Source organism: Nonomuraea cavernae (genome assembly GCF_014646355.1).
GTDB classification, from domain to species: domain Bacteria; phylum Actinomycetota; class Actinomycetes; order Streptosporangiales; family Streptosporangiaceae; genus Nonomuraea; species Nonomuraea cavernae.
This window is the reverse complement of sequence record NZ_BMNH01000008.1, coordinates 49,280-161,281: the sequence shown is the minus strand read 5'-3', so window position 1 is coordinate 161,281 and position 112,002 is coordinate 49,280. Positions and strand designations below refer to the sequence as shown.

The following is a 112,002-nucleotide window of genomic DNA, read 5'->3' as shown; positions in this document are numbered from 1 at the left end:
CCGGCATCGCCACGTCGGCGTCGCGGCCCGGCGCGGCGACCGAGGCACTCCACATGATCGAGGCCGAGGCGGCACGCGCCCTCGACGAGATGCGCGCCCTGGTCCGGGTCCTGCGCCTGGACCGGCCCGCGGAGCTGGCGCCCGGCCGTCGCATCACCGACCTCGAACAGCTCGCCGGCCGAGACCACTCCGGCCCGCCCGTCGACGTGGAGATCTCGGGCGACCTCGGTGACCTCCCCCCGTCGGTCGAGGCCGCGATCTACCGCATCGCCCAGGAGTCGGTCACCAACGCCCGACGGCACGCCCGCCAGGCCAGCCGCATCAAGGTTCGCGTCGCCGCCGACGACACCTCGGTGCGCCTGCGGGTGAGCGACGACGGCGGCCTCGTACGTCCGACCACGTCGAAGGGATACGGGCTCATCGGCATGAGCGAACGCGCTGACCTGCTGGGCGGCACCTGCGAAGCCGGCCCCGGCCCGAATCGAGGCTGGACCGTGACCGCCGTGCTCCCCCGAACCGGGTCGGTGACATGAGCATCCGGGTGCTCGTCGCCGACGACCAGGAGATCGTCCGCACCGGGCTCGCGATGATCCTCGACGCCCAGCCGGACATCGAGGTCGTCGGCCAGGCCGCCGACGGGCGTCGAGCCGTCGAGCTCGCCCGGCGCCTTCGCCCTGACGTGTGCCTGTTCGACATTCGCATGCCCGGTCTCGACGGCATCGAGGCCACCCGTTCCCTCGCCGGGCCGGACGTCGATGACCCCCTCGCCGTCGTCGTCATCACCACGTTCGACCTCGACGACTACGTCTACGCCGCGCTGAGAGCCGGTGCCCGGGGGTTCCTGCTCAAGAACGCGGGCGCCGAGCTGCTCTCCCAGGCCGTCCACGCCGCCGCCGACGGCGACGCGCTCATCGCCCCGAGCATCACCGCCCGGCTGCTCGGCGCCTTCGCCCGCACCGGGCGCGCCTCACCGCCGGCGCGCCCCGGCGAGGCGCTCACCGACCGGGAGGAGCAGATCCTGGCCACCGTGGCGCGCGGACGGACCAACAGCGAGATCGCCGACGAGTTTCACATCTCCCTCAGCACCGTCAAGTCGCACATCGCCAGCCTGATGGCCAAGCTCGGGGCCCGCAACCGCGTCGAGATCGCCATGTGGGCGTACGAGACCAATCGGGTGTAGCCGTGACCTGGCCGATCGTCCGCCAATTGGGCGTACTTTCGGCTGATGAACGCCCTGGTGTCCGGCTTCTACGCTGAACTTCCCCGCAGTAGCTGAGGAGTATGCGATGAAGGCGTTCGTCCTACGCTCGTACGGCTCACCCGACGTCCTCGAACTCACCGACGTCGACACGCCCGTGCCCACCGACGACGAGGTGCTGGTCCAGGTGCGCGCCACCTCCGTCCAGCCGTACGACTGGCACTTCATGAGGGGAGAACCGTACGTCGCGCGCCTGATGGGCGGCCTCGGGCTACGCAAGCCGAAGATCGACATCCTGGGTGCCGACGTGGCCGGAGTGGTCGAGGCGGTCGGCCGGAACGTGACGGAGTTCCGCCCCGGCGACGAGGTGTTCGCCATGCCCAAGCAGGGCGGTTTCAGCCAGTACGTCTGCGTACGGGAGGACGAGCTGGCGCCGAAGCCGAAGAACCTGACGTACGAGCAGGCGGCGGCCGTGCCCATGGCGGCCAACACCGCCCTGCTGGCCCTGCGCGACCAGGGACGAGTCCAGCCAGGACAGAAGGTCCTCGTCAACGGCGCCTCGGGTGGCGTGGGCACGTTCGCCGTGCAACTCGCCCGGGCCTTCGGCGCGCAGGTCACCGGCGTCTGCAGCACGCGGAACCTGGACCTGGCCCGATCGATCGGGGCGCACGAGGTCATCGACTACACCCGGGAGGACTTCACCCGGAACGGCCGGCGCTACGATCTCCTGCTGGACAACGCGGGCAACCACCCAGGGGCGGCCTGCCGGCGGGCGCTGACCCCCAAGGGGACCCACGTCATCGTCGGCGGACAGGCCGGCCGCTGGCTGCGGCCCGTCGGCCGCATGTTCTCGACGCTCGCGGCGTCGCCGTTCGTGTCCCAGCGGATAGTCCGGGCGGACGTCGTCCGGTGCACGGAGAACAAGCGCAACCTGCTGACGCTGACCGAGCTCATCGAGACCGGGAAGGTCACTCCGGTCATCGACCGGACCTACCCCTTCGAGGACGTTCCGGCGGCCGTCAGGTACCAGGAAGAAGGGCGCGCCCGGGGAAAGGTCGTCATCACGATCTGACGGCCGGCACCGCGCCCGCGTCCTGTGCAGCACGAACCGACGGTCCTCTTGGTTCAGGGCCTGACGAAAGTCAGGGGTGGTCCCTGTCGTTCGGGTCCTGTCCTGGGGTTTCGCGATATCTAGCGTTGCCGACGTCAACGAGACGATCGGAGCACGTTGTGTGGCAGAGCAAGAAGTGGCAGGGCAAGAACCGGTGGCGGGGTGTGGGGCGGGCGGCGACCGCGGTGGTCGCCGGTCTGGTGATTCTGGCGGTGCCGGGCCCGGCATCCGCGAAGGGAGAACCGGACGAGGCGACGATCCAGCGGGTGGTGTCCGACTTCGCCCGCAACGCGGGCTATCCGGGCATCGCCGTGGCGATCAGCAAGGGTGACCAGGTGCTGTACACGGGTGGATACGGCAAGGATTCGTCCGGTGCCGCGGTGACCGCGACGACGCCGATGCCGGCGGCGTCGGTCAGCAAGTCGTTCACCGCACTCGCTGTGATGCAGTTGGTCGAGGCGCGGAAGGTGACGCTGGACGCGCCGGTGCGCGACTACCTGCCCGACTTCCGGATCAGCGACTCTCGGGGCGAGCAGATCACGGTACGCGACCTGCTGAACCAGACCTCCGGCATCACCGACAGCACACTTCCGGAGAAGAGCCTGCCGCAGCCGGACTCGCTGGCGGGCGCCATGACGCGAGCCCACGACGCTACGCTGGCCGTCGATCCCGGCACGAAGTACTCCTACACCAACACGAACTATCATCTCGCCGCCCGGCTCGTGGAGGCCGTCGCGGGCGAGCCGTTCGCGGACTATCTGCGGCGTCACGTGTTCGAGCCGATCGGCATGCGCGCGACCGTCACGATCGACCAGACCCCCCGCGACCTGCCGCGTGACGTGCGCAAGGGATTCGTTTACGCCTACGGAGTGCCGATTCCCGTCACCGAGCCGAAACGGTTCGTCAACGGTTCCGACGGCGTGGTCACCACCGCCGCGGACCTGGCGAAGTGGCTGATCGTGCACAGCAACGCGGGCCGGGCCGCGAACGGCACGCAGCCGGTGTCGGCCTCGAGCATCGCGGCCATGCACACCTCCTCGGACCAGCGGTGGACGTACGGGATGGGCTGGAACGTCGACCAGAAGGGACGCGTGCGCCACAGCGGCGTCTGGTTCACCTACACCGCCGAACAGCTGCTGCTCCCCGGCGGCTACGGCATCGCGGTCATCGGCAACAGCGGCATCGGCCTGGTCAACGAGGGCATCGGATCACTGGCGGACGAGCTGGCCACCCTCGTGACCGGCGGCGAGCCGTCGCCCGGCGTCCCGGTGCGGCTGATCGTCGACCTGACGCTGGCCGGCCTCACCCTGCTGAGCGTGTTCCTCGGGGTCCGCAACCTGCGCCGGACGCGGGCGTGGGCAGAACGACTCACCGGCCGGCCCTCCTGGCGGCTCGTCCTGCGGCTGCTGCCCCGGCTCATCCCCCTCGCCCTCCTGACCGTCCTGCCGGACCTGCTCGGCGGGATCGTCGGCGGCGGGCGGGACCTCACCTTCGTGCAGCTCTGTTACTACTCGGTGGCGCTGGTCACCTGGGCCGCGGTCGCGGCACTGATGAACGTCAGCGTGCTGATCACCCGAGTTGTCGCTCTTGCCCACCTACGCCGGTCGGCCGACAGCCCGGTCACACGGGACGTATTCGCTCAAATCGCCCCAAGATAGGGTCAGTGCCGTGATGGATCACGCTCGCGGCTGGTCGGCGAGGTCACCCGCCCCGCCGTGGGCACTGACCGTGCTGGCGGCACTGCTGATCGTCATCGCGCTGTCCTACGCCGAGTTGCCGCCATGGGCGTGGGCGGGTGCCCTGCTGGCGCCGATCGCGGCCGTGGCACTGCTCGGGACCTACCCGGTGATCTCGCTGGGGGTGTGCGCGGCCACCAGCATCGCGACGGCGCTGGGCATGCGCGACGCCGTACCTGTGTGGAGCGCCGCGGTCGGTGGAGCGATCTTCGTGATCAGCCTCCTGGCCGGCCGGCGGATGCCCCGATCGGCTCCCGCACTGGTGGTGTTCGCGGTGGGGGCGACGCTGTACGTCCCGCTCGGCCTGATCACGGGTGACGTGTGGAGCGCCGGGTTGCTGCTCGTCCTGACGGTGGTCCTGCCGTGGGTGCTGGGCCGGTCCATCCGTCAGCAGACCGAGGCGGCCGCCATGGCCACCGAGCGTGCCCGCCTGCAGGAGCGGAACCGCATCGCCCGCGACATGCACGACACGCTCGGGCACGAGCTGAGCCTGCTGGCGCTGCGGGCCGGAGCGCTTGAGATGGCTCCCGAGCTCAGTGAGCGCCATCGGGCGGCGGTCGCGCGGCTGCGAGCCGACGCCGGGCTGGCGACCGAACGGCTGGCCGAGATCCTCACCTTGATGCGCGACGGCGAGCCCTCGCCCCTGCACCCGGTCTCGGAGGATCGCATCGACGACCTCGTCGACCGGGCCGTGCGGTCCGGCTTGGCGGCCTCCCTGGAGTGGCACGGCGTACGGCGCCTCCCGCCGATGATCGGCCGGGCCGCCCACCACGTCGTCCAGGAGGCGCTGACCAACGCCGCGAAGCATGCGGCGGGGGCTGCGGTGCGAGTGCGACTGGCGACCGAGGACGACACCACGGTGGTCACCATCACCAACGGTCTGCCACCGGACGCGCGGCGGGGCACCGGAGGACGCACCGGCCTGGTGGGACTACGCGAGCAGGTGCGGCTCGTCGGCGGAACCCTCCAAGCCGGGCCACGGGACCACGAGTTCGAGATCGTGGCCACGCTCCCGCACACGGGTGCGTCGTGATCCGGGTCCTGCTGGCCGACGATGACGTGATGATCCGGGCCGGGGTGCGTGCCATTCTCACCACCGACCCGGATATCGAGGTGATCGCCGAAGCCGGCGACGGGCGGGAAGCCATCGAACTCGCGCTCGCGTACCGGCCCGACGTCGCCCTGCTCGACATCCGCATGCCCCGCCTCGACGGCCTGGCCGCCGGCGCCGAGATCATCCGCGCGGCGCCGGCGATCGCCGTGGCCATCCTCACCACCTTCGGTGACGATGCCTACCTGGCTCGGGCACTCGACGACGGCATTCGCGGCTTCCTCCTCAAGTCCGGCGATCCGCGTGAACTGATCGCGGGCGTCCATGCGGTCGCCGGTGGCGGCGCCTACCTCGCCCCGAAGATGGCAGCGCGGGTGATCAGCGAACTCCGGTCCACCGGACTCAGCCGCGCCACGGCGGCCCGCGCCAAGGTGAAGGCACTGACCGACCGGGAACGCGATGTTCTGACCCTGCTCGGCGCCGGACTGTCCAACACCCAGATCGCCAACCGGCTGGGCCTGGTCGAGGGCACGATCAAGGGCCACGTCAGCGCGATTCTCACCCGCCTCGACCTCAGGAACCGGGTGCAGGCGGCCATCCTCGCCCATGAGGCCGGTCTCATCACGGAGTGACCCTCCGGGGGCTCGCGACTCCCGGCGACGCGTGAGATCGCGAGCGGTCACCGTGCCGTCGGGTCGAGAGGCCATCCCTGCCGACACCGCCGCCGCGAAGATCGCGACAGTTGTTCAACCGCTGTCCCCCATGCGAACATCGGCGCTCGGCTTGAGCAGGCCGGTCTCATAAGCCGCCGCGACCGCGGCCGCCCGATCGTTCACCTCGAGTTTGGCGAAGAGGTGCACCAGATGCGTCTTCACCGTCGCCTCGGTGATGAACAGTTTCGCGGCGACCTCCCGATTGGTCGCGCCACGGGCGACGAGCCCGAGCACCTCGAGTTCGCGGCGGCTCAGTGTCCGCTGTTCGGACGTGCGCTGTTCGGACGTGCGCTGTTCGGACGTGCGCGCCCGGTGCGCCAGCGCGCCGGCTACGGAGGGGGACAGCACCGTCTCACCGCGAGCCGCCGCCCGCACGGCGCGGCGCAGGTCGGCGCGCGGGGTGTCCTTGAGCAGATAGCCGGTGGCGCCCTGCTCGATCGCGGGCAGGACGTCGGCGTCGTTGTCGAACGTGGTCAGGACCAGCACATGGATGCCAGGCGTCTGTTCGCGGAGTCGGCGGATGACCTCCGCCCCGCTCATCTTCGGCATCCGCAGGTCCATGAGCACGACATCGGGATCGGTCCGCAGGGCCACCACGAGTGCCTCCGGCCCGTCAGCCGCCTCGCCGACGACCTCGAAGGCGTCGTCGTCGGCGAAGATCCCACGCAGCCCGTCCCGGACGACTGGGTGGTCATCCACGATGATCATACGAATCGGCATATCTCACCACACGTTTCAGGAGTGGTCGGACGATCCCGAATCCGAGTCGGCCGGGATGGCTGGAATGGTGGCGGAGATTCCCGTTCCCTGGCCGGGGGCGGTCTCGATCTCGAAGTCGCCGGCCAGCCGGATCACCCGCTGACGCATCGCGACGAGCCCGAAGCCGCCCGCGTTCGACGGGTTCGCCCCAAGAGCGAAGCCCGCCCCGTCATCACGGACGTCCAACGCCACGACATCCTCCATGTACGACAGGGTGAGGCCGACCCGGGTGGCCGAGGCGTGCTTGCCGACGTTGGTCAGCGCCTCCTGCGCCACCCGCAGCAAGGTGATCTCCACCTCCCCGTGCAGCGGCCGGGGGTCGCCCGTGACCGACACGGAGGCGGGTAAGCCGGAAGTCCGCGACCAGCTCGCGGCGATGCCGTGCAGGGCGGTGGCGAGCTGGGCCTCGTCCAGCGGCGCCGGACGCAGCGCCTGAACCGATCGTCGGGCTTCGTTCAGGCTCTCCCTGGCCAGGGTGCGCACCGTCCTCAGTCGCGAGCGGACGGCTGGGGTGTCATCGATCGCGTCGTCGGCGGCTTCGAGCTGGGTGAGGATGCCGGTCAGGCCCTGCGCGATGGTGTCGTGGATCTCCCTGGCCATGCGCTGCCGCTCCTCGAGCACGCCGGCCTCACGAGCGCTCGTCAGTAGCTGGGCCTGCAGGTTCGCGTTCTCCTCCGCGAGCGCGGCCAGCTTGGCGCCGGCCTCCCGCAACTGCGTGATCATCACCTTGCGGTTCTCGTTCTGATCGCGGATGGCCTGGCCGACCAGGCCGATCGCGGAGGCGACCAGCAGCGCGACGAGGAAGGAGAAGAGCATCTGGCTCGGGGTCCGCCCTTGCTCAGGGCGAGCGACGACCAGCACACCGGCCGTCGCGACCACCCCCGCGTACGCCCACCAACCGGAGATCAGGGTGAAGGACTGGATGAACATCGCCACGGCCGTCACCGTGAACAGCGTGTCGATTCTGATCAGCGTCCCGATGACGGCGAGCATCACGATGAAGTAAGCGATCAGCATCACCGGCCTCTCGATCCGGCCAGGACGCGAGGTGACCATGAACCAGTGCCAGACGCCGGCGGCCAACACCAGGGCCGGCACCTCCGGCCTCCAGTCCCGCACCAACGCGAAGACCGCCGGAAGCAGGATGAAGAGGTACGGCAGGACGGGCCGGACACGATCCCAGCGCGAGGCGGCAGGGTCATCGGTGGCTACCACCGAAACGCCCTGACGGCGACGCCGCCGGCGACGACGAAGATCGCGGCCATGAGGCCCAGGGTAACCGGGGACATCGCATCGCCGACCCAGCCGTCGCGGATCGCCCGGACCGCGGGGGCCATGGGGGTCAGGTCGCCGATGGCCCGCATCGACTCGGACATGGTCTCGCGGGGGATGATCGCGCCGGAGAGGAAGCCCATCGGAAAGAAGAGGCCGAGCCCGACCACCGTCGCGGCGCGACCACTGGGAACGAGCCCGCCGACGAGGAGGCCGATGGAGCTGAGGCTCAGCGCACCGAGTGTCCACGCCAGGAGAACTCCCCCCACGTTCGCCGGCGCCGTGAGCCCGTAGCCGATCAGCCCTACGACGATCAACAGCATCGTCCCGAGCGCGGCCAGCAGCATGTGAGCCACCCACTGGGCGCCGAACAGCAGGGTGGGTGAGGCAGGGGTGGCGCGCAGCCGCTTCAGCACCCGGCGTTCTCTGTACCCGGCGAGTGTGGCGGGGAGGATGACCAGCGCGGCGAGACCGATGACGAAGACGCTCAGCATCGGCACGGTGGCGTCGACGGCCGGCAACCCGCCCGGCAGCGGTTTGCCGGTGCGCAACTTGACCCACAGCATGATCAACGGGAAGGCCAGGGCGAAGAACGCCGACATCGGATCACGCATGATCAGCTTCAGCTCGACGGCGATGACGTTCGTGATGCCGTTCATGCCGTTCCCCTTCCGGTCAGCGCGAAGTACGCGTCCTCCAGCGAATCGGATCGTCCCTGCGTGATCAGCTCGCGCGGGCTGCCCTCGGCGATGACTCGGCCCCGGTCGATGATCGCGATGCGGTCGCACAGTGCCTCCGCCTCGTCCATGAAATGGGTGACCAGCACGACGGTGATCCCGCGCTCGCGCATCTCGCGGATCAGGCCCCAGGTCGTACGGCGAGCAGAGGGATCCAGGCCCGTGGTGAGCTCGTCGAGGAAGACGAGTTCCGGGTTGCCGACCAGGGCCAGCGCGATGAACAACCGCTGCTTCCAGCCGCCGGACAGGCTCGCGAAGCTGGCACGTCTCTTGTCCGTCAGCCCCCACTCGCCCATGAGTTCTCGCCAGTCGGCGGGCTTGGTGTAGAGGGAGGCATACATCCGTAACGCCTCATCGACCTTGATCGCGTCAGGCAGGGCCGCCTCCTGCAGTTGGACGCCGATGCGCTGCAGCAGCTCGCGCCGGTCGCTCTGCGGGTCCAGACCCAGCACGCGCAGGGTGCCGCCGTCTCGCCGTCGCAACCCCGACGCGCACTCCACGATCGTGGTCTTCCCTGCTCCGTTGGGTCCGGCGATCCCGAAGATCTCCCCTCGCTCCACCTTCAGGGAAACGCCGTCTACCGCGTTGCCGCCTTTGTAGCTTTTCCGGAGGCCGTCCATCTCGATGGCTGTCATGCTCAAAGAATCATCGGCAGGCGACTCCTTCGACATCCACCGAACGGTTGATGGGGCCCGGCCCGCCTGGAGTCACCGCTTGTGGCCTGGCGAGCCTGGGCGTACTGCTCAGGGTCGGTCTTGGTTCGAGCAGGTGCCCGCCAACCGGTGATGACCTCCCGCATTCGACGCCGACGGCATCGGAGAGCGCCTTGCCTAGCCTCCCGCCCTGTCGACCACCTGGGCGATCAGGAGCGCGACGAAGCCCAGGGTCGCCATCGCCGTACGGACCAGATGCAGCGTCCACCAGCGCAGGCGGACGTCCGCCCAACCGGCCGGCGGCCGATCGGCGTCCCAGGAGTCGGCCAACTGGTTGAGCGGATCCAACGCGGTCAGGGTGAGCGCGATCGTGGCCACCAGGAGCAGCGTGGCGGCGACCACGAGCCAGAAGCCGAGTCGGCCGCGCGGGTAGGACGCGACACAGGTCGCCAGGAGCAGGACGAGGCAGGTGAGCAGGAGCACCGGCATGGCGCGGCGGTAGTCGGTGTTGAGCGCCTGCCAGTAGCGCACGTACGCGGATCCGGGCAGGGAACGTAGCGATGGGGCCAGCACGGTGAACACGAGCCCGCCGGCGAACAGGCCGAGCAGTAACGTCGCACCCGTACGAGCGACCTCCAGCAGCACGACGCGCATACCCGCCTCCGGCGCACCCGACCTTTTGACCAGATAAACAAACTTTCATTAGAAACGATTAAAGTCAATATGGATCCCCGGCGCACGTCGCGGGCGGTGCGAACGGTCGGAGACTCGTACGGTCCGGCGCCGCAAGAATGCGGCACCGGCTCCGACCTCAGGGAGAACGGCGCCTTCAGGAGCGCCATCCGGCCGTCGAAGGAGACGACTAGTGAAGTTCATGTTGATCATGCATGCCAACCCGCAGATCTGGGACGCGCTGACCGACGAGGAGCGCAACGAGGTGATGAACGGCCACGGCCCGTTCATGGAGACCATCAAGAGGTCCGGGGAGATGATCAGCACCGTCGCGCTGGCCGACCCCTCGCAGAGCGCTGTGGTCAAGGTCCGGGGCGGCGTAGCGGCGGTGACGGACGGGCCCTACCTTGAGGCCAAGGAGTACCTCGGCGGCTACTACCTGGTGGAGTGCGACAGCCGGGAGCGCGCCCTGGAGCTGGCCGCGCTCATCCCGGACGCCGGCGTCGAGGGCCTGGGCATCGAGGTGCGACCGGTGATCTACGCGGGCACGGCGGACGGCTGAGCACACGGTGAAGTTCCTGCTCAATCTCTACCTGCCCGCGGCCGACCTGCCGGGAGAGGGGTTCGACCATGCGGAGTTCCTGGCCGCGGCCGGGCAGGCGGGAGAGCTGATCAGTGCCCACGCGTTCGCCGATCCGTCCATCAGCGCGGTCGCACGGGCTCGGGACGGCGTGGTGACGGTGACCGAGGGCCCGTACCTCCAGACCTCCGATCAGGTCGTCGGCCAGTACGTGGTGGACTGTGAGAGCCGGGCGCGCGCCGTGGAGCTGGCCACCCTGATAGCGGGCGGTCTCGGCGGCGTGGAGATACGACCGCTGATGGACTCGGCCGGTATGGAGATGTGAGCACGACCGAACGTCTCGAGGATCTGCTGCGCGAACTGGTGCCGCAGGTCCTCGGCGTGCTCCTGCGCCGGTACGGCGGGTTCGAGGAGTGCGAGGACGCCGTGCAGGAGGCGTTGCTCGCGGCGGCGACGCAGTGGCCCGCCGAGGGCGTCCCGCGAAGCCCGCAGTCCTGGCTGGTGACCGTCGCCTCCCGCCGCCTGGTCGACCAGGTCCGCAGCGAGCAGGCCCGCCGCCGCCGGGAGGTCACCGCGGCGGCGCGCGAGACACCGCACGCCGGCCTCGCGCCGGCGCCCGGCGACGAGCGGCCGGGCGACCAGGACGACGCCCTCGCGCTGCTGTTCCTGTGCTGCCACCCGGCGCTGACGCCCGCCTCTCAGGTGGCGCTCACCCTGCGCGCCGTCGGCGGCCTCAGCGCCGCCGAGGTGGCGCGGGCCTTCCTGGTGCCGGAGGCCACCATGGCGCCGCGGATCAGCCGCGCCAAGCAACGGATCAGAGCCGTCGGCGCGTCGTTCGCCATGCCGTCGGCCCAGGAGTGGGCCGACCGGCTGGACGCCGTCCTGCACGTGCTCTACCTGATCTTCAACGAGGGCTACACCGCCAGCTCCGGACCCGACCTGCACCGGGGCGAGCTCACCGCGGAGGCGATCCGGCTCACCCGGATGGCGCACCGGTCCTTGCCGGATGACGGCGAGGTGGCCGGGCTGCTGTCGCTGATGCTGCTCACCGACGCCCGCCGCGCGGCGCGCACCGGCCCGGACGACGACCTCGTGCCACTGGCCGAGCAGGACCGCGGCCGATGGGACACCGCCATGATCGAGGAGGGCACCGCGCTGGTCACCGGGGCCATGTCCGCCTCACCTCTCGGCCCTTACCAGCTCCAGGCGGCCATCGCCGCGCTGCACGTCCAGGCGCCGCGAGCCGGGGACACCGACTGGGAACAGATCCGCATCCTGTACGGAATCCTCACTCGGATCGCGCCCAACCCGATGGTCACGCTCAATCACGCCGTCGCGGTCGCGATGACCCGAGGGCCCCACGCCGGGCTCGAACTGCTGGAAAGCCTGGACGGCGACCCCCGGATCGCCCATCACCACCGCCTCCACGCCGTACGCGCCCACCTGCAGGAGCTGGCCGGCGAGTACGCCGCCGCGCGAGAGAACTACCGGCTGGCGGCCCGCCGCACCACGAGCCTCCCCGAACAGCGCTACCTGCGGGACAGGGCAGGCAAACTGCACCGAAGGATGTGAGGGTCGCGGGGAGTCCTTGAGGTTCGACGTAACGATGACTTGATCACCCAGGAGCCGGACCGTAGGGGTCGAGCCGGACCGGCGCGCTACCAACGCTGGCGCGACCTGCTGCTGTCCCGCCTCCAGGCTCAGCCGGGACGCCTGCCGACCGGTTTCTCCGTCCACGGGATCGCCGCCGGCCTGCACGTCCTGATCAGCTTGCCGGCAGGAGGGCCCACCGAGCAGCAGGTGCTCCACACCGCAACAGCCGACGAAGTGGGCGTGGGGCACTTGGGCGATCGCTGGCATGCCCCCGGAGACCACCCGCAGGGCATCATCGTGGGCTACGGAACACCGAGCGAGCACACTTACCCGGCCGCGGTCGACGCCCTCACCCACGTCCTGCGGATCACGCATCGCGCATAGACCTGACGAAGACAGCCCTGCTCAGTCACCAGCGGGAGCAACGCCCGCCGGACAGGAAACCACGGTGCCGCCGATTCCGCAGTATCCGTTCGGGTTCTTCCACAGATATTGCTGGTGCTAGCACTCGGCTTCACGCAGCAAAACCGCTTACTCAGTGTCCTTTGGGTGTCGAGGTGAGGCGTAGATCACCCAGACAGTACGACTGTCGTCATCAATGACGTAGCGCACACGGCCGCCGCTGCTCCAGCTCCTTGCCGTTGTGACGATGAGTCGCAAGGTCACCACGTAGACGATGTTGCCGATCATGACCCGCGCTGATGCGAGGATCAATCCGCAGGCACTCGAAGCATCGCCGTGTATTGGCCAAGGCGTGGCGGCACAGCTCTTCCCAACCCCGCACAGCCTCGCTGGTACCGAATCGAACATCCCATTGGTCATCAGGAGGCGGCACCGTCACCCGGTCTCCACGCTTCGGGCTCACGCGGAGACCTGAACCGGCCCGAAGTCACCGCTCGTGGCCTTACGAGCCTCGGCGTATTGCGCAGGATCTGCCTTGATTCTGGCAGTGGCCCGCCAGCCCGCTATGACGTCTTGGGTAGTGGCATCGACATCCAGCTCGGCCGCATCGGAGAGCGCCTCAACCAGTTCCAAGGTGAAGGCGCGAAGCTCATCCGGGGAAAGGTGACGCACCCAGGGAAAGACGTCCGGCATGGCCAGAACCAACGCACGCGCAGTGGGGGCATGCTTGATCAGGGCAAGGAATAGCCGGGACGCAGTGGCCAGCGTCCGATCGCGCTCCTCCTCACGGTCTGCCGCAGTCAGGTAGAAATCGGCAGCGTCACGATGGGTTACACGCACACGCCCTAGGCGTACCGCACGCTCTGCGACGGCACGGGGGTTCCTAGACAAATCAGAGAACGTGACCGCGTCCGCATGACTCGTACTCACCTTCTCACCGTATATCAGAAGACAATCTGATGTCACAGGAACACCACTGTTTGTTGCCGCGGCATGCGGCTGCGCCCAACCGATCCGGCTGCACGGCGAGAGGTACACGCTGGACAGCCGGACGGGCGAAGTCCTCGACGTCTACCGGACCGTCGACGAGCCGACTGGCTTCCTACTCACAGCCTGCGGCAACCGGCGCGCCTCCAGGTGCCCAGCCTGCTCGGCGGTCTACAAGGACGACACGTACCACCTGATCATCACTGGCCTACGCGGCGGCAAGGGCGTTCCGGAGGAGGTCAGCCAGCATCCCCGCGCGTTCGTCACCTTCACCGCCCCATCCTTCGGTGCCGTCCACGCCCACCGCGAGCACTCCGGCCGGACGCTCCCATGCCGTCCACGCCGGACGCGTCCCGTCTGCGAGCACGGCCGGCCGAAGGGCTGCGGTTCGCGTCACGAGCGCGATGACGTCCAAGCCGGGCAGCCCCTGTTCCAAGAAACGGCTCTTAGGCCCGCAGTACCCACTCGGCGCCTTGAAAAGGTGGTGGCGCGTCACTTCGCGCTACAGGACCAGCTTGGGAGGACTTCAGCCGGCTCGAAGGGCAGCGACCGCTTCGACGAGGCCTGCCGCCTCCAAAGCGTCGAGCACCGCGACTACGAGGCGCTGCCCAGCCGCTCCGAAGCCATGATCCACATCGCCATGATCGACCTCATGAGCCGCCGCCTCGCCGGCGACAACACCTCCACCTGGCGCGGCACCTGAACCCGGGACCAGACAGGCCTAAACGCCCACTCAGTGTCCACCAAACTCGGGGCGATTCACCTCGATCCGAGCCGGCAAAAGTTTCAGGCGCTGCCGAGGGGGCTCGCCCGAACCTGGCGCGGGCGCCTTTTTGCGCATCTGGACTGCCTGTACGTGGTGGAGTCTCATCGGGGTGCAGGCCTGGGTGGTTCCCTCATGGAACGCATCGTAGATCTGGCCCGCACACTTGACGCCGACGAACTGCAGTGGCAGACCCCGCACTGGAACAGTCAGGCAATCGGCTTCTATGACCGACTCGGTGGCACATCAACGGTTAAGCATCGTTATCGCCTTTGGGTGTAGCTCTTTCTCAGTGAGCACCTGAGCTGGGCTTTTGTGTCAGGCGGTGCTGACGGTGGGCTCGTTGCTGGAGGAGCTGGCACGGCGTGAGGCTGTGCCCCGGCAGCGGATCGAGGAGGTCCGCGAGCAGATCGCCGCCTTGGAGTCACAGCTGGAGGACGAGCACGATCGGTTGTCACGGCTGGTGATCACGCGGGAGACGGTGGAGGAGATCCTGGGCGAGGCGGCCGAGTTGATCCAGGAGCCCGTGACGGCTGGGAGCGCAGGCGGGGACGTCGACGCGGTCGGCGGGGTTCCGGTAGGGCCGCCGGTGCTTGGTGTGGTGACGGTGCCGCCGTTACGGCCGGGCATGAGGGCGGCGATGTTGCCGCGCGCGTACCGGGATGCGGTGGAGATCATGGTGGATGCCGGCCGGGCTATGCGGGCCGGGCAGATCCCGATTCCTTCCCTGCCTGAAGGCGGGGGTCTCCTCAAAGGCGTCTGATGAACACGGCGGCCTCCACGATCCGTGTGCGTGCGGCGGCAGTTTCTGCGTTCGAACGGCAGGGACTCACGTCGCAGGAATACCGCACGATCGTTCGCTATCGACTAGCGAACGGTCGTTCGCTAAAATGCCGGCATGGACCTCCGCGCCCTCGACGCCGCTGCCCTGAACCACCTCAGCTCGCTGATCACGACAATTTCCGCGTCTCAACTCTCCGCCACCACCCCCTGTGCAGGCTGGAACGTGGCAGACCTCATCGATCACATGAACCGTGAGCACGAGGCCGTCTCTTCAACCATCCTCGGCGCCCCTCTGATCTTGGACGCAGATCCCCGCAGCGCCTTCGCGCAGGCCATCGCCCGTTGGAAGGCGGCGTTCGGGCAGCCAGGCATGCTGGACCAAGAGGTGTATGTTCCGAAGTACCAGAAGCGATATCTCGGCCAGGAGATCCTGTGGGTCCACCTCGCCGACATGCTCGTCCACCATTGGGACATCAGTAAGGCCATCGCCGTCGCTCCTGACCTGCCCGCTGCCTTGGTGGCCGTCGCCTTGCCAGTGGCGCAGGCCCTACCGGTGGATGGACCGCTACGGGGAGCAGGCAGCACCTATGCCCCTCCCGTTGACGTACCACCGAATGCCTCGCCCGGGGATCTCCTGGTAGCCGCCCTGGGCCGCTCTCCGGCATGGCGTGCGGCCGAAGATCTCCCACCCAATCGGCACAGTCATGTGTAGACCGCACCAGAACCAGTCGGTGCTGGGTGTGTCGATGGTGTATTGTCCCTGAACCTCGCCGCGGCAACCGTGACGAACGGCGCCAACGGAGGCCCAGGTGGTGCGGACCTGGACCGGCGGCTGCTCGCCGGTGCGGCGCCGGGCCGCCTCTGCGCGCTCGGGGATCTGGTCACGCACCCAGTCGGTGTGCGTCCGGCCCGCCAGCGCCTCCTGCGCCGCCTGCTCGGCCCGGCTCACCGTCGGCTCGGTCGCGAACTGGCCCCACCGCCGCTGGCTCGCCATGCCGCGCCGCTGGGCCTTGGCCCGCTCCCTGGCGCTGCTCATCGGCGTCCACAGATGGATGCGGTAGAGCTCGCGGGTGATGTACCGCTTAGCGGGCGTTTAGGCCTGTCTGGTCCCGGGTTCAGGTGCCGCGCCAGGTAGAGGGCTCGACCGCGACTTCGAGGCCTGGCCCTCCCCGCCAACAGGGTCAGATTCCACTCGAAGGACTGATCTAGTCGCCTGCCGACACGATGCCCACGGGGCAGGAGACCCCGGTGCCGCCTATGCCGCAGTACCCATTGGGCACTTTGTACAAATACTGCTGGTGATAATCCTCGGCGAAGTGGAACGGGCCGGCGGGGGCGATCTCCGTGGAGATGTCGCCGTAGCCGGCCTCCTTGAGGACCGACTGGTACGCCGCCCGCGACGTCGTGGCCGCCTTCTCCTGCTCCGGCGAGTGGAAGTAGATGGCCGACCGGTACTGGGTGCCGACGTCGTTGCCCTGGCGCATGCCCTGCGTGGGGTCGTGCGACTCCCAGAAGACCTTGAGGAGCTCCTCGTACGAGATCTTCGACGGGTCGAAGACGACCCGCACCACCTCGGCGTGGCCGGTCTGGCCGCTGCAGACCTCTTCGTACGTCGGGTTGGGCGTGTAGCCCCCCTGGTAGCCCACGGCCGTGGTCACGACCCCGGGCGTCTGCCAGAACTTCCGCTCGGCTCCCCAGAAGCAGCCCAGCCCGAAGTCGGCGATCTCGACTCCCGAGGGGTACGGCGGAGCGAGCGGAGCGTCGAGGACCGCGTGCCGCGCCGGGACCGGCATGGCCGTCTCTCGCCCAGGCAGGGCGTCCTCGGGCCGGACCATCGATGTCTTGTTGCCGCCGAACAGCCACCCCATGGTGCCACCTCCATAGCCTCTGTTCACCATACATAGGCCGCAACATTTTAGAGAGGCTACATAATCCCGTATAGCGATACACGTTTGTGTTTAAGCATGGTAATGCCCGACTATGGGCTACATGCCTGACCTCCGGCGAGGCGTTCTGTTCGGGATCGCCGCCTACACCATGTGGGGACTTTTCCCCTTGTACTGGCCGCTGCTCAAGCCCTCCGGGGCCGTCGAGATCCTGGCCCACCGGATCACCTGGTCCCTGATAACGGTCATCGCGGTGCTGGCCGTGCTAAGGCACTGGTCGTGGTTCAGGACGATGATCCGGCAACCGAAGAAGCTCGGGTTGCTGGCGCTGGCGGCGGCGATCGTCACCGCCAACTGGGGCGTCTACATCTACGCGGTCAACAGCGGTCACGTGGTGGAAACCGCGCTCGGATACTTCATCAACCCCCTGGTCAGCGTGCTGTTCGGGGTGGTCCTGCTGCGGGAGCGGCTGCGGCCGTTGCAGTGGACGGCGGTGGGGTTCGGCGCGCTGGCCGTGGTGGTGCTCACGGTCGACTACGGGCGGTTGCCGTGGATCGCGCTCACGCTGGCCGTCAGCTTCGGCGTGTACGGGCTGGTCAAGAAGCACGCGAACGTGGGGGCGGCCGAGAGTCTCACCGTCGAGACGCTGGTGCTGCTGGCGCCCGCCCTCGGCTACCTGATCTATCTGGAGAGCGCGGGGCAGGCGACGTTCGGGCACCTGGGGGCGGGACACGCGCTGCTCCTCGTGGGCGCGGGCGTGATCACCGCGGTCCCGCTGCTGTGCTTCACCGCGTCCGCGATCAGGGTGCCGCTCAGCACGCTCGGGTTGCTTCAGTACATCGCGCCGGTGCTGCAGTTCCTGTGCGGGGTGCTGGTCGTGAAGGAGACGATGCCGGCCAGCCGCTGGGTCGGCTTCTCGATCGTCTGGCTGGCCCTGGCGATCTTCACGTACGACAGCATCCGTACGGCTCGCGCCACCGCGCGGACCCGGCGGTCAGCCCGAACGCTCGACCACGTAGTCACATAGCGTCAAAAATGCGGTCTTGGCGGGGATGTCGGGAAGGCCGGAGATGTCATGCCGGGCCCGATCCACCCAGGCGGTCAGCTCGGCCCTGGCCTTCTCCATCGCCGGATGCGCGCGCAGCAGCGTCAGCGCCTCCTCGACGTCCTCCTCGCCCACCGGCCCCGACAGCAGCCGCCCCAGCCGAGACTCCGGGTCCGAGCCGAGCACGTACAGGACGGGGAGTGTGCGGATGCCCTCGCGCAGGTCGGTGCCGGGCGTCTTGCCCGACTGCCGGGAGGAGGACGCCACGTCGAGCAGGTCGTCACCGAGCTGCCAGGCCACGCCGATCGCCTCGCACGCCCGGCTGAGCCGCTCCTCCACGTCGGCCGGAGCCCCGGACAGCAGCGCGCCGAACCGCCCCGAGGCGGCGATCAGCGAGCCGGTCTTGTCGGCCAGCACGCTGATGTAGTGGGCCACCGGGTCCTCGTCGTCGCGCGGCCCCACGGTCTCGCGGATCTGCCCCTGCACGAGGCGGGAGAACGTCTGGGCCTGGATGCGGATCAGCTCCGGCCCGAGGTCGGCCAGCAGGTCGGAGGCCTGGGCGAACAGGTAGTCGCCGGTGAGGATGGCCACGGTGTTGTCCCACCGGGCGTTGGCCGACGGCGAGCCCCGGCGCACCGGAGCCTCGTCCATGACGTCGTCGTGGTAGAGCGACCCGAGATGGGTCAGCTCGATGACCACGGCGCCGGTCACGACCCCCGGCGCCGAGGCGTCGCCGAACTGCGCGGCCAGCAGCACCATCAGCGTGCGGAACCGCTTGCCACCGGCCTCGATGAGATGCTTGGACGCCTCCGTGACGAAGACGTCCTCGGTCTCCACCGACGACCGCAGCAGCTTCTCGACCGCGGCCAGCCCCTGGGCCACGTCCTGCGCCAACCGCGCATCCTCAATGGGAAGGTCAACAACGGGAGGCGCAGACATACGTAGTCCCCTTATCTAATGAACAGGCCGGATGCCGCCTGGTTTGCGAGGTCGAGCACGGGCTGCGGGAAGAGCCCCACTCCTACCGTAACCAGCATCGCGACCGAGATGACGGCCACGGTCCCCGTACTCGGCACCGCGATCGACGGACCGTCCGCCGCCGCGTCGCTGAAGAACATCAGCACGATGACCCGGACGTAGAAGAACGCGGCGACCGCCGAGGCGACCACACCCAGCACGACCAGGCCGACCATCCAGCCGCCCAGCGAGTCGCCCACCTCGGCGCCGCTGCCGAGCGCCGCCGTGAACACGGCGTACTTTCCGAAGAAACCGCTCGTCAACGGGATGCCGGCGAAGGCCAGCAGGAAGAAGGCGAAGGTGCCGGCCAGCAGCGGCGACCGCTTGCCCAGCCCGGCCCAGCGCGACAGGTGCCACGCCTCGCCGCCGGGATCACGGACGATCGTCACCACGGCGAACGCGCCCACGGTGGTGAAGCCGTAGACCACCAGGTAGAACAGGATCGCCGAGAGCGAGCCCGCGTTGCCGGCCGGGCTGTCGAACGTGGCCATGACGCCGATGAGCAGGAAGCCCGCGTGCGCGATCGACGAGTAGGCGAGCATCCGCTTGATGTCGGTCTGCGTGATCGCCAGGATCGAGCCGACCAGCATGGTCAGGGCCGCGACGCCCCACATGACCGGGCGCCAGTCCCAGTCGAGGTTGCCCAGACCCACCCAGAACACCCGCAGCAGCGCGCCTACGGCGGCGACCAGCGTGCCGGAGGCCATGAGCGCGGTGATGGGAGTCGGGGCGCCCTGGTAGACGTCCGGCTTCCACGCCTGGAAGGGCGCGGCACCGATCTTGAACAGCAGGCCCACGCCGAGCAGCGCCATCCCGATCAGCAGCAGCGGATCGAGCAGCACCCCGCTGGACAGCGCCTGGTTGATGCCGGGCAGCGACACCGTGCCGGCGTAGCCGTAGATCATGGCCATGCCGTACAGGAAGAACGCCGAGGAGAACGCGCCGAGCAGGAAGTACTTCATCGACGCCTCCTGCGAGAGCAGGCGGCGACGGCGGGCCAGGCCGCACAGGAGGTACAGCGGCAGCGACATGACCTCAAGGCCGACGAACATCGTCAGCAGGTCGTGGGCGGCGGGGAAGAGCATCATGCCGCCGACCGCGAACAGCACCAGCGGGTAGACCTCGGTGTGCCCGCCGCCGGCGGTCTCGGCCTCCTCCTCGTCGGCGCTGCCCGGCACGGCCGCGGCCGAGGCGACGAAGTGACCCTCGTCGTTGATCAGCAGCACGCACACGAACGACAGGACGAGGATGACGCCCCAGATGAACAGCGACGGCCCGTCGACGGCGACCGCGCCCATGGCGGCCGGCGTGGTGGGCAGGCTGCCCCGCAACGCCTGTACGAGCACCAGCGCGAACCCGCCGGCGAGGGAGAGCAGCGTGAGCGGCACGTGGATCGACTTGCGCAGGTAGCGGGGCGCGAACGCCTCCACGAGCACACCGATCACGGCCGCGCCGAAGACCAGCAGCAGCGGCGCCAGCAGGCCGTACTCGATCGTCGGCGCCTCGATGGCTCCGTTCACTGGCCGGCTCCCTTCTCAGCGATAGCCGGGTTGTCCACTTGTACGTTGACCAGCGTCTGGGTCACCGTGGGGTTGATCACGTCGAGCAGGGGCTTGGGGTAGAACCCGAAACCGATGATCAGCGCGACCAGCGGCGCCAGCACGAGGATCTCACGCACGTTGAGGTCCTTGAACGCCTTGACCGGCTCGGCGGTCGGCCCGTTCAGGGTGCGCTGCACCATCCACAGGATGTAGACGGCGGCCAGGATCACGGCCAGCGCCGAGATGCCGGCGGCCACACTCAGCGCGCCCGAACCGAAGGCCGTGCTGGAGTAGGCGCCGATCATCACCATGAACTCGCTGACGAAGGACGAGAGCCCCGGCAGCGACAGTCCGGCCAGGCCGGCGACCAGGAAGAATCCCGCCAGCAGCGGGGCGACCTTCTGGACGCCTCCGTAGTCGGCGATGTGCGGCGAGCCGCGCCTGGAGATGAGGAACCCGGCGGCCAGGAAGAGCGCGCCGGTGGCGAAGCCGTGGTTGACCATGTAGAGGGCGGCGCCCGCCTGGGCGACCTGCGACATGGCGAACACGCCCAGCACGATGAACCCGAAGTGGGAGATCGACGTGTAGGCGATCAAGCGCTTCATGTCGCTCTGCCCGATGGCCACGATCGCGCCGTAGATGATGCTGATGACCGCCAGCACCACGATCGGCATCGTGAACGCCTTGGCCGCGTCGGGGAACAACTCCAGGCAGAAGCGGAGCATCCCGAACGTGCCCACCTTGTCGAGCACGCCCACGAGCAGCACGGCTGCGCCGGCCGGGGCCTGCGCGGCCGCGTCGGGCAGCCAGGTGTGCACCGGCCAGAGCGGCGCCTTGATGGCGAAGGCGATGAAGAATCCGGCGAACAGCCACTTCTGCGTGGCCGGGTCCTGGATGACCCCGACGAGCTCGGGGAACATGAACGTGCCCTTGCCCGCGACCACGTACAGCCCGATCACCGCGACCAGCATGAGCAGGCCGCCGAACAGGGAGTAGAGCAGGAACTTCACGGCCGCGTAGGACCGCTGGGCGCCGCCGTACGACCCGATCATGAAGTACATCGGGATCAGCATGGCTTCGAAGAACACGTAGAAGAGGAAGACGTCGGTCGCCGCGAAGACGCCGATCATCATCGCTTCCAGGACGAGCAGCAGCGAGAAGTACGTCTTGACCGACCGCTTCGGCGTGATCAGCGTGCCGTCGGCGGTCCGGACCCCGTCGGCGTCGTGCCACGAGGCGAGCACCACGATCGGCACCAGCACCGCCGACAGCGCGATCAGGACGAGCGCGATGCCGTCGACGCCGACTCCGAAGTGCACCCCGAAGCTCGGGATCCAGTCGTAGACCGCCTCGAACTTGAACCGGTCACCGCTCGCCGACGGGAACTGGAACGCCATGACGAGCGTCAGCACCAGGACGACCAGCGACACCGCCAGCGTGACCTGCTTGGCCAGCTTGTCGCTCCCCTTGGGAAGCAGCGCCACCACGATGGCGCCCAGCACGGGCACCACCATGAGGATCGGGAGCCAGAGTGACGACATCAGATGTTCCCAACGAGGAGCAGGGCGCCTGTCAGCAGGGCGGCGCCGATCAGGATGGACAACGCGTACGTTCTGGCGAAGCCCGTCTGGAGCCGCCGCAGCCGGCCCGAGGTCCCGCCGATGCCCGCCGCCAGCCCGTTGACCACCCCGTCGATGCCGCGGTTGTCGAAGAACACCGCGATCCGGGTCAGCCACTGGCCGGGGCGCATGAACAGCGATTCGTTGAGCGCGTCGCCGTACAGGTCACGCCGGGCGAACGTGGTGACGAACGAGCCGCGCGGCGCCACGACGGGCACCTCGGCCCGGCCGTACCTGAACCAGGCGAAGCCCGCGCCGACGGCCACCAGCGCGAGCGTGGCGAGGCCGGGAACGCTGGCGAAGTGGAACACCGGCAGGTCCGTGGGCCGTCCGACCGCGGGGGCCAGGAACTTCATGAGCGTGTTGCTCAGGATCAGGTAGCCGCCCAGGAAGATCGAGCCGATCGACAGGATGATCAGCGGCACCGTCATGACGGCCGGCGACTCGTGCGGGTGCGCGTCGGCGTCCCAGCGCTTCTCACCGAAGAACGTCATGAAGATCATGCGCGACATGTAGAAGCCGGTGATGCCGGCGCCCGCCACGGCCAGCCAGCCGAGGACCGGCTGGTGGTGAACGGCGGTCTCGATGATGCCGTCCTTGGTGAAGTAGCCGGACAGCAGCGGGAAGCCGATGATCGCCAGGTAGCCGACGATGAAGGTGACGAAGGTGATCGGCATGTACTTGCGGAGACCGCCGTACTTGCGCATGTTCACCTCGTCGTTCATGCCGTGCATGACCGAGCCGGCGCCGAGGAACATGTCGGCCTTGAAGAAGCCGTGCGTGATCAGGTGACCGATCGCGAAGGCGTAGCCCGCCGGGCCGAGACCCGCGCCGAGCATCATGTAGCCGATCTGCGACATCGTCGAGCCGGCCAGGCCCTTCTTGATGTCGTCCTTGGCGCAACCGATGATCGCACCGGCGAGCAGCGTGGCCGCGCCGACGATGGCGACGGCGAGCGCCGCAGTCGAGCCCTCGGGGAAGAAGAACGCGCCCGAGCGGACCACCAGGTAGACGCCGGCGGTGACCATGGTCGCGGCGTGGATGAGGGCGGAGACCGGGGTCGGGCCCTCCATCGCGTCGAGCAGCCAGGACTGCAGCGGCAGCTGGGCCGACTTGCCGCACGCGCCGAGGAGCAGCAGCAGGCCGATGGCCAGCGTGGTGCCGTCCTGGACGCCGTTGACCTTGGCGCCCAGGTCGCCGAAGGCGAGGGTGCCGAACGAGGTCCAGATGATGAACATGCCGACCAGCAGCCCGAAGTCGCCGACCCGGTTGACGATGAACGCCTTCTTGGCGGCGACCGCGGCCGACGGCTTGAACTGCCAGAACCCGATCAGCAGGTAGGAGGCCAGGCCGACGCCCTCCCAGCCGATGAACAGCCCGACATAGTTGTCGGACAGCACCAGCAGGAGCATCGCGGCGACGAACAGGTTGAGGTACGCGAAGAACCTGCGCCGGTCGGGGTCATGCGCCATGTAGCCGATCGAGTAGATGTGGATCAGCGATCCGACACCGGTGATCAGCAGCGCGAAGCTGATCGACAGCGGGTCGATGAGCAACCCCATGTCGACCATGCCGGGAATGAACTCATACAGATGTACGGCTTGCCGACGCTGGTCGTCCGGCAGGCCGATCAGCGCGAAGAACCCCAGCACCGCCACGACGAACGAGGCGAGGGACATGGCCACGCCCAGCAGATGGCCCCACCGGTTGGTCTTCCGCCCGAGGACGAGCAGGATCGCCGCGCCCAGCAGGGGAAGCACGATCATGAGCCAGGAGAGCCCGATCACGCCACCAGCGGTGTGCTGGACGATCTCAACAGGAGATTCCACCAGTCACCTCTTAGTACTTCAGCAGGTTGGCGTCGTCCACGGACGCCGACCTGCGGGTTCGGAAGATCGTCACGATGATGGCCAGGCCTACCACGACCTCGGCCGCTGCCACCACCATCACGAAGAACGCGATGATCTGGCCCTCAAGATTGCCGACCTGCCGGGCGAACGTGACGAACGCGAGGTTGCAGGCGTTGAGCATGAGCTCGACGCACATGAACACCACGATCGCGTTGCGCCGGATCAGCACGCCCATCGCGCCGATGGCGAACAGCAGGCCCGACAGGATGAGGTATTGGGTGGTCACTTGGACTCCTCCTCAGCCGAGTGCTTGATGGCCTCGGCCAGCGCGGGGTCCTCCGGAAGGTGGCCCTGCTCGACGTCGAAGCGGGCGATGTAGCGGTTGACGGAGGTCTCCGCCACCGTGCCGTCGGGCAGCCGGGCCGGCATGTCGATGGCGTTGCCGCTGGCGTACGTGCCGGGGCCGGGCAGCGGCGACGGCTGGTCGCTGAGGAACCGGGCGCGCGAGAGGTCCTTCTGGGTGACCTTCTCGGTCAGCCGCTCGCGGTGCGCCAGCACCATCGCGCCGAGCGCGGCGGTGATCAGCAGCGCCGAGGTGACCTCGAACGCGAACACGTACTTGGTGAAGAGCAGCAACGCGATCGAGCGGATGTAGCCGCCCTGCGCCGTGGCCGCGGCGAGCCCGGCCGGCTCGGCGAACACCACGTTGCCCACGGCGAGCACGATCAGCGCCGCGAAGCCGAGCCCGGCGATCGCGGCCCAGAAGCGCTGGCCCTTCAGGGTCTCGACGAGCGAGTCGGTGGAGTCGACGCCGACCAGCATGAGCACGAACAGGAAGAGCATCATGACGGCGCCGGTGTAGACGATGATCTGCACCGCGGCCAGGAAGGGCGCGTCCTGCACGGCGTACATGACCGCCAGGCAGAGCATCACGGTGCCGAGCATCAGCGCGGAGTAGACGGCCTTCCGGTTGAAGACCATGCCGAGCGCGGCGCCGACCGACACGACGGCGAGCACCCAGAACGTGATGGCCTCACCCATTGGTCCGTCCCAGCCGGTAGTAGTCCTCTTCGGTCTCGCCGAGCCGCATGGGGTGCGGAGGCTGCTCCATGCCCTGCGTCAGCGGGGCGAGGAGCATCTCCTTGGTGTAGATGAGGCCCTCGCGGTTGCTGTCGGCGAGTTCGTACTCGTTGGTCATCGTGAGCGCCCGGGTCGGGCACGCCTCGATGCAGAGGCCGCAGAGGATGCACCGCAGATAGTTGATCTGGTAGGTGCGGCCGTAGCGCTCGCCCGGCGAGAAGCGCTCCTCGTCGGTGTTGTCGGCACCCTCCACGAAGATCGCGTCGGCGGGACACGCCCAGGCGCACAACTCGCAGCCGACGCACTTCTCCAGCCCGTCCGGCCAGCGGTTGAGCTGGTGTCGCCCGTGGAAGCGCGGGGCCGTCGGCCTCTTCTCCTCCGGGTAGTTGACCGTGACGGGCTTCTTGAACATCGTGTGGAAGGTGACCCCGAAGCCTTTGACGGGGTTCAGGAAATCAGTTAGTCCCACTGGGAATCTCCTTGTGCTGCACCCCGTGGTAGTGCGGCAGATCGAGCGGCGGCACAGGGAAGCCACCTGCCGTCGGCTCGTTGGACAGCTCCTCGAACTCGGCCTCGACCTCGGCCTTCCTCGCTTCCCTGCGCCGCTGGTTGACCGTGTCGAACCTGAGCCAGATCGCGATCGCGCCGAACAGGATGGCCACGCCGATGCCGGCGACCACGTAGATGTCTCCTTCGAACCGGCCGCCGTAGACGTACATCACGGTCCGGACGGCGGCGACGAGCAGGATCCAGGCCAGGTTGAGCGGGATGAGCACCTTCCAGCCGAGGGCCATGAGCTGGTCGTACCGCACCCGTGGCAGGGACGCGCGCACCCACACGATGAAGCAGAAGGTCAGCACGAACTTGATGAAGAACCATAGGAAGGGCAGCCAGCCCTCGTTGGCGCCGTCCCACATCGAGATCGGCCAGGGGGCCCGCCAGCCGCCGAGGAAGAGCGTGACCGCGATTCCGGAGGCGACGAACGTGTGCAGGTATTCGCCCATCATGATCACGGCGAACTTCAGCGACGAGGAGTATTCGGTCTGGAACCCGCCGACCAGCTCGCCCTCGCCCTCGGGCAGGTCGAACGGGATGCGCGCGGCCTCGCCGAACATGCAGATCACGTAGATGAGGAATGACGGGATCAGCAGCACCGCGAACCAGGTCGGCTCCTGCGCCGCGACGATCTCCGAGGTGGACAGCGTCCCGGCGAACAGGAAGACGCCGACGAACGACAGACCCATCGCGATCTCGTACGAGACCACCTGGGCCGCCGACCGCAGCCCGCCCAGCAGCGCGTACGGCGAGCGGGACGACCAGCCGGCCAGCACCACGCCGTAGACCGAGATGGCGCCCATGGCCAGCATGAACAGCACGGCCACCGGGAGGTCGACCAGCTGCAGCGGCGTCTCGACGCCGAACAGGTTGACCATCGGCCCCATCGGGATGATGGAGAAGGCCAGGAAGGCCGGGATCACCATGATGACGGGCGCCATCAGGTAGAGCACCTTGTCGACGGTCCGCGGGAAGAGGTCCTCCTTGAGGCCCATCTTGATGCCGTCGGCGACCGATTGCAGCAGACCGAACGTGCCGGCCCGGTTGGGGCCGTAGCGGTTCTGCATCCGCGCGATCAGCTTGCGCTCGAACCAGACGCCGAACAGGATGCCCAGCATCAGGAAGACGAAGAGCAGCACGGCCTTGATGATGGTGATCCAGAGCGGATCCTTGCCGAAGTCGGCAAGGGTCGGATCGGCCGCGAGAACGTGGATCATGAAGCGCTCCCGATCGTGACGATGTCGCCGGCCACCGCGCCGAGGTCACGGGTGACCGAGCAGCCGCCGGAGTTGGACGGCACCCAGACCACCCGATCGGGCAGGTCGGCGATCCGGACGGGCAGCGTGACGGGGTTGGGTCCCGGCCCGCCGACGACGACCTTGTCACCGTCGGCGACGCCGATCTCCGCCGCCGTGACCGCCGAGATCAGCGCCTCGGCGGGGCGAGCGGTGCCCGCGAGGTACGGCTCGCCGTCCTGCAGGCGGCCGTCGTCGAGCAGCAGGTGCCAGCTGGCCAGCAGCGCCTCGCCCTGGGCGGGCGCGGCCTGGGAGCGGGTGGCGGCGCTGGGCGCCGTGACCCGGGTGCCGCGCCACGCGCCGAGCGCGCTCAGCTCGCGCCGCGCGGCCGCGGCGTCCGGCAGGCCCAGGTGGACGTCCATCCGGTCGGCGATGGCGCCGAGCGCGGCGAGCTCGCTCTGCAGGCCCGGCACCTTGAACGGCGCCTCGAACGAGCGTCCGCGGCCCTCCCAGTTGACGAACGTGCCGCCCTTCTCCTGGACGGAGGCGACCGGCAGGACCACGTCGGCGCGGTCGGTGACGGCGCTGGCCCGGATCTCCAGGCTGACGATGAACGGCGTGCGCTCCAGCGCGTCGAGCGCGGCGGCGGGATCGGCCAGGTCGAAGGGATCGACCCCGGCCACCACCAGCGCGTCGAGCTCGCCCTCACGGGCCGCGGCGAGGATGCCCGCGGTGTCGAGGCCCGGCGTGGCGGGCAGCGAGCTCACGTTCCACGCCCTGGCCACCTCGGCCCGGGCGCTCTCGTCGTCGACCGGGCGGCCGATCGGCAGCAGGTTGGGCAGCGCGCCGGCCTCGATCGCGCCCCGCTCGCCGGCCCTGCGCGGGACCCAGCCGAGCCGGGCGCCCGACGCGGCGCTCAGTCGTACCAGGGCGGACAGGGCGCCGGGGACGGTGGCCAGCCGCTCGCCGGCGAGCACGATCGTGCCCTCGGCGAGGGTGCCGACCAGGTCGCCGATCGCGTCGGCCTCGCCGCCGGGGGCGGTGCGGATGAGCGTGCCGCCCATCTTGGCCAGCCCGTTGGTGGCGAACGGCGCGATCGCGGTGACCTTGAGCCCCCGCTTCATCCACGCCTTGCGCAGCCGCAGGAAGACGATCGGCGACTCCTCCTCGGGCTCGAACCCGACGAGCAGCACGCCGGGCGCGCTCTCCAGGTCGGCGTAGGAGATCTCGATGCCCCGGCCCGCGACCTCGTGGGCCAGGAAGCGCGCCTCCTCGGCGGAGTGCGGTCTGGCGCGGAAGTCGATGTCGTTGCTGCCGAGCGCGATCCGGGCGAACTTGGCGTAGCCGTACGCCTCCTCGACCGTGGCGCGGCCACCGACCAGCACGCCGGCCTTGCCACGGGCGGCGGCGAGCCCCCGGGCGGCGGCGTCGAGCGCCTCGGGCCACGAGGCGGGCACCAGCACGCCCTCCTCGTCACGGACCAGCGGCGTCTGCAGGCGGTCGGGCTGCGTGGCGTAGCTGAACGCCCAGCGGCCCTTGTCGCAGTTCCACTCCTCGTTGACCTGCGGGTCGTTGCCCGCCAGGCGGCGGGTGACCCGGCCGCGCCGGTGGTCGGTGCGCAGCGCGCAACCGGAGGCGCAGTGCTCGCACGCGCTCGGCGTGGACACCAGGTCGAACGGGCGGGCCCGGAACCGGTAGGCGGCGCCGGTGAGCGCGCCCACCGGGCAGATCTGCACCGTGTTGCCGGAGAAGTAGGACTGGAACGGCTCGCCGTCGGCGATGCCGACCTGCTCCTTGGCGCCCCGCTCGAAGAAGTCGATGAACGGGTCGCCGGCGATCTGGTCGGAGAACCGGATGCACCGCGCGCACTGGACGCAGCGCTCGCGGTCGAGCAGCACCTCGGTGGACAGCGGGACCGGCTTGGCGAAGGTCCGCTTCTGCTCCTGGAACCTCGACTCGCCCTGCCCGTTGGACATGGCCTGGTTCTGCAGGGGGCACTCGCCGCCCTTGTCGCAGACCGGGCAGTCGAGCGGGTGGTTGATGAGCAGGAACTCCATGGCCGCCCGCTGCGCCTTCTCGGCGACCGGGGAGGTCAGCTGGGTCTGCACCACCATGCCCTCGGCGACCTCGATCGCGCACGACGGCTGCGGCTTGGGGAAGCCCCGGCCGTTGCCCGCGTCGGGGATGTCGACCAGGCACTGGCGGCAGTTGGCCGCCGGGTCGAGCAGCGGGTGGTCGCAGAACCTGGGGATCTGGATGCCGAGCAGCTCGGCCGCCCTGATGATCAGGGTGCCCTTGGGGACGCTGACCTGGAACCCGTCGATGGTGAGGGTCACCAGGTTGGTCTCTACGGCGGTTGTCGTCACTGGTCACCCCAGAGAGTGGACTTCTTCGCGTCGAACGGGCAGCCGCCGACCTCGAAGTGCTTCAGGTACTCGTCGCGGAAGTACTTCACCGAGGAGTGGATCGGGCTCGTCGCGCCGTCGCCCAGGGCGCAGAACGAACGGCCCAGGATGTTGTCCGCGATGTCGGTGATCGTGGACAGGTCCTCCTCGGTGCCCTGGCCCTTCTCCAGGCGCTTGAGCACCTGCTTGAGCCAGAAGGTGCCCTCGCGGCACGGCGTGCACTTGCCACACGACTCGTGGGCGTAGAACTCGGTCCAGCGCAGCACCGTACGGACCACGCAGGTGGTCTCGTCGAAGATCTGCAGGGCGCGGGTGCCGAGCATGGAGCCCTTGGCGCCGACCGCCTCGAAGTCGAGCGGCACGTCGAGGTGCTCGGCGGTGAAGATCGGCGTGGACGAGCCGCCGGGGGTCCAGAACTTGATCTCGTGTCCGGCGCGGATCCCGCCCGCCATGTCGAGCAGCTCGGCGAGCGTGATGCCCAGCGGGGCCTCGTACTGGCCGGGCCGGGTGACGTGGCCGCTCAGCGAGAAGATGCCGAAGCCCTTGGACTTCTCGGTGCCCATCCCGGCGAACCAGTCGGCGCCGTTGGCCACGATCGAGGGAACGCTGGCGATGGACTCGACGTTGTTGACCACAGTGGGCGAGGCGTAGAGGCCCGCCACGGCCGGGAAGGGAGGCTTGAGCCGCGGTTGGCCCCTGAATCCCTCCAGCGAGTCGAGCAGCGCCGTCTCCTCGCCGCAGATGTAGGCGCCCGCGCCGCTGTGCACGACGAGTTCGAGGTCGTAGCCGGAGCCGAAGATGTCGGCGCCGAGGTAGCCCTTCTCGTACGCCTCCCGCACGGCCGCGTGCAGCCGGCGGATGACGTGCAGCACCTCGCCGCGCACGTAGATGAAGGCGTGGTTGGCCCGGATCGCGTAGGCCGTGATGATGACGCCCTCGACCAGCGAGTGCGGGTTGGCCATCATCAGCGGGACGTCCTTGCAGGTGCCCGGCTCCGACTCGTCGGCGTTGACGACGAGGTAGTGCGGCTTGCCGTCGCCCTGCGGGATGAAGCCCCACTTCATGCCGGTCGGGAAGCCGGCGCCACCGCGGCCGCGCAGGCCGGAGTCCTTGACGGCCTGGATGACGGCGTCGGGGTCCATGCCCAGCGCCTTCTTCGCCGCCTCGTAGGGCCCGTAGCCGTCGATGGTGAAGGAGTCGGCCTGGTCCCAGTTGGCGGTGAGGACCGGTGTCAGGGTGGTGCTCATGCCTCGGGGGCCTTCCATCCGTTGGCCTTGGCGACCTTGAGGCCCTCCAGCGAGGCGCCCGCGGCCGAGGGCCCGTCGCCCGCGAGGTCGTCGGGCAGCCCGGCGAGCACTCGTGAGGCGTCCTTGAAGGTGCACAGCTTCTTGGGGCCGCGCGTGGGCCGCACGTCCTTGCCGTCGCGCAGGTCGTCGACGAGCTGCTTGGCCGAGTCGGGGGTCTGGTTGTCGAAGAACTCCCAGTTGACCATCATGACCGGCGCGAAGTCGCAGGCCGCGTTGCATTCGAGGCGTTCCAGCGAGACCTTGCCGTCAGGGGTGGTCTCCTCGTGGCCGACGCCGACGTGCTCGCTCAGCTCTTCCCAGATCTCGTCGCCGCCCATGACCGCGCAGAGCGCGTTGATGCAGACGCCCACGTGGTAGTCGCCCGCCGGCCTGCGCTTGTACATGGTGTAGAACGTCGAGACCCCGACGACCTCGGCCTTGCTGAGGCCCAGCAGCTCGGCGCAGAACTCCTGCCCGGCGTCGGAGACGTAGCCGTCCTCCGACTGCACCAGGTGGAGCAGCGGAAGCAGGGCCGACCGCGCCTTCGGGTAGCGGCCGATGATCTCCTTGGCGTCCCGCTCGAGACGCTCCCGGACTTCCGGTGGATACGTCACGCGTCCTCCTCGGTCGGACACGTGGCAAGCGTGCTGTGTCCGATTGTTCGTTCGCTGCGCTCACTCACCTGTCCACACCTCCCATGACGGGGTCGATAGATGCCACCGCGGCGATGACGTCGGCGACCTGGCCGCCCTCGGACATCGCGGGGACGGCCTGCAGGTTCGTGAAGGACGGCTCGCGGAAGTGCACCCGGTAGGGGCGGGTGCCGCCGTCGCTCACCACGTGCGCGCCGAGCTCGCCCTTGGGCGACTCGATCGGCACGTACACCTGCCCGGCCGGCACCCTGAAGCCCTCGGTCACCAGCTTGAAGTGGTGGATGAGGGCCTCCATGGAGCTGCCCATGATGTGCGCGATGTGGTCGGGCGAGTTGCCGAAGCCGTCGGGGCCGAGCGCGAGCTGCGCGGGCCAGCCGATCTTCTTGTCCTCGATCATCACCGGGTCGCCCTTGAGCGGGCCGGCGAGCCGGTCGAGCGCCTGCTCGATGATCTTGAGCGACTCCTCCATCTCCTGCATGCGCACGAGATAGCGGGAGTAGACGTCGCAGCCGCGCTGGGTGGCCACGTCGAACTCGTAGGTCTCGTAGCCGCAGTAGGGCTGCGACTTGCGCAGGTCCCACGGCAGGCCCGCGGCCCGCAGGATCGGCCCGGTGATGCCGAGCGCCATGCAGCCGGTCAGGTCGAGGTAGGCCACGTCACGGGTGCGGCGCACGTAGACGGGGTTCGCGTCGAGCAGCTTGCGGATGTCCTTGATCCGCTTGGGCATCTCCTTGAGGAACGCGCCCACCTTGTCGACCGCGCCCGCGGGCAGGTCGACGCTCACACCGCCGGGACGCACGTACGCGTGGTTCATGCGCAGGCCGGTGATGTACTCGAACAGGTCCATGACCATCTCGCGGTCGCGGTAGCCGAACAGGAACGGCGTGGTCGCGCCCAGCTCCATGCCGAACGTGCCCATCGCGACCAGGTGCGAGGAGATCCGGTTGAGCTCCATCATCATCACGCGGATGGCCGAGGCCCGGTCGGGGATCCGGTCCTCGATGCCGAGCAGCCGCTCGACGCCCAGGCAGTAGGCCGTCTCGTTGAAGATCGGCGACAGGTAGTCCATCCGGGTGACGAACGTGGTGCCCTGGGTCCACGTCCGGTATTCCATGTTCTTCTCGATGCCGGTGTGCAGGTAGCCGATGACGCTGCGCGCCTCGGTGACCGTCTCACCGTCGAGGGTCAGCACCAGCCTCAGCACGCCGTGCGTGGACGGGTGCTGCGGGCCCATGTTGACGACCAGGCGTTCCTCGCCGGAGTCGCGGACCCCGCTGACGACCTCGTCCCAGTCGCCCCCGTTGACCGAGTAGACCTTGCCTTCCGTGGCCTCGTCGTAGCCGGTGGTCATCAGTGGTCCTCGCTTCGCTCGTCAACACATCGCTCGACATGCTCGCTCACGCGTACGACCTCCTGTGGTCGGGCGAGGGGATCGTGGCGCCCCGGTACTCGACCGGGATGCCGCCGAGCGGGTAGTCCTTGCGCTGCGGGTGGCCGTCCCAGTCGTCCGGCATCATGATCCGGGTGAGACCGGGGTGACCGTCGAAGACGATCCCGAAGAAGTCGTACGCCTCGCGCTCGTGCCAGTCGTGACCAGGGTAAACGCCGACCGTCGATGGAATGTGCGGGTCGGCGTCGGGGCAGCTCGCCTCGACGCGGACCCGCCGGTTGTGCGTGATCGAGCAGAGGTGGATGACCGCGTGCAGCTCCTCCCCCGCCAGGTGCGGGTAGTGGACGCCGGTCACGCCGAGCGAGAGCTCGAAGCGCAGGGCCGGGTCGTCGCGGAGCTTCTGGCAGACCTCGACCAGGCGCTCGCGCCTGACGTGCAGCGTGAGCTCGCCCCGGTCGACGACGACGCGCTCGATGGCGTCGTCGAGGCCCAGGGTGTCGACCAGCTCGTCGAAGTAGCCGCCGTAGGGCCGGGGCGTCGACAGCTGCGGCGCCCGGCGCACGACGAGGCCGCCGTAGCCGGAGGTGTCGCCGGAGTCCGCGGCCCCGAACATGCCGCGCCGGGCGACCGGCGCGTCGGCCGCGCCGGGCACCTTGGCGACCTCGGGCCCCTCGGCGGATTCGGGGACCTCGGGGAGATTGTCTGGCGAGGTCACTTCGCGGCCCCCTGGTCGATCAGCGGCAGCGTGCGCAGCGCCCGCAGCTCGAGCTCGTCGATCTGCTTGGCCCGGTGCGCGCCGAACTTCATGTTCTGGATCTTGTCGTGCAGCTTCACGATCGCGTCGATCAGCATCTCGGGCCGCGGCGGGCAGCCGGGCAGGTAGATGTCGACGGGCACGACGTGGTCGACGCCCTGGACGATCGCGTAGTTGTTGAACATGCCGCCGCTGGAGGCGCACACGCCCATCGCGATGACCCACTTGGGCTCGGCCATCTGGTCGTAGATCTGCCGCAGCACGGGCGCCATCTTCTGCGACACGCGGCCCGCCACGATCATCAGGTCGGCCTGCCGTGGAGACGCCGAAGCGCGCTCCATGCCGAAGCGCGCGAGGTCGTAGTGGGGGCCGCCGGTGGCCATCAGCTCGATGGCGCAGCAGGCGAGACCGAACGTGGCCGGCCACACGGAGTTCTTGCGCGCCCAGCCCGCGGCCTGCTCGACCGTGCTGAGGATGAACCCGCTGGGGAGTTTCTCTTCAAGTCCCATTTTCAGTCCCAGTCCAGACCCTTGCGACGCCACACGTACGCGTACGCGACGAGCACGGTGAGGATGAACAGCAGCATCTCCACCAGCGCGAACACCCCGAGGCCCGACGAGAGCACGCTGCCGGCGTCGTTCGTCAGCGGCGCGAAGGAGACGGCCCAGGGGTAGAGGAAGATGATCTCGATGTCGAACACGATGAACAGCATCGCGGTGACCATGTATTTGAGCGGGAACCGTCCGCCACCGACCGGCTGGGGCGTCGGCTCGATGCCGCATTCGTATGCGTCAAGCTTGGCGCGGTTCCAGCGCTTGGGACCGGTGAAGGGGGCGATGGCGACCGAGAAGATCGCGAAGCCCCCCGCGAGAACGGCGAGCACCAGGATGGGCACGTAAAGGTCCATCGCTACGCCTCCTCCGGAGTCGCCGCGCGCGCGGGCGAGCGGCCTGATCTATGCGTTTGCCTGGCAAGTCTGAGATTCATGCTGGTGGCGCGACCTTCGAGAGTGCGTTGATGATCCTGTCCGACGCATCGCCCCGCCGGTCGGTGAGATTACCAAGGAGTTTGAGAGCGAAGCGCATCAGCCTCGGGTGGGGCAACCCGTGCCTGGTGCCGAAACTCATCACACCGGGCTTTCCGATCGCCTCGACAAACCATCTGCCCAGAGTGAAATATCCGCCGTAAACATCCTTCAGCACCTGAGGGTACGTCCGCAGGATGCGTTCCTGAGCCGCGGGGGTGCCCGCACGGAGCGCCTTCGCGATCACTTCGGCGGCGATCTCGCCCGTCTCCATGGCGTAGGCGATGCCCTCGCCGTTGAACGGGTTGATCGCCCCGCCCGAGTCGCCCACGAGCACGAGGCCGCGGGTGTAGTGCGGCTGGCGGTTGAAGGCCATCGGGAGCGCGGCGCCGCGGATCGGACCCCGCATGTTCTCCTCGGTGAAGCCCCACTCGGCCGGCATCGCCTTGCACCAGCGCTTCAGCAGGTCGCGGTAGTCGATGTTGCCGAAGTGGGCGCTGGTGTTGAGCAGCCCGAGCCCCACGTTGGCGGTGCCGTCGCCGACGCCGAACACCCAGCCGTAGCCGGGCAGCAGCGTGTCGTCGTCCCACAGCTCCAGCCACGTCTCGAGGTAGTCGTCGTCGTGGCGCGGGCTCTCGAAGTAAGTTCGTACGGCCACGCCCATCGGGCGGTCCGCACGCTTGTGCAGCCCCATTCCGAGGGCCAGGCGCGTGCTGTTGCCGTCGGCGGCCACCACCAACCGGCCGCGGTAGGTCGTCCCGTCCTTGGTGGTCACGCCCACCACGTGACCGCTGCGGTCGTCGAGGACCGGCGCGGTGACGTTGACGCCCTCCATCAGCCGTACGCCGCCCTTCTTGACGGCGTTGACCGCGACGATCTCGTCGAAGTCCTTACGGGTGCGCACGAGCCCGAAGTCGGGGAACCGGTCCAGCCGCGGCCAGTCGAGCTCGAACCGCAGCCCGCCGCCGACGACCCGGAGCCCCTTGTTCCTGATCCAGCCGGGAGCGTCGATGTCGACGCCCATGTTCATCAGCTGCTTGACCGCCCGGGGGGTGAGCCCGTCTCCGCAGACCTTCTCCCGGGGGAACCTGGTCTTCTCCAGGAGCAGCACGTCGAGACCGGCCCGAGCGAGATAGAAGGCGGTCGCCGAGCCGGCGGGACCGGCGCCGACGACGATGACGTCGGCGTCAGGTGTGCTCATGGTCGCGCCCGCTTCGCCATGCGTCGGCTCCTGGGTCGCTCTCTCACGTCGAGCTCCTGCGCTTGGAGTTCGGCTGTTGGCACGGTCACTGGACTGTCCTGTCCTACGCGGGTCGAAGGTCTTGGGGTGTCGCGCCTTCGTTCCTTTGTGAACCTCTTCACAAACTGGTCGGCCCGCAGTCTAACCCTTTTCGAGCACAAAGTGGCAGTCAGGGACAGGTCCGGTAACAAAAGTAGGCCCCCCGTCAAGGACGGAGGGCCGTATACAGCTCGACACGCCGAGCTCGGACCTGGCACGTGCTCGGCCCTGACGGGCGCTCGCACCCGCTCACCATGGGGCTCAGGCGGACTTGAAGCCCCTGTGCACGGCGACGATGCCCATGGAGAGGTTGCGCCAGGCCACCCGCCGCCAGCCGGCGTCCTGGATCGTGCGCGCGAGGGTCGGCTGGTCGGGCCAGTCCCTGATCGACTCGGCGAGGTACTCGTAGGAGTCGTCGTTGGACCCGAACACCTGGGCCACCTTGGGCAGCAGCCGCATCAGGTATTCGCGGTAGACGCGGTCGAACATGGGGACCGTCACGTGCGAGAACTCCAGGATGACCAGCCGCCCGCCGGGCCTGGTCACGCGGAGCATCTCGCGCAGCGCCTGCGAGGTGTCGTGCACGTTGCGCAGCGCCACCGAGATCGTCACCGCGTCGAAGCTGTCGTCGGCGAACGGCAGCCGCATCGCGTCACCGGCGATGAAGGGCACGCCCTGCCCGCTCAGCGCGTTGCCGCCGTGGCGTCGTACGCCGGTGCAGAGCATGCCGAGCGAGAAGTCGGAGGCGATCGCGCGCGCGCCCAGGGCGGTGAACGCGTCGGTGGACGTGCCGGTGCCGGCTCCGAGGTCGAGGACGACCTCACCGGGCCCCGCGTCGACGGCGGCGGCCACCGCCTTGCGCCAGAACCGGACCTGCCCCAGGGAGATCACGTCATTGACCAGGTCGTAGCGCCGGGCCGTGCGATCGAACATCGCGGCGACCTGGTCGGGCTGCTTGTCCAATTGAGCGCGCGTCATGGGCCCAAGCCTACGGGCTATCCCGACAATCAACCGAAAGTAGTCACACCACTACTCTGTGTCTGCTAGAACTTGGCGAATGCTTGCCCGTGCCGCCCTTGCGGCGTTCATCGCCCTCGCTCCCGTCGCGCACTCGCGGGTCGTGTCGGCCGACCCGGTCGACACGACGCCCCACGTGCTCGACGGCATCGTCAACAGCATCGCCCTGGTCGGCGGCACCACCGTCGTCGTGGGCGGTTCGTTCACCGAGGTGGCCGACTCCTCGCGGTCGTTCTCGGTCACGCGCGACAATCTGTTCGCCTACGACCTGGCCACCGGCCGCATCCTGCCGGACTTCGCGCCGCAGGTCGACGGGACCGTGTACGGCCTGGCGGCCGGCGACGACGGCACCGTCTACGTGGGCGGCGACTTCCCCGAGGTCAACGGCTGGCCCGCGAAGGCGCTCGCCCGGCTCCGCCTGCTCGACGGCTCGCTCGTGGCCGCCTTCGAGCCCGGCATCGCGGGCGGCATGGTGACGACGCTGGCCAGGCGAGGTTCGCAGCTGTACGCGGGCGGTGAGTTCACCCGGCCGCGGACGGCGCTGGCCAGGCTCGACGCCACGACGGGCGCGGCCGATCCGATGTTCGCCATCAAGCCGGGCTCACCGCTGACCCCCAGGACCAGGGTTCACGCCCTCGCCGTCACGGCCGACCGGCTGGTGGTCGACGGCAGCTTCACCACGCTCGACGACAAGCCGAGGCATCAGCTCGGGGTCATCGACATCAGCCGGCCCACACCCACGGTCGCCCCCTGGCGGACCACCACCTACGCCACGGCGTGCAAGCCTGAGTTCCCCTCCTACGTGCGCGGGCTGGACGTCTCGCCGGACGGGTCGTATTTCGTCGTGGTGACCACGGGCGGCCCCCTGGGCAGCAAGCGGATGTGCGACACGGCGGCCAGGTTCGAGACGCTCACCAGGAGCGAGAGCGTCCGGCCGACGTGGATCAACCACACCGGCGGCGACTCGCTCTATTCGGTGTCGGTGACGGGGGCCGCGGTCTACGTCGGGGGTCATCTGCGGTGGCTGGACAACCCCGGCGGCCGTGACTCCGCCGGGCCGGGAGCGGTGCCCCGTGAAGGCATTGGCGCCATTCATCCGCGTACCGGAAAGGCGCTCAGCTGGAATCCCGGGCGATCACGTGGGATCGGGGTGAAGGCATTTCTTGCCCACCCCGGTGGCCTACTGGTTGGTAGTGACACGACGAGACTCGGCGGGGAGTACCATGCCCGGATTGGCATGTTCCCCCTGCCCTAGTCGCCCTGTGGCTTCGGCTGGTCGATCTTGCCGCTGATTCGCGCGCTCATGGCGTCACGCTGCTTCGACAGCAGCACGTAGCTGGCGATGCCGCTGACCAAGAAAGACACTGCGATCAGCACCAGCGGGTTTTGCAGACCGACCAGGTAGAGGACAGCCGCGGTCACCAGGAACAGGGCGATCCGCGACGCGGTGTAAACGAGAACTGGACGCACACGTCGAGGTTACTCGCCCGAGCAGTGCGCTCGGTCTTCGCATCTGGCGCGCGCGCTGCTACTGTGCCCAGTTAGGGAGTTTCGTAAAGAAACACCCACGAGAGCCCCAAAGAGGCTCTATCATATAACAATCGGGCAGTCAGCTGATAACAACCCGTGATCTTTGTCGAAACCACGGATAAATCAGGCTTCGCTCGACACACTAGTTACCTGTCCGCCCGCTGGCAGGAAGCGGGATGCGAGGGGGAGAGATTGGTGGAGAGTAGCAGCGAGCGTCTGCTGACCCCGGGAGAGGTTGCCGCCCTCTTCCGGGTAGACCCAAAGACAGTTACGCGCTGGGCTGCGGCAGGCCGCATCAGTAGTATCCGTACCCCCGGAGGGCATCGGCGGTTCCGCGAGTCGGAAGTGCACGCCCTTCTCCGAGGCGAGGACGTTCTTACGGCCGACAGGCCAACAGGTGAGTCCCCGCGCGTCTGACGTTCCGTCATCATCGGTGATCCTGTGAGCCAGGATCACCGCGACGGGATGCCGTCCAGGAATGTGCACGGCATGGGAGGGCGCCAACCGCCGATCGTGGCTGGCGTCTCTCCATGCCTGTGACGCGCCCTCCAGCCCGGCCCGCGCCGCGCCGACCCCGATCCGCCGCGCCTCCCCGGGACCGCTGAACCTCTGCCGAGCCGCTAGGCCTCCTCCTGCTCCGCCTTGAACGCGAGGAACTCCTGCTCCAGCTCGTCGTTGCCGGCCTGCCACAGCCGCCGCCGCTCGGCCAGCTCCTCCTCCGTCAGCGACTCCGGCAGCCACTGGTCGTATTCGGGGTCACCAGGTTCGAGCTCCACGTACGCGTTGCCGATGAGCCGCCCGTCTTCGCTCGTCAGGCTCCGCGGCACGCGCAGGGTCCCGTCAGCGAGCCGGATGACGTGCATGGCTGATCACCTAGATTCCGTAGCGCCGGTTGAAGAAGAGCATGACGTTCAGGGCCATCCGCGTGTCGCCCCTGAGCATGTCGACGAGTGCCGGCCGCTGGCGCGAGGCGATCGCGGCGAACGCGTCGGCGAAGAACTCCTTGCGGCCCAGCCCGCCGCCCTGGCGGTGGAAGGCCGAGGCCAGCAGCGGCGTGACCTCCTCGTAGAGTGCCACGAAGGCGGGCGAGTCGGAGACCCAGTCGCCGTAGACCGAGTCGACGTCGTCGATGGCGTGGCCGACCTCGTGCATCATCACGTCCGGCGTGGGTGAGGGCCGGTCGCCCACCACGATCTTGCGATCGCCGTACGCGCCCGCGCAGATGTCCCACGAAGCCCGCCCCGACGGCAGCGGGGCGCCGCGCAGGTAGCCCATGTCGTCGAGGTCCGGCACGCCGCCGGGGCCGACGTAGATCCCTTCGAGCCCGCCGGCCAGGAGTTCCTTGAGCCGTTCGGGCAGCCTGGCGAGGCTCTCCACGGCCCGTACGACCTCGGCCGGAGGGGGGCCGAGGCGCGCGTCCCACTGACGGTGCAGGATCGCCTCCAGCTTGCCGCAGTGGCGCAGCCCGTCGCCCATCGAAGGCGCGTCGGGGCGGTTGGGCTGAGCCCGGGGAGGTGTGTCGTCCAGTTCGAAGTCGTGCCAGGTGTACTGGGGGCGTTCGGCCACGGCCGCGGACAGCCGCTCGCCGCCCTCCCAGCGCTGGCGGCGCTCGCGCGGCCGGACGCCCTCACGCGAGACGGGACGCGGGCGCTGGGTCTCCTGTCCGGTGAAGCGGTGGTCGGCGCCGTTGCGGGCCGGCCAGTCTTTCACCCAGACGGAACGATCGGCCTCCGGAGGCGCCTCCCTGCGACGGGAGAAAAGGTATGACCCGCGTCGCCACCAACGACCCCGCCGATGGCGGCCCTTGTCGTTAGAAAAGGCCATCGCACCTCTCCACGCGAGCCGCCGGGCGGCGGGAAGGGCTGCCCCGAGGGAAGGCGGACTCCGCTGAATCGTGTTCTACCGTACGACGCCGATCATCCCTAGTCACCCGAAATGGTGCATGCAGCTGACACGATCACGTCGCGGATGGCTTACAGTTCGGGCATGGCAGGTGTCCTTGTCGGCCTGGCGCTGCTGGCCTTCTGGCTCTACTCACTCTTCGACGTCATCACCAGTCCGGAAGACGAGGTTAGGAACGTACCAAAGCCACTCTGGATGCTGATCGTGGCTTTGATCCCGATTGCGGGCGGGCTGCTCTGGCTGGTTCGCGGCCGTCCCCAGACCCCCCGATCCGAGTGGCGGTCCTCGCCGCAGGCCGGCTCCGCTCCCCCGGCCGCTCCCCCCAAGGGGCCCGACGACGACCCCGAGTTCCTCCGCGAGCTCGAACGCCGCATGCGCGGCGACGACTGAGCGCACGCACGCCGAAGAGGCCCCCGTTCGCACGGAGGCCTCTCACGGCAGGTTCGTACGGCCCTCAGCTCACAGGTCGGCGTAGCTGTGCAGCCCCGAGAGGAAGATGTTCACACCGATCAGGTTGAACATCAGGCAGGCGAACGCCACCAGCTGGATGATCGTCGCCGGCCGCCCGCGCCAGCCGCCGGTGGCCCGCGCGTGCAGGTAGGCCGCGTAGGCCACCCACGTGATGAAGGACCAGACCTCCTTGGGGTCCCAGCCCCAGTAGCGCCCCCACGCCTTGTCCGCCCAGAGCGCGCCCGTGATGACGGCGAACGTCCACAGCGGGAAGGCCACCACGATCGCCCGGTGGGCCACCCGCTCCAGGTCGGCCCGCGACGGCAGCCGCGACGGACCGTCGCCGCGCACCAGGTAGAGGCCCCCGGACGCCGCGCCCACCACGAACAGGCCGCTGGCCAGCACGGCCGCCGAGACGTGGATGGCCACCCAGTAGGAGTCGAGCGCGGGCACCACCGGCCCCGCGGACGTGTAGAGCAGCCGGGCGGCGGCGCCGAGCCCCACCGCCGCCGCGATCATCACGAAGGAGCCCAGGAAGCGCACGTTGTAGCGGACCTGGGTGACGAGGAAGGCGGTCACCGCGGCGAAGCAGAGCGCGACGACGAACTCGTACATGTTGCCCCACGGCCACCGCTCCACGGCCAGGCCGCGGGTGAGGATGGCGGCGAGGTTGGCCGCCCAGCCCACCCAGCCGAGCGCCAGACCCGCGACACCGGCCTTGGCGGCCCAGGCCGGCGGCTCGACGTCTCCGGGCGGCGCCTCGACCGGCTCGTCGGGCGCCGCGTCGGCGCCCGCCCCCACGGCGACGGGCCGCCGCGCGGGCACGGCGGGCGCGTCGGCCCGGACCCGCCCGAAGGCCAGCTCCGCCGCGAACGCGATCATGGAAAAGAGGTAGAGCAGAATGGCGCCGACCACGAACAGGTCGCTCACCTCGGCTAGCTGCTCAGCGGGCATCCTTGTCTCCTGCTGATAGGACCTTCACGATGTCGTCGAACTCCTCGGCGAAGCCCGCCGCGGAGCCCTCGGTGCGGGTCAGGCCGCCCACCTCGACCGTGCCGTCCTTGACCCGCACCCAGACCCGGCGGCGCCGGATGGTCAGCGAGAGCGCGATGGAGACGGTGGCGAGCGCGGCGAAGACCAGGGCGGGCACCCGGCCCGGATCGTAGGCGATCTGGAGCGTGATCCACTCCTTGACGCCGGTGAACTCCAGCTTGCCCGCCCCCTGCGGCAGGTCGACCGACTGGCCGACGGCGAGCGGCTTGGGCACCGCGGTGCCCATGAGCAGCGGGGTGAGCTTGCTCATGGCCTCGGGCGGCGCGAGCTCGTAGACGGACTGCGGCTTGCCCGAGCGCATCCCCAGGTCGCCGGAGAAGGCCCCGAGGACCTGCACCTCCGGCTGGATCGCGCCCGGGAAGGCGGAGGCGTAGGAGCCGTCGACCAGCGGGACGCTCGTCGGCAGGAACCGCAGCAGGAACCCGAGCTGCTGGGGCTGGGCGTCGGGCGCCTTGACCACGCACCCGGAGGTGTACGTGGGCTTGTCCTCGATGAGGCACGGCACCGGCCCCTCGTAGGCCACCTCGCCCTTGCCGTCGGTCACCCGGAACACGGGCGCGTAGCCGTGACCGATCAGGTAGGTCTGCGTGCCGTTGATCTCCAGTGGCTCGTTGACCTTGAGCTCGTAGGGCCGCTCGGCCGCCCCGGGCGCGTCGTTGACCCGGAGGAAGGCGGAGTAGTCGAGCTCCTGCCCCTTCTTCTCGCCCTCGACCTGGTAGGTGGCCTGGAAGTCGGTCAACTGGAACGCGAACGGCTCCAGCGACTCGGCGGACACCTGGCTGCCGGGAATGAACCGGTCGTAGGCGGCCACGGTGTTGGCGAAGCCGTCGCCCTCGACGACCAGGACGTTGCCGCGGTAGCCGTACAGGGAGCCGAAGCCCACGGCGACCAGCAGGCCGAGCAGCGAGATGTGGAAGACCAGGTTGCCGGTCTCGCGCAGGTAGCCCTTCTCGGCGGACACCCACCCGTCGCCGGTGTCGACCCGGAAGCGCCGCCGGCGCAGCCGCCTGGCGGCCTCCTCGACCGTCAGGTCGCCGGAGAAGGCGGCCGAGTGCGGCAGCCGCGACAGGTTGCGCGGCGCGGCCGGCGGGCGGCGGCGCAGCTCGCGCAGGTAGGTCGAGGTGCGCGGGATGATGCAGCCGATCAGCGAGGTGAACAGCAGCAGGTAGATGGCGGCGAACCAGACCGAGGTGAAGACGTCGAAGAGCTGGAACCGGTCGTACCACTCGGCCAGCGTCGGGTCGTTCTCGTAGAGCTGCGCCACCTTGTCGGGGTCGACCCCGCGCTGCGGCACCAGCGAGCCGGGCACCGACGCCAGAGCGAACAGGAAGAGCAGGATCAGCGCCGTCTTCATCGAGGTGAGCGTGCGCCACGTCCAGCGCAGCCAGCCCATGCCCCCGAGCCCGACCGGCCCCTTGGCCGCCTGCTTCCGCTCCAACTCGTCGACGCTCATCAGATCACCGGCCTGAACGTGCCGATGAGCCCCTGCATGGTCGCGATGATCTCTCCCCACAGGCCGGTCACGAGCATGACGCCCACGGCCACCATCATCCCGCCGCCGATCCTGGTGATCAGGCGGGAGTGCCGCCGGACCGCCCGGAACGTACGCAACGCCCTGCTGTAGGCGAAGGCGGCGATCACGAAGGGCAGCCCGAGCCCGAGCGAGTAGGCCACGGCGAGCAGCGCTCCCCTGGAGGCGCTCCCCTCGTTGAGCCCGAGCGTGAGCACGACCGCCAGCGTGGGCCCGATGCACGGGGTCCAGCCCAGGCCGAACACCACGCCGAGCAGCGGCGCCCCGGCCAGCCCCGCCGAGGGCACCCGGTGGATGCGCACGTCGCGCATCAGCCCGGGCAGCACGCCGAGGAAGGCCAGCCCGAGCAGGATGGTCAGCACGCCGAGCACCCGCGTGATGATCTCGGCGTTGCCCAGCATCACCGAGCCGAGCCCGCCGAACAGCGCCCCGCTGAGCACGAACACGACCGCGAATCCGGCCACGAACAGCGTCGTGCCGAGCACCAGCCGGCCCCGCCTGGGGTCGGCGCTCATGCCCGTCACATAGGACAGGTAACCGGGCACGAGCGGCAGCACGCACGGCGAGAGGAACGACACGACCCCGGCGAGGACCGCGATGGGCACGGCCAGCAGCAGCGAGCCGGAGGCCACGACGTCACTCATCGCGCACCTTGGTGACCGTGTTCATCAGGTCGGTATAGCGGACCGCGCCGAGCGCCCTGGCGGCGATGCGGCCCTGCTTGTCGATGATCAGGGTGGACGGGATGGCCGCGGGCGGCACCGTGCCCTGGAAGGCCAGCGCCACCTTGCCCGGCTGGTCGAAGATGCTGGGGTAGCCGGTCTGCTCGGTGCGCTCGAAGGCCAGCGCGTCGGCCTTGCGGTCCTTGAAGTCGACCCCGATGAACTCGACCCCGGTGCCCTTGGTCTTGGCGGCCACGTCCTTGAGCACCGGCGCCTCGGCCCGGCATGGCCCGCACCAGGACGCCCAGAAGTTGAGGACCACGACCTTGCCCTTGTGGGCGGCCAGCGAAGCGGTGCCGCCGTCGAGCGTCGGGCCCTCGACCGAGGGCGCCGCCTGACGGTCGGTCGCGGTGAACACCTGCATCTTCCCGTCGCCCGCGACGAAGCGCGTGTCGCCCGCCTGAGGCTGCCCGCCCTGGTTGCCCGCGCAGCCCGCGGCGCTCACGGTGAGCGCTGCCAGGAGGACGAGGGAGATGGACTTCGCGCGCACGGGGAAGATCTCCTTGTACTACAAGAGGTAGAGCTTGCAACTCTACCGGCGGAACCGGACGCCCGGCACGCTGGGGCCCTCCCCGCTCGCGGTCAGGCCCCGGGGATCGTCGGCCCCTGGCTGAGCGACCCGGCCGGCTCGCTGTAGCCGACGCTGACCAGGCGGTCGCCGTCGAAGGTGAACGTGGTGAGGCTGGCCAGCCCGCACTGCCTGCGCCTCGGATCGTGCACGAACCTGCGGCGTCCCTCGGCCGCCATCCTGATCGTCCAGATCGGCAGCTGGTGGCTGACCAGCACCGCCTCGTGGCCGCGCGCCGCCTTGCGGGCGTCGTCGACCATCGTCCGCATGCGCTCGATGATCAGCGGATAGGGCTCTCCCCACGAGGGCCGCATCGGGTTCCAGAAGTAGCGGTAGTTGCGGGGGTTGCGCAGGATGGCCAGGCCCTGGCCGACCATGCGGCCTTCGAGCATGTTGCCGGCCTCGATCAGCCGGTCGTCCACCTCGGGTTCGAGCCCGAACGTCGCGGCCAGCGGGGCCGCCGTCTCCAGGGCCCGTTCCAGCGGCGAGCTGTAGAGGGCGACGACGTCGCGGCCGGCCACCGCCTTGGCGACCGTCTCGGCCATCAGGCGGCCCGTCTCGGACAGGTGGTAGCCGGGCAGCCTGCCGTAGAGGATGCCGCCGGGGTTGTGCACCTCGCCGTGACGCATCAGGTGGACGACAGTGGTTTCAGCCATGGTGTGCCTCAGCCTATCCGTTCACGTACCGCTCGCGGCGGGTGGGCACCCTGGTCCGGATCAAGGCCGGACGGTAAAGTCAAGGTCATCTCGATCAGATCTTGCGGTGTCCCGAGGGAGTCGCCCGCGTGAGTCCGTGGGCTCTCCTTCTCGTCTTCGTGGCCGCCGTGGCCCACGCCTCGTGGAACGTGCTGAGCAAGCGGGCCGCGCGGGCCGACGGCGTGGTGTTCGTCTGGCTGGTCGCGGTCGCCTCCACGGTCGTCTGGGCCCCGCTGTTCGCGGGCTTCCTGCTGGTCACGGGCGCCCGGCCCGATCTGGGCGACCTTGGGGTGATCGCCGTCAGCACGATCATCCACCTCGGCTACTTCGTGCTGCTCCAGAAGGGGTACGGCAAGGGCGATCTGTCGGTCGTCTACCCGGTGGCGCGCGGCACGGGGCCGCTGCTGGCGAGCCTGGTGGCCGTGCTGGCGCTGGGCGAGCGCCCCGGTCCGGTGGGCGTGGCGGGGATCGTCTTAGTCGGGGTGGGCGTGTTCATGATGAGCGGCGGTGGCCGGGGCGACCTCAGGGGCCTGGCGTTCGGGCTGATGGTGGGCGTGTTGATCGCGGGCTACACGATCTGGGACTCCCAGGTGGTGAGCGCCTTCGCGGTGGCGCCGCTGATGCTCGTCTATCTCGGCGAGGCCGGGCGGGCGCTCCTGCTCGCCCCGGTGGTGTTCGCCAGGCGCGGGCTGATCCTGCCCACCTGGCGTGAGCACCGGTGGCCGGTCGTGGGCGCGGGCGTGCTCAGCTTCCTGTCGTACCTGCTGGTGTTGTTCGCCTTCACGATGGCGCCGGTCAGCGTGGTGGCCCCCGCTCGCGAGGTCAGCGTGCTGATCGCGGTGGTGCTCGGCGGCCGGCTGCTGGCCGAGGGCGACCTGCCGCGCAGGCTGGTGGCCGCCGGCGTGATCCTCGGCGGGATCGTGGCGATCGCGCTCAGCTGACCGCCCAGGCGCTCTCGTGCGGCCGACCCAGCTGACCGCCCAGGCGTTCTCGTGGGTGCGACTGACTCAGCTGACCGCCCAGGCGTTCTCATGGGTGCGGCTGACCTCGGCGAGCGCCTCGATCGCGGCCCTGATCGCGGGGCGGCGGGCGGCGTCGGTGCGCCAGATCGTGTAGATGCGGCGCGACTGCCTGGGCCGGATGGGCACGATGCACACGCCGTCGGGCACGCAGTCGCGCCCCAGCCTCGGCACGATCGCGCAGCCCAGGCCGGCGGCGACCAGCGCCATCTGGGTGGGATACTCGTCGGCTCTGCAGTGGATCTCGGGTTCGAGCTCGGCGTTGCGCAGCGTGAAGACCAGCCAGTCGTGGCAGACGGTGCCGGGCCTGGAGCTGATCCAGCGCTCCCCGTGCAGCTCGGCCAGCTCGATCTCCTTGCGGCCCGCCAGTGGGTGCGACGCGGGCAGCACGACGTCGGCGACGTCGTCGAGCAGCGTCGACCGCGAGAGCCCGTCGGGCAGCGCGATCGGCCGGTTCAGCCAGTCCTGGACCACGCCCAGGTCGAGCTCGCCCCTGGCCACCTCGCGCGTCACCCGCTCGGGCTCGCGCTCGTCGAGCTGGAGCAGCAGGTCGGGATGGCGCTCCTTGAGCCTGGCCACCGCACTGGGCAGCAGCCCGCGCGCGGCGGTCGGGAACGCGCCCACGCTCAGCCGGCCCACGACCTGGCCGCGCAGTGCCTCGAAGTCGGCCTCGGCGGTCTCGACCAGCGCCAGGATGCGCTCGGCGTGCTCGGCGAGCAGCCCGGCGGCGTCGGTGAGCCGGACACCGCGGCCGTTGCGCTCCATCAGCCGGGCTCCGGTCTCACGCTCCAGCTTGGCGATCTGCTGCGACACGGCCGACGGGGTGACCATGAGCGCGTCGGCCGCGGCCCCCACCGAGCCGTAGACGTGCACGGCGTGAAGGGCCTTGAGCCGGTTCAGGTCCAACATGTAAGCCAGCCTAAAGGGTTAAGCGTAGAAAGTCTCGCTTGTCCTCAACTCTGTAGCGGACGAAAATATATGCATGCGAAACATTAAGCCGAAGCAGCAGCAGTCCTCCTCCGTCTCCTACCTCAAGACGCTGGCCGAGCAGGCTCGCGACATCCGCGTCCGTCGCCAGAAGACGCGCGCTGCGTGAGTCCGCGTCACCTGGCGCTGGCCATCGGGCTGGCGGCCGTGTGGGGCTTTAACTTCGTGGTGATGGAAGTGGGTTTGCGCCACTTCCAACCCCTGCAGTACGCGGGATTCAGGTTCGCCCTGGCCGCCTTCCCCGCCCTGCTGTTCGTGGGGCGGCCGCCCGTACCGTGGCGGTGGGTCGTGGGGGTGGCGGCCACACTCGGCGCGGGACAGTTCGGCCTGCTGCTCATCGCCATGCGGGCCGGCATGCCCGCCGGGCTCACCTCGCTCGTCCTGCAGGTGCAGGCCCTGTTCACCGCGCTGTTCGCGGTGACACTGCTGGGCGAACGGCTCGGCGCGCGCCGGGTGACCGGCCTGGCCGTCGCCTTCGCCGGCCTGGCCCTGGTCGCCTACGACTTCGGCCTGTCAGGCCCCGTGGGCGCCTTCGCCCTGTGCGTGGCCGCGGCGGCGGCGTGGGGGCTCGGCAACGTGCTGCAGCGCAAGGCCGCCCCGCCCGACTCGCTGCGGTTCATGGTGTGGGTGAGCGCCCTGTCGGCGCCGCCGCTCCTGGCGATGTCGTTGCTGGTGGAGGGCCCGCCCTCGCTGGTCGCCCCGGTGGAGGGCTGGCTGTCGCTCGGGTACGTGGCCTTCGTCTCGACCCTCGGTGGGTTCGGGGTGTGGGGCTGGCTGCTCCGCAGGTACGACGCCTCGACCGTGGCGCCGTACACGCTGCTGGTGCCGGTCTTCGGCATCTCCTCGGCGGCCCTGGTGACCGGTGAGCCGATCTCCTGGGTCAGCCTCGTCGCGGGAGCCCTCATCGTGTCAGGAGTGCTGTGGGCCGGCACCCGCGGCAGGGCTCAGCGGACCGAGGCGGCGGCCTTGGCGGCGGACGGCAGCGCCTCGGCCACCCGGGTCAGCGCCTCGTCGTCGTGGGACGCCGACAGGAACCACGCCTCGTAGGCCGACGGCGGCAGGTAGACCCCCTGGTCGAGCATCGCGTGGAAGAACGCCCGGAACGCCGCGGTGTTCTGCGTCTGGGCCCCGGCGAAGTCGGTCACCTCGTCCTCGGTGAAGAAGATCGAGAACAGGTTGCCCGCCCGCTGCAGCCGGTGGGGGACCCCTGCCGCCGCGAGCGCCTCGGAGGCGGCCTGGCCGACCGCCAGCGCCGCCGCGTCCACCCTGGCGTAGGCGTCGGCGTCGAGCGCGCGCAGCGTGGCCAGCCCGGCGGCGCAGGCCAGCGGGTTGCCCGACAGCGTGCCCGCCTGGTAGACGGGGCCCTCGGGCGCGAGGTGGGCCATCACCTCGGCCCGCCCGCCGAAGGCCGCCGCCGGCAGCCCCCCGCCCATCACCTTGCCGAACGTCACCAGGTCGGCGTCGACGGGGTCGAGGCCGTACCAACCGGCGGGCGAGACCCGGAAGCCCGTCAGCACCTCGTCAACGATCAGCAACGCTCCGTTGGCCGTGCACAGCTCGCGGAGCCGCGCGTTGAAGCCGTCGCGGGGCGGCACCACCCCCATGTTGGACGGGCACGCCTCGGTGATGACGCAGGCGACCTCGGCCGAGGCGAACGCCTCCTCGACCGCCGCCACGTCGTTGTAGGGCAGCACGATCGTGTCGGCCGCCGAGGCGCCCGTCACACCGGGGGTGTCGGGCAGGCCGAACGTCACCACCCCGGACCCGGCCGAGGCGAGCAGCGCGTCGACGTGGCCGTGGTAGCAGCCGGCGAACTTGACGATCTTGGATCGGCCGGTGAAGCCGCGGGCCAGGCGCACCGCGCTCATGGTCGCCTCGGTGCCCGAGCTGACCAGGCGGAGCTTCTCGACGGGCGCCACCCGGCCCACGATCTCCTCGGCCAGCTCCACCTCGCCCGGCGTGGCCGTGCCGTAGCCGAACCCGTGGGACGCCGCCCGGGCGACGGCCTCGACGACCGCGGGATGACGGTGACCGAGGATCATCGGCCCCCACGAGCAGACCAGGTCGACGTAGCGGTTGCCGTCGACATCGGTGATGTAGGGCCCCTGACCGGCGGCCATGAACCGCGGGGTGCCGCCCACCGCGCCGAACGCGCGGACGGGTGAGTTGACGCCTCCCGGCACGATGGCGCGGGCGCGGGCGAACAGGTCCTCGGACTTCTCTGTACGGCTCACGCGTCCAGATTAGTCGGCAACCGCCGTGCCGCCTTCCGCCGGAAAGGCGCTAGTCGGCGAGCACGTCCAGGATGCGCAGCGGGTCGGGCAGCGGCCGGCCGTCGGGCGGGCGCAGCCAGGAGACGGGCTGGCCGGTGGGCAGCGTGGAGGGCGGGGCGAGGACGTAGCTGTCGCGGCAGTGCCAGCGCAGCCCCGGTGTGTCGTCGATGGTGGCCGGATCGCAGTCGAGCTGGCAGGACCACCACTCGTCCTCGTCCTCGGGATTGCCACGGGTGGCCACATAGAACAGGACCCGGTCGCCGTTGGCGGCGACCGGGCCCGAGTGCGCTTCGTCCGCGTCGATGCGGGTCAGGGCCGCGAGGCCCGTCGGAAGGGGTACGTCGAACACGTCGAACACCCGCCCGGTGGGCAGGATCACATTGGCCTCGGGCTCGCGCTGCCACCAGCGGGTCAGCTGCGTGGGGTCCGTCGTGGCCTGTACGTGCCAGGCGGGCGAGACGGGATGCGCGCCGGGGTCGGGACAGCCGAGCCGGTCACAGGAACACGCGCGGGAGCCGTGCCGCAGGGGGTGAGCACCGGGCACCACCGGCCAACCGAGAGCGGCGTAGCCCAGCACGGAGTCGATCCGGGTCGGGCGAGACCGTTTTCTGGTACGCCGAGCGAGTGGTACCCCCACCATGGTGTCTCCCGTCGAGTTACCGCGCCTGAAGCGGCCCCGGCTCCTGGCCATTAGCGCATGCGGGGCACACCAGCACTTGTTATCGCACTCTAACGCACAGGCCCCAGGAGTTAACGGGAAACCCCCTCGTTAGAGGGCGCGCGCCACCTCGGTCGCCCAGTAGGTCAGGATGAGGTCGGCGCCGGCCCGCTTGATCGCGACGATGGATTCCATGATCATGCGCTCGCGGTCGACCCAGCCGTTGGCCGCGGCCGCCTCGATCATCGCGTACTCGCCGCTGACCTGGTAGGCCGCGACCGGCACGTCCACCGTGTCACGGAACTGCCTGATGACGTCGAGATAGGCGAGCGCGGGCTTGACCATGACCGCGTCGGCGCCCTCGGCCAGGTCGAGTCGCACCTCGCGCAGCGCCTCCTCCAGCGGCCCGGCCGGGTCCTGCTGGTGGGTGCTGCGGTCGCCGAACCGGGGCGCGCACTCGGCGGCGTCGCGGAACGGCCCGTAGAAGGCGGAGGCGTACTTGGCGGAGTAGGCGAGGATCGGCACATCGGCGAACCCGTCGGCGTCGAGGGCGGCGCGGATGGCCCCGACCTGGCCGTCCATCATGCCGCTCGGCGCCACCATCTGGGAGCCGGCCCGGGCCTGGGCGACGGCGATGGACGCGTAGCGCTCCAGGGTCGCGTCGTTGTCGACGTCGCCCGCGTCGGTGAGGATGCCGCAGTGGCCGTGGTCGGTGAACTCGTCGAGGCAGGTGTCGGCCATCACCACCAGGGTGTCGCCCACCTCGGCGCTGACGTCGCGCAGGGCCACCTGCAGAATGCCGTCGGGGTCGTCGCCCGCCGAGCCGCGCGCGTCCTTGACCGCCGGGATGCCGAACAGTATCAGCCCGCCGACCCCGGCCTCGGCGGCCTCATGGGCGGCCTTGCGCAGCGAGTCGCGGGTGTGCTGGAACACACCGGGCATCGAGGCGACCGGGGCGGGCTCGTCGATGTTCTCCTTGACGAACATCGGCAGGATCAGATCTGCGGGATGCGGCCTGGTGCCGGCCACCATCCGCCTCATGGCCGCGTTGCGACGCAGCCTGCGGGGACGGGCGACAGGAAACTCGGCACTCACTTGGCTCTCCTCCTGGCTCCTCTTCGGTTCTGGGAAGGACGCCGCGGGGTGTCGCCGGCGGACACGGCCGCCTGCCGCTGCTTCGCACCGTACTCGGCCAGCGCGGCCGCGAGGGCGGAAGCCGAAGGTTTGTCGGCCATGACATCGACGCGCAGCCCGAACTCTTCCGCCGTGTTGGCGGTCTGGGGCCCGATGACAGCGATCACGGTGACGTTGTGCGGTTTGCCCGCGATGCCCACCAGGTTGCGCACGGTCGACGATGAGGTGAAGAGAACGGCGTCGAACCCGCCTCCCTTGATCGCCTCGCGGATCGGCGCGGGCGGCGGTGCGGCGCGTACGGTCCGGTAGGCCGTGACGTCGTCGCACTCCCAGCCTAGCTCGGTGAGCCCGGCTACCAGGGTGTCAGTGGAAATATCGGCACGAGGAAGCAGCACCCGGTTGATCGGGTCGAGCATCGAGTCGTACGGCGGCCACTCGGCCACCAGGCCCTCGGACGACTGCTCGCCCGAAGGCAGCAGGTCGGGCTTGACCCCGAACTCGACCAGGGCCCGCGCCGTGGCGTCGCCCACGGCCGCGACCTTGAGCCCGGCAAAGGCGCGGGCGTCGAGGCCGTACTCCTCGAACTTCTCGCGCACCGCCTTGACCGCGTTGGCGCTGGTGAACGCCACCCACTCGTAGCGGCCGGTGACCAGGCCCTTGATCGCGCGGTCCATCTGCTGCGGGGTGCGCGGCGGCTCGACGGAGATGGTCGGCACCTCCTCGGGCACCGCGCCGTAGGAGATGAGCTGCTCGGTGAGGCTCTTGGACTGCTCCTTGGTGCGCGGCACCAGCACCCGCCAGCCGAACAGCGGCTTGGTCTCGAACCACGACAGCTTGTCGCGCTGCCCCACGGCATCACCGACCACGATCAGCGCGGGCTCGGTGAAGCCGGCGTGCTTGAGGTCGGCCTGCAGCCTGCCGAGCGTGGAGACCACGGTGTACTGCTCGGTGGTGGTGCCGCCGCTGCTGACCGCGACCGGGGTGTGGTCGGGCTTGCCGCCGGCGATCAGCGCCTTGCCGATCGACACGGCCTCGGCGACGCCGTTGTAGATCACCAGCGTGCCCGGGCAGCCGGCGTGGGAGGACCAGTCCTGGTCCTGGGCCGCGTCGACCACCCTGAACTCGGGCACGGACGTCGCGGGCGGGATGCCCGCGTAGGCGAGCACGGCGGTCGCGGGCGGCACGCCCGGCACGATCTCGAAGTCCACCTCCGCCGCGACACATGCCGCGACCTCCTCGGTGATCGAGGAGAACAACATGGGGTCGCCCTCCGACACGCGTACGACGAGCCGGCCCCGCTTGGCGTGGCCGACCACGTCGCCGGACACGACCTCGACACCGGCGCGGCAGTGCCGGAGCAGCGCGCCGTAGCGCTCCTCGTCGACCACGACCACGTCGGCCTTGCCGAGCAGTTCGGCGCCGCGAAGCGTGAGGAGGTTGGGGTCGCCCGGGCCCGCGCCCACGAAGGCGACGAATCCGGAGGTTGGACTATCGGAGCTCAATGGGACTGCTCCCCCATCAATCTGTCGGCCCCTTCAGCGATCATCTCTGCCGCGAGGACGCGGGCCAGATCGACAGCCTCCGAAGGAGAACCGGCGGCGGACTTGCGGACCGCCTGGCGGCCGTCGAGTGCGACGACCACCGCGGTCAGGTTGAGAGTCTGCCCGTCATCGAAGGCGAACGCACCCACGGGCGCCGAACATCCGGCCTCGAGAGCGGACAGAATGGTGCGCTCGGCCGACACCGCGGAGCGGGTCCGCGCGTCGTCGAGCACACCGAGAAAATCGATCAGGTCGTCACGACCGGACAGACACTCGACGGCCAGCGAGCCCTGGCCCGGCGCCGGAGTCAGCTCCTCGACCGTGAATATCTGGGCGATCTCGGTGGTGCGGCCGATCCTGGTCAGTCCGGCCGCGGCGAGCACGACGGCGTCGAGCTCACCTGAGGTTACCTTGCCGATCCGGGTGTCCGCGTTGCCGCGGATCGGGACGTACTCGAGGTCGGGGCGCAGCGCGCGGAGCATCGCGACCCGGCGCGGGGAGCCGGTGCCGACCTTGGCCCCGGCGGGCAGGTCGGCGAACGCGAGCGGGCCGACCAGCGCGTCGCGGTGGTCGTGGCGGGTGGGCAGCGCCGCCAGGGTCACCCTGGGGTCGGGCTTGGTCGGCAGGTCCTTCAGCGAGTGGACGGCGAAGTCGATCTCGCCCTCGAACAGCTTGTCGCGCAGCGCGCTGACGAACACGCCGGTGCCCCCCAGCTGCGCCAGGTGAGCCTTGCTGACGTCACCGAAGGTGGTGATGCCGACCAGCTCGATGTCCTGCCCGGTGCGCTCGGTGTAGGCGTCGGCGACCATCTGGGACTGGGTGGTGGCCATGAGGCTGCGCCGGGTCCCCAACCGCAACGTCACAACTCCACCTCCCTCACGGCTCGGGGCATCTTCGGATCCAGGTCGAACAGCTCGCGCAGCGCTTCCGCATAATGATCGCCTCCGGGGGAGGTGGCGAGCTGTTTGACACGCACGGTCGGCTCGTGAAGCAGCTTGTCGACGACTCTCTGCACGGTCTGGGTGACCTCGTCTCTGGTCTTGCGGTCGAGGTCGGGCATGCGCATCAGCAACCGGCCCAGCTCGGCCTCCACCACGCCCGCCGCCTTGCCGCGCAGCGCCACCACGGTCGGGGTGACCCTGGAGGCGCGGCCGGCGTCGAGGAACGCGGTGAGCTCGCGGGTGACGAGCTCGCGGACCGCCTGGACGGCGTCGTCCTCGTGGGAGCCGATGCCGGACTCCTGGATCGTCTCCAGGTCGACGAGCGTGATGCCGGGCACGGTGCGTACGTCGGGGTCGATGTCGTGGGGCAGCGCCAGGTCGAGGAGGAACGCCTCGCGGGACAGCATGTCGGGAGTGATCACGTGGCGACCGGCGCCGATGCAGGTGATGACGAGGTCGGCCGCCGCCAGCTCTCGGGGAACCGCGGCGAACTCGACCGCCCGGCCGCCGACCGACTGGGCGAGTCGCAATCCGCGGTCGAAGGTGCGGTTGGCCACGACGATGTCGGTCACGCCCGCCCGGGCCAGGGTGGTGGCGGCCAGCGAGCTCATCGAGCCCGCGCCGACCACCAGCGCCCGCCGGCCGGGCAGCTCGCCCGCCAGCGCCAGCCCGGCGCTGACCAGCGAGGCGCCCGCCTGGTCGATGCCGGTGTCGGTGTGGGCGCGCTTGCCCACGCGCAGCGCCGACTGCACCAGCTCGTTGAGCGAGGCGCCGACCGTGCCATGCTTCTGCGCCAGCTTGAGCGCCCTGCGGACCTGGCCGAGGATCTGCCCCTCGCCCACCACCATCGAGTCGAGGCCGCACACCATGGAGAACAGGTGCTCGACCGCCTGGTCCTCGTAGTGCACGTAGAGGTGCGGCCGCAGCTCGTCACCGGGCACGCCCGAGTGCACGCTCAACAGGTCGCTGAGCGAGGTGACGGCAGCGTGGAAACGGTCGACCGCGACGTAGATCTCGACCCTGTTGCAGGTCGAGACCACCATGGTCTCCGCCACCGAGATGTCCTGCTGCACGTCGTGCAAGAGTTTGACGAGCGCGTCGCCGGTCACCGACACACGCTCCAGCATGGCCACCGGCGCTGTCCGGTGGCTGAGTCCGATCGCCAGAATGCTCACTGGCTGTCCACGGCCATCAGTGGCCCCCCTGCTTTGCGTTGCTCATGGAACGCAAGGATCTGCAGTTCGATTGATAGGTCGACTTTACGGACATCGACGCTCTCAGGCACAGATAGCACGACGGGGGCAAAGTTCAGGATGCTGGTCACGCCGACGGCGACGACCCGATCGCAGACTTTCTGCGCTGCCGCCGCCGGAGTGGCCAGGACCACGATCGAGACTCCCCGCCGCTGGATCACGGCTTCCAGTTCGTCAATGTGTTCAACATTCAACCCCGCAATGTCGTCGCCCACCACCTCGGGGTCGGCATCGATGAGCGCGGCCACCCGAAAACCCCTGGAGACGAACCCGCCGTAGTTGGCGAGCGCACGGCCGAGGTTACCGACTCCGACGATGGCCACGGCCCAGTCTTGGGTCAGACCGAGCTCACGGGAGATCTGGTAGACGAGGTACTCGACGTCGTAGCCGACGCCGCGGGTACCGTACGAGCCGAGATGGGACAGGTCCTTGCGGAGCTTGGCGGAGTTGACTCCGGCGGCCACCGCGAGATCTTCGGAGCTCACGGTCGCGGTGCCGCGCTCGGCCATCCCGTGCAGCGCCCTCAGGTACAACGGGAGCCTGGCGACCGTTGCCTCGGGGATGCCGCGGTCACGGGGGTGGGACGGGCTCTTCACGTGCCGGAGCTCCAGAGGAACGGGCGGTCGGAGACCGCGATGGGGTAGAACCTTCTTTCAGGTTAATCCCTTTGTGAACCGACGCACAAAGTGTGGCGCTACGGAGGAGTCATGCATCGCATCACCTTGCTCAGCAGACCCGGCTGTCACTTGTGTGACGACGCCCGCGCGATCATCTCCCGTGTGGCGGCAGAGCTGGGCATGCCGTGGGAGGAGGTCGACATCGACTCCTCCGACGAACTGCGCGAGAAATACTGGGAGATGATTCCCGTCACACTTGTGGACGGCGTCCAGCACGACTTCTGGCGGGTCTCGGAGGAGCGCCTGCGGGCCGCGCTCGGCGACCGCGAACCCTGAGGCCGGAGCGACCCGGTACCCGAACGGACCCAGTACCCGGAACGGACCTGGTCCCCGGAACGGACCCCGTACCCGAAACGGACCTGAGACCCGAGCACCCCGCGAGGCGGTGGCCTAGAACATCGCGGTCGGCAGCGGCACGACCTTGGCGGCGTTGACGTCGAGCTCGATGATGTTGGTGGCCAGCACCAACGCCTGACGGTCGTTGACGAACCTCTCGACGTGCGGCTGACGCTGGTGGTCGCGGTAGGCCACCTCGTCGCGGTAGAGCTCGTAGACGATGCGCTGCAGAGGCGCCGACTTGACCGAGTGGCAGGCGTAGATCAGCGTGTCGGGCTCGCCGCGCCGTACCGCCTCGACGGTCTGCTCGGCCAGCCGGTCGAACGCCTCGCCCGAGCCGTCGATGAGCGAGAAGACGGTCAGCATCCCGTAGATGCTCGGCGAGGGCCTGCTGGAGACAGGCTGCGGCTGTGGATGGCTCTGCGGTGACAGCGGGGACTGCGGGGACTGCGGGGACTGCGGCTGCGCGGTGTAGGCGCCCGTGGCGAACATGTCGGCCCCGGGATAGGTGGCACCGGTCGCCGGCATGCCGTATTCGGGCGCGCCGTGCCTGCCGTTCATGATGAAGCCGGTGGACGGGCCCGACTCGGGTGGTGGCGGCGCCATGCGCGCGGCATAGTCGATCTCGCGGTCGCCCGCTCGGTACTCCGCGACCAGGTCCCCCAGCCCCGACGACCTGCGCGGCTGGACGGCCGGCGGCATCTCGTTCGCGACGACCGGATCCAGCCGCGGCTGGGACACGGGGGCGGCGGCCCGGTGGCCCGCTCCCGGGGCTCCGTGGGCTCCCTGGGCCCGCTCGCCGTGCCGGGAGGGGCCCTCGTCGTCGTCCTCGTCCTCGTCTTCGTACGGCGCCAGCGGGCGCAGCACGGAGTACCAGATCGCGGCGGCCACCACGACGAGCAGCGCCGCCGCGAACAGGCCCGGCACCGCGAACCGCATCGCCCCGAGCAGGGCCAGGCCGGACGGCACGACGACGATCGTCGCGTGCAGGTTGTCGGTGTCGTAGTCGTCGCCGCCGCGCCACCGCAGCGCCGCGACCACCAGGGCGCCCAGCAGGATGAGCGCGATGATGACGTGCGCGCCGAGCAGCAGCTTGTCGGGGATGAGCCCCCAGTGGCCGGCCGCCGTGGGCAGCGCCTTGGTCATCTCGTCGCTCTTGCGGACCGGGTCGACCAGCAGGATCACACCGACGACGATGGTTAAGGCGATGCCGAACAACCAGCCCGCGAACTTCGGCGGCACCTTGTCGGCGAGCAGCTGGATGAGGCCGATCGACAGCCAGAGCGGCGCCAGGAACGACCCGGTGAGCTGGTAGAGCTTGAAGCTGACCGACCCGAATCCCACGAGGTGGCCGATCGTGATCGCCGCGAGCGACACGGCCAGCGCGGCCACCGCGACGGTCCAGGCGATCAACCACCCGTCCCGGTCGTCACGCAGCCGGCGGCCCAGTGCCACGGCCGCGATCGCGGCCAGGAGGGCACCGGCGAAGGCGATGACAGCAACGAGGATCTCCATGGTGACTCCAATGCTGCCGGACTATGCCTCCCAGCCGGTAGCCGAAGAGGGAACGGGGGCGGTCCACACGCTATCCGCCGATTACGGCAAGTCATGCCTCGGGGAAGCGGATTGTGGAATTTCCAGTTGATTTCTAGAGTGTTCGAGCACGCCGCACCCCTTACCCGTAGGGATACCGGATGCCTGACTCGTGGCCGTTCGCCGGGCTGCTCACTCCAGCGGTCGCTGGCCCCGCCCGGCCGACCGAGCCTGCTGTGCGGGAAGAGATCCCGGACGACCTCCGTACGCTGGTGTTACATGCCAAGACCGGCGACTCGGAGGCTTTTGGCACGCTCTATGACCGCTATGTGGATCTGGTCTATCGCTACATCTATTTCCGGGTGGGCTCCCATCCGCTCGCGGAGGACCTCACGAGTGAGACGTTCCTGCGGGCGTTACGCCATATCACCGACTTCACCTGGCAGGGCCGCGATTTCGGCGCCTGGCTGGTGACCATCGCGCGCAACCTGGTGACCGACCATTTCAAGTCCGGGCGCTACCGGTTGGAGATCCCGACGGGCGAGGTGATCGACGTCCCGCTCGACGGGCCGCACATCCCGGAGAACGCGGTGGTGACCGCGATCATCAACGACCGGGTCCTGCGGGCGGTCAGGGATCTCAATCCGGAACAACAGGAATGCGTGGTCCTGCGTTTCCTGCACGGACTCTCGCTGGCGGAGACGGCACTGATCATGGGGAAGAAGAGTGGAGCCATCAAAGCGCTGCAGTTCCGTGCGATCCGTGCACTCGCGAGGGCTCTCCGTCACGACCTCGCGTAACCTCGCACCGCATCCCTTCGTTAGGCATGTGTCACGTCAGGATCATTAGCCGGGGGCGTCAGGGAGCGGTCATGGGCAGGTCGCGCAGATCGCGCGAACAGGTTGTGGATCACCTCACGGAGCTGCGGAGGCTCCCCTTGGGCGGCGGGCCGGAGGCCGGTTTCCGCGCCCGGCTCCGGCGCGACCTCCTGACGGCCCCTCCGCCCGCCGAGCCGACGCCGCGCGGCGCGCGGCGCGGCCACCGGCGACCGCCCCGGCGGATCTCCTGGTTCTCCCAGGTGGCCACGCTGGGGCTGGCCGCCGGGATGATGCTGTCGGCCTTCGCCACCTACCAGGCGGTGCCGGGCGACACGCTGTACCCGCTCAAGCGCGCCGCGGAGAGCACGCTGGTCCGGCTCAGCACCGACGACGTCGAACGGGCCGAGCGCGAGCTCCACTCGGCCCGGAACCGCGCCGCCGAGGTCGCCGAGCTCCTCGGCTCCTCGGGCGAGGGGCCGCTGGTCTCCAGAACGCTCAAGGACATGGAGCAGTCGACACGCTCGGGCATCAGCAGGCTGAAGCGGGCCGAACCACGCTCCTCCAAGCTCGACTCCTTCGCCAAGGACCAGCGCGACATGGTCGAGCCGATGCTCGATCAGCTGAACGAGGTCAACCAGGACCAGGCCACGGGATACCTCGATTACATCGAAGGTCTCGTCGCCCCTTCTGGGTAAGCTGACGCACATGTGGCGGCTCATGCGACGACGGCACCAGGCAGAGGCGAAGATCGCCGGTGAGGCCGCGGCGGCGGCGGCTGTGACGGCGCCGCCCGCCGAGCCCGACCTGCAGGCGGCGGCCTTCTTCGACGTCGACAACACGATGATGCGCGGCGCCTCCATCTACCACTTCGCCAGGGGTCTCGCCACGCGCGGCATGTTCACCACGTCCGACCTGTTCAAGTTCGCCGTCGGCCAGGCGGCGTTCCGGCTGCGCGGCAACGAGAATCCCGACCACATCGCGGTCGCCCGCGAGACCGCGCTGGCGTTCGTCGCCGGCGCCAAGGTCGACGACGTCGTACGGCTGGGCGAGGATATCTACGACGAGGTGATGGCCGACCGCATCTGGGGCGGCACCCGAGCCCTCGCGCAGAGCCACCTCGACGCGGGCCAGCGGGTCTGGCTGGTCACCGCCACGCCGGTCGAGCTGGCCAGGGTCATCGCCCAGCGGCTCGGCCTGACCGGGGCGCTCGGCACCGTGGCCGAGAGCTCCGACGGCGTCTACACCGGGCGGCTGGTCGGCGACCTGCTCCACGGTCCGGCCAAGGCCGAGGCTGTGCGGGCGCTGGCCCGCCGCGAGGGCCTCGACCTCACCCGCTGCACCGCCTACAGCGACTCGGCCAACGACCTGCCCATGCTCTCGCTGGTGGGCCACGCGGTGGCCATCAACCCCGACAGCGAGCTGCGCGAGTACGCCAAGGAGCAGCGCTGGCCGATCAAGGACTTCCGCACCGGCCGGAAGGCGACACTGACCGCGCTGCCGATCGCCGCCGGTCTGGGCGCCGTGGCCGGCGGAGTCGCCGCGGGCGTGGCGCTGCGCAGGCACTACCGCTCGGCCCAGTGACACCGCGCCGCGCAGCGCCGCGGACGACGGGCGGCTACTTCAGGCTCTCGAAGAGCCGCCTCGCCTCCGGCTGCGCCCACTGGATCCGGTTGCGGTCGTCGGGATGGCGGGTCCAGGGCACGGTGCGGAAGCTCACCTTGGCCTTCGACAGGCTCCTGGCCAGCTCGTACATCGACTGCGGGTCCAGATCGGTCCGTACGGACCTGGACACCGCGCCGAGAAACTCCTTGAGCTTGGCGGGCTCGGCCGCCTGACTCTGCGCCTTCTTCAGCATCGCCAGCATGAGCTGCTGCTGCCGCTTGACGCGCTGGATGTCGGAGCCGTCGCCGTAGCGCCGCAGCCGGACGAAGCCGAGGGCCTGCTCTCCGTTCACCAGGCTCTTGCCGGCCGGCAGGACGAGCTTCGACGCCTTGTCGTTCACGGCCGTCGGCAGCCTGACCTCCACACCCCCGAGCGCGTCCACCATGGCCTTGAACCCGGTGAAGTCCACCTCCACCGAGTGGTCGATGGTCAGACCGGTGAGCTGTTCCAGCGTCGCGCCGAGGCAGGCGGACCCGCCCTGGTCGTACGCGGTGTTGATCAGGTCGGTTCTGGCCGGCCGGCCGGAACAGCGGGGGATGCGCACGATCGAGTCGCGCGGCACGCTGACCGCGGTCGCCCGCCTCCTGTCGGCGGGCAGGTGGAGGAGCACGATGGTGTCCGACCGCTTGCCCACCTTGTCCCTGGCCGCGCGCGGGCCGTACACCTCGTTGCCGGCGCCTTCGCGGGTGTCCGAGCCGATCAGCAGCACGTTGAGCGCCCCCGACACGTCCACGACGCGCGCGCCCGCCGGAGGCGCGGCCGTGTGGCGTTCACCGACCAGCACGACCGGCACCGCGACCGCGGCGGCGGTGGCCACGGCGACGAGCCCGGCCGCCCACCAGCCCGCCCATCGGCCCGCCCACCAGCCCGCCCATCGGCCCGTCCAGCGGCGAGCCGGCCGGAACCGCGACCCGGCGTTCAGCATGCGCTCACGCTGCCTCACGAGCGTCGCGGGGGGCTCGTGTTCCAGCTCTCCGCCGAGATCCCGGAGCAACCGCAGGTCGTCCATCGTCACTCCTCCTCGATCATCGGGTTGCTGTCGCCGAGCGCCGCACGTACCTTCCGCCTGCCCCTGTTGAGGCGGGAGCGCACGGTCCCGACCGGGATGCCGAGCGCCCGCGCGACCTCCTCGTACGTCAGATCGCCCCAGGCGATCAGCAGGAGCACGTCACGGTCCCTGGCCGGAAGCGCCGCGAGCGCGCTGACCAGGTCGGAGCGCGCGGCCCGCGCGGTCACCCCGGCCGCCACCCGGTCTGCCGGCGACTCCACGTGCCCGTCGACCGGCGCCCGCAGCAGCGCGCGGTAACGGGCCGCCTCGGTGCGGTGGTGGCGGGAGATGAGCTTGGTGAGGATGCCGAAGAGCCACGGCCGGGCGTCGGTGTAGGCCAGGTCGTAGCTCCTGCGCCGGGAGAAGGCGACCAGGAACGTCTCGCCGACGAGATCCTCGGCGGGCTCGGGGCCGAGCCGCTTGGAGACGTACCGGTAGAGCATGGCGGAGTAGCGGTCGAACAGCTCGGCGAACGCCTCCGGCTGGGTCCAGGAGGCGCTGACGAGGTCGGCGTCCGCGTCCCTGGTGGCGGGTTGTGTGATCATCTCCGCCCTTCTGTGGGGAAGTCGGTCACGCATGTCTCGCCACAGCCCGCCGAACGGGTTCACACCAGAGGCAACCGCCTCAGCGGCTCAGAGGAAGGGCGGGAACGCGTGCCCGCGGCGCAGCCGCAGCTCGCTGAGCATCTGCTGGATGACCTCGCGGACGTGGTCGGTGAGGTTGAACACCAGCATGGGATCGTCGGCGTCCGACGGATCGTAGCCGTCGGTGCGGATCGGCTCACCGAACTCGATCAGCCACTTCGACGGCAGCGGCACCAGCCCGAGCGGCCCGAGCAGCGGGAAGAACGGCGTGATCGGCACGTAGGGCAGCCCGAGCAGCCTGGCCAGGAACGGCAGTTCGCCGATCTTGGGGTAGATCTCCTCGGCTCCCACGATGGCGGCGGGCACGATCGGCACGCCCGCGCGGATGGCCGACGCCACGAACCCGCCCCTGCCGAACCGCTGCAGCCTGTAGCGCTCGGAGAACGGCTTGCCCACGCCCTTGAAGCCCTCGGGGAACACTCCGACCAGCTCGCCCTTGCGCAGCAGCCGGTCGGCGTCCTCGGGGCAGGCCAGAGTGTGGCCGCTCTTGCGCGCCAGGTGGGCGAGGACGGGAAGCTGGTAGACGAGGTCGGCGCCGAGCAGCCGAAGCGGCCGGCCCACCTCGTCGTGCAGCGCCACCTGCATCATCAGCGCGTCGACCGGCAGGGTGCCGGAGTGATTGGCCGCGATGAGCGCGCCGCCCTCCTCGGGCACGTGCTTCAGCTCGGACGTCTCGACCCTGAACCAGTGGTGGTAGATCGGCCGGATCAGCTCCAGCAGCACCTTGTCGGTGAGCTCGGCGTCGTAGCCGAACTCGTCGACCTCGTAGTCGCCGCTGATCCGCCTGCGGAGGAAGGCCAGCGCCTTGGCCATGGGCTCGGGCCCGTCGGGCTCGTCGTAGGAGGGCGCCGCGCTGATCGGGATCACCCGCGCCTCGTGGCCGGGAACACTCACCGAGCACCTCCGAACGGATGCAGCCCGCGCGAACGCAGGAAGTCGTCGAAGGCCGCGCCGGTCGTGAACTTGGGTTTCCAGCCCAGCTCGGACTCCAGCCTGCTGGAGTCGACCGCGCGGCCGTGGCTCATCAGCCGCACCTGCTCGGGCGAGTAGTCGACCAGCCCCGCCCGGCGTACGACGTCGCCGAGCGCGTGGAAGACCGGCGAGAACAGCGGCAGCGACGGCCGCCCGGCCCGGCGCGCGCACTGCGACAGGAGCAGCACGCCGGCACCGGCCACGTTGAACGTGCCGGGGTGGTCCTCCTTCGCCATCCGCCGGAACACCTCGACCGCGTCGTCCTCGTGGACGAACTGCAGCCGAGGGTCGAAGCCGAACACGGTCGACAGCACCGGCTGGGTGAAGTAGCGGGTGAGCGGCGAGTCGACGCCGGGCCCCATGAAGTTGGCGAAACGCAGCAGTGACACGGCCACGTCGGGACGCCGGCGCGCGAAACCGCGCACGTAGCCCTCGACCTCGGCCGCGTCCTTGGCGTAGCCGTGGACGGGGCCGTCGTGCGGCTCCATGTCCTCGGTGAGCACCGCCGGGTTGCGCGGCGACGAGCCGTAGACCGCGGTGGTCGAGCGCACCACCACGCGCCGCACGGTCGCCGACCGCTGGCAGGCGCCGAGCAGCTGCATGGTTCCGATGACGTTGTGCTCTTTCATCACCGCCCGGCCGGTGCCCCGGGACGGGGCGCTCACCAGGCTCATGTGCACAACGGTGTCGATGTCCGCGACCGCGATCACCTCGGCGATGTCGGGGCTGCGGAGATCCACCCGGACGAACTCCGTCCGGCCCAGAGAGACGCCGCCAGCTCGCGTCAGCGAGGGCGGCGGCACGGTGTCGACTCCTATGACGCGGCTGACGTCCGGGTCCGCCGCGAGAACACTCGCCACCCGGGCGCCAATGTGGCGCGAGACCCCGGTGACCAGCACGGTGTGGGTCATCAGCGCCTCACAGCTGCGTCTTGTTACTTCTTGTTGCGCCGCTGGATGCGCGTCTTCTTGAGCAGCTTGCGGTGCTTCTTCTTGGCCATCCGCTTACGGCGCTTCTTGATCACAGAGCCCACGGGACCCCCAGGTACTGGTAGCAAGGCTGAAAACGATGTGCGAGCGCACACCGCGTCACAGACTACCGGCGATCGGTGGTAGATCGCCCCTTGGGGTGAGAGCCCGGCCGCGTCGCGCCGGCCGGACCTCTCCCGCGACGGTATTCACGGCGTACGGTCCACGCCGCTACTCCAGCATCAACCTGCCTCGATGTAGGCCTCCCGGAGATAGTCGTGGACCGCCTGCTCAGGCACCCTGAACGACCGGCCTACTCGGATCGCCGGCAGCTCGCCAGAGTGCACCAGCCGGTACACGGTCATCTTCGAGACCCGCATGACCGTGGCCACTTCCGCCACAGTCAGGAACTTCACCTCGCTGAGAGGTCTTTCGCCTGCAGCCATCGGACGCCTCTTCCGCACGTGTTTCCGGGTTATCCCCACTGGTGCCATTGCTCACGCACGTGTACTGCCGTCAGCGTAAGTCGGGACTCCGAGTGCGCAAACCCCCTAGTTTCTCAGTTGGCGGAGCCACCTGTCAGCCGGACCAACGAAATCGCTGGCCAGCAGCATGGCCGAGCACCTCGCCGGCACGTTGGAACTGTCCAACATGTCACACATAAGAGTCGCCCAGGCCCCATCAAAAGTTGGCAAAGGGACTGCGAGCCTCTTGGAATGCAGGCGCGAAAAGACGGTATCGGGAGGACCGAATTAGACGCGAAGGGCTCGTGAGACGCGTGTGACCAGACGGTCGGTCAGTGGCTCGTAATAGCGGGGTAGCACGTTGTCGTCGAGCGGGACGACGACGTCCAGCTTGCCCTCCGCCTCGCCCAGGAAGAGCCCCGGATCGTTGCTGTCGGCGAAGCCCACCGTGGGCACTCCTGCCTCACCGGCCGCACCCGCCCACCCGTGGTCGGCGATCACGAGGTCGGGCGCCAGGTCGCCGAGCTCGCTCAGCATCCGCTCCATCGGGGCCGAGTCGTGCGTGTGCACGAACCCACCCTTGTCGTCGAGCATCGCGACGTCGTCGAGGTAGCGGATCCGGCGGTGGCGGCCGTAGCCCGACCCGGAGTAGACCCAGCCCTCGGCGGGCGTCAGCAGCGTGGCTCCGTGGGCGGCGGCGAACCTGGCCAGCGGCTGGTGGATGGCCAGCAGGCCGGTGGGGTGGCCGGTGGCGAACAACAGCTTGGGCTGGTCGCGCGACAGGGCGGCCGCGATGCGGTCGGCCATGGCGTCTAGCGCGTCGATCGTCCGCTCCGGGTCGATGGTGTCCTGGCCCCAGCGGTGACCGGGATCGGCGATCACGCCGGCGGACTTGGCCATCGTGGCGAGGATGTCGCGGAAGGACCACGGCTGGTCGAAGGTCAGGCCCAGCATGTAGTAGGGGTCGTCGTTGGCCAGCGAGCTGTAGTGGTCGAGGTTGTTCTCCCGGGGGGTCGCGACCTCACCGGCGATGCGGGTTCGGATCAGGTGCTCGCGGAGTTGGTCGCGGCTCAGCACAGCTTTCCTCGCTAGGGCATCGGGTCGAGGCCGTGCAACGGGAAGACCGCGTTCCGGGTCGCCATGATCGCACGGTCTATGGGGTCCGCAGGGTCATAACCATGGGAAAGGTCACGAAATTCCGGACTGCGGCCATCGGTCATCGTCAGCGGCGGCAACTCGCCCGTACGTTCCCTGGCCATGGTCCGCCAGGCCTGGCCGGTCGGCGTGGCCGGGTCGAGAGGATGTCCGGCGACCTCGGCGATCAGGTGGGTCCAGGCCCGCGGCACCACCTGGACGAGCTCGTAACCACCGCCGCCGGTCACGATCCAGCGCCCGCCCGCCGTCTCGTGGGCCAGCCGGTGCAGCGCGGCGTAGGACGCGCGCTGGGCGTCGAGGCTGAGCATCAGGTTGGCCAGCGGGTCGAGCGCGTGGCTGTCGCAGCCGTGCTGGGTCACCAGGATCTCCGGCCGGAACTCACGTAGCAGCGGCGGCACCACCGCGTCGAAGGCCCGCAGCCAGCCCGTGTCGCCGCAGCCCGCCGGGAGCGCCACGTTGACCGCCGAGCCGTCGGCGCCGGTCTCCGACGGGAACCCGGTGCCGGGGAACAGCGTGCGCGGGCTCTCGTGCAGGCTGATCGTCAGCACCCGCGGGTCGTCGTAGAACATCGCCTGCACGCCGTCGCCGTGGTGCACGTCGACGTCGACGTAGGCGACTCGGCTCACGCCCTGGGCGAGCAGCCAGGCGATGGCCAGCGCCGGATCGTTGTAGACGCAGAAGCCACTGGCCGTGGACGGCATCGCGTGGTGCAGGCCGCCGGCCACGTTGACCGCGTGCTCGGCCGTGCCCTCCCACACCGCGCGGGCGGCGGCCAGCGAGGCGCCGGCGATCAACGCGGACACCTCGTGCACCCCGGCGAACGCCGGGTTGTCGGTGGTGCCGAGCCCTGCCGACAGGTCGGGAGCGCCCGTCGCGGAGACCCCCTTGACCGCCTCGATGTAGCCGCGCTTGTGCACCATGGCCAGCTCGTCGTCGCTCGCGGGCACGCAGCCGGCCAGCTCGACCTTGTCGAGGACGCCCAGCTCGCGCGCCAGCGCCATCGTCAGCTCCACCCTGACGGGAGCGAGCGGATGGCTGGGCCCGAAGTTGTACGCGGTCAGGGCATCGTCCCAGATGACCCGTGCCGTCCGACTCATGCGTGCTCCCGTCACTCGCCCACAGGGCGACGTTACCGCAGCGTCAACTGCCGCCGTCCACACGGGAAGGCCGGTAACCTCAGCGAAATCCGGCCGCTTTTCCGCGTAGGGTCGGCTCATGCGCTTGGTGCGTCGGGTCACGGCCGCATGGCGTTTCCTCATGCGCCCCCGCGTCTTCGACACCGCGCTGGTCGTCGTGCTGGCCGGCGGCGCGTGCGCCGGGATGATCTCGGTGCTGCTCCAGGATCACCTGGACATCGCCATGGGCGCGGCGCTCTTCATGATCACCTCGCTCCCCCTGCTCCTACGGCGGAGCAGGCCGGTCCACGTCGCGGCCGTCGTCATCACGCTCGACATCCTCGGCATCGGCTTCGGCGTCGTCACGTCCAACAGCCTGCCCGGGGCGATCGCCCTCTACAGCGTGGGCCGCTTCACCCCGGGCCGGCAGGCGGCGCTCACCGCTGGGGTCGCCGCCCTGGCGTACGGCGCGGCGTCCCAGCTGACCGCCCCGGGGCCGGGAGCGGTGGTGCCGGCCGTGGTCTACGTCCTGGTGTTCGTCGGCCTGGGGCAGTTCGTCAGGGTCCGTGCCGAGCTCAGGGAACGGGAGCGGCGGGAGACGGCCGACAACGCGGTCCGCGCCGAGCGGCGGCGCATCGCCAGGGAACTGCACGACGTCGTGGCCCACCACCTCAGCGTGATCAACGCCCTGGTCGGCGGCGCCCGGGCCACGCTCCCGCCGGGTCACGAGGTCACCCGCGAGGCCCTGACCGGCGCCGAGGGGACGGCCCGCCAGGCGCTGGCCGAGATGCGGCAGCTGCTGCACGTGCTCAGGGCCGACGACGGCGACCACGCCGACGCCGCGACCGGGGTCGGCGCCGCCCGGCTGTCGGCACTGGTCAAGGAGGCCATGACGGCCGGGCTGCCCACCAGCCTGACCGTGACCGGCGAGGTCGCCCCCCTGCCCACGGCCGTCGACCACGCCGTCTACCGCATCGTCCAGGAGGCGCTGACCAACACCCGCAGGCACGCCTCGGGCGCGCGGGCCAGTGTCCTGCTGACCTACCAGGAGGCGGCGGTCGAGGTCGAGGTGGTCGACGACGGGGTCGCGGTGCCGCCGGGCGGCGCGCCGGGGTTCGGGCTCAGCGGCATGGCCGAGCGGGTGGCGCTGTGCGGCGGAGAGTTGCGGACGGGGCCGCGTCCCGGCGGCGGCTTCCGGGTGCACGCCCTCATCCCTCTGGAGCAGTCATGATCACGGTTCTGCTGGTGGACGACCACGCGCTGGTGCGTATGGGGTTCAGGCTGATGCTCGACGCCCAGCCTGACCTGAGCGTGGTCGGCGAGGCCGGCGACGGCGCCGAGGCGGTCGAGCTGAGCAGACGGCTGCGACCCGACGTGGTGGTGATGGACCTGCATATGCCCGGCCTCGACGGAGTGCGGGCGACCGAGCTGATCACCGCCGAGCTGCCCGCCGTCCGGGTGCTGGCGCTGAGCACGTTCGACCTGGACGAGAACGTGGTCGCGGCGCTCCGGGCCGGAGCCGGCGGGTTCCTGCCCAAGGACATCTCGCCGGAGGAGCTGGTCGAGGGCGTCCGGGTGGTGCACCGGGGCGAGTCGGCCGTCGCGCCCCGCCTGCTCACCCGCCTGATCGGCACGTTCGTCCGCGCCTCGCGGCAGCGCCGGTCGTCGCCCCCCACGCCCCCGGCCGGGCTGGCCGCGCTGACCGAGCGCGAGCGGGAGATCCTGGAGCTGATCGCCCGCGGCAGGTCCAACGGCGAGATCGCCGGCGAACTGGGCGTGTCGTCGTCCACCGTTAAGAACCACGTGACCAACCTGTTCGCCAAGATCGACGTGAGGGACCGGGCACAGGCCGTGATCGTCGCCTACGAGGCGGGCCTGATCACTCCTGGAGAGTAGGACCAAGGTCCCAGGGACACGCCGCCGGAACGGTTCTCCGGCACGACGAGATCGGCGGCCACCTCGGTCACGCTGGAGTCATGACCACGATCCGGGCAACGAGCCTGACCAAACGCTACGGGCGGACCGTCGCCGTGTCGGACCTGTCCTTCGACGTCCAACCCGGCCAGGTGACCGGGTTCCTCGGACCCAACGGCGCCGGCAAGTCCACCACCATGCGCATGATCCTCGGCCTCGACCGGCCCTCGGACGGCTCGGTGCTCGTCGACGGGCTGCCGTACCAGGAGCTGCGACACCCGTTGCGCAAGGTCGGCGCGCTGCTGGACGCCAGGGCCGTGCACGGCGGCCGGAGCGCCCGCAACCACCTGCTGGCCATCGCCCAGAGCAACGGCATCCCCGCGAGCCGGGTCGAGGAGGTGCTGGCGCTGGTCGGGCTGAGCGAGGTGGCGAGACGGCGGATCGGCGGCTTCTCGCTCGGCATGTCGCAGCGCCTCGGGATCGCCGCCGCGCTGCTCGGCGACCCGGAGATCCTGCTCTTCGACGAGCCGGTCAACGGGCTCGACCCCGAGGGCATCCTGTGGATCCGCACGCTCATGCGCGAGCTGGCCGCCGAGGGCCGCACTGTCTTCGTCTCCAGTCACCTGATGAGCGAGATGGCGCAGACCGCCGACCACCTGGTGGTGATCGGCCGCGGCAGGCTGATCGCCGACACCGGCGTGGCGGAGTTCATCGGGCGCAGCTCGCAGGGCTACGTACGGGTGCGCTCGCCCCGCCTGGACGAGGTGGCGAAGCTGATCGAGATCGGGGAGCCGCACGACGGGCACCTGCGCGTGACCGGGATGACCCCCCTGGAGATCGGCACGATCACCGCGCGGGCGGGGCTGCCGCTGGAGGAGCTGACCTTCGTCCAGCCCTCGCTCGAAGCCGCCTACATGGAGCTCACCAAGGACAGTCTGGAGTTCTCGTCATGATGGAGATCCTCGCCTCCGAGTGGACCAAGATGCGCTCGGTCCGCTCCACCGTCTGGACCCTGGCGAGCACGGCGCTGCTGATGCTGGCCATCGGTGTCCTGCTGGCGCTCGCGGTGGCCGGCTCCGCCGACGGGCCGGTGAACGACGCGGAGGCCACGCGGGTCAGCATGGCCGGGGTGACGTTCGCCTCGCTGGCCATCGCCACGCTGGGCGTGCTGGTCGTCTCCAGCGAGTATCGGACCGGCGCCATCCGCACCTCGCTGATGGCCGTGCCCAGGCGGCTGCGGCTGCTGTCCGGCAAGATCATCGTCTTCACCGTGGTGGCGCTGGTGGCTTGCCTGGCCTCCTCGGTCGCCACCTTCCTCATCGCGCAGGCGATCCTCGACGGGCCCGCGCTCGGCGAGCCGGGCACGTTGCGGACGGTCGCCGGCACCGGCCTCTACCTGACGGCGTCCGGCCTGTTCGGGCTGGCGCTCGGCGCACTCGTACGGCACACGCCCGGCGCGATCGTGGCGGCCATCGCCCTCATCCTCGTGCTGCCGCAGCTGACCAACGTCCTGCCCGGCGAGTGGGGCACGGCCGTGCACAACCACTTCACCTCCAACGCCGGGCTGCAGATCGCGATGCCGGTGGAGAGCAATCCGCTGGGCCCGTGGAGCGGGTTCGGCGTCTACCTGGCCTGGATCGCGGTCACCCTGGTCGCGGCGGCCGTCCTCATGCGGCGGCGGGACGCGTGACGATGGGCCGTCACCCGGTGCGCAGGGCGATGACGGGATCGAGCCGTCCCCCCTGCGCGCGGGTGCTGCCGGCCCTTTCGGGGGTCAGCCGGAGGCGAGCTCGCGGCCCCGGTCGCGGGCGGCCTCGATGGCGGCCAGGAAGGCGGCGCGCACACTGTGCCGTTCGAGCTCGGCGATGGCCGCGATCGTGGTGCCGCCGGGCGAGGTGACGGCCTCGCGCAGGATCACCGGGTGCTCGCCCGAGTCGCGCAGCATCACGGCCGCGCCCACGATGGACTGGGTGACCATGTCGAGCGCGGCGGCTCGCGGCATGCCGAGCAGGATGCCCGCGTCGACCATGGCCTCGACCAGGTAGAAGAAGTAGGCGGGGCCGCTGCCCGACAGGGCGGTGGCGGCGTCCTGCTGCGACTCGGGGATGCGCAGCACCTTGCCGACCGGCTTGAGCAGGTCCTCGGTGTGCCTGAGGTGCTCCTCGTCCGCGTGGGCGCCCGCCGAGATGACGCTCATCGCCTCGTCGAAGCGGATCGGCGTGTTGGACATGACCCTGACCACGGGCACCTCGACACCGAGCCGCTGCTCGACGAAGGACGTGGTGATGCCGGCCGCGGCGGTGATCACCAGGCGGTCGGCGGGCACGTAGGGGGCGATCTCGGCCAGCAGCGTCGCCATGTCCTGCGGCTTGACGGCCAGGATCAGCGTGTCGGCGGCCTTGGCGGCCTCGGCGTTGGTGACGGTGCGCACGCCGTAGGACTCGCGAAGCGCCTGCGCCCGCTCGGGCCTGCGGGTGGTGGCCAGGACGTCGCCCGGCGCGAGCCCGGCGCGCAGCAGCCCGGACAGCAGGGCCTCACCCATCTTGCCGGTGCCCAGAATCGCAATCACGCCAGCAGCCTACCGACCGCTCAACGCCTGCCCAGCAGCGACCGCAGGAAGAAGGCCAGGTTGCGGGGCCGTTCGGCGAGGCGGCGCATGAGGTAGGGGTACCAGTCGGAGCCGTAGGGCACGTAGACCCGCATCCGGCAGCCCAGCGCCGCCAGCCGTCGCTGCTCGTCGGGACGTACGCCGTAGAGCATCTGGTGCTCGTAGGACGAGGGGTCGCGCCCGTGGAGCGCGGCCAGCGTCGAGGCGATCTCCACCAGGCGCGGATCGTGCGTGGCGACCATCGGGTAGGCGGCGCCGGCCATCAGCTCCCTGAGGCAGCGTACGAACGAGCGGTCGATGTCGGACGTGGACGTGTAGGCCCCCGCCGCGGTGTAGGCGCCCTTGCAGAGGCGCACCCGGGCGCCGTCGAGCTCGGCGAGCCGCGCGCAGCGCTCGTGCGCGTCGGGCAGGTAGGCCTGCACCACGACGCCCACGCCCGGGTGCTCCTTGCGCAGCATCGCGTGCACGGAGTGCAGCCCCGGGATGGTGTCGTGCTCCTCGGCGTCGAGTGTGACCGTGATGCCCCGGAGGGCGGCCCGCTCGCAGATGGTGGCCGCGTTGTCGAGCGCGGTCTGCTCGCTCAGCCGCAGGCCCAGCGCGGTCAGCTTGACCGACACGTCGGCGCCCTCGGGTATCCGGCCGAGCAGGTCGAGGTAGGCGTGGACCGCGCCCTCCGCCTGCGCCCTGTCGGTCACCTCCTCGCCCAGGTGGTCGACCGAGACGAGCAGGCCCCCGCGGGTCAGCTCGGACACGACCGCGCCGACGTCGTCGGCGACGTAGCGCCTGACCACGTCCTTGGTCAGCGGCGAGGTGGACACGAGGCGCTCGGCGCGCTCGCTTCTGGAGACGGCCAGCAGGGCCTGACGGAGCACGGGTCCAACCCTAACTTCACCGGGGCGGCGACCGCTGGTCTGTCGGACGAACCTGTGGACGGCCCGCTCGGTGTGTCCGATGAACCTGTGGACGGCCCCGTCCGTCGTATGGGTATGCGCACGATGACAGCGACTCTTCTGGCCGGGTGTCTGGTGCTCGCGACGGGCTGCGGCACGGCGTCGTCCGACGGGCGGACCTCGGCCTCCGCTCCGGACACGCCGGTGTCGGCCTCGGCCGTGTCCACGACCCCCACCACCTCCGTCCCCAAGGGCCCCGAGCCGGTCAAGCCGATCGGCGACGCGATCAACACCCGCAAGGTTCCCTGGACCAAGGCCAAACGCGTCTCGAAGGGCCGCCAGATCCAGCTGGTCTGGACGTCGGGTGTGGCCCCCTGCACCGTGCTCGACCGGGTGAAGGTCAAGGAGACCCGCAAGCGGGTCACGATCACCCTGTACGAGGGGACGGCGCCGCAGGCGAAGGACGTCTCCTGCATCATGATCGCGATCGAGAAGACCACGACCGTCAAGCTCAAGAAGCCGCTCGGCGCGCGCAAGCTCGTGGACGGCGGCAGATCCTGAGCTGACCGGGCGAAACCCCCGGCGACCCCGGCACGGCGTCCGTGCCGGGGTCGCCGGGGGTTTCGTGTGCGTGAGGCCGGGAATGCGTGGCGCGTCAGTTAGCTTGAGTCGAGTAGGCTCAAGTCGTTTGACAAACCTTCCAGGCATTCGTAGGTTGAGTCTGACCGACTCAACTTTGACTACAAGGACGTACTCATGGCACGTGCGGTAGGTATCGACCTTGGGACGACCAACTCCGTCGTCTCGATCCTCGAGGGCGGTGAGCCCACCGTCATCGCGAACGCGCAGGGCTCGCGGACCACGCCGTCCGTGGTCGCCTTCGCGAAGAACGGCGAGGTCCTGGTCGGCGAGGTCGCCAAGCGCCAGGCCGTCACCAACGTGGACCGGACCATCCGCTCCGTCAAGCGCGAGATGGGCACCAACTGGTCCCAGGAGATCGACGGCAAGAAGTTCTCCCCTCAGCAGATCAGCGCCTTCGTGCTGCAGAAGCTCAAGCAGGACGCCGAGGCCTACCTGGGCGAGAAGATCACCGACGCGGTGATCACCGTTCCGGCGTACTTCAACGACTCCCAGCGGCAGGCCACCAAGGAGGCCGGCACGATCGCGGGCCTCAACGTGCTCCGCATCATCAACGAGCCCACCGCCGCGGCGCTCGCCTACGGGCTCGACAAGGACCAGGACCAGACGATCCTGGTCTTCGACCTCGGCGGCGGCACCTTCGACGTGTCCCTGCTCGACGTCGGCCAGGAGGACGGCCACGGCTTCGTCGAGGTCAAGGCCACCTCCGGCGACAACCACCTCGGTGGCGACGACTGGGACCAGCGGGTCGTCGACGAGCTGGTCACCCGGTTCAAGAACGCCCACGGCGTCGACCTGTCCAAGGACAAGATGGCCCTCCAGCGCCTGCGTGAGGCGGCGGAGAAGGCCAAGATCGAGCTGTCCAGCCAGTCCGAGACCAGCATCAACCTGCCCTACATCACGGCTTCGGCCGAGGGCCCGCTGCACCTCGACGAGAAGCTGACGCGCGCCGAGTTCCAGCGGCTGACGGCCGACCTGCTCGAGCGGACCAAGGGCCCGTTCCACCAGGTCATCAAGGACGCCGGCATCAAGCTCTCCGACATCGCCCACGTGGTGCTCGTCGGCGGCTCGACCCGCATGCCCGCCGTCACCGAGCTGGTCAAGGAGCTGACCGGGGGCAAGGAGCCCAACAAGGGCGTCAACCCCGACGAGGTCGTCGCCATCGGCGCCGCGCTGCAGGCCGGCGTGCTCAAGGGCGAGGTCAAGGACGTCCTGCTGCTCGACGTGACCCCGCTGTCGCTCGGCATCGAGACCAAGGGCGGCATCTTCACCAAGATCATCGAGCGCAACACGACGATCCCGACCAAGCGCTCCGAGGTCTTCACCACGGCCGAGGACAACCAGCCGTCGGTGCAGATCCAGGTCTACCAGGGCGAGCGCGAGATCGCGTCCTACAACAAGAAGCTCGCCACGTTCGAGCTGACCGGCATCGCCCCGGCGCCGCGCGGCATCCCGCAGATCGAGGTCACCTTCGACATCGACGCCAACGGCATCGTCAACGTCTCCGCCAAGGACCTGGGCACGGGCAAGGAGCAGACGATGACGATCACCGGCGGCTCCGCGCTGCCGAAGGACGACATCGAGCGGATGATGCGCGAGGCCGAGTCCTACGCCGAGGAGGACAAGAAGCGCCGCGAGGAGGCCGAGGTCCGCAACAACGCAGACGGGCTCGCCTACCAGACGGAGAAGTTCCTCCGCGAGAACGACGACAAGGTTCCGGGCGAGATCAAGACCGAGGTCAACGACGCGCTGGGCGAGCTGAAGAAGGCTCTCGACGGCACCGACACCGACCTCATCCGCACCTCCGCGGAGAAGCTCGCCACGGTCAGCCAGAAGATGGGTTCCGCGATCTACGCCCAGAGCCAGGGCGCGGGCGGCGAGGGCGCTCCGCAGGACGCCGCGCAGGGCCAGCAGACCCAGGACAAGGCCGACGACGACGTGGTCGAGGCCGAGATCGTGGACGACGACCAGGCGAAGAAGGACAAGTGATGCTGCCGCGCGAAAACGGGCACGAGGAGCCGGTGATCCGCGACAACCGCAAGATCGACCCTGAGACGGGAAAGGTGCGCGTGCCCGCAGATGGCAAGGCCGAGCAGCCCGCCGCTCCTGAGGCCACGGCCCAGGACGGCGAGCTGAAGGCACAGCTCACCGAGCGGACCGCCGATCTCCAGCGCCTCCAGGCCGAATACACCAACTACCGCAAGCGGGTCGAGCGCGACCGGATCGCGGTCCGCGAGCAGGCCGTCGCGGGCGCGTTGATGGAGCTCCTTCCGGTGCTCGACGACATCGGACGGGCCCGCGACCACGGTGAGCTCAACGGGGGCTTCGCGAAGGTGGCAGAGTCACTGGAGGCGACGCTCACCAAGCTCGGGCTCTCCGCGTTCGGCCAGAAGGGCGACCCCTTCGACCCGACCGTCCACGAGGCGCTGATGCACAGCTACTCACCGGACGTGACCGAGCCCACCGCGATCGAGGTGTTGCAGCTGGGTTACCGCATGGGTGACCGGCTGCTGCGCCCGGCGCGGGTGGCCGTGGCCGAGCCCGAGGACGCCCCCCCGGCGTCCTCAGACGACGACAACTGACGAAGAGCGAAGGGCCCTGTAGATGAGCACCAAGGACTACCTGGAGAAGGATTACTACGCCGTCCTTGGTGTGCCCAAGTCCGCCACCGCCGATGAGATCAAAAAGGCGTACCGGAAGCTGGCCAGGCAGTATCACCCGGACACCAATCAGGGCGACTCGGCCAAGGAGACCAAGTTCAAGGAGGTCTCCGAGGCCTACGACATCCTGTCCGACAGCAAGCGCCGCAAGGAGTACGACGAGGCGCGCACGCTGTTCGGGTCGGGTGTCGGTGGCCAGCGTCCCGGCGGTGGCGGGTTCCCGTTCGACTTCGGTGACCTGTTCGGCGGCACGGCCGGCCCGCAGGGCGGTCACGGTGCGGGAGACCGCATCGGCGACCTGTTCGGCGGGCTGTTCAACCGCGGCGGCTCGACGCGTACGAGCGGCACGACGCGTCCGCGTCGCGGCCAGGACGTCGAGTCCGAGGTCACGCTGACGTTCACCGAGGCGGTCGAGGGCAGCACCGTGTCGCTCCGGCTGACCAGCTCGGCCGCCTGCGCGGCGTGCACCGGCACGGGAGCCAAGGCCGGCACGACCCCGCGGGTCTGCCCGACCTGTGAGGGCACCGGGGCGGCGAGCCGCAACCTCGGCAACTTCGCGTTCTCCGAGCCCTGCCGCGACTGCAAGGGCCGCGGGCTGCTCGTCGACGACCCCTGCCCCGTGTGCGAGGGCAGTGGCCGGGCCAAGAGCACCCGCACCATCCAGGCGCGCATTCCCGCCGGGGTGGCCGACGGCCAGCGGGTCAAGCTCAAGGGCAAGGGCGCGCCGGGCGAGAACGGCGGTCCCGCCGGAGACCTCTACATCCAGACCAACGTCAAGCCGCATGCGGTGTTCGGCCGGATGGGCGACAACCTCACGATCGTCGTGCCGGTGACGTTCACCGAGGCGGCGCTCGGCGCCGAGATCAAGGTGCCGACCCTCAAGGGGATGCCGGTCACGCTGCGCATTCCGCCGGGCACGCCCAACGGCCGTACGTTCAGGGTGCGTGGCAGGGGGGTCGCCCACAAGGACGGCACCAAGGGAGACCTGCTCGCCAGTGTCGAGGTGGTCGTTCCCAAGACGCTCGACGACAAGTCGCGTGAGCTCCTGTCGGAGTTCAACACCGCGACCGCGGGTGACGACCCGCGGGCCGATCTCATTCTGCGAGCCAGAAGCGAGTAGCCGATGGACGCCAACTATTTCGACCTGTCAGACGACACTCCTGTCTATGTGATCTCGGTGGCCGCCCAGCTGTCGGGCCTGCATCCGCAGACTCTGCGGCAGTACGACCGGCTCGGGCTGGTCTGCCCGGGCCGTACGGCGGGGCGCGGCCGCCTCTACTCGACCCGCGACATCCTCCAGCTGCGCGAGGTGCAGCGGCTCTCCCAGGAGGAGGGCATCAACCTCGCCGGCATCAAGAGGATTCTCGAGCTCGAGAACGAGGCGCTGCGGCTGCGTGAGGAGGTTCACCGCCTCCGCTCCGAGATGCGGATGGTCAGGGCGCTGATCCGATACGAGCTGCCACCGGGGGCCTAGGAAGATGGACTACAAGCTCACCCAGAAAAGTCAGGAGGCTCTTTCGGGGGCCATGCGGCGCGCCGCCGCCGAGGGCAACCCGGAGATCGCTCCGGTTCACCTGCTGGGCACACTGCTCTCCCAGACCGGCGGCACCGCCGTGCCCCTGCTGGAAGCCGTGGGCGCCGACTGGAAGTCACTGCGGGCCAAGGCCGAGGAGCAGCTGGCCGCGCTGCCCAAGGCGCAGGGCTCGACCGTGAGCGCGCCGTCGAGCTCGCGCCAGTTGCTGACCGTGATCAACACGGCGGCCCAGCGGGCCAAGCGGCTGGAGGACGAGTACGTCTCCACCGAGCATCTGCTCGTGGGCCTGGCCACCGACGGCGGCCAGACGGCCGAGCTGCTCAAGTCGCAGGGGGCGACCCCGCAGGCGCTGCTCGACGCGTTCGAGAAGGTACGCGGCCACGCCCGCGTCACCAGCGAGACCCCCGAGGACACCTACCAGGCGCTGGAGAAGTACGGCGTCGACCTGACCGAGCGGGCCCGCGGCGGCAAGCTCGACCCGGTCATCGGCCGCGACTCCGAGATCCGCCGGGTCGTGCAGGTGCTGTCGAGGCGCACCAAGAACAACCCGGTGCTGATCGGCGAGCCCGGCGTCGGCAAGACCGCCGTCGTCGAGGGCCTGGCCCAGCGCATCGTGGCCGGTGACGTGCCCGAGTCGCTACGCAACAAGCGGCTGATCTCGCTCGACCTGGGCGCGATGGTCGCGGGCGCCAAATACCGGGGTGAGTTCGAGGAGCGGCTCAAGGCCGTGCTGTCCGAGATCAAGGAGAGCAACGGGCAGATCGTCACCTTCATCGACGAGCTGCACACCGTGGTGGGCGCGGGCGCCGCCGAGGGCTCGATGGACGCGGGCAACATGCTCAAGCCCATGCTGGCCCGCGGTGAGCTGCGCATGATCGGCGCGACGACGCTCGACGAGTACCGCGAGCGCATCGAGAAGGATCCCGCGCTGGAGCGCCGCTTCCAGCAGGTGTACGTGGGCGAGCCCACCGTCGAGGACACGATCGCGATCCTGCGCGGGCTGAAGGGCCGCTACGAGGCCCACCACCAGGTGCAGATCGCCGACAGCGCGCTGGTCGCCGCCGCCGCCCTGTCCGATCGCTACATCACCAACCGCTTCCTCCCCGACAAGGCCATCGACCTGGTCGACGAGGCCGCCTCCCGGCTCCGCATGGAGATCGACTCCCGCCCGGTGGAGATCGACCAGCTCCAGCGCAACGTCGACCGGATGAAGATGGAGGAGCTGGCGCTGTCCAAGGAGACCGACGACGCCTCCGTCCAGCGGCTCGAACGGCTGCGCAAGGAGCTGGCCGACCGCCAGGAGGAGCTCAACGCCCTGGTCGGCCGCTGGGAGCACGAGAAGGCCGGCCTGAACAAGGTCGGCGAGCTGAAGAAGCAGCTCGACGAGGCCCGCAGCGGCGCCGAGCGGGCCCAGCGCGACGGCGACTTCGAGACGGCGTCCAAGCTCATGTACGCCGAGGTCCCCAGGCTGGAGCAGGCGCTGCGCGCCGCGTCCGAGGCCGCGCCGCCCGACAACGCCATGGTCAAGGAGGAGGTCGGCCCCGACGACATCGCCGAGGTCATCTCGTCCTGGACGGGCATCCCGGCGGGGCGTCTGCTGGAGGCTGAGACGGCCAAGCTGCTCCGCATGGAGGAGGAGCTGGGCAGGCGTCTCATCGGGCAGCAGCGGGCCGTACAGGCCGTCTCCGACGCCGTACGACGGAGCCGCGCGGGCATCTCCGACCCCGACCGGCCGACGGGCTCGTTCCTGTTCCTCGGCCCCACCGGTGTGGGCAAGACCGAGCTGGCCAAGGCGCTGGCGGAGTTCCTGTTCGACGATGAGCGCGCGATGACCCGCATCGACATGAGCGAATACTCCGAGAAGCACAGCGTCGCCCGGCTGGTCGGCGCGCCCCCCGGCTACGTGGGCTACGAGGAGGGCGGCCAGCTCACCGAGGCGGTGCGGCGCCGGCCCTACACCGTGGTGCTGCTCGACGAGGTGGAGAAGGCCCATCCCGAGGTCTTCGACATCCTGCTGCAGGTGCTCGACGACGGGCGGCTGACCGACGGGCAGGGCCGTACGGTCGACTTCCGCAACACGATCCTGATCCTCACCTCCAACATCGGCTCGCAGTTCCTGGTCGATCCGAAGCTGGAGAACGGCGCCAAGCGCGAGGCCGTCATGGGCGCGGTGCGGGGCTCCTTCAAGCCTGAGTTCCTCAACCGGCTCGACGACGTCATCCTGTTCGACGCGCTCGGCTCCGAGGAGCTGACCCGCATCGTCGACCTGCAGGTCGACCGGCTCGCGCAGCGGCTGTCCGACCGCAGGCTGACGCTGGACGTCACGCCCGCCGCCCGCGAGTGGCTGGCGCTCACCGGCTACGACCCGATGTACGGCGCGCGTCCGCTGCGCCGCCTGGTCCAGTCGGCGATCGGCGACAAGCTGGCCAAGGCGGTGCTGTCCGGCGAGGTCACCGACGGCGACGGGGTCAAGGTCGACCTCGGCGACGACGAGCTGACGATCCAGCGGGCCTGACCACACCCGGCCGACGCCCGGAGACCGATCGGTCTCCGGGCGTCGGCGTCTCACGGGAGGGTCAGGCGGCGTCCCTCTCGGTAAGGTCTGGCCCACCCTTCAGGCAAGCCGCCTGCCGCGCGTCGCCCGCCTGGCTAGCTTCAGCGTTCGTCAGATCACCGAGAACGATCAGGGGGACGTGAAGTGTCATCTCGGAACATCCGAAGCGTCATTGCGGTGGCCACTCTGACCGCGGGGGTGGCCTGGTTCGCGGCGAGCCCGGCGGCCGCGGACGACTGCGCCCACCGGTCGGCGACGCCGAACCTGCCGGCGGCCACGACGACGCTCTGCGACGGCCTGCCCGGCGTCCAGGGGGCCGGCGCCGAGGTGTACGACCTCGCCGGGCAGGAGGGCGAGGAGGTGTCCGAGGTCGTCACGCGGACGGCCAAGCGGCTCGGCCTGACCGGCCTGGCGACGGCCCGGCCCGACACGGCCGCGGCCGATCTGGCCGGAGGCGTCGCCTCGGGCCGCCCCGCGCTGCCGTCCGGAGTCCAGAACCCGGCGGGCCTGCGGGACGTTTCGACGATGACCTCGACGCCCGACCTTCCCGGGCTTCCGACGGTGCCGTCCGCGCTGCCCGTCAGGACGTCCTTCGGCGAGCTCACCGACGGCGAGCGGCCGGTGGTCCTCCCCCGGCCCGGGGTCTTCCGCCGGCCGGTGGACAGGCTGCCGCGCCGGGTCGCGAGGAAGACCCTCGCCACGGTGCCCGAGGCGGTGGCCGCCACCGGGCTGCCCCGGACGGACGTGGCCGAGGCCGGCGCCGTCGGCGATCTGCTGAAGGATCTCGACCTCGGCTGACCATGGCCGCTGGGCGGGCGCCGGTCCGGCGTCGACGCCCACCACGCCCGTGTGCGGGCCGCGCCGCCCGCCCACGGCTCTCCATAGGTGAAGGGGCCGCGACCGGCCGGCCTCGGCCTCTTCGCGCCGCGCTCAGGAGATCAGCGCGTCGATCTCGTCCTCGGGCAGCCCCAGGTCGACCCTGATGCGATAGCGGGTGCGCAACAGGGCCAGGTGCTCGGGGTCGTCCTCGTCGCAGGCCAGCACGGCCTGCGTCGCCCACTCGAGCCCGGCCTTCAGGTCGCCGTAGGCGACCAGGGTCTCGGCGATCGTGTGGGACGTCGCCGGGGTCGCCCGGCCCTCGGTGCGGATGGTCTCGATGACCTCCCTCGCCTCAGCGGGTCTGTCGAGCTCGAACAGCGTGTCGGCGATGCCGGCGCGCGGGTCGATGCTCGACTCGCCGCCGTCCTCCACCGCGCGCTGGAAGCACTCCATCGCGCGGGCCGGCTGCCCGGCCGCTCGCCATTCCTCGGCCGCGAGGACCAGGATGGACGCTCTGGAGACATCGCCGGAGGAATAACTCAGCGCGACGTCGTACAGCCGCCTGGCCAGGGAGCTGTGGTCGTCGGCCAGCAGTGCCTGCTCAAGCAGGCGATCAAGGTGCTCACGGGTCACATGCGCCACAACGTGAGACTACCGAGCCCCATGCCGCTTTGCCCGGTCAATGCACATCGCCGATAGGGCACGAGTTTTCGCGACAGTTTGTTAAAGACTGACCACGCTCGGCGTGTCCCTGCTGCTCGACGGGCATATTCCGCTAACACGCGCGTGGGCGGGAGGGGCTGCGATGGGCATGTCCAAGCCGATGACCTTCACGCTCGCCTGTGTGGTGAGCCTGTCGGCCCTGCTGCCGGGCACGGCCGGCTACCTGTCGGCACGCCTGGACGCGATCCGCTCGGCGGAGCGCTCGTTGCGAGCGGTCGAGGCCAGGCTGGACATCAGGATGGCCCGCGAGGCGCGGGAGGGCGGCTCCGTGTCGTTCCCGGAGCACTGCGTGCCCCCGCCGACGACGGTCGAGCCGCCGGCCACGGCGCTGCGACCCGAGGACCGGCACCACCGCAGGGACCACCGGCCCGCGCAGCTGTCCGACTGGCTGCCCCAGCTGGTCGACTCACTGGCCGAGGCGCGTTAGGCGCGAGGGGCCGCCGCGGGGGCCGAGCTCAGGTCGGGCTAGCGACCGCTGCCCGAGATGATGCCCTGGTAGGAGCCGATCACCTTGACCTGGCCGAGGTCGGCGGTCTTCGACGGGATGTGCGCGACGACCTGGATCAGCCGGGTGACCTTCATGTAGGTGTAGTACTTGCCGGGCAGGAGTCCGTTGTTCTTCTGGAAGACGTAGTTGCGTCGGGGCCCCTGGCGTACGTCATAGCGGCTGGTCCGTTGGATGGTGGTGAAGGCGAGCGCTCCGCCGTCGGCCGTGCGCAGGGCGTAGGAGGGATGGCCGGTCGCCGGGGGGCGCGCTCGGTGAGCTTGGCGTACTGGTTCATCCTGACGCGGCTGGACGCGGCGTCGGTGGTGAGCCGGTCGGCCGCGAAACGGCTCCTGGACCTCGTCGCGCCCTTGCCGACCAGGTGGGCGGCGTAGCTCCTGGCGAACATGGCGGGTGACATCATCAGCCCGGCGGCGTCCGACTGGGCCACCTCGGTGGCCGTTCCCGAGGCGTCCATGGTGATCTCAGGGAGTTCGTCCACGGCCTGGCCCTCCAAGACGTCGGGGGCGTACATCTGCCGCCAGGACTCTCCGTCGCGGGCGAACAGCAGGTACGTCGGTTCCTTGGCGGTCTCGCTCCCGCGGTTCCAGTACGCCGTGGTCAGGAACCAGCGGCCCTCCTTGACGGAAGGCACGGCGTGGGTGGGCTTGACGTAGCCGAACGGCCGGTAGCCGCCTCGGCCGAGCCTGCGGCTGGAGGCGTAACCCGCCTTGTCGATGGCGAGGCTGGAGCCGCCTTCGTAACCCGCCAGCAGTTTGTCGCTCCTGACGTTGTTGGCGGCGTTGTTGCGCTTGACGTAGTTCGCCAGGATCGTGGCGGTCTCCTGAGCGGTGACGGGCGCGGCCACCGGGGTCGGGGTGCCGGTGGCCGTCGCGGGCGGGGTCTGCTTCGCGCCGGCCCCCGGCAGCACGGAACATCCCGCCGCCGCCAAACACCCGACTATCAACACCAATCGCCGCATCAAGACCGCCTCCCGATATTTCCGGACCAAAGCGGCCAAAGGTAGCAACAGCGGGTGTCGGATGCACGAAGAACCCAGGGAGGGCGAAAGAAGATCCGAACCCGCGTCGGCCCTAGGCGGGAGTGGGCGACCAGGCCTTGAGCTGGCGCGACAGGAAGCCCCGGATGAGCTGCTTGGCCGCCTCGATGATCTCGGGCGAACCCTCGGGCAGACGCCGGAACGCCAGCTTGAGGACCGCGTCGCCGGCCTCGACGGCCACCAGCACGGCCACGTCGAGCTCATGGCTGTCGGCCAGCCCGAACTCACGGAGCAGCAGCCCGCGCAGCCGCCCGGCGATCACCGTGTTGTTGTCGGAGTCGGAGTCGAGCAGGTTGAGGTCGACCACGTCGCCGAAGTGCAGGCTCTTGAAACCTGGAACGCTCCGATGCATCGCGACGTACTCGTCGATGATCGCGTCGACCGCCTCCCACCAGCCGTCGTAGTCCTCGTCGAGGAACCTGCGGCCGACCCGGGAGACGAACAACTCGACGTTGCGCCGGGTCAGCTCCTGGGTGATCGCCCGTTTGTCGGGAAAGAACTGGTAGACCGACCCGATCGCGACACCGGCCCGGTCCGCGATGCGAGTGGTCGAGAGCGCTTCGTAGCCGATCTCGTCGAGAAGCTCGGCGCAGGCGTCGAGCATCCGCTCGACGCGACGCGCGCTACGGCGCTGCGTGGGCCGCCGTCGTAACGGCTGGCGCTGCGAACAGTCTTCGTCAATCTGGGGGGACGGCACGAATTCCATCCTCCCCCCATCGGGGCGATCGTTACCGGTCAATGGGCTTATTTCTCCGGGAGACCGCTCTCTCAGAAACACCGGACAACCGGGCCAGTCCCCGCATCGCGCCCGGGGAGATCCTGGACAGCGCGTAGCCGATCTTCCCCTCGGCGTTGACCGGGACGACGGGCTGGTCACGGTGCACGGCGCGGAGGATGTGCGCGGCGACCCGCTCGGGCGGATAGCCACGGCGCTCCAGCCCGCGTTCGGCGGCCTCACGCAGGTCGTCGTCGCCGACGAACGTGGCGTTGTGGGCGATGCGGGTGGACACGAAGCCGGGGCAGATCGCGCTCACCCCGATGCCCTTGCCGGCGAGCTCGGCCCGGAGGCAGTCGCTGAGCATCTTCACCGCCGCCTTGGAGGTGGAGTAGGCGGGCAGCAGCCTCGACGGGGCGAACGCGGCGAGCGAGGCGATGTTGACGATGTGACCGCCCTCTCCGCGCTCGACCATCTGCGCGGCGAACAGGCGGCAGCCGTGGACGACGCCCCACAGGTTGACGTCGATGGTCCGGCGCCAGTCGTCGACCGAGTGGTCCAGGAAACCGCCGCTGACCGCGATCCCCGCGTTGTTCACCACAATGTCCGGCACGCCGTACTCAGTCTGGATATTTCGTGCGAAGTCCTCCATCTGTGCGGCGTCGGCCACGTCGACCCGTACGGCGTGCGCCGTACCCGCGAGGTCCTCGGCGGTGCGCGCCGCCGCCTCGGCGTCGAGATCGGCGCAGACCACCTCGGCCCCGTGCGCCGCGAAGGCCCGCGCGGTGGCGCGGCCGATCCCGCTGCCCGCGCCGGTGATCACCACCAGCCGATCCTGGAACGCCCGGCGCCCCTCCTCCACCAGCGCGGCGCGCAGACTCCTCGCGGCCGGGCCGCCATCGGTGTGCTCGGCGAACTCGGCGATCATCCGGGCGACCACGGCGGGGTGGCTGCGCTGCGCCCAGTGCCCGGCGGCGATCCGGCGATGCCAGAACCTCCGCACCCCCCGCCCGAGCCAGGCCACCAGGCCCGGCGACACGAACCGGTCGCGGGTGGCGTCGATCAGCTGGACCGGCACGCCGATGTCCGGCTCGGCCTCGCCTGTCCGGTCGCCGATGTTGCGCCGGTAGAGCCAGAGCCCGTTGGCGGCGTCCTTCTCCAGCGTGGGCGCGGGATGGCCGGGGCGGGGCTGGACGCCGTCGAGCCGCAGGGTGCGCTCCAGCAGGCCGGGCATGACCGTGCGCCAGGCCAGTTCGGGCAGGTAGGGGGTCTGGAACGCGCCGATGTACCACGACCTGGCGAGCTGCCCGGCCACGTCGCGCCGCCTGCCACGCCGGACGAAGCTCGTCGTCTGGGCGACGCCCGGACCGCCGAAGCCGGTGAAGGAGATGAGCCGGTCGCGCAGGCCGGGCCTGGCCACCGCGTCCCAGCCCTGCACCGAGCCCCAGTCGTGGCCGACGAGGTGCACGGCGGGCTTGCCGATCGCGTCGAGCACGGCCACCAGGTCGGCCGCCAGGTGGTCGAGGGTGTAGTGGCCGTTGTCGCGCGGGGCGCCCGAGTCGCCGGCGCCGCGCACGTCGTACCGCACCACGTGGAAACGGTCGCGCAGCAGCTCGGCCACCTCGTCCCAGACGCGATGCGTGTCCGGATAGCCGTGGATCAGCAGGATCGTGGGATCGTCCGGATCGCCTTCCTCGAAGACCGCCAGTCGCACGTCACCGGATTCGATCCATCGCATCGCGACCTCCTATTGGACGACTCGTCCAAACATAGAGCGGGTCAGGGGCGCGAGGCCAGACCGGTGCAGGAACGCAGCGCCTTCCAGTCGGCCACCGCCTGGGTTCGGGCCGAGCCGGTCATCGGCACCGGCAGGCCGCCCTGGATGGTGGCGGGGGTCCAGCTGTCCTTGAGCACCTTGCGGCCGTTGATGGTGAGGGTCAGCACGCCGGTGCGGCCGGTGGTGGCGGGGTTGGAGTTGTAGAAGACGAAGTTGCCCAGGCCGTAGCTGATGTAGGCGTTGCCCAGGTATCCGGCGCCGAGCAGGATGTGCGCGTGGCCGCCGACCACCACGTCGGCGCCCGCCTTGACCAGCTTGGGGGCGAGCGAGAGCTGCGCCGGGTTGGGGCATTTCTGCATCTCGGTGCCCCAGTGCAGGTGCACGATCACGGTGTCGGAGTTCTTGCGCGCCTGGCGCACCGCCTTCAGCAGGCGGTCCTCGTTCTTGGCCGAGGCGAGCCCGCCCTTCTCGCCGCCGGCCGTCCACGAGGCGATGAACTCCGCGTCGAGCACCTGGGTCGCCCCGATGATCGACACCCGGTTGCCGTTGACGACCTTGCGGTACGGCTTGTACGCCTCGGCCTCGTCCTTGCCGATGCCCACCACCGGGAACCTGGACCGCTTGATGGCCGCCAGCGAGTCGGCCAGCCCGGTCTCCATGTAGTCCATGCCGTGGTTGTTGGCCATCGACACCACGTCCACGCCCGCGGCTTTGAGCGCGGTGAACGCGCTGGCCGGCGCCCGGAAGGTGTACTGCTTGCCCGGTGCCGGAGTGCCGCCCGTGGTGATCGCGGTCTCCAGGTTGATCATGGACAGGTCGGCCTTGCGCAGGACCTGCGCGATCGGCCCCAGCGCCGTGCGCGGGTCGTTCAGCCGGGGCCGCAGCATCCCCTCGAAGTGCACGTCGCCACCGAACGAGATCGTGAACGGCCGGCGCACGGGCGACGGCTTGGCCGAGGCGGTCGTGGGCTTCTCGACCACCTCCTGGCTCTGTGGCTCCGACTGGGCCGCGGAGCACGCGGAGGCCGCGGTGAGGGCGCCGGCGACGGCCACGGCGAGGAGGGCACGGGGGAGTCTCACTTGTTGGCACTTCCGCTCGATCCAGACGTTCAGCCCACGAGCATGCCATGTGCGACCGGTTTGTGCGCGGTGCGGTGCGGCTGCTAGCCGGCGGCCATGAGCCACTCGACGGCGGCCCGGCTCTCCTCCCCGAGCGGCGTGTAGATCACCAGCCGGGTCTCGGGCGCCGACGCCAGGTCGAAGCTGGTGATGCGGAAGCCGATCTCACCCAGCGCCTCGTGCTTGAACCTCTTGTCCCGCGGCCCGCGCTCGGCCACGTCCTGGCGCGCCCAGAGCCTGGCGAACTCGGCGCTCTCCGCGCTGAGCCGCCGGACGAAGTCCTGCCAGCCGGGATCGTCGGAGTGGCGGCTGTAGGCGCCCCGGAAGATCGCCACCGCCCGCGACAGATCCTGGTCGCGGTCGGCCAGGGTGGCCGACATCCTGGGGTTGACGCAGCCCTGCCACAGGGTGTTGCGCTCGCCCTCCGGGGCCGCGACGATCTCGGGGAAGAGCGCGCCGTAGGCGGTGTTCCAGGACAGCACGTCGCAGCGGCTGTTGGCCAGGCAGGCGGGCAGGGGGTCGAGCCGGTCGAGGATCTCCCGCATCTCGGGAGTCACCCGGGTCACGTCGGCCGTGAGCGCGGTCTCCGGCTGGCCCGCCAGCCGGTAGAGGTGCTGCCGCTCCACGGGGTCGAGGCGGAGCGTGCGCGCGACGGCGTCGAGCACCTGGGTGCTGGCGTTGATCGGGCGACCCTGCTCCAGCCACGTGTACCAGGTCACGCCCACCCCGGCGAGCTGCGCCACCTCCTCGCGGCGCAGGCCGGGGGTGCGCCTGCGCGGGCCGGGCGGCAGATCGACCATCTCGGGCGTGATCCGCTCGCGACGGCTGCGAAGGAAGGCCGCCAGGTCCGAACGCCGAGCTTCTGTCACGGTCACCACTCCACTGTGGAGGCACCCGGAACCGGTTAGCCAGGTAGCACCAGTACCAGTATAAATGGGCTCTCGTTACTGGTATCAGATTGGCCTCATGCTGGAGGTCATGACGCGTGCCATCGCCGTTTCCACCACTCCGGTCATCCCGCCGGAGCGGACCCGGGCCAGCGGCCTGCTCCTGACGGTGATCCTCGTCGGGCAGTTCCTGGCGATCCTGAACGTCAACATCGTCAACGTGGCCACCCCCACCATCGAGGCCGACCTGCGCTCCTCCGGCGCCGCGCTGCAGATGATCGTGGCCGGCTACACCATCGTCTACGCCGTCCTGCTGATCACCGGGGCCAGGCTCGGCGACCTGTTCGGCTACCGCAACGCCTTCCTCGGCGGCCTGGCCCTGTTCACCCTCATGACGCTGGGCGCGGGACTGGCGGCCTCGACGGGCTGGCTGATCGGCTTTCGCTTCGGGCAGGGCGCCGGCGCCGCGCTGATGATGCCCCAGGTGCTCACCCTGATCCAGCGCAACTACCACGGCGCGGCCCGGGGCCGGGCGATCGCCCTGTGGTCCGCGGTCGTGAGCGGCGGCATCGTGGCCGGTCAGGCGCTCGGCGGCATCCTGCTGGGGTTCGGCGCCGGCTGGCGGGTCGTGTTCCTGGTCGTGGTGCCGATCGGCGCGCTGTTACTGATCGCCGGTGTCAGGGCGCTGCCCGCCGACGACGAGCGCGGCCAGGGCGGGCTCGACCCATGGGGCCTGATCAGCCTGTCGGCCGCGGTGCTGCTGCTCGTGGTGCCGCTCGTGCTGGGCCGGGATCTGGGCTGGCCGCCGTGGGGCTGGGTCTCGATGGGCCTGAGCGTCGTGGTCTTCGGGGTCTTCGTCGCCGTCGAACGCCGCGTGACCGCCCGCGGCGGGCGGCCCCTGATCAGCGCCGGCGTGCTGCGCGCCCCGGGCATGCGGCCAGGTCTCGGCGTGCTGCTCTTCGGGCCGGCGACCTGGGGCGCCTTCCTCTTCACCTCGGCCCTGCACCTGCAGAACGACCTCCACCTGTCGCCGCTGGCCTCGGGCATGATGATGATCCCCTGCGCGCTCGCCTTCGCCGTCGTCGGGCTCGGCTGGCCCCGCCTGCCCGCCCGTCAGCAGCGCACGCTGGTGCCCTTCGGATACGTGGTGGCCGCCCCCGCCTATCTCGGCCTCGGTCTCGCCGACGGCGGCGGGGTGGCGTACGCGCTGATGAGCGCGCTGATCGGCGCCGGGCTCGGCGTGCAGGTGGCGGTGACGAACATCGCGACCGCCCAGGTGGACGACGCCCACGCCGCCGACGCGAGTGGCGCGCTGCTCACCGTGATCCAGCTCGGCCAGGTCATCGGGGTGTCCACGGTGGGCACCCTGTTCATCTCCCACCAGGGCACCGGCTCGGCCACGATGCTGACCGCCGCCGCCCTCGCGGGCCTGGCCGTCCTCGCCGGCACCTGCTCCCTCTTCCTGGTACGGCGCCGCCGCCCGGCGGAACGTGGATGACCTCTTCGGCCGAAGGACCCGCGGGCGTACGGCTTCGCGAGCGCACGGAGACGTCAGACCGTCGTCCCGCTCGTGGGTCTCGAAACCCGAGCCGTCCTGCCGCGCTCGGCGCTGCGGCGGCGGTCGTCGGTGGGCTGGCTGAGTGTTTTCCGTTCCGTGCCAGGGAAAGGGCAATTCAGAGGTTGATCATCATGGTCGGTCCTGTGCCATGATGATCAAGTCTTCCGCCCGTCAAAGAGCTGGAGCGTCAGAGCGGCCCTGCGTGTGTTGTGCCAGCAACCAGCCAGGGCCGTTCTTTATGCGCTGGCGGCGAGCGCGGCCAGGTCGAACTCACCATCGCGGACACCCGCGGTGAAGGCGGCCCATTCGGCGGGCGTGAAGACCAGGACGGGGCCGTCCTCGGTCTTGCTGTCCTTGAGAGCGACATTGCCGTCCGCGAGTGGAGCGACTTCAACGCACGCCGAAGCGCCGTTGCAGAAGCTACTCCTCCGCCAAGCCGCCATCTTCGAGTCGGTGTACATTTTCTCCCCAAATGGGTAAAGGGGCGCCATTGCCCCTTGTGGAAGTCTTCGTCTCTAACGCCGCCAGAGCATGGCCTTGCGCTGGATGAGCACGCGAGACTCGTCCTCATCGAGCGCCTCCGACCTGATGTGGTCGAAGGCCGTCTCGTATCCAGCCACCAGCCCGAGGTCTTCGACGAAGTGTGCGCTGTACAGCTGTTCTAGATATACAACATCGTCGAACGCCACGAACTTCAGATGGATGAAGGCACCCGTGTTGACCGGGTGAAGCGAGTCGAGCGTCAGCACGCGCACGCTGACGTGTGGCAGCAGAGAAATCTCCAGGAGATGCTCCATCTGCTCACGCATCACCGACGGCTCGCCGAAGCGGCGCATCAGCGCCGACTCGTCGAGCACGACGTTCAGCTCGGACGGATCGGCCCTGCTGAGGACCCGCCGCTGCCGGTCGAGGCGGGCCTCGACACGGCTGCGGACACCACTGTGCGTGATGCGCGCGATGCCACGGGTGGCCAGGATGACCTCCCGCGCGTAATCCTCGGTCTGGAGGAGACCCGGCACAATCTGTGGTTCCCAACTGCGCTGGACCGTGGCCTCCGCCTCCAACCCCAGGAGTTTTGTGTACTCCTCAGGCAGAGAGTCTTCGTAATCTTCCCACCAGCCACGCTGATCCGCATCCCGCAACAGGCCGAAGAGTTCGTCAAGCTTGCCGCCGTCGACCTGGTAGAGCTCGCCCATCGCCTTGATGTCCTCGGCGCTGGGCATCGTCTTCGCCGCCTCGATGCGACTCACCTTGCTGGGAGACCAGCCGAGCTCTCGCGCAGCCTTGGCCCCCGTCAGCTTCTGCCGCTCTCGGAGAAGGCGCAACTCCTGCCCCAGTCGGAGCCTTCGGACAGTCGGGCTGCCCTGCTGCGATGGCACCGTCCACTCTCCTCGTCGGGAAGGAAGGTGTAGCCGGAAAGGACCGTTTGAACTCCGGCCACTTGGGCCGTTCATCCAATCTTACACTGCAACTTGCATGTGTAGTGCCACTCAGGCTTGCCATAAGGCTTTCACGGAGAGACGGTAGGAGGCAAGCAAGCTTCTCTCGGGGGACGGGGACGGGGCGACGATTTCTTGCACCCTCACGAGCCACAGGCGTTCCCGAGAGTTCGCGTGCAAGTTGCACATGTAGATGCATAGCAAATCGGCGAGCAATGCACGAAGAAATTTAAATCTTCTCTTGCTCAAAGTATTGCGGCATCACGGCGACGGGGAGACGATCGTGCGCAGGAGGAACCCGATCGACGAGGAGGCCGGGGTTGACCGGACGGCCGAGCACCCGGGGGATTCCGTCCACGTACACGCGCGGCCTCGCGGGCCGCTCCATCGGCAACGTCGCCGTCCCGGATTTGTATCTCGACCCCAGGGAGGCCGTCTGCCGGAGGGATCCCGCCACCACCTGACGAATCGCCGCGACCATCGCTCGGTCGAGCATCGCCATCCAGCATCGCGATCGAGCACCGGAATCACCATGGAAAAGCCGGACCGAGGCCGACCACCGATCGCCGCATAAGGGCTGCCACCCTGCGACGACGCCGGTCGTAAGCCATCAGTCCGGCGAAAGAAGCCACCTCGAATAATGCCGCGAAAGGGGTCTTCTATGTACTCACAAGGTACCAAGGGACTCAGTCGAATCAAGTCCCGGATCCGGGAACTCATCGCGTGGGCGGATCGGGAGATCTGCATGGAGCCGGACGAGTTCGCCTTCCGGCGAGACTGGACCGTCTCGAAGTCCGGATTCGGCGCCCGCACCTATCGGGATCCCCGATTCGACCAGCTCAGGGTCATGCCGAGAGTGCCAGAGGAGGTGTCGTGAGATGCCGAGGAACCCACGGAACCAGATGTACCCGGCCAACGAGGACCTGCCGGCCGCCGGCCGCGGGAGCCTGCCGGCCAGACTGTGGCGGATCCGCGCCGAGCTGCTGCTGACCGCCGCGCTCGGCCTGCTCACCTTCACCTTCCTGAGCGCGGCGCAGCACGGCCACTGGATGCCGTTCATCGTGCTGACCAGCGCGATCTCGGTGCCGGCCGCGACCCGGGCGGGCCGCAACTGGGTGACGGCGCACATCTGGTGCGTGGTCTCCAGACACCGCCTGCAGCGCACCTGCCTGGAGACCACGATGCACACCCGGTCGGGCCGGATTCCGCTGGTGCTCTGGATCACGCCGACCCGTACGGGCGAGAAGGCGCTGATCCTGACCAGGGCCGGCATCTCGGCCGCGGAGTTCGAGGCGTACGCCGAGGAGATCGCGGCGGCCTGCTGGGCCAGGACCGTCAACGTCTACAAGCACCGCGCCTGGGCGCACCTGGTGGTCGTCGAGATCGTCCGGCGTGACGAGATCCCGGGTGCCGTCTCCCCCGGGCTCGACCGGTTCTACGGTCGCCGAGCCTGGATCTCGATGCGACCCGACGTCGAGGAGCCGCCTGATCTGCTGACGCTGCCCGAGCTGTCCAGAAAGCTCGCGCTGCCGCGGGTCGGCTGATCGGCCGGCGCCCCCTGGCCGGCTGACCGGCCGGGCGGCCCGCCGGCCAAGCCCCGGAGACCGCGGGGGCTCCGGGGCTTCCGCATGCGCGCCGTACGAGACAAGATGAGTTCAACTTCCGAACTCAGGAGTCGTGATGACGTCGACCGTTCACCGGACCTGTCCCCTGTGCGAGGCCGTCTGCGGCCTGACGCTCACCCTCGACGAGGGCGGGCACGTCACGAGCGTCCGGGGAGACGGCGATGACCCGTTCAGCAAGGGGTTCATCTGCCCGAAGGGCGCCAGTCTCGGCCGCCTCGACGAGGACCCCGACCGGCTGCGCAAGCCGTTGATCAGGGACGGCGAGCAGTGGCGAGAGGCCGGCTGGGACGAGGCGTTCGCCGCCGTCGAGCAGGGCCTCAAAGCGGTCACCGAGCGGCACGGCCGCGAGTCCGTCGCCGTCTATCTGGGCAACCCCAGCGCCCACACCATGGCCGGCGCCCTCTACGCCGGGCCGATGATCAAGTCGCTCGGCACCCGCAACATCTTCTCCGCGAGCACGTCCGACCAGATGCCCAAGCACGTGGCCAGCGGACTGATGTTCGGCCACCCCCTCGCCATCCCGGTGCCCGACCTCGACCGGACCGACTACCTGCTGATGCTCGGCGCCAACCCGCTGGAGTCCAACGGCTCACTCTGCACCGCGCCCGACTTCCCCGGCAGGCTCAAGGCGCTGCGCGCGCGGGGCGGCCGGCTGGTCGTGGTCGACCCGCGCCGCACCCGCACCGCCGCGCTCGGCGACGAGCACGTGTTCGTCCGGCCGGGCACCGACGCCTACCTGCTGTTCGGCCTGGTGAACACGCTGTTCGCCGAGGATCTGGTCCGGCTCTCGCACGAGGTCAACGGGCTGGACGAGGTGCGCGAGGCGGCCAAGCACTTCCCGCCGGACGTGGTGGGCCGGCACACGGGCGTGCCCGCCGAGGTGATCGTACGGCTCGCGCGGGAGCTGGCCGGGGCGCGCCGGGCCGCCGTCTACGCCAGGATAGGCACCTGTACGGCCGAGTTCGGCACGCTGGCCCAGTGGCTGGTCGACGTGCTGAACGTGCTGACCGGCAATCTCGACCGGCCGGGCGGCGTCATGTTCCCCAAGTCGGCCACGGAGTCCGGCGGCAGGCGCAGGCCGTACACGGTGGGGCGGTGGCGGAGCCGCGTCAGAGGGCTGCCGGAGGCCAACGGCGAGCTGCCCGTGGCGACGCTCGCCGACGAGATCGAGACGCCGGGAGACGGGCAGATCAGGATGCTCGTCACCGTGGCGGGCAACCCGGTGCTGTCGGCCCCCAACGGGCCGCGGCTCGACACGGCCTTCGCCGGGCTCGACTTCATGGTCTGCGTCGACCCCTACCTGAACGAGACGACCCGGCACGCCCACGTCATCCTGCCGCCGCCGCGCGTGCTGCAGTCGGGGCACTACGACTTCGCGCTGCTCGGGTTCGCGGTGCGCAACTACACCCGTTACTCGCCGCCGGCGCTGCCGCTGGACGGGCGGCCGTCCGAGGCGCGGATCCTGTCCAGGCTGGCCATGATCGCGTCGGGGCTGGAGGGCGACCTCGACGAGTTCGTCATCGGCCAGACGCTGGCCAAGGCCGTGGACACCCCCGGATCGGGCGTCGAGGGACGCGACGTGGCCGAGCTGCGGGCCGCGCTCGACGGCGAGTCGGGGACGGAGCGCAGGCTCGACCTCATGCTCAGGCTCGGCCCCTACGGCGAGTGGTCCGGCGGCGGCGACCTGTCTCTGCGCAAGCTGCTCGACAACCCGCACGGGCTGGACCTCGGGCCGTTGGAGCCCCGGTTGCCCGAGGTGCTGAAGACCGCCTCGGGCCTGATCGAGCTCGCCCCGCCTCAGCTCGTCGAGGACGTCGAACGGCTGCGCGCCGGGCTGGAGCGAGAGCCGGCGGAGATCGTGCTGATCGGGCGGCGGCACCTGCGGTCCAACAACAGCTGGATGCACAACGTCGGGCCGCTGGTGGGCGGCAGCAACAGGTGCACGCTGCAGATCAACCCGGCCGACGTGGCCAGGCTCGCGCTCGACGGCGAGGCCGTGGTGCGCTCGGCCAAGGGCGAGCTCAGGGTGCCGATCGAGCCGACCGACACGATCATGCCCGGCGTCGTCTCCCTGCCCCACGGCTGGGGGCACGCGGGCAGCAGTCAGTCGGTGGCCGCCGAGCACGCCGGGGTCAACGCGAATGCCTTGACCGATGAGACCACTATTGATGTTCCGTCCGGAAACGCGGTGTTCAACGGGGTTCCGGTCACGATTTCGCCCACTGCTGTGATCATCGCGCATTAGGGTGTCGCGCGTGACTATCGCACCAGCAGAGGACCGCCTGACCGCCCAGATCGCCTTCGCCGTCGAGATCGACAAGTTGAAGCGGGTCATCCGCCGCAACCTGCTGATGGACGGCTCGCGACGGGAGAACGACGCAGAGCACTCCTGGTACGTGGCCATGCTCGCGATGATCTTCGGGGAGCACGCTCCACCCGGCACCGACCTCCAGCGGGTCATGGCCATGCTGCTGGTGCACGACCTGGTCGAGATCGACGCGGGCGACACCTTCATCTACGATCCGGTCGCGGTGGCCGCCCAGGCCGAGGCCGAGCGGGCCGCCGCCGACCGGATCTTCAGCCTGCTGCCCGCCGGCCAGGCCGAGCCGATGCGCGCGCTGTGGGAGGAGTTCGAGGCCCGTGAGACGCCGGAGGCGAGGTTCGCCAGGGCGCTCGACCGGTTCGCGCCGATCCTGGCCAACCACAACACCGAAGGCGGGACGTGGCCGCTGTTCAAGGTGACGGCCACGCAGGTCGAGGAGAAGGTCCGGCTCATCGCCGAGGGGTCGCCGTCACTCGGCGCGTACGCCCAGGAGCTGGTACGACTCTCCGTCACCAGGGGACACCTATCCGAATGACCCCCTTACCCCCGGGGTAGGTGACTTGTCGTGAAAGAGACAGTACGACCGAGACGTAAGCAAATGCACGGTTTCACGGGACCGGTCGATCTCGCCGTACGGCTTGAGAAGTCCACGGTCATGGACAAACCCATCAAGTCGCTGGCCACGGCCGTACGCGGCAAGCTGCGACCCGGGAAGCTGCGGGACCTGCTGCACGGCGTGCCCACGGGCAAGCCGCTGCACCCGCCGCTGGCCACGATCAGCCTCGGCTGCTGGTTCTCCGCCGCCGTGCTCGACCTCACTTCCATCGATCCCCGGGCCGCGCGGCTCCTGCTGACCGTGGGCATCGGCAACGCGCTGCCCACGGCCGCCGCCGGGCTGACCGACTGGTCGTCTCTGCACCGCGAGCAGCAGCGGGTAGGACTCGTGCACATGCTGGCAAATGTGACCGCACTCGGGCTGTTCACCGCCTCGGTGCTGTCACGCGTGTCAGGGCGGGAGCGCGCCGGACGCGCGCTGTCCTTCGCCGGCCTGGCCGTGGGCGGCCTCGGAGCCTACCTCGGCGGCCACCTGGCCTACCGGCTGGCGGCGGGCGCCAACCACGCCCCGCAGGTGACCCATCTGGTGCCGCTGGGCTGGCACGACCTGTGCATGCTCAACGACCTGCCGCAGGGCCGGCCGGTCGCCCGGCGGCTCGGCTACATCCAGCTCTTCGTGCTCCGGCACGGCGACGGCGTCACCGTGCTCGCGGACCGCTGCCCGCACCTGGCGGGCCCGCTCCACCAGGGCCGACTCGTCGTGGAGGACGGTGAGGTGTGCGTGGTCTGCCCCTGGCACGGCAGCACGTTCCGGCTGGACGACGGCGCGGTGGAGCACGGGCCGGCGACCGCGCCCGCGCCCGTCTTCGAGACGCGCATCCGCAAGGACGGCATGATCCAGGTCCGCCCGAGCTTGACCTGAACTTTACTTGAGGTCCTACGGTCGGCTCATGAGCAAGATTCTGCTGACCGGGGCGACCGGCAACGTCGGCAAGCACGTCGCCAACCAACTCGCCGGCGCCGGACTCGACGTCCGGGCGCTGGTCCGTGACCCCTCCAGGGCCACCCTTCCCGCCGGGATCGAGGCGGTCCGCGGCGACCTGACGGTGCCCGACACCCTGGGCCCGGCGCTGAAGGACGTGGAGACCGTCTTCCTGGTCTGGCCGGGCTTCTCCGCCGAGACGGCCTCGGCCGTGGTGAAGGCCATCGCCGGACGGACGCGCCGCATCGTCTACCTGTCGGCGGACGTGGCGGACCTCCGGGAGGACGAGCAGTCCACGATCTTCCACCAGGACGTCGAACGGCTCATCCGGAAGAGCGGGCTGACGTGGACGTTCCTGCGGCCCTGCGGCTTCGCGACCAACACGCTCGGGTGGGCCGACCAGATCCGGCAGGGCGTGGTGCGCTGGCCGTACGGGGAGGCCTCGCGGTCGTTGATCCACGAGAAGGACATCGCGGCGGTGGCCGCGCACGTGCTCACCTCGGCCGGGCACGGCGGCGCGGCGTACGTGCTCAGCGGGCCGGAGCGGCTGACGCAGGCCGAGCAGGTGCGCGTCATCGGCGAGGTCGTGGGGCGCGAGGTGCGCTGGGAGGATCTGCCGCCGGAGGTCGCCCGTGAGGAGCTGCTGGCGGCATGGGGTGACGCGACGTTCGTGGACGGCGCCCTGCGGGGGTGGGCGTCGTTCGTGACCGAGCCGGAGAAGGTCACCGACACCGTGCGGACACTGCTCGGCCGGCCCGCGCTGACCTTCCGCCAGTGGGCGGAGGACCACGCGGCCGACTTCCGCTGAGAACGGGGGGCGACAGCGCCCCGGCACTCAGCCCAGGTGCTCAGCCCGGGTGCTCAGCCCGGGTGCTCGTCCGCCGGATGTTCCACCAGGGCGAGGATGCGGCTCGACATGAACCGGGCGGTGCGTACGGCGGTGCCGCTCCGGGTGACCTCGCTCACCTCGACCAGCCCTCGCCGCGTGGCCACCTCGACGCGGCGGCCCGCGCGGGTGGCGATGACCTCGTAGGTGCGCGGGGTGCCGCCCGCATCGATGACGATCTCCACCCAATCACCCTTCATGTACGGATTTATACCCGCAATGCCCGGTATTTATCCGTACACCAGTTTGATAATCGCCAGCACACCGACCACCACGATCACGCCACGCAGGACCGGCGCCGGAACCCGGCGCCCCACCTTGGCCCCCACGAACCCGCCCACGATGGCCCCCAGGGCCACCGCCAGCACCGCCCACCAGTCGACCTCGGCGATCACGACGAACAGCACCGCCGCGACACCGTTGACGATCAGCGCCAGCACGTTCTTGGCGGCGTTGACCCGCTGGATGCCGTCGCTGAGGAAGCTGCCGAGCAGCCCGATCAGCAGCACGCCCTGGGCGGCGCCGAAGTAGCCGCCGTAGATCCCCGAGGCGAACACGCCCAGCAGGAGCAGCACCCCGCCGTCGGGGTGGGCGTGCTCGCGCCGTGCCGACAGCCAGACGTTGAGCTTGGGCTGTACCACGACCAGCACGCAGGCCACGCCGATCAGCACCGGAACGACCACCTGGAACACGCCCGGGTCGAGGTAGAGCAGCAGGATCCCGCCGATGACCGAGCCCAGCGCGGAGACCACGCCCATCCGGATCAGCCGGTCACGCTGCCCGGCGAGCTCCCGCCGGTAGCCGTAGGCGCCGGTGAAGGAGCCCGGCACCAGGCCGATGGTGTTGGACACGTTGGCGACCACCGGTTCGACCCCTACGGCCACCAGGGTGGGAAACGTGATCAGCGACCCCGAGCCGACGATCGCGTTGATCGCGCCGGCCGCCACTCCCGCCGCACAGACCGCGAGCGTCTCCCACAGCATCATCCGCACGAGCCTAGAGGGAACACCGCCGCGCGATCACAGCGGGTGGCCAGGGTGTCGTCCTCGAAGCGGCCCTGGACCGGCGGAAGGGAGCTAGTAGGCGCGGGCGTACCAGCGGCCCTCGCCGCTCCGGTCGAGCGTGAGCGGCACCCCGAACGTGTGCGACAGGTTTTCGGCGGTCATCACGTGATCGAGCGGCCCCTGCGCCACCACCGAGCCGTTGCGCAGCAGCAGCCCGTGGGTGAAGCCGCTCGGCACCTCCTCCACATGGTGCGTGACCAGCACCAGCGTGGGCGAGCGGTAGTCGCCGGCGAGCGCCGTCAGGCGGCGCACCAGGTCTTCGCGACCCCCCAGGTCGAGCCCGGCGGCGGGCTCGTCGAGCAGCAGGATCTCGGGGTCGGGCATCAGCGCGCGGGCGATCTGCACGCGTTTGCGCTCGCCCTCGGACAGCGTGCCGAACCGGCGGCGGATCAGATGGGCCGCCCCCAGCATGTCGATCAGCTCGACGGCCCTGGTGACGTCGTTGGAGTCGTACTCCTCGGTCCAGCGGCCCATGATCCCGTAGGAGGCGGTCAGCACCAGGTCGATGACCTTCTCCTCCGCCGAGATGCGCTCGGCCAGCGACGAGCTCGCCAGCCCGATGCGCGGCCGCAGCTCGAACACGTCGGCCTGCCCCAGCCGCTCGCCCAGCACCTCGACGACGCCTTCGCTCGGATACAGCAGCGTGGCCGCGACCTGCAACAAGGTGGTCTTGCCCGCGCCGTTGGGCCCGATCACGACCCAGCGCTCATCCTCGTTGACCGTCCAGTCGATGCCGCGCAGCAGAGCCGCTCCGTCACGCCTGACGGCGACGTCCTGGAGCCGCAGCACCTGACCACCCATCCCCGGATCCCTCCCTTTGGAGAACGCTCGTGGACAAACCTATTGCAGGGCGAGCGCATATCGTGGATCGGTGCGCCCTGAATCACCTGTCTCAGCCATCCTGGTCGCCTGGGGCAACGCCTGGTTGTCCGGCCACGCCGGGCTCGACGAGGCCGCCGACCACGTCGAAAAGATCTCCGGCCCCACCGTCGTGGGTGAGGTGCCGCTCCGTGCCCACCTCGCCGAGCTGCGGGCCGACGGCCTGCGCGAGCTCCGGCTGGCGCTGCCCGCGCCCGGCGACCCGCTCGGGCTCTCCGGGCCTCCGGCGTTCAACTCGGCCGCCGTCGACGCGGGGCAGGCGGTGATCGCCGTGCTCGCCGACCGGTGCCGCGGCCTGGTCCCCTCCCCCGACCTGCGCGGCTCCTCCTACGTGGGCGTCCGCCTCACCGTGCACGACTCGGGCCCCGTACGCCCCGACCTGCCGTCGGTCGCCGAGGCCGAGCAGCAGCTGGCGGCCGCGATGCGGGCGGCCACCGAGGCCCTCGGCTCGGTCGACGGCCCCGCGCAGGGCCGCCCCGACCGGCTCGCCCACGCCGACGGCACCCTCGCGCCCGGTTACCCCGCCCGGGCCCACCGGGTCTCCGCGCTGGCCACCCGGCTGGCCGCGGTGCTGCGCCTGGCCGACGAGAGAGGGCTCACCTCCGGGCAGATCGCGGTACGCGGCACCGCCCTGCGCGACCTCGACCACGCCGTGCGACAGGCCATCGTGGCCGCGCACCACGCGATCTTCGAGCCGGTCCGCGAACCCTGACCGGTCCGGCGTCGGCCACGGGCCACCCAGCCAAGCGCCAACCCCTGACCGGTCCGGCGTCGGCCACGTCCCACCCAGCCAAGCGCGAATCCTGACCGGTCAGCCCAGCCCGTGCCGCACCGCGTAGAGAGCGGCCTGGGTGCGGTCCTGGACCCCGAGTTTCATCAGCACGTTGGAGACGTGCGTCTTGACCGTCTTCTCGGCGACGGCCAGGCTCCTCGCGATCTCGCGGTTGGAACGTCCCCCCGCGATCAGCGCCAGCACCTCCTGCTCACGCTCGGTCAGCGGCACCGGCCCGGGCACCCTCGTCGGGCCGTCGCCGGCCAGCACCGCCTCGGCCGCCTCGGCCGCCAGCAGCACCTGCCCTTCGTGCACCGCGCGTACGGCCTGCACCAGCGCGCCGGGGTCGACGTCCTTGTAGAGGAAGCCGACCGCCCCCGCCCGCATCGCCGGAGCCACGTCCGACGGATCGCTCACCGAGGTGAGCACCACCACGCGGGTGTCCGACCCGGCCAGCCGCTCCAGCGCGCCGAGGCCGTCGAGCACCGGCATCCGCAGATCGAGCAGCAGCACGTCGGGAGCCAGCTCGCCGACCAGCTCGACGGCCCGCGCCCCGTCCGCCGCCTCACCCACGACCGCGATGTCGTCCTGCAGGTCGAGAAAGGTGCGCAGGCCCTGGCGCACCACTGGATGATCGTCCGCGATCAGCACCCGGATCACACTCCCACCTCCATGCGGACCGTCGTCCCCCGGCCGCACGCCGTGTCCACGGCCATGACGCCTCCCACGGACTCGGCCCGCTCGCCCATCGAGATCAGCCCGAGGCCGCGCGACTCACCGGGCTCGAACCCCTTGCCGTCGTCGGCCACGGACAGCACCAGCTTGCCGCCCCGCAGGTCGAGCCGTACGGACACCTCGACGGCGGCCGCGTGCCGGAGCGCGTTGTGCAGCGCCTCCTGCGCCACCCTCAGCACGGCCACCTCCACCGCCGCGTCGAGCGGCGGCAGCGCGTCGCCGCCGAACCTGACCCGCACGGGATGCAGCCGGTCGAGCAGGCGGACGTGCTTGCGCAGCGTCTCGGCCAGGCCGTGGCGGTCGAGCTCGGCCGGACGCAGCTCCACGATCACCGCGCGCAGCTCGGACAGCGCCTCGCCCGCCAGCCGCTGCACCCGCTGGAGCTCGGCCGCCGCCGCGCCGGGATCGCGCTCCAGCATGGTCGCGGCGGCCTGCGCGGTGAGCCGCAGCGAGAACAGCTTCTGCGTGACGGCGTCGTGCAGCTCGCGGGCCATCCGGTTGCGCTCCTCGAGCATGGCCAGCTCGCGGCCGCGTTCGTAGAGCATCGCGTTGGTCAGCGCGATCGCGGCGTGCGCCGCGAAGAGCGTGAGCAGGTCCTGGTCCTCCCGCGTGAAGCCGCCCTCGGCGCGCTTGTTGGCCAGGAAGATGATGCCCAGCACCTCGTCGCCGTCATGGATCGGCACACCCAGGAAGTCCTTCATCACCGGGTGCGCCTTCGGCCACCACTCGAACCTGTCGTCCTCGCGCAGGTCGGGCAGCCGCACCGGAGCCCCGTCACGGAGCATCGCGCCGAGCATGCCGTGCTGGCGCGGCAGCGGCCCGATCGCGTCCCACTGCTTGTCGGTGAGCCCCTCGGCGACGAACTCCGCGAACGACCCGTCCTCGTCGGGCACGCCGAGCGCCGCGTAACGGGCGTCGAGCAGCCGCTGCGCCGAGCGGACGATCACCTGCAACACCTCGCGCACCGACAGGTGGCGGGTGACCGCGAGCACAGCCCTGCTCACCGCCTGCAGGATCTCGTCTCTGTCGGCCGTCACGTGCCCACTCTATGGTCCTAGGACGAAGTGCCCAGGCCCGGCCGGGCCCTGCGCCCGATGTCCGGCCGGCGCCGCGTTCCTACCGTCAGAGCATGACGAACACCGCACTCATCACCGGCGCCTCCCGTGGCCTCGGCCTGGCGCTCGCCAGGTCCCTGGCGGAGGCCGGATGGAGCCTCGTCCTCACCGCCCGCGGCACCGCCGAACTGCGACAGGTGGCCACCGAGCTGGACGCCGTGGCCCTGGCCGGCGACGTGACCGACCCCGCGCACGTCGAGCGGCTCTCCCTGGCCGCGCCCGAACTCGACCTGCTGGTCAACAACGCGAGCGACCTCGGCGTGACGCCGCTGCCGCCGCTGGCCGGCTACCCGCTGGAAGCGTTCAAGGTGCTGCTGGACACGAACGTGACCGCGCCCCTCGCGCTGATCCAGGCCACGCTGCCCGCCCTGCGCGACCGGCGCGGCGCCGTCGTGAACATCACCTCCGACGCCGCCACCGGCGCCTACGCGGGCTGGGGCGGCTACGGGGCCACCAAGGCCGCCCTGGAGCAGCTGTCGAACGTCCTGGCCGCCGAGGAGCCCGACCTGGCCGTCTGGTGGGTCGATCCCGGCGAGATGAACACCCGGATGCTGGCCGACGCCGTCGGCGTCGAGGAGGCGGCCGGGGCCACCGACCCCGCCAAGGTCGCCGCCTCCCTGCGCGACCTCGTCGCCTCCCGTCCCGCGAGCGGCAGGGTGAGCCTGCAATGAGCGCGACGCCCGACTCCGCCCGGCCTCCCGTCCTGGCCCCGCCGCCCGACTCCGCCCGGCCGCCCGAGTTCGCTCTGCCGCCCGCGCTCTCCGCGCACGCGCCACCCGAGGCCCGGGGGATGGCGCGCGACGCGGTCCGGCTGCTGGTCTCGCGCGGTCGTCAGGCTCCGGAGCACCACCGCTTCACCGACCTGCCCGGCCTGCTCGATCCCGGGGACCTCGTCGTGGTCAACAACTCAGCGACGCTGCCCGCCGCGGTCCGGCTCGACCGGCTCGCGGTGCACTTCTCCACCGCGCGGGAGGACGGCACCTGGCTCGTCGAGCTGCGCCGCCGTACGCCCAGGGCCACCGAGCCGTACGGCGGGGGCGAGCCGGGCGAATGGCTGCCCATGCCGGGACAGGCCACGCTGCGGCTGATCGGGCGCGAGACGCCCCGGCTGTGGCGGGCCGTCCTCGACCGGGACGTACCCGCCTACCTCGACGCCCACGGGGTGCCGATCCGCTACTCCTACGTCGAAAGGGACTGGCCGATCGACGCCTACCAGACCGTGTTCGCCACCGTGCCCGGCAGCGCCGAGATGCCGAGCGCGGGCCGGCCGTTCAGCACCGCCCTGGTCACGGCGCTGGTGGCGCGCGGCATCCAGATCGCGCCGATCACCCTGCACACCGGCGTCGCCTCACCCGAGAAGGACGAGCCTCCCTACGCCGAGAGGTACGCGGTGCCCGCCCCGACCGCCGGCCTGGTCAACCTGACCAGGAGGAACGGGGGCCGGGTGGTGGCCGCCGGCACCACCGTGGTCCGCGCCCTGGAGACGGCCACCGGCGAGGACGGCCGCGTCACCGCCTCCGCCGGCTGGACCAATCGCGTCGTCACCCCCGCGACCGGGGTCAGGACCGTGACCGGGCTCATCACCGGGCTGCACGAGCCGCGTTCCAGCCACCTGATGATGCTGACCGCGCTCGCCGGCCCCGGCCCGCTCGCCCGCGCCTACGAGGAGGCGCTGCGCGAAGGCTATCTGTGGCACGAGTTCGGCGACGCCCACCTCCTGCTCGCCGCCTGATCCGCCCACGCTCGACGCACAGTCCGCACCTGGCGCGACAGCCGGTGGCCGCCTTCGCTCGACGCCCAGTCCACACCAGGCGCGACAGCCGGTGGCCGCCTTCGCTCGACGCCCAGTGGCCACCCTGTGACCCGAGCACCGGGCTGGGCGCAGTACCGTGACCTGATGTGGACCAGCGCACCCTCCTGATCACTCTGACGGGCCCCGACCGACCCGGCGTCACCTCACGGCTCTTCTCGGTGCTGTCCGGCTTCCCGGTGACCGTGGCCGACATCGAGCAGGTCGTCATCCGGGGCAGGCTCACGCTCGGCGTGCTCGTGGCCTACGCGGGCGGCCCCTCCACCGGCACCGGCAGCACCCTCGGCGCCATGTGGACCGCTGTCGAGAGAGTCGCCGAGGACCTCGGCATGGAGGTCGAGCTGGCCACCGGCTCGCAGACCAAGGAGCAGCGCCGGCGTGGCCGCCTGTCCGTCAGTGTGCTCGGCGCGACGCTGCAGCCGGCCGCCATCGCCGGCATCGCCGGACGCATCGCCGCCGCGGGCGCCAACATCGACCGCATCGAGCGGCTCGCCCAGTGGCCCGTCACCTGCATCGAGCTGTCCGTCTCCGGCGCCGACCCCGCCGCCCTCCGCGTCGAGCTGGCCGCCGAGGCGGCCGCCCAGCAGGTGGACGTGGCCGTGCAGCGCACCGGCCTGTCCCGGCGGGCCAAACGGCTCATCGTCATGGACGTCGACTCGACCCTGATCCAGGGCGAGGTCATCGAGCTGCTCGCGGCGCACGCCGGCTGCCTGGAGGAGGTCGTACGAGTCACCGGGGAGGCCATGCGGGGCGAGCTCGACTTCGCCGAGTCGCTGCGACGACGGGTCGCGCTGCTCGAAGGGTTGCCGGCGGAGATTTTCGAACGGGTACGCCAGGAGGTCGTGCTCACGCCCGGCGCCCGCACGCTGGTGCGCACCCTCAAGCGCCTCGACTATCGCTTCGCCATCGTCAGCGGCGGCTTCACCCAGATCACCGACGCCCTGGTCGAGGACCTGGGCATCGACTACTCCGCGGCCAACGTGCTCGAAGTCGTCGACGGCAGGCTCACCGGCAAGGTCGTCGGCGACATCGTCGACCGGCCGGGCAAGGCCCGCGCGCTGGAACGGTTCGCCAGCGAGGCGCGGCTGCCCATCAGCCAGACCGTGGCCATCGGCGACGGGGCCAACGACCTCGACATGATCGCCGCCGCCGGGCTCGGCATCGCCTTCAACGCCAAGCCGGTCGTCCGTCAGGCCGCCGACACCGCCGTCAACACGCCCTACCTCGACTCGATCCTCTACCTGCTCGGCATCTCGCGCGACGAGGTCGAGGCCGCCGACGCCGAGGACGGCGTGCTCAGCCGGTGAGCCGGGTCAGTCCTCCTTGGGGTCCCACCTCATGACCAGATCTCCTTCGCCCGGCCCCAGATCCGTCCACGCGGAGCCGGTGCGGATCACGGCGAACGCCCCCGGCCGGAACACGTAGTCGCCCCCCGCCAGCACGACGGCCAGCTCGTGCACGCCGGGATTGTGGCCGCACAGCACCACGGTCCCGGCGTCGGCGTCGGTCCGCCTGAGCAGCTCCAGCAGCTCGTCAGGGTACGCCTCGTAGATCTCCCGCTCGTAGCTCGGCTCAAGACCGGGGAAGGCCAGCTCGGCGGTGCGCCGGGTGCGCAGGGCCGGCGAGCACAGCACCAGATCGGGCGCCAGCCCCATCTCCCTGATCCGCTCCCCCGCCCGCTCGGCGTCCTGCTCGCCCTGGCCGGTCAGCGGCCGATCCCGGTCGGCGACACCCGCCACATGAGCGGCCTTGGCGTGCCGCAGGACGATCAGTGTGCGCACCAGGTCACGCTCCCCTCGAGGCCCACATGGCCAGGGCGACGATGGCCGCCAGGATGACCAGCATCGCCACCAGGATGATGGCGAGCGACTTGCCGCCGTTGGTCCGCTTGTCTGCCATCCGCACAGTTTCCCACCGCCCGGCCGCGGAGCCGCCAACGGGCCACGCTGACACGCGACCGGCCCGTACAGACCCGTACAGACCTGGAACCGGCCGTGGAGACGCCGAACCCGTTGTGGAGACGCCGAACCCGTCGTGGAAACGCTGCCGGTGGAGACGCGGAACGCCCGCCCTTCCCGTACGGGGAGGGCGGGCGTCCGGTGTGCGGCAGGAACTACGACGCGACGGGCGCGTGCTCGCGGTCCTGGTCGTTGGACGGCTCGGTCGTCACCGAGCGGCGCTTGGAGATGATGATGGCCCCGACGACCACGCCCACCGCCAGCACCGTGATGCCGATGCGGAGTGCCGGGTTGCCCGCGTAGAGCACCACGGCGGGCGCCACCAGGAGGGCGACCAGGTTCATCACCTTGATCAGCGGGTTGATGGCCGGGCCGGCGGTGTCCTTGAACGGGTCGCCGACCGTGTCGCCGATGACGGTCGCGGCGTGGGCCTCGGAGCCCTTGCCGCCGTGGTGACCGTCCTCGACCAGCTTCTTGGCGTTGTCCCAGGCGCCACCGGAGTTGGACAGGAACACCGCCATCAGCGTGCCACAGGCGATCGCCCCGGCCAGGAACGCGCCCAGCGGGGCGTAGCCGAGGGCGAAGCCCACCGCGATCGGGGTCATGACCGCCAGCAGGCCGGGCGTGGCCAGCTCGCGCAGCGAGTCACGGGTGCAGATGTCGACGACGCGGCCGTACTCGGGCTTGACCGTGCCGTCCATGATGCCGGGGTTCTTGCGGAACTGGTCGCGTACCTCGAAGACCACCCGCATCGCGGCCCGTCCGACCGCGCTGATCGCCAGGCCGGAGAAGAGGAACACCACCGCCGCGCCGATCACCAGGCCGACCAGCACGTTGGGCTGGTCGATGCTGAGGCTGAAGCTGCTGAACGAGCCGAGAGCGTCCTTGGCCGCCTGGCTGGCCACGGCGAGCTCGCTCTCCACCGCCGTCCGGAACGCGCCGAACAGCGCGGTCGCCGCGAGGACGGCCGTGGCGATGGCGATGCCCTTGGTGATGGCCTTCGTGGTGTTGCCTACGGCGTCGAGGCTGGTCAGCACCTGCGCGCCCTCGCCCTCGACGTCGCCGGACATCTCCGCGATGCCCTGCGCGTTGTCGGAGACGGGGCCGAAGGTGTCCATCGACACGATGACGCCGACCGTGGTGAGCAGGCCGGTGCCGGCCAGGGCCACCGCGAACAGCGCGACCGTGACGTTGCCGAAGCCGAGCAGGAACGCGCCGTAGACCGCACCGGCGATGATCAGTGCCGAGTAGACCGCCGACTCCAGGCCGACGCTGATGCCGGCCAGGATGACGGTCGCAGGGCCGGTGCGCGAGCTCTCGCCGATCTCGCGGACGGGACGCCTGGTGGTCTCGGTGAAGTAGCCGGTCAGCAGCTGGATGGCACTGGCCAGGACCAGGCCGATGAGCACCGCGCCGATGGCGATGAGCCGCGGGTCGGAGTCGGACTGCACGGCCGAGCCGGTCAGGCCGCTGAAGCTGCTCGGCAGGTACCAGAACGCCGCCGCCGCGACCAGGACGGCCGAGATGCCGGCCGAGAGGAAGAAGCTCCTGTTGATGGCCGCCATGCCGCTGCGGTCGCGGTCGCGCATCCCCGTGAGGAAGATGCCGATGATCGCGGTGACCACACCGATCATGGGCACGATGAGCGGGAAGATCAGTCCCTGCTCACCGAATGCCACCTTGCCCAGGATGAGGCTGGCGACCAGCATGACCGCGTAGGACTCGAACAGGTCCGCGGCCATGCCGGCGCAGTCGCCCACGTTGTCGCCCACGTTGTCGGCGATGGTCGCCGCGTTGCGCGGGTCGTCCTCCGGGATGCCCTGCTCGACCTTGCCGACCAGGTCGGCGCCGACGTCGGCGGCCTTGGTGAAGATGCCACCGCCGACTCGCATGAACATCGCGAGCAGCGCCGCGCCGAAGCCGAAGCCTTCGAGCACGCCCGGCGCGTCACCCTGGTAGACGAAGACGACGACCGCCGCGCCGAGCAGGCCGAGGCCCACGGTGAACATGCCGGCGACGCCGCCGGTGCGGAAGGCGATGCGCATGGCGCGCTTCTCGCCGGACTCGCGCGCCGCGGCGGCCACACGGACGTTTCCGCGTACGGCCAGCCACATGCCCATGAAACCGGTCAGCGCGGAGAAGACCGCGCCGACCACGAAGAAGATCGAGCGACCGATCCGTACGTCGGTTTCGCCCGGTAGCAGAAGCAGCAGGAACGGGATCACGATGACGAAGATCGCCAACGTGCGGAACTGCCGTGTCAGGTACGCCGCGGCGCCTTCCTGCACGGCACGGGCTATGTTCTGCATGCGTTCGGTACCCTGGTCCGCGGACAGCACTTCGCGCACCAGGCCGCCGGCGACGGCTAGGGCGATCAGTGCGACCGCGGCGACCACGATCACGATGGTGAGATTGTTACCGCTGAGGGCCAGATTGGACGCTGGCTCCGCGGCCAGCATGTGCCTAGACATCGTTCTCCTCGGCAAGACCGGTCGTCCTGCCCGGGCGGTGCTGCGAATATCGGCGGGCGGTGCGGCACCATCCGGGTTGTGGGTGCCGCTTCCGGTTGAGTCCGCAGTTTCGCCGGATCACCTTGGCCGGTGCCGGGAGTCTACGCAGCGTCTGCGCCGATATGAAGGCTCTGCGGGCGGCCAATTATGCGCGAGTCCAGTAATCCGCTGACAGCGGCCCGATTTGGGATCTGACAAGGCATATTTCCGGTGGTTTACGGCCATGACTAGCTGCCCTTACGACACGCCCTAAACCTGCCCGAAGGACGGATGCTGGCCTCAGCCGCCACCGCGCCGGGCCTGTCGGCGGGCACCCCGGCCACACCTGGTGACCGACCGGCCTCACCTACGAACGACACACCGGACCTGTCGGCCACCGCCCTGCCGTCGGCCGCGCACGGCCGCACACGGCCACCGCCCGGCCGACGCCCGCGTGCGGCCGTCGGCACGGGACGCGTCGTACGGGCCGGACCAGCACGAGTCCGGCCGACCGCACAGCACGCGAGAGCGCTCAGCGCGCCACGTCAGAGCGTCCGCACGACAGAAGGTGACACGCGAACCCGGACGACCCGTGCGCGGACATAAAACCGGTCCCGTGCCTCCGTACTCTCAGGCCGGTCGCGACCGTGGCGAGAAAACGACAAGTCCCCAGGCGACTCCCTGGGGACTTGACAAGTCTCCTCACAGCAGCGGCCGTTCGCGGTGAACGGACCCCGTCAGATCGGCGGGTGACCGTTGTGCGCGGCGGGCCAGCTCATGCGAATGCGCATGCCCTTGGGACTGGGAAAGACCTCGACGTCGTCGGCCAGGCCGACGATCACGGCGATGCCGAAGCTGGACATGAACGGGTCGGCGAGCATACCCAGCTCGTAGGTCTGTTCGTGCTGCTGCTCGTCACTGGGGGCCTGGTCGCTCACGGTCACCTCGAACCGCCCCGAGTCGTCGCGCAGCTCGATGCGGATGGGCTCGCCCGGGCAGTGAGCGCGATGCGCCTCCACCGCCCGGGAGCAAGCCTCACCCACGGCGAGCCTGACCTCGTCCAGCAACGACTCCTCCACGCCGGTGCGGCGGGCGATCGCCGTCGCCACCAACCGGGCGGTGCGGACATGCGCGGGAAGCGCGCTGAACGTCAGCTCGACGGTAGCCATGACTACTTGTCTTTGCCGTGAGCTTCCTTGGCTTCGTCGACCGAAGCGTAGATCCCGAAGACCTTGGTCAGACCGGTGATCCGGAAGATCTTCAGAATGCGCTCCTGTGTGCAGACCAGCTCCAGGGAGCCGTCGTGCGCGCGAACTCGCTTGAGCCCTCCGACCAGGACACCAAGCCCGGTCGAGTCGAGGAAGTCCACCTTCTCCATGTTCACGAGCAGGTGGAAGTTGCCCTTGTTCACCAGGTCGATGAGGAGCTCACGCAATCTCGGCGCCGTGTAGACATCGATCTCACCTTCGACCTCCACAATGGTGAGTCGGTCTTCGGTGCGGTGATCCAACTTCAGATCCACAGATCCTCCAGCGCCTCGCCTGCGAAAGTACCCTTGCGGGCCTGGCAGTCTGGAGGGTGCTCCAGACTGTCCGACCCCGACGCGCGGCATTCAACCATGCGTCTCGCTTGTGTCTATACGAAATCACGATTCCCGGCGACTTTGCCCACAGATGCAAACTGGAAACAGTGACTTCCTCCGCTTCCTCCCCACACCGGCCAGGTCCACTCCTCCAGCACCTGCTCGGCGTTCCCGCACGTCACGAGCGTGTCACGCATGTGGAGCATGTTCCAGCACGTCAGGCCGGTCAAGCGGGATGGCCGAAATGGGCCCCCGAACTTCTGGTTACGCGCTTGGCGAACCAAGGCGTCACAGGATTGTGGCCTCACCAGTACGAGGCTGCCGACCTGGCCCATCGTGGCCGAAACGTGATTATTTCCACAGGCACCGCCTCCGGGAAGTCCCTGGCGTACCTCACCCCGGCGGTCGCCTCCTGCCTTGACGGCGGCACCGTCCTCTACCTGACGCCGACCAAGGCCCTGGCCGCCGACCAACTCCGCACCCTCCGCGAGCTGCGCATGACCCAGCTACGGGCCGCCTGTTTCGACGGTGACACACCGTTCGAGGAACGGTCCTGGGTCCGCCGGCACGGCAACTACGTCCTGACAAATCCGGACATGCTCCACCGTGGCATCCTGCCCCGGCACGCCCAGTGGTCGACCTTCTTCCGCCGCCTGCGCATGGTCGTGGTGGACGAGTGTCACGGCTATCGCGGGGTGTTCGGCTCGCACGTGGCCCAGATCCTGCGGCGCCTGCGCCGGATCTGCTCGCGGTACGGCTCACGGCCCGTCTTCATGCTCGCCTCGGCGACGGCCAGCGAGCCGGGGGCGTTCGCGATGCGGCTGACGGGGCTTGAGATGGCCGAGGTGACCGTGGACGCCTCGCCGAAGGGTTCGACAACCGTCGCGCTGTGGGAGCCGCCCCTGACGGAGCTGCGGGGCGAGGGAGGTGCTCCGGTGCGACGCACCGCCACAGCCGAGGCGGCCGACCTCCTCGCCGACCTCGTCCTGGCGGACGTCCGCACCCTCGCCTTCGTACGGTCCCGCCGCGGCGCGGAGACCGTCGCCCTGTCGGCCCGCGCCAAACTCGCCGATGTCGCCTTCTCCCTCTCAGGCACCCCGGCCGCCAGGCCGCACGCCACGGCCGAACCTTCGGAGCCGCCCCCCTCGGCCGAGCCCTCAGAGTCGCACCCCTCGGCCGAAACTCTGAGGCCGCACCCTGCGGCCGAAACCCTGAGGGTCGAGGAGTCCGACTGGTCGGACCTGCCGAACAAGATCGCCGCCTACCGCGCCGGCTATCTGGCCGAAGATCGCAGGCTGCTCGAGAAGGCGCTGCGCTCCGGCTCGCTCATGGGTCTGGCCAGCACGAACGCCCTCGAACTCGGCGTCGACGTCTCCGGGCTCGACGCCGTGCTCATCGCCGGCTGGCCGGGCACCCGCGCCTCCCTCTGGCAGCAGGTAGGTCGCGCGGGCCGCGACGGTCAGGACGCGCTGGCCGTGCTCATCGCCAGGGACGACCCCCTCGACACCTACCTCGTGCACCACCCCGACGCCCTGTTCGGCCAGCCCGTCGAGGCGATCGTGCTCGACCCCGACAACCCGTACGTTCTCGGCCCCCATCTCTGCGCCGCCGCGGCGGAGATCCCGCTGACCGAGGACGACCTGCCGACCTTTGGCCCCACCACGCCGAAGGTCCTCGGCGACCTGGTCTCTCAGGGTCTCCTCCGGCAGCGGTCCGCCGGCTGGTTCTGGACCAGACGTGAGCGTGCCACGGATCTCGCCGACATCCGCGGCGGCGGCGGCGCACCCATCCAGGTCGTCGAGTCCTCCACCGGCCGCCTACTCGGCAGCGTGGACGAATCTTCCGCGCACACCACCGTCCACACCGGTGCGGTCTACCTGCATCAGGGCGAATCGTTCCTGGTAGAACTGCTCGACCTCGAGGCCGGCGTGGCCCTGGTGAGCGGCGCCGAGCCCGACTACACGACCTTCGCCCGTGACGTCACGGAAATCACCATCCTGGCCTCCCTGCGTTCCCAGGAACTGGGCCCGGGCCGCCTCCACTTCGGCGAGGTGGAGGTCACCAGGCAGGTCGTCTCCTACCTCAGGCGCCGCATCCAGTCAGGCGAGCTGCTCGGCGACGAGCCACTGGACCTGCCGCCCCGAACCCTCCGTACCCGCGCGGTCTGGTGGACCCTTCCCACGTCGGTGGTCGCCGCCCTGGCCGGTGAGGGCTTCGATCTCGGAGGAGCCGCCCACGCCGCCGAACACGCCGCCATCGGCCTGCTCCCGCTCTTCGCGACCTGCGACCGCTGGGACATCGGCGGCGTCTCCACCGAGCTCCACGCCGACACGGGCCTGCTCACGGTGTTCGTGTACGACGGGCACGAGGGTGGCGCCGGATTCGCCGAACGCGGCTACGCCCGCGCGAGCGACTGGCTGACGGCTACCCGCGAGGCCATCACCTCCTGCGAGTGCCAACACGGCTGCCCCTCCTGCATCCAGTCGCCCAAATGCGGCAATGGCAACGATCCACTACACAAACGCGGCGCCGTTCACCTCCTGAACACGCTCCTCGGCTCCTGACACAGCCCAAGAGTCGACCGGAACGCAGCCGGTGACGATCTGCGCAACGGTCAGACGCCGGTGGCCTGTGGGAAGGCGGACGGGTTCAGGTGTCGTCGTCGTGGCGGCGGCGGCCCACATAAGAGTCGTCCTCGTCATCAGGGGCCCAGAAGTCGGCCCCCGGCTTGAAGCGGTTCCAGTATTCGTTGTCCTCCATGGACCTGGGCACCGAAGGAAGGTAGTCATTCCATCGATCATCGATGCGTACGCCGGGCTGGGTGCCGGAGGGCAGCGAGTCGGACACGTCGGTGACCGCCGAACTGGGCAGGGTCAGCCATACCGGTTCCTGTCTGGCCGTCTCTTGCGCCCCGGTGGGCTTGTCGTCAGCACTCTTGTAGAACGGGAGAGCCACCGGCATTTCGCCGCCGGACTTCTCGGGCGCCTGGGTTCGCTCGGGACCCCACATGACGGGAAGCTCCCACTGCCCTCCGGAAGCGCGCTCAGGACCCCGCACCGCCGGCAGTTCGTGAACGGCACTCGCGGCACGTTCGGACCCCTGCGCGGCAAGGGATCTCTGAGCGGTGTCGACCTGCTCGGTAGCCTTCGGCCGGGGCTCCTGGATCTCTGAATGGGTCTTGGCGACGGCCAGGACGATCGCGGGGCGGCGAGAGGCCGTCGTGGTGAAAGGCATGCCGCCCGGGTTGGTCTGGCCGGGTGCGCCGCCCGACAGCGGCGTGGCCGCAGCCTCGGCGGCCACGGGGGGACGGCGAGTCCACGCTCCCACGAACCCGGCGAGCAACATGAGGACCATGCCGCCCGCGATGTAGAGGCCGTACTGTCCCAGGGCCCCGAGTGGCGACTCCGCTGACTGGGCCGTCACGTGGGTGGCGATCGGCGCCGCCTCGGTGTCGGGTTTCACGCCTTCGGGAGTGAGGCTGTCACTGCTGCCCGTGTCGGTCTCGGCAGTCGGGATCGGAAGATTGCCCTGCCGGTCGGCATCCGGCATCGCG

The 112,002-nt window shown here is 70.0% G+C and carries 118 protein-coding genes and 3 pseudogenes (1 of these 121 running past the window's edge); 50 read left to right on the top strand and 71 right to left on the bottom strand.

What is annotated here, in order from left to right:
- From IEY82_RS16240 to IEY82_RS16215, 6 genes are all read left to right on the top strand, one after another.
- Positions 1-533, top strand: the final stretch of a protein-coding gene (locus IEY82_RS16240) for a sensor histidine kinase (RefSeq protein ID WP_229697598.1). 601 nt of this gene lie to the left of the window's left edge; 533 of the gene's 1,134 nt are visible here — the last part of the coding sequence; its start codon lies beyond the left edge, outside the window; it ends in the stop codon at positions 531-533.
- Positions 530-1,180, top strand: coding sequence for a response regulator (locus tag IEY82_RS16235; protein ID WP_189124952.1), 651 nt, complete (start codon positions 530-532; stop codon positions 1,178-1,180). Before IEY82_RS16240 ends, IEY82_RS16235 begins: the two co-directional genes overlap by 4 nt.
- Before the next feature lie 106 nt (positions 1,181-1,286).
- Positions 1,287-2,270, top strand: coding sequence for an NAD(P)-dependent alcohol dehydrogenase (locus IEY82_RS16230; RefSeq protein WP_189124951.1), 984 nt, complete (start codon positions 1,287-1,289; stop codon positions 2,268-2,270).
- A 158-nt stretch (positions 2,271-2,428) separates the two neighbouring features.
- Positions 2,429-3,967, top strand: coding sequence for a serine hydrolase domain-containing protein (locus IEY82_RS16225; protein ID WP_225262828.1), 1,539 nt, complete (start codon positions 2,429-2,431; stop codon positions 3,965-3,967).
- A gap of 13 nt (positions 3,968-3,980) precedes the next feature.
- Positions 3,981-5,078, top strand: coding sequence for a sensor histidine kinase (locus IEY82_RS16220; RefSeq protein WP_225262892.1), 1,098 nt, complete (start codon positions 3,981-3,983; stop codon positions 5,076-5,078).
- Positions 5,075-5,728 (top strand): response regulator, encoded by a 654-nt coding sequence (locus IEY82_RS16215; protein ID WP_189124949.1) that lies wholly within the window; start codon positions 5,075-5,077, stop codon positions 5,726-5,728. The genes IEY82_RS16220 and IEY82_RS16215 overlap by 4 nt, the downstream gene beginning before the upstream one ends.
- A 114-nt stretch (positions 5,729-5,842) precedes the next feature.
- On the opposite strand, the gene IEY82_RS16210 is transcribed toward IEY82_RS16215, so the two are convergent.
- From IEY82_RS16210 to IEY82_RS16190, 5 genes are all read right to left on the bottom strand, one after another.
- On the bottom strand, positions 5,843-6,517 hold the full coding sequence (locus tag IEY82_RS16210; RefSeq protein ID WP_229697597.1) for a response regulator: 675 nt from the start codon (positions 6,515-6,517) through the stop codon (positions 5,843-5,845).
- Between the two features lie 27 nt (positions 6,518-6,544).
- Complete coding sequence (locus IEY82_RS16205; RefSeq protein ID WP_189124947.1) at positions 6,545-7,783, bottom strand: sensor histidine kinase; 1,239 nt, start codon at positions 7,781-7,783, stop codon at positions 6,545-6,547.
- Complete coding sequence (locus IEY82_RS16200) at positions 7,777-8,499, bottom strand: ABC transporter permease (protein ID WP_189124946.1); 723 nt, start codon at positions 8,497-8,499, stop codon at positions 7,777-7,779. Before IEY82_RS16200 ends, IEY82_RS16205 begins: the two co-directional genes overlap by 7 nt.
- Positions 8,496-9,212 (bottom strand): ABC transporter ATP-binding protein, encoded by a 717-nt coding sequence (locus IEY82_RS16195; RefSeq protein ID WP_189124945.1) that lies wholly within the window; start codon positions 9,210-9,212, stop codon positions 8,496-8,498. The genes IEY82_RS16200 and IEY82_RS16195 overlap by 4 nt, the downstream gene beginning before the upstream one ends.
- Positions 9,213-9,407: 195 nt before the next feature.
- Complete coding sequence (locus IEY82_RS16190; protein ID WP_189124944.1) at positions 9,408-9,884, bottom strand: anthrone oxygenase family protein; 477 nt, start codon at positions 9,882-9,884, stop codon at positions 9,408-9,410.
- 220 nt (positions 9,885-10,104) lie between these two features.
- Here IEY82_RS16190 and IEY82_RS16185 point away from each other — a divergent pair, with 220 nt between their 5' ends.
- The 4 genes from IEY82_RS16185 to IEY82_RS16170 are packed head-to-tail and all read left to right on the top strand — an operon-like array spanning position 10,105 to position 12,459.
- Positions 10,105-10,464 (top strand): YciI family protein, encoded by a 360-nt coding sequence (locus IEY82_RS16185; RefSeq protein ID WP_225262894.1) that lies wholly within the window; start codon positions 10,105-10,107, stop codon positions 10,462-10,464.
- Positions 10,465-10,471: 7 nt separating this feature from the next.
- Positions 10,472-10,807, top strand: coding sequence for a YciI family protein (locus tag IEY82_RS16180; protein WP_189124942.1), 336 nt, complete (start codon positions 10,472-10,474; stop codon positions 10,805-10,807).
- The gene (locus IEY82_RS16175; RefSeq protein WP_189124941.1) at positions 10,804-12,054 is read left to right on the top strand and encodes an RNA polymerase sigma factor; all 1,251 of its coding nucleotides are present in this window, start codon (positions 10,804-10,806) and stop codon (positions 12,052-12,054) included. Before IEY82_RS16180 ends, IEY82_RS16175 begins: the two co-directional genes overlap by 4 nt.
- A gap of 39 nt (positions 12,055-12,093) precedes the next feature.
- Positions 12,094-12,459, top strand: coding sequence for an aminotransferase-like domain-containing protein (locus IEY82_RS16170; RefSeq protein WP_189124940.1), 366 nt, complete (start codon positions 12,094-12,096; stop codon positions 12,457-12,459).
- 21 nt (positions 12,460-12,480) lie between these two features.
- Here the strand turns inward: IEY82_RS16170 and IEY82_RS16165 are convergent.
- Together IEY82_RS16165 and IEY82_RS16160 are read right to left on the bottom strand one after the other, a co-directional pair.
- Positions 12,481-12,576, bottom strand: a pseudogene (locus IEY82_RS16165) (peptide-methionine (S)-S-oxide reductase MsrA); the annotation flags it as partial.
- A 360-nt stretch (positions 12,577-12,936) separates the two neighbouring features.
- Positions 12,937-13,317: a hypothetical protein gene (locus IEY82_RS16160; protein ID WP_225262830.1), complete on the bottom strand. Its 381-nt coding sequence runs from the start codon at positions 13,315-13,317 to the stop codon at positions 12,937-12,939.
- 103 nt (positions 13,318-13,420) lie between these two features.
- Between IEY82_RS16160 and IEY82_RS40160 the strand changes: the two are divergent.
- From IEY82_RS40160 to IEY82_RS16135, 6 genes and pseudogenes are all read left to right on the top strand, one after another.
- Positions 13,421-13,888: pseudogene (locus tag IEY82_RS40160) on the top strand (replication initiator); the annotation flags it as partial.
- A 60-nt stretch (positions 13,889-13,948) separates the two neighbouring features.
- A complete protein-coding gene (locus IEY82_RS16155; protein WP_189124938.1) occupies positions 13,949-14,167 on the top strand; it encodes a hypothetical protein in 219 nt (72 codons plus the stop codon).
- Positions 14,168-14,200: 33 nt separating this feature from the next.
- Complete coding sequence (locus tag IEY82_RS16150; RefSeq protein ID WP_189124937.1) at positions 14,201-14,509, top strand: GNAT family N-acetyltransferase; 309 nt, start codon at positions 14,201-14,203, stop codon at positions 14,507-14,509.
- A gap of 61 nt (positions 14,510-14,570) precedes the next feature.
- On the top strand, positions 14,571-14,990 hold the full coding sequence (locus IEY82_RS16145) for a hypothetical protein (protein WP_189124936.1): 420 nt from the start codon (positions 14,571-14,573) through the stop codon (positions 14,988-14,990).
- Between the two features lie 135 nt (positions 14,991-15,125).
- Positions 15,126-15,722: a TIGR03086 family metal-binding protein gene (locus IEY82_RS16140; protein ID WP_189124935.1), complete on the top strand. Its 597-nt coding sequence runs from the start codon at positions 15,126-15,128 to the stop codon at positions 15,720-15,722.
- Between the two features lie 97 nt (positions 15,723-15,819).
- Positions 15,820-16,071, top strand: coding sequence for a hypothetical protein (locus tag IEY82_RS16135; RefSeq protein ID WP_189124934.1), 252 nt, complete (start codon positions 15,820-15,822; stop codon positions 16,069-16,071).
- Between the two features lie 144 nt (positions 16,072-16,215).
- Here the strand turns inward: IEY82_RS16135 and msrA are convergent, their stop codons facing one another.
- Positions 16,216-16,878, bottom strand: coding sequence for a peptide-methionine (S)-S-oxide reductase MsrA (gene msrA, locus IEY82_RS16130; RefSeq protein ID WP_189124933.1), 663 nt, complete (start codon positions 16,876-16,878; stop codon positions 16,216-16,218).
- Between the two features lie 121 nt (positions 16,879-16,999).
- Here msrA and rarD point away from each other — a divergent pair, with 121 nt between their 5' ends.
- Positions 17,000-17,923: an EamA family transporter RarD gene (gene rarD, locus IEY82_RS16125; protein WP_189124932.1), complete on the top strand. Its 924-nt coding sequence runs from the start codon at positions 17,000-17,002 to the stop codon at positions 17,921-17,923.
- Here the strand turns inward: rarD and IEY82_RS16120 are convergent.
- The 17 genes from IEY82_RS16120 to IEY82_RS16040 all read right to left on the bottom strand — a co-directional run bounded on the left by IEY82_RS16120 (position 17,891) and on the right by IEY82_RS16040 (position 36,607).
- On the bottom strand, positions 17,891-18,880 hold the full coding sequence (locus IEY82_RS16120; RefSeq protein WP_189124931.1) for a polyprenyl synthetase family protein: 990 nt from the start codon (positions 18,878-18,880) through the stop codon (positions 17,891-17,893). The two genes, rarD and IEY82_RS16120, sit on opposite strands and share 33 nt — an antisense overlap.
- A gap of 11 nt (positions 18,881-18,891) precedes the next feature.
- Entirely contained in the window at positions 18,892-20,478 is a 1,587-nt protein-coding gene (gene nuoN / locus IEY82_RS16115) for an NADH-quinone oxidoreductase subunit NuoN (protein ID WP_189124930.1), read from the bottom strand.
- Complete coding sequence (locus tag IEY82_RS16110) at positions 20,475-22,040, bottom strand: NADH-quinone oxidoreductase subunit M (protein WP_189124929.1); 1,566 nt, start codon at positions 22,038-22,040, stop codon at positions 20,475-20,477. The genes nuoN and IEY82_RS16110 overlap by 4 nt, the downstream gene beginning before the upstream one ends.
- The gene (gene nuoL, locus IEY82_RS16105; RefSeq protein ID WP_189125058.1) at positions 22,040-23,884 is read right to left on the bottom strand and encodes an NADH-quinone oxidoreductase subunit L; all 1,845 of its coding nucleotides are present in this window, start codon (positions 23,882-23,884) and stop codon (positions 22,040-22,042) included. Before nuoL ends, IEY82_RS16110 begins: the two co-directional genes overlap by 1 nt.
- A gap of 73 nt (positions 23,885-23,957) precedes the next feature.
- Positions 23,958-24,203, bottom strand: a complete 246-nt coding sequence (gene nuoK / locus IEY82_RS16100; RefSeq protein ID WP_049559522.1) for an NADH-quinone oxidoreductase subunit NuoK — start codon at positions 24,201-24,203, stop codon at positions 23,958-23,960.
- A gap of 47 nt (positions 24,204-24,250) precedes the next feature.
- Complete coding sequence (locus IEY82_RS16095; protein ID WP_189124927.1) at positions 24,251-25,009, bottom strand: NADH-quinone oxidoreductase subunit J; 759 nt, start codon at positions 25,007-25,009, stop codon at positions 24,251-24,253.
- The gene (gene nuoI / locus IEY82_RS16090; RefSeq protein WP_189124926.1) at positions 25,002-25,517 is read right to left on the bottom strand and encodes an NADH-quinone oxidoreductase subunit NuoI; all 516 of its coding nucleotides are present in this window, start codon (positions 25,515-25,517) and stop codon (positions 25,002-25,004) included. Before nuoI ends, IEY82_RS16095 begins: the two co-directional genes overlap by 8 nt.
- Positions 25,504-26,820: an NADH-quinone oxidoreductase subunit NuoH gene (gene nuoH / locus IEY82_RS16085; RefSeq protein WP_189124925.1), complete on the bottom strand. Its 1,317-nt coding sequence runs from the start codon at positions 26,818-26,820 to the stop codon at positions 25,504-25,506. The genes nuoI and nuoH overlap by 14 nt, the downstream gene beginning before the upstream one ends.
- The gene (locus tag IEY82_RS16080; RefSeq protein ID WP_189124924.1) at positions 26,817-29,204 is read right to left on the bottom strand and encodes an NADH-quinone oxidoreductase subunit G; all 2,388 of its coding nucleotides are present in this window, start codon (positions 29,202-29,204) and stop codon (positions 26,817-26,819) included. Before IEY82_RS16080 ends, nuoH begins: the two co-directional genes overlap by 4 nt.
- Positions 29,201-30,490 (bottom strand): NADH-quinone oxidoreductase subunit NuoF, encoded by a 1,290-nt coding sequence (gene nuoF / locus IEY82_RS16075; protein WP_189124923.1) that lies wholly within the window; start codon positions 30,488-30,490, stop codon positions 29,201-29,203. The genes IEY82_RS16080 and nuoF overlap by 4 nt, the downstream gene beginning before the upstream one ends.
- Positions 30,487-31,164: an NADH-quinone oxidoreductase subunit NuoE gene (nuoE, locus tag IEY82_RS16070; RefSeq protein ID WP_308015960.1), complete on the bottom strand. Its 678-nt coding sequence runs from the start codon at positions 31,162-31,164 to the stop codon at positions 30,487-30,489. The genes nuoF and nuoE overlap by 4 nt, the downstream gene beginning before the upstream one ends.
- A gap of 43 nt (positions 31,165-31,207) precedes the next feature.
- Positions 31,208-32,533 (bottom strand): NADH-quinone oxidoreductase subunit D, encoded by a 1,326-nt coding sequence (locus IEY82_RS16065; protein ID WP_189124921.1) that lies wholly within the window; start codon positions 32,531-32,533, stop codon positions 31,208-31,210.
- A 46-nt stretch (positions 32,534-32,579) separates the two neighbouring features.
- Positions 32,580-33,287 (bottom strand): NADH-quinone oxidoreductase subunit C, encoded by a 708-nt coding sequence (locus IEY82_RS16060; protein ID WP_189124920.1) that lies wholly within the window; start codon positions 33,285-33,287, stop codon positions 32,580-32,582.
- A complete protein-coding gene (locus tag IEY82_RS16055) occupies positions 33,284-33,835 on the bottom strand; it encodes a NuoB/complex I 20 kDa subunit family protein (protein WP_189124919.1) in 552 nt (183 codons plus the stop codon). The genes IEY82_RS16060 and IEY82_RS16055 overlap by 4 nt, the downstream gene beginning before the upstream one ends.
- A 2-nt stretch (positions 33,836-33,837) precedes the next feature.
- On the bottom strand, positions 33,838-34,233 hold the full coding sequence (locus IEY82_RS16050) for an NADH-quinone oxidoreductase subunit A (RefSeq protein WP_189124918.1): 396 nt from the start codon (positions 34,231-34,233) through the stop codon (positions 33,838-33,840).
- A 76-nt stretch (positions 34,234-34,309) separates the two neighbouring features.
- Positions 34,310-35,551 carry a geranylgeranyl reductase family protein gene (locus IEY82_RS16045; protein WP_189124917.1) on the bottom strand — a complete coding sequence of 414 codons (1,242 nt, stop codon included), beginning with the start codon at positions 35,549-35,551 and terminating at the stop codon, positions 34,310-34,312.
- 339 nt (positions 35,552-35,890) lie between these two features.
- Positions 35,891-36,607 (bottom strand): demethylmenaquinone methyltransferase, encoded by a 717-nt coding sequence (locus IEY82_RS16040; RefSeq protein WP_189124916.1) that lies wholly within the window; start codon positions 36,605-36,607, stop codon positions 35,891-35,893.
- Positions 36,608-36,686: 79 nt separating this feature from the next.
- Between IEY82_RS16040 and IEY82_RS16035 the strand changes: the two genes are divergently transcribed.
- A complete protein-coding gene (locus IEY82_RS16035) occupies positions 36,687-37,901 on the top strand; it encodes a delta-60 repeat domain-containing protein (protein ID WP_189124915.1) in 1,215 nt (404 codons plus the stop codon).
- On the opposite strand, the gene IEY82_RS16030 is transcribed toward IEY82_RS16035, so the two are convergent.
- Entirely contained in the window at positions 37,898-38,116 is a 219-nt protein-coding gene (locus IEY82_RS16030) for a DUF4229 domain-containing protein (RefSeq protein WP_189124914.1), read from the bottom strand. The two genes, IEY82_RS16035 and IEY82_RS16030, sit on opposite strands and share 4 nt — an antisense overlap.
- A 255-nt stretch (positions 38,117-38,371) precedes the next feature.
- Here IEY82_RS16030 and IEY82_RS16025 point away from each other — a divergent pair, with 255 nt between their 5' ends.
- The gene (locus tag IEY82_RS16025) at positions 38,372-38,593 is read left to right on the top strand and encodes a BldC family transcriptional regulator (protein WP_181616591.1); all 222 of its coding nucleotides are present in this window, start codon (positions 38,372-38,374) and stop codon (positions 38,591-38,593) included.
- A gap of 203 nt (positions 38,594-38,796) precedes the next feature.
- Here IEY82_RS16025 and IEY82_RS16020 read toward each other — a convergent pair whose 3' ends face one another.
- Positions 38,797-39,039 (bottom strand): hypothetical protein, encoded by a 243-nt coding sequence (locus IEY82_RS16020; RefSeq protein ID WP_189124913.1) that lies wholly within the window; start codon positions 39,037-39,039, stop codon positions 38,797-38,799.
- A gap of 10 nt (positions 39,040-39,049) precedes the next feature.
- On the bottom strand, positions 39,050-39,886 hold the full coding sequence (locus tag IEY82_RS16015) for a hypothetical protein (RefSeq protein WP_225262832.1): 837 nt from the start codon (positions 39,884-39,886) through the stop codon (positions 39,050-39,052).
- Positions 39,887-40,162: 276 nt separating this feature from the next.
- Between IEY82_RS16015 and IEY82_RS16010 the strand changes: the two genes are divergently transcribed.
- Complete coding sequence (locus IEY82_RS16010) at positions 40,163-40,468, top strand: PLD nuclease N-terminal domain-containing protein (protein ID WP_189124911.1); 306 nt, start codon at positions 40,163-40,165, stop codon at positions 40,466-40,468.
- Positions 40,469-40,537: 69 nt separating this feature from the next.
- Here the strand turns inward: IEY82_RS16010 and ccsB are convergent, their stop codons facing one another.
- The 5 genes from ccsB to IEY82_RS15985 all read right to left on the bottom strand — a co-directional run bounded on the left by ccsB (position 40,538) and on the right by IEY82_RS15985 (position 45,058).
- Positions 40,538-41,482: a c-type cytochrome biogenesis protein CcsB gene (gene ccsB, locus IEY82_RS16005; protein WP_189124910.1), complete on the bottom strand. Its 945-nt coding sequence runs from the start codon at positions 41,480-41,482 to the stop codon at positions 40,538-40,540.
- Positions 41,472-43,034: a cytochrome c biogenesis protein ResB gene (gene resB / locus IEY82_RS16000; RefSeq protein ID WP_189124909.1), complete on the bottom strand. Its 1,563-nt coding sequence runs from the start codon at positions 43,032-43,034 to the stop codon at positions 41,472-41,474. Before resB ends, ccsB begins: the two co-directional genes overlap by 11 nt.
- Positions 43,034-43,756: a cytochrome c biogenesis CcdA family protein gene (locus tag IEY82_RS15995; RefSeq protein ID WP_189124908.1), complete on the bottom strand. Its 723-nt coding sequence runs from the start codon at positions 43,754-43,756 to the stop codon at positions 43,034-43,036. The genes resB and IEY82_RS15995 overlap by 1 nt, the downstream gene beginning before the upstream one ends.
- A complete protein-coding gene (locus IEY82_RS15990) occupies positions 43,749-44,324 on the bottom strand; it encodes a TlpA family protein disulfide reductase (protein WP_189124907.1) in 576 nt (191 codons plus the stop codon). The genes IEY82_RS15995 and IEY82_RS15990 overlap by 8 nt, the downstream gene beginning before the upstream one ends.
- A 92-nt stretch (positions 44,325-44,416) precedes the next feature.
- Entirely contained in the window at positions 44,417-45,058 is a 642-nt protein-coding gene (locus IEY82_RS15985; RefSeq protein WP_189124906.1) for a histidine phosphatase family protein, read from the bottom strand.
- Between the two features lie 128 nt (positions 45,059-45,186).
- On the opposite strand from IEY82_RS15985, the gene IEY82_RS15980 reads away from it, so the two are divergent.
- Complete coding sequence (locus tag IEY82_RS15980) at positions 45,187-46,038, top strand: EamA family transporter (RefSeq protein ID WP_189124905.1); 852 nt, start codon at positions 45,187-45,189, stop codon at positions 46,036-46,038.
- 66 nt (positions 46,039-46,104) lie between these two features.
- Here the strand turns inward: IEY82_RS15980 and IEY82_RS15975 are convergent, their stop codons facing one another.
- Complete coding sequence (locus tag IEY82_RS15975) at positions 46,105-47,025, bottom strand: LysR family transcriptional regulator (protein WP_189124904.1); 921 nt, start codon at positions 47,023-47,025, stop codon at positions 46,105-46,107.
- Positions 47,026-47,208: 183 nt separating this feature from the next.
- Here IEY82_RS15975 and IEY82_RS15970 point away from each other — a divergent pair, with 183 nt between their 5' ends.
- The gene (locus IEY82_RS15970; RefSeq protein ID WP_189124903.1) at positions 47,209-48,150 is read left to right on the top strand and encodes an EamA family transporter; all 942 of its coding nucleotides are present in this window, start codon (positions 47,209-47,211) and stop codon (positions 48,148-48,150) included.
- Here IEY82_RS15970 and hemL read toward each other — a convergent pair.
- From hemL to IEY82_RS15935, 7 genes are all read right to left on the bottom strand, one after another.
- The gene (gene hemL, locus IEY82_RS15965) at positions 48,048-49,337 is read right to left on the bottom strand and encodes a glutamate-1-semialdehyde 2,1-aminomutase (protein WP_189124902.1); all 1,290 of its coding nucleotides are present in this window, start codon (positions 49,335-49,337) and stop codon (positions 48,048-48,050) included. The genes IEY82_RS15970 and hemL overlap by 103 nt on opposite strands.
- Positions 49,338-49,386: 49 nt before the next feature.
- Positions 49,387-50,016 (bottom strand): bifunctional DNA primase/polymerase, encoded by a 630-nt coding sequence (locus IEY82_RS15960; RefSeq protein WP_189124901.1) that lies wholly within the window; start codon positions 50,014-50,016, stop codon positions 49,387-49,389.
- 129 nt (positions 50,017-50,145) lie between these two features.
- A complete protein-coding gene (hemB, locus tag IEY82_RS15955; RefSeq protein WP_189124900.1) occupies positions 50,146-51,129 on the bottom strand; it encodes a porphobilinogen synthase in 984 nt (327 codons plus the stop codon).
- On the bottom strand, positions 51,126-52,670 hold the full coding sequence (locus IEY82_RS15950; protein ID WP_225262833.1) for a bifunctional uroporphyrinogen-III C-methyltransferase/uroporphyrinogen-III synthase: 1,545 nt from the start codon (positions 52,668-52,670) through the stop codon (positions 51,126-51,128). Before IEY82_RS15950 ends, hemB begins: the two co-directional genes overlap by 4 nt.
- On the bottom strand, positions 52,667-53,572 hold the full coding sequence (hemC, locus tag IEY82_RS15945) for a hydroxymethylbilane synthase (protein WP_225262835.1): 906 nt from the start codon (positions 53,570-53,572) through the stop codon (positions 52,667-52,669). The genes IEY82_RS15950 and hemC overlap by 4 nt, the downstream gene beginning before the upstream one ends.
- Complete coding sequence (locus IEY82_RS15940; RefSeq protein WP_189124899.1) at positions 53,569-54,825, bottom strand: glutamyl-tRNA reductase; 1,257 nt, start codon at positions 54,823-54,825, stop codon at positions 53,569-53,571. Before IEY82_RS15940 ends, hemC begins: the two co-directional genes overlap by 4 nt.
- On the bottom strand, positions 54,822-55,499 hold the full coding sequence (locus IEY82_RS15935) for a redox-sensing transcriptional repressor Rex (protein ID WP_189124898.1): 678 nt from the start codon (positions 55,497-55,499) through the stop codon (positions 54,822-54,824). The genes IEY82_RS15940 and IEY82_RS15935 overlap by 4 nt, the downstream gene beginning before the upstream one ends.
- A 111-nt stretch (positions 55,500-55,610) precedes the next feature.
- On the opposite strand from IEY82_RS15935, the gene IEY82_RS15930 reads away from it, so the two are divergent.
- Positions 55,611-55,856 carry a glutaredoxin family protein gene (locus IEY82_RS15930; RefSeq protein WP_189124897.1) on the top strand — a complete coding sequence of 82 codons (246 nt, stop codon included), beginning with the start codon at positions 55,611-55,613 and terminating at the stop codon, positions 55,854-55,856.
- A 114-nt stretch (positions 55,857-55,970) separates the two neighbouring features.
- Here IEY82_RS15930 and IEY82_RS15925 read toward each other — a convergent pair whose 3' ends face one another.
- Positions 55,971-57,431: a putative quinol monooxygenase gene (locus IEY82_RS15925; RefSeq protein ID WP_189124896.1), complete on the bottom strand. Its 1,461-nt coding sequence runs from the start codon at positions 57,429-57,431 to the stop codon at positions 55,971-55,973.
- A 179-nt stretch (positions 57,432-57,610) separates the two neighbouring features.
- Between IEY82_RS15925 and IEY82_RS15920 the strand changes: the two genes are divergently transcribed.
- The 3 genes from IEY82_RS15920 to IEY82_RS15910 all read left to right on the top strand — a co-directional run bounded on the left by IEY82_RS15920 (position 57,611) and on the right by IEY82_RS15910 (position 59,848).
- Positions 57,611-58,249 carry a sigma-70 family RNA polymerase sigma factor gene (locus IEY82_RS15920; protein WP_189124895.1) on the top strand — a complete coding sequence of 213 codons (639 nt, stop codon included), beginning with the start codon at positions 57,611-57,613 and terminating at the stop codon, positions 58,247-58,249.
- A 71-nt stretch (positions 58,250-58,320) separates the two neighbouring features.
- Positions 58,321-58,962, top strand: coding sequence for a DUF5667 domain-containing protein (locus IEY82_RS15915; RefSeq protein ID WP_189124894.1), 642 nt, complete (start codon positions 58,321-58,323; stop codon positions 58,960-58,962).
- Positions 58,963-58,984: 22 nt separating this feature from the next.
- Complete coding sequence (locus IEY82_RS15910; protein ID WP_225262837.1) at positions 58,985-59,848, top strand: HAD family hydrolase; 864 nt, start codon at positions 58,985-58,987, stop codon at positions 59,846-59,848.
- 34 nt (positions 59,849-59,882) lie between these two features.
- Here IEY82_RS15910 and IEY82_RS15905 read toward each other — a convergent pair whose 3' ends face one another.
- The 8 genes from IEY82_RS15905 to IEY82_RS15870 all read right to left on the bottom strand — a co-directional run bounded on the left by IEY82_RS15905 (position 59,883) and on the right by IEY82_RS15870 (position 66,277).
- Positions 59,883-60,938 carry an LCP family protein gene (locus IEY82_RS15905; protein WP_189124892.1) on the bottom strand — a complete coding sequence of 352 codons (1,056 nt, stop codon included), beginning with the start codon at positions 60,936-60,938 and terminating at the stop codon, positions 59,883-59,885.
- 2 nt (positions 60,939-60,940) lie between these two features.
- Entirely contained in the window at positions 60,941-61,522 is a 582-nt protein-coding gene (locus tag IEY82_RS15900) for an RNA polymerase sigma factor (protein WP_189124891.1), read from the bottom strand.
- An 87-nt stretch (positions 61,523-61,609) separates the two neighbouring features.
- Positions 61,610-62,515, bottom strand: a complete 906-nt coding sequence (locus tag IEY82_RS15895; RefSeq protein ID WP_372459704.1) for a lysophospholipid acyltransferase family protein — start codon at positions 62,513-62,515, stop codon at positions 61,610-61,612.
- Positions 62,512-63,504, bottom strand: a complete 993-nt coding sequence (locus IEY82_RS15890) for an NAD-dependent epimerase/dehydratase family protein (RefSeq protein WP_189124890.1) — start codon at positions 63,502-63,504, stop codon at positions 62,512-62,514. The genes IEY82_RS15895 and IEY82_RS15890 overlap by 4 nt, the downstream gene beginning before the upstream one ends.
- Before the next feature lie 23 nt (positions 63,505-63,527).
- Positions 63,528-63,626: a 30S ribosomal protein bS22 gene (locus IEY82_RS15885; protein ID WP_018654693.1), complete on the bottom strand. Its 99-nt coding sequence runs from the start codon at positions 63,624-63,626 to the stop codon at positions 63,528-63,530.
- A gap of 177 nt (positions 63,627-63,803) precedes the next feature.
- Entirely contained in the window at positions 63,804-64,007 is a 204-nt protein-coding gene (locus IEY82_RS15880) for a helix-turn-helix domain-containing protein (protein WP_043629748.1), read from the bottom strand.
- A 306-nt stretch (positions 64,008-64,313) separates the two neighbouring features.
- A complete protein-coding gene (locus IEY82_RS15875) occupies positions 64,314-65,102 on the bottom strand; it encodes a phosphatase (RefSeq protein WP_189124889.1) in 789 nt (262 codons plus the stop codon).
- An 11-nt stretch (positions 65,103-65,113) separates the two neighbouring features.
- A complete protein-coding gene (locus tag IEY82_RS15870) occupies positions 65,114-66,277 on the bottom strand; it encodes an acetoin utilization protein AcuC (RefSeq protein WP_189124888.1) in 1,164 nt (387 codons plus the stop codon).
- 118 nt (positions 66,278-66,395) lie between these two features.
- Here IEY82_RS15870 and IEY82_RS15865 point away from each other — a divergent pair, with 118 nt between their 5' ends.
- The 4 genes from IEY82_RS15865 to IEY82_RS15850 all read left to right on the top strand — a co-directional run bounded on the left by IEY82_RS15865 (position 66,396) and on the right by IEY82_RS15850 (position 69,899).
- Positions 66,396-67,526 carry a sensor histidine kinase gene (locus tag IEY82_RS15865; RefSeq protein WP_189124887.1) on the top strand — a complete coding sequence of 377 codons (1,131 nt, stop codon included), beginning with the start codon at positions 66,396-66,398 and terminating at the stop codon, positions 67,524-67,526.
- Positions 67,523-68,191, top strand: coding sequence for a response regulator (locus IEY82_RS15860; protein WP_189124886.1), 669 nt, complete (start codon positions 67,523-67,525; stop codon positions 68,189-68,191). The genes IEY82_RS15865 and IEY82_RS15860 overlap by 4 nt, the downstream gene beginning before the upstream one ends.
- Before the next feature lie 80 nt (positions 68,192-68,271).
- On the top strand, positions 68,272-69,162 hold the full coding sequence (locus tag IEY82_RS15855; protein ID WP_189124885.1) for an ABC transporter ATP-binding protein: 891 nt from the start codon (positions 68,272-68,274) through the stop codon (positions 69,160-69,162).
- Positions 69,159-69,899, top strand: coding sequence for an ABC transporter permease (locus IEY82_RS15850; RefSeq protein WP_189124884.1), 741 nt, complete (start codon positions 69,159-69,161; stop codon positions 69,897-69,899). Before IEY82_RS15855 ends, IEY82_RS15850 begins: the two co-directional genes overlap by 4 nt.
- 84 nt (positions 69,900-69,983) lie before the next feature.
- Here the strand turns inward: IEY82_RS15850 and proC are convergent, their stop codons facing one another.
- Positions 69,984-70,778 (bottom strand): pyrroline-5-carboxylate reductase, encoded by a 795-nt coding sequence (gene proC, locus IEY82_RS15845; protein WP_189124883.1) that lies wholly within the window; start codon positions 70,776-70,778, stop codon positions 69,984-69,986.
- 20 nt (positions 70,779-70,798) lie between these two features.
- Positions 70,799-71,689 (bottom strand): proline dehydrogenase family protein, encoded by an 891-nt coding sequence (locus tag IEY82_RS15840; RefSeq protein ID WP_189124882.1) that lies wholly within the window; start codon positions 71,687-71,689, stop codon positions 70,799-70,801.
- A gap of 123 nt (positions 71,690-71,812) precedes the next feature.
- On the opposite strand from IEY82_RS15840, the gene IEY82_RS15835 reads away from it, so the two are divergent.
- The 7 genes from IEY82_RS15835 (at position 71,813) to IEY82_RS15805 (ending at position 79,892) form a co-directional block, all read left to right on the top strand.
- On the top strand, positions 71,813-72,268 hold the full coding sequence (locus tag IEY82_RS15835; protein WP_189124881.1) for a hypothetical protein: 456 nt from the start codon (positions 71,813-71,815) through the stop codon (positions 72,266-72,268).
- A 195-nt stretch (positions 72,269-72,463) separates the two neighbouring features.
- On the top strand, positions 72,464-74,335 hold the full coding sequence (dnaK, locus tag IEY82_RS15830) for a molecular chaperone DnaK (RefSeq protein ID WP_189124880.1): 1,872 nt from the start codon (positions 72,464-72,466) through the stop codon (positions 74,333-74,335).
- Positions 74,335-74,928: a nucleotide exchange factor GrpE gene (gene grpE / locus IEY82_RS15825; protein ID WP_189124879.1), complete on the top strand. Its 594-nt coding sequence runs from the start codon at positions 74,335-74,337 to the stop codon at positions 74,926-74,928. Before dnaK ends, grpE begins: the two co-directional genes overlap by 1 nt.
- A 22-nt stretch (positions 74,929-74,950) precedes the next feature.
- Positions 74,951-76,126 carry a molecular chaperone DnaJ gene (dnaJ, locus tag IEY82_RS15820; protein ID WP_189124878.1) on the top strand — a complete coding sequence of 392 codons (1,176 nt, stop codon included), beginning with the start codon at positions 74,951-74,953 and terminating at the stop codon, positions 76,124-76,126.
- A 3-nt stretch (positions 76,127-76,129) separates the two neighbouring features.
- The gene (locus tag IEY82_RS15815; protein WP_189124877.1) at positions 76,130-76,480 is read left to right on the top strand and encodes a heat shock protein transcriptional repressor HspR; all 351 of its coding nucleotides are present in this window, start codon (positions 76,130-76,132) and stop codon (positions 76,478-76,480) included.
- A gap of 4 nt (positions 76,481-76,484) precedes the next feature.
- The gene (clpB, locus tag IEY82_RS15810; protein ID WP_189124876.1) at positions 76,485-79,055 is read left to right on the top strand and encodes an ATP-dependent chaperone ClpB; all 2,571 of its coding nucleotides are present in this window, start codon (positions 76,485-76,487) and stop codon (positions 79,053-79,055) included.
- Positions 79,056-79,271: 216 nt separating this feature from the next.
- Positions 79,272-79,892, top strand: coding sequence for a hypothetical protein (locus IEY82_RS15805; protein ID WP_189124875.1), 621 nt, complete (start codon positions 79,272-79,274; stop codon positions 79,890-79,892).
- Positions 79,893-80,024: 132 nt separating this feature from the next.
- On the opposite strand, the gene IEY82_RS15800 is transcribed toward IEY82_RS15805, so the two are convergent.
- Complete coding sequence (locus tag IEY82_RS15800; RefSeq protein ID WP_225262840.1) at positions 80,025-80,555, bottom strand: tetratricopeptide repeat protein; 531 nt, start codon at positions 80,553-80,555, stop codon at positions 80,025-80,027.
- Between the two features lie 163 nt (positions 80,556-80,718).
- Between IEY82_RS15800 and IEY82_RS15795 the strand changes: the two genes are divergently transcribed.
- The gene (locus IEY82_RS15795) at positions 80,719-81,063 is read left to right on the top strand and encodes a hypothetical protein (protein ID WP_189124874.1); all 345 of its coding nucleotides are present in this window, start codon (positions 80,719-80,721) and stop codon (positions 81,061-81,063) included.
- A 38-nt stretch (positions 81,064-81,101) separates the two neighbouring features.
- On the opposite strand, the pseudogene IEY82_RS15790 reads toward IEY82_RS15795, so the two are convergent.
- The 5 genes and pseudogenes from IEY82_RS15790 to IEY82_RS15770 form a co-directional block, all read right to left on the bottom strand.
- A pseudogene (locus IEY82_RS15790) lies at positions 81,102-82,102 on the bottom strand (DUF8094 domain-containing protein).
- Positions 82,103-82,214: 112 nt separating this feature from the next.
- A complete protein-coding gene (locus IEY82_RS15785; protein ID WP_225262846.1) occupies positions 82,215-82,784 on the bottom strand; it encodes a TetR/AcrR family transcriptional regulator in 570 nt (189 codons plus the stop codon).
- Positions 82,785-82,908: 124 nt separating this feature from the next.
- Entirely contained in the window at positions 82,909-84,633 is a 1,725-nt protein-coding gene (locus IEY82_RS15780; protein ID WP_189124871.1) for an SDR family oxidoreductase, read from the bottom strand.
- 41 nt (positions 84,634-84,674) lie between these two features.
- Entirely contained in the window at positions 84,675-85,751 is a 1,077-nt protein-coding gene (locus IEY82_RS15775) for a CapA family protein (RefSeq protein ID WP_225262848.1), read from the bottom strand.
- Between the two features lie 83 nt (positions 85,752-85,834).
- Positions 85,835-86,659, bottom strand: a complete 825-nt coding sequence (locus IEY82_RS15770) for a helix-turn-helix transcriptional regulator (RefSeq protein ID WP_225262850.1) — start codon at positions 86,657-86,659, stop codon at positions 85,835-85,837.
- Between the two features lie 109 nt (positions 86,660-86,768).
- Between IEY82_RS15770 and IEY82_RS15765 the strand changes: the two genes are divergently transcribed.
- On the top strand, positions 86,769-88,175 hold the full coding sequence (locus IEY82_RS15765; protein ID WP_189124870.1) for an MFS transporter: 1,407 nt from the start codon (positions 86,769-86,771) through the stop codon (positions 88,173-88,175).
- A gap of 296 nt (positions 88,176-88,471) precedes the next feature.
- On the opposite strand, the gene IEY82_RS15760 is transcribed toward IEY82_RS15765, so the two are convergent.
- The 3 genes from IEY82_RS15760 to IEY82_RS15750 form a co-directional block, all read right to left on the bottom strand.
- Positions 88,472-88,696, bottom strand: coding sequence for a DUF397 domain-containing protein (locus IEY82_RS15760; protein ID WP_189124869.1), 225 nt, complete (start codon positions 88,694-88,696; stop codon positions 88,472-88,474).
- Positions 88,697-88,750: 54 nt separating this feature from the next.
- Complete coding sequence (locus IEY82_RS15755; protein WP_189124868.1) at positions 88,751-89,614, bottom strand: helix-turn-helix domain-containing protein; 864 nt, start codon at positions 89,612-89,614, stop codon at positions 88,751-88,753.
- 289 nt (positions 89,615-89,903) lie between these two features.
- Positions 89,904-90,176 (bottom strand): hypothetical protein, encoded by a 273-nt coding sequence (locus IEY82_RS15750; RefSeq protein WP_189124867.1) that lies wholly within the window; start codon positions 90,174-90,176, stop codon positions 89,904-89,906.
- A gap of 243 nt (positions 90,177-90,419) precedes the next feature.
- Between IEY82_RS15750 and IEY82_RS39905 the strand changes: the two genes are divergently transcribed.
- The 6 genes from IEY82_RS39905 to IEY82_RS15725 all read left to right on the top strand — a co-directional run bounded on the left by IEY82_RS39905 (position 90,420) and on the right by IEY82_RS15725 (position 95,967).
- The gene (locus tag IEY82_RS39905) at positions 90,420-90,551 is read left to right on the top strand and encodes a hypothetical protein (protein WP_263647933.1); all 132 of its coding nucleotides are present in this window, start codon (positions 90,420-90,422) and stop codon (positions 90,549-90,551) included.
- Between the two features lies 1 nt (position 90,552).
- On the top strand, positions 90,553-91,218 hold the full coding sequence (locus tag IEY82_RS15745) for a hypothetical protein (protein WP_189124866.1): 666 nt from the start codon (positions 90,553-90,555) through the stop codon (positions 91,216-91,218).
- A 136-nt stretch (positions 91,219-91,354) separates the two neighbouring features.
- Positions 91,355-93,544, top strand: a complete 2,190-nt coding sequence (locus IEY82_RS15740; RefSeq protein ID WP_189124865.1) for a molybdopterin-dependent oxidoreductase — start codon at positions 91,355-91,357, stop codon at positions 93,542-93,544.
- 1 nt (position 93,545) lies between these two features.
- Positions 93,546-94,157: an HD domain-containing protein gene (locus tag IEY82_RS15735; RefSeq protein ID WP_189124864.1), complete on the top strand. Its 612-nt coding sequence runs from the start codon at positions 93,546-93,548 to the stop codon at positions 94,155-94,157.
- A gap of 63 nt (positions 94,158-94,220) precedes the next feature.
- Complete coding sequence (locus IEY82_RS15730; protein ID WP_189124863.1) at positions 94,221-95,099, top strand: Rieske (2Fe-2S) protein; 879 nt, start codon at positions 94,221-94,223, stop codon at positions 95,097-95,099.
- Positions 95,100-95,127: 28 nt separating this feature from the next.
- Entirely contained in the window at positions 95,128-95,967 is an 840-nt protein-coding gene (locus IEY82_RS15725) for an NAD(P)H-binding protein (RefSeq protein ID WP_189124862.1), read from the top strand.
- 53 nt (positions 95,968-96,020) lie between these two features.
- On the opposite strand, the gene IEY82_RS15720 is transcribed toward IEY82_RS15725, so the two are convergent.
- From IEY82_RS15720 to IEY82_RS15710, 3 genes are all read right to left on the bottom strand, one after another.
- Positions 96,021-96,245, bottom strand: coding sequence for a DUF8836 family protein (locus IEY82_RS15720; protein ID WP_189124861.1), 225 nt, complete (start codon positions 96,243-96,245; stop codon positions 96,021-96,023).
- Between the two features lie 30 nt (positions 96,246-96,275).
- Positions 96,276-97,031 (bottom strand): sulfite exporter TauE/SafE family protein, encoded by a 756-nt coding sequence (locus IEY82_RS15715; protein ID WP_189124860.1) that lies wholly within the window; start codon positions 97,029-97,031, stop codon positions 96,276-96,278.
- Positions 97,032-97,121: 90 nt separating this feature from the next.
- Entirely contained in the window at positions 97,122-97,910 is a 789-nt protein-coding gene (locus tag IEY82_RS15710; RefSeq protein WP_189124859.1) for an ABC transporter ATP-binding protein, read from the bottom strand.
- 70 nt (positions 97,911-97,980) lie between these two features.
- Between IEY82_RS15710 and IEY82_RS15705 the strand changes: the two genes are divergently transcribed.
- Positions 97,981-98,700, top strand: coding sequence for an Rv1486c family protein (locus tag IEY82_RS15705; protein WP_189124858.1), 720 nt, complete (start codon positions 97,981-97,983; stop codon positions 98,698-98,700).
- A gap of 99 nt (positions 98,701-98,799) precedes the next feature.
- Here IEY82_RS15705 and IEY82_RS15700 read toward each other — a convergent pair whose 3' ends face one another.
- Positions 98,800-99,420 (bottom strand): response regulator, encoded by a 621-nt coding sequence (locus IEY82_RS15700; RefSeq protein ID WP_308015962.1) that lies wholly within the window; start codon positions 99,418-99,420, stop codon positions 98,800-98,802.
- Positions 99,417-100,532: a GAF domain-containing sensor histidine kinase gene (locus IEY82_RS15695; protein WP_189124857.1), complete on the bottom strand. Its 1,116-nt coding sequence runs from the start codon at positions 100,530-100,532 to the stop codon at positions 99,417-99,419. Before IEY82_RS15695 ends, IEY82_RS15700 begins: the two co-directional genes overlap by 4 nt.
- Positions 100,533-100,624: 92 nt before the next feature.
- Between IEY82_RS15695 and IEY82_RS15690 the strand changes: the two genes are divergently transcribed.
- The 3 genes from IEY82_RS15690 (at position 100,625) to serB (ending at position 103,727) form a co-directional block, all read left to right on the top strand.
- Complete coding sequence (locus tag IEY82_RS15690; RefSeq protein ID WP_189124856.1) at positions 100,625-101,281, top strand: SDR family NAD(P)-dependent oxidoreductase; 657 nt, start codon at positions 100,625-100,627, stop codon at positions 101,279-101,281.
- Positions 101,278-102,342, top strand: a complete 1,065-nt coding sequence (locus IEY82_RS15685) for an S-adenosylmethionine:tRNA ribosyltransferase-isomerase (protein WP_189124855.1) — start codon at positions 101,278-101,280, stop codon at positions 102,340-102,342. Before IEY82_RS15690 ends, IEY82_RS15685 begins: the two co-directional genes overlap by 4 nt.
- A gap of 167 nt (positions 102,343-102,509) precedes the next feature.
- Entirely contained in the window at positions 102,510-103,727 is a 1,218-nt protein-coding gene (gene serB, locus IEY82_RS15680; RefSeq protein WP_189124854.1) for a phosphoserine phosphatase SerB, read from the top strand.
- Positions 103,728-103,733: 6 nt separating this feature from the next.
- On the opposite strand, the gene IEY82_RS15675 is transcribed toward serB, so the two are convergent.
- From IEY82_RS15675 to IEY82_RS15660, 4 genes are all read right to left on the bottom strand, one after another.
- The gene (locus IEY82_RS15675; protein ID WP_189124853.1) at positions 103,734-104,201 is read right to left on the bottom strand and encodes a SixA phosphatase family protein; all 468 of its coding nucleotides are present in this window, start codon (positions 104,199-104,201) and stop codon (positions 103,734-103,736) included.
- 332 nt (positions 104,202-104,533) lie between these two features.
- Positions 104,534-106,849 carry a sodium-translocating pyrophosphatase gene (locus IEY82_RS15670; protein WP_189124852.1) on the bottom strand — a complete coding sequence of 772 codons (2,316 nt, stop codon included), beginning with the start codon at positions 106,847-106,849 and terminating at the stop codon, positions 104,534-104,536.
- A gap of 755 nt (positions 106,850-107,604) precedes the next feature.
- The gene (locus IEY82_RS15665) at positions 107,605-108,036 is read right to left on the bottom strand and encodes an ATP-binding protein (protein ID WP_189124851.1); all 432 of its coding nucleotides are present in this window, start codon (positions 108,034-108,036) and stop codon (positions 107,605-107,607) included.
- Positions 108,037-108,038: 2 nt separating this feature from the next.
- Positions 108,039-108,389 carry an STAS domain-containing protein gene (locus IEY82_RS15660; RefSeq protein WP_043629845.1) on the bottom strand — a complete coding sequence of 117 codons (351 nt, stop codon included), beginning with the start codon at positions 108,387-108,389 and terminating at the stop codon, positions 108,039-108,041.
- Positions 108,390-108,556: 167 nt separating this feature from the next.
- Here IEY82_RS15660 and IEY82_RS15655 point away from each other — a divergent pair, with 167 nt between their 5' ends.
- Positions 108,557-111,013, top strand: a complete 2,457-nt coding sequence (locus tag IEY82_RS15655; protein WP_504783631.1) for a DEAD/DEAH box helicase — start codon at positions 108,557-108,559, stop codon at positions 111,011-111,013.
- An 85-nt stretch (positions 111,014-111,098) separates the two neighbouring features.
- On the opposite strand, the gene IEY82_RS15650 is transcribed toward IEY82_RS15655, so the two are convergent.
- Positions 111,099-112,002, bottom strand: a 904-nt coding sequence (locus tag IEY82_RS15650) for a hypothetical protein (protein ID WP_229697596.1), incomplete at its 5' end; no start/stop codon positions are given.

Excerpts from the sequence above, each read along its gene's own strand:
- IEY82_RS16235 (WP_189124952.1), top strand. The coding sequence starts at position 530 with ATGAGCATCCGGGTGCTCGTCGCCGACGACCAGGAGATCGTCCGCACC.
- IEY82_RS16230 (WP_189124951.1), top strand. The coding sequence starts at position 1,287 with ATGAAGGCGTTCGTCCTACGCTCGTACGGCTCACCCGACGTCCTCGAA.
- IEY82_RS16220 (WP_225262892.1), top strand. The coding sequence starts at position 3,981 with ATGGATCACGCTCGCGGCTGGTCGGCGAGGTCACCCGCCCCGCCGTGG.
- IEY82_RS16210 (WP_229697597.1), bottom strand. The coding sequence starts at position 6,517 with ATGATCATCGTGGATGACCACCCAGTCGTCCGGGACGGGCTGCGTGGG.
- IEY82_RS16200 (WP_189124946.1), bottom strand. The coding sequence starts at position 8,499 with ATGAACGGCATCACGAACGTCATCGCCGTCGAGCTGAAGCTGATCATG.
- IEY82_RS16195 (WP_189124945.1), bottom strand. The coding sequence starts at position 9,212 with ATGACAGCCATCGAGATGGACGGCCTCCGGAAAAGCTACAAAGGCGGC.
- IEY82_RS16190 (WP_189124944.1), bottom strand. The coding sequence starts at position 9,884 with ATGCGCGTCGTGCTGCTGGAGGTCGCTCGTACGGGTGCGACGTTACTG.
- IEY82_RS16185 (WP_225262894.1), top strand. The coding sequence starts at position 10,105 with ATGTTGATCATGCATGCCAACCCGCAGATCTGGGACGCGCTGACCGAC.
- IEY82_RS16140 (WP_189124935.1), top strand. The coding sequence starts at position 15,126 with ATGGACCTCCGCGCCCTCGACGCCGCTGCCCTGAACCACCTCAGCTCG.
- msrA (WP_189124933.1), bottom strand. The coding sequence starts at position 16,878 with ATGGGGTGGCTGTTCGGCGGCAACAAGACATCGATGGTCCGGCCCGAG.
- rarD (WP_189124932.1), top strand. The coding sequence starts at position 17,000 with ATGCCTGACCTCCGGCGAGGCGTTCTGTTCGGGATCGCCGCCTACACC.
- IEY82_RS16120 (WP_189124931.1), bottom strand. The coding sequence starts at position 18,880 with ATGTCTGCGCCTCCCGTTGTTGACCTTCCCATTGAGGATGCGCGGTTG.
- IEY82_RS16110 (WP_189124929.1), bottom strand. The coding sequence starts at position 22,040 with ATGTCGTCACTCTGGCTCCCGATCCTCATGGTGGTGCCCGTGCTGGGC.
- nuoL (WP_189125058.1), bottom strand. The coding sequence starts at position 23,884 with ATGATCGTGCTTCCCCTGCTGGGCGCGGCGATCCTGCTCGTCCTCGGG.
- nuoK (WP_049559522.1), bottom strand. The coding sequence starts at position 24,203 with ATGGGCGTGCTGATCCGGCGCAACGCGATCGTGGTGTTCATGTGCGTC.
- IEY82_RS16095 (WP_189124927.1), bottom strand. The coding sequence starts at position 25,009 with ATGGGTGAGGCCATCACGTTCTGGGTGCTCGCCGTCGTGTCGGTCGGC.
- nuoH (WP_189124925.1), bottom strand. The coding sequence starts at position 26,820 with ATGATCCACGTTCTCGCGGCCGATCCGACCCTTGCCGACTTCGGCAAG.
- nuoF (WP_189124923.1), bottom strand. The coding sequence starts at position 30,490 with ATGAGCACCACCCTGACACCGGTCCTCACCGCCAACTGGGACCAGGCC.
- IEY82_RS16065 (WP_189124921.1), bottom strand. The coding sequence starts at position 32,533 with ATGACCACCGGCTACGACGAGGCCACGGAAGGCAAGGTCTACTCGGTC.
- IEY82_RS16055 (WP_189124919.1), bottom strand. The coding sequence starts at position 33,835 with ATGGGACTTGAAGAGAAACTCCCCAGCGGGTTCATCCTCAGCACGGTC.
- IEY82_RS16050 (WP_189124918.1), bottom strand. The coding sequence starts at position 34,233 with ATGGACCTTTACGTGCCCATCCTGGTGCTCGCCGTTCTCGCGGGGGGC.
- IEY82_RS16045 (WP_189124917.1), bottom strand. The coding sequence starts at position 35,551 with ATGAGCACACCTGACGCCGACGTCATCGTCGTCGGCGCCGGTCCCGCC.
- IEY82_RS16040 (WP_189124916.1), bottom strand. The coding sequence starts at position 36,607 with ATGACGCGCGCTCAATTGGACAAGCAGCCCGACCAGGTCGCCGCGATG.
- IEY82_RS16035 (WP_189124915.1), top strand. The coding sequence starts at position 36,687 with ATGCTTGCCCGTGCCGCCCTTGCGGCGTTCATCGCCCTCGCTCCCGTC.
- IEY82_RS16020 (WP_189124913.1), bottom strand. The coding sequence starts at position 39,039 with ATGCACGTCATCCGGCTCGCTGACGGGACCCTGCGCGTGCCGCGGAGC.
- IEY82_RS16010 (WP_189124911.1), top strand. The coding sequence starts at position 40,163 with ATGGCAGGTGTCCTTGTCGGCCTGGCGCTGCTGGCCTTCTGGCTCTAC.
- ccsB (WP_189124910.1), bottom strand. The coding sequence starts at position 41,482 with ATGCCCGCTGAGCAGCTAGCCGAGGTGAGCGACCTGTTCGTGGTCGGC.
- resB (WP_189124909.1), bottom strand. The coding sequence starts at position 43,034 with ATGAGCGTCGACGAGTTGGAGCGGAAGCAGGCGGCCAAGGGGCCGGTC.
- IEY82_RS15995 (WP_189124908.1), bottom strand. The coding sequence starts at position 43,756 with ATGAGTGACGTCGTGGCCTCCGGCTCGCTGCTGCTGGCCGTGCCCATC.
- IEY82_RS15985 (WP_189124906.1), bottom strand. The coding sequence starts at position 45,058 with ATGGCTGAAACCACTGTCGTCCACCTGATGCGTCACGGCGAGGTGCAC.
- IEY82_RS15975 (WP_189124904.1), bottom strand. The coding sequence starts at position 47,025 with ATGTTGGACCTGAACCGGCTCAAGGCCCTTCACGCCGTGCACGTCTAC.
- IEY82_RS15960 (WP_189124901.1), bottom strand. The coding sequence starts at position 50,016 with ATGGTGGGGGTACCACTCGCTCGGCGTACCAGAAAACGGTCTCGCCCG.
- IEY82_RS15930 (WP_189124897.1), top strand. The coding sequence starts at position 55,611 with ATGCATCGCATCACCTTGCTCAGCAGACCCGGCTGTCACTTGTGTGAC.
- IEY82_RS15925 (WP_189124896.1), bottom strand. The coding sequence starts at position 57,431 with ATGGAGATCCTCGTTGCTGTCATCGCCTTCGCCGGTGCCCTCCTGGCC.
- IEY82_RS15920 (WP_189124895.1), top strand. The coding sequence starts at position 57,611 with ATGCCTGACTCGTGGCCGTTCGCCGGGCTGCTCACTCCAGCGGTCGCT.
- IEY82_RS15915 (WP_189124894.1), top strand. The coding sequence starts at position 58,321 with ATGGGCAGGTCGCGCAGATCGCGCGAACAGGTTGTGGATCACCTCACG.
- IEY82_RS15910 (WP_225262837.1), top strand. The coding sequence starts at position 58,985 with ATGCGACGACGGCACCAGGCAGAGGCGAAGATCGCCGGTGAGGCCGCG.
- IEY82_RS15905 (WP_189124892.1), bottom strand. The coding sequence starts at position 60,938 with ATGGACGACCTGCGGTTGCTCCGGGATCTCGGCGGAGAGCTGGAACAC.
- IEY82_RS15900 (WP_189124891.1), bottom strand. The coding sequence starts at position 61,522 with ATGATCACACAACCCGCCACCAGGGACGCGGACGCCGACCTCGTCAGC.
- IEY82_RS15890 (WP_189124890.1), bottom strand. The coding sequence starts at position 63,504 with ATGACCCACACCGTGCTGGTCACCGGGGTCTCGCGCCACATTGGCGCC.
- IEY82_RS15880 (WP_043629748.1), bottom strand. The coding sequence starts at position 64,007 with ATGGCTGCAGGCGAAAGACCTCTCAGCGAGGTGAAGTTCCTGACTGTG.
- IEY82_RS15870 (WP_189124888.1), bottom strand. The coding sequence starts at position 66,277 with ATGAGTCGGACGGCACGGGTCATCTGGGACGATGCCCTGACCGCGTAC.
- IEY82_RS15865 (WP_189124887.1), top strand. The coding sequence starts at position 66,396 with ATGCGCTTGGTGCGTCGGGTCACGGCCGCATGGCGTTTCCTCATGCGC.
- IEY82_RS15860 (WP_189124886.1), top strand. The coding sequence starts at position 67,523 with ATGATCACGGTTCTGCTGGTGGACGACCACGCGCTGGTGCGTATGGGG.
- IEY82_RS15855 (WP_189124885.1), top strand. The coding sequence starts at position 68,272 with ATGACCACGATCCGGGCAACGAGCCTGACCAAACGCTACGGGCGGACC.
- IEY82_RS15850 (WP_189124884.1), top strand. The coding sequence starts at position 69,159 with ATGATGGAGATCCTCGCCTCCGAGTGGACCAAGATGCGCTCGGTCCGC.
- IEY82_RS15835 (WP_189124881.1), top strand. The coding sequence starts at position 71,813 with ATGACAGCGACTCTTCTGGCCGGGTGTCTGGTGCTCGCGACGGGCTGC.
- dnaK (WP_189124880.1), top strand. The coding sequence starts at position 72,464 with ATGGCACGTGCGGTAGGTATCGACCTTGGGACGACCAACTCCGTCGTC.
- grpE (WP_189124879.1), top strand. The coding sequence starts at position 74,335 with ATGCTGCCGCGCGAAAACGGGCACGAGGAGCCGGTGATCCGCGACAAC.
- dnaJ (WP_189124878.1), top strand. The coding sequence starts at position 74,951 with ATGAGCACCAAGGACTACCTGGAGAAGGATTACTACGCCGTCCTTGGT.
- IEY82_RS15815 (WP_189124877.1), top strand. The coding sequence starts at position 76,130 with ATGGACGCCAACTATTTCGACCTGTCAGACGACACTCCTGTCTATGTG.
- clpB (WP_189124876.1), top strand. The coding sequence starts at position 76,485 with ATGGACTACAAGCTCACCCAGAAAAGTCAGGAGGCTCTTTCGGGGGCC.
- IEY82_RS15795 (WP_189124874.1), top strand. The coding sequence starts at position 80,719 with ATGGGCATGTCCAAGCCGATGACCTTCACGCTCGCCTGTGTGGTGAGC.
- IEY82_RS15785 (WP_225262846.1), bottom strand. The coding sequence starts at position 82,784 with ATGCTCGACGCCTGCGCCGAGCTTCTCGACGAGATCGGCTACGAAGCG.
- IEY82_RS15780 (WP_189124871.1), bottom strand. The coding sequence starts at position 84,633 with ATGCGATGGATCGAATCCGGTGACGTGCGACTGGCGGTCTTCGAGGAA.
- IEY82_RS15765 (WP_189124870.1), top strand. The coding sequence starts at position 86,769 with ATGACGCGTGCCATCGCCGTTTCCACCACTCCGGTCATCCCGCCGGAG.
- IEY82_RS15760 (WP_189124869.1), bottom strand. The coding sequence starts at position 88,696 with ATGTACACCGACTCGAAGATGGCGGCTTGGCGGAGGAGTAGCTTCTGC.
- IEY82_RS15750 (WP_189124867.1), bottom strand. The coding sequence starts at position 90,176 with ATGGCGATGCTCGACCGAGCGATGGTCGCGGCGATTCGTCAGGTGGTG.
- IEY82_RS39905 (WP_263647933.1), top strand. The coding sequence starts at position 90,420 with ATGGAGCCGGACGAGTTCGCCTTCCGGCGAGACTGGACCGTCTCGAAG.
- IEY82_RS15745 (WP_189124866.1), top strand. The coding sequence starts at position 90,553 with ATGCCGAGGAACCCACGGAACCAGATGTACCCGGCCAACGAGGACCTG.
- IEY82_RS15740 (WP_189124865.1), top strand. The coding sequence starts at position 91,355 with ATGACGTCGACCGTTCACCGGACCTGTCCCCTGTGCGAGGCCGTCTGC.
- IEY82_RS15730 (WP_189124863.1), top strand. The coding sequence starts at position 94,221 with ATGCACGGTTTCACGGGACCGGTCGATCTCGCCGTACGGCTTGAGAAG.
- IEY82_RS15725 (WP_189124862.1), top strand. The coding sequence starts at position 95,128 with ATGAGCAAGATTCTGCTGACCGGGGCGACCGGCAACGTCGGCAAGCAC.
- IEY82_RS15720 (WP_189124861.1), bottom strand. The coding sequence starts at position 96,245 with ATGAAGGGTGATTGGGTGGAGATCGTCATCGATGCGGGCGGCACCCCG.
- IEY82_RS15715 (WP_189124860.1), bottom strand. The coding sequence starts at position 97,031 with ATGATGCTGTGGGAGACGCTCGCGGTCTGTGCGGCGGGAGTGGCGGCC.
- IEY82_RS15710 (WP_189124859.1), bottom strand. The coding sequence starts at position 97,910 with ATGGGTGGTCAGGTGCTGCGGCTCCAGGACGTCGCCGTCAGGCGTGAC.
- IEY82_RS15690 (WP_189124856.1), top strand. The coding sequence starts at position 100,625 with ATGACGAACACCGCACTCATCACCGGCGCCTCCCGTGGCCTCGGCCTG.
- IEY82_RS15685 (WP_189124855.1), top strand. The coding sequence starts at position 101,278 with ATGAGCGCGACGCCCGACTCCGCCCGGCCTCCCGTCCTGGCCCCGCCG.
- IEY82_RS15670 (WP_189124852.1), bottom strand. The coding sequence starts at position 106,849 with ATGTCTAGGCACATGCTGGCCGCGGAGCCAGCGTCCAATCTGGCCCTC.
- IEY82_RS15665 (WP_189124851.1), bottom strand. The coding sequence starts at position 108,036 with ATGGCTACCGTCGAGCTGACGTTCAGCGCGCTTCCCGCGCATGTCCGC.